Below are 115343 nucleotides of genomic sequence, written 5' to 3' on the forward strand. Positions count from 1 at the left end.
ACATCTAAACCTATACATTTTGTTAGTCGATTTTTAAGTTCTTCGGCGGCCTTCTCAGTAAATGTTATAACAAGTATGCTCTCAGGATCCGTTTTCTCCTTTTTTATAAGATATGCTACTTTTTCTATGAGTACTCGGGTTTTACCTGTTCCTGGCCCCGCAATTATAAGTAGGGGCCCCTTATTGTATTTCACAGCCTCTTTTTGGGTTTCTGTACATTCCTCCTGGGCGTCGCATAATGATCGAGTCATCCCAATATTTTTCGGTTTGATGTTGAATTGTAGAATCATAACATTTCAAGCTCATCCGATGATAATATATTCTCCTCATGTTTTCTTGAATTGACAAGAACACCCACAATACGGTACGAATCTTCGCCAATTTTTTCTATACTTTTTATTTCTAATGGTTCTGGCCAAAAAGGGCCTTCTACAATGGAACCCTCCTCTAACAATAACATCCCCCTCACTATAATTTGATGTTAAGGATACCCTAATAAACTTTTTTTAAAAAGAGTTTAGGATAATACTAGAATGAAGAAGAATGATTCTATTGTGAAGTGTAGGGCTCTATGGTAGAGCCAGCCATGTTCTAAGCCGGTGATTTGATGGTAGATATCTACTATTAGGTGTATGATGGCTGCTAGGAATCCTATTTCAATTGATAGGAAGATGATTGAAAGTATTATAAAATGGAATAGGGCTTCAAGGCCTTCGTGTATGAGCCATAATCGTATGTTTGAGTGTACAATCTCTCTTATAATACCAGCTAATAGTATGTAGAAGTCCATGAATGTTTTCCAGAGTATCCTGGTGTGTAGTTCGTCGCTTATTGCGAGGAAGACTGCTATATAAAACCATACAAGCTCCATTAATATTCACCATAATTGGGGGGGATAGTCTCTATTATTAGTAATTGATATATTATTTGGATGCCAATTGTCTAATAAAACTTTTCAATATTATCAGCTTAAGGGGGATAATTCATGGATAGTGAGATCCCAAAGGATTATGATCATAGGAAGGAAACTGAATGGCAGGGTAAGTGGGAGGAACAAGGATTATACAAATTTAGGGGTGATGAGACAAGACCGCAGTATATTATTGACACACCACCACCTTATCCAACTGGTTCAATACATATGGGCCATGTTCTGAATTGGGTTTACATGGATATAATCGCCCGATTCAAGAGGATGAGAGGATATGATGTGTTATTCCCACAAGGGTGGGATTGTCACGGGCTCCCAACAGAAGTGAAGGTTGAAGAGACCTACAATATAAAAAAGAGCGACATCCCCAGGGAAGAATTCAGGGAACTTTGCATAGAACTCACAACAGAGAACATAAAACGTATGAAAGAGCAGATGAGGAGATTAGGCTTCAGCCAAGATTGGAGCACAGAATTCGTTACAATGACACCAGAATATATGAAAAAAACCCAACTTTCATTCCTCAGAATGTATGAGGATGGTCTGATCTATAGGGGTGTGCACCCGGTCAACTGGTGTCCTCGTTGCGAAACAGCAATAGCATTCGCAGAAGTAGAATACATAGAAAATGAAACAAACCTCAACTACTTGAAATTCCCATTGGAAGGTTCCGGCCACCTTGAAATCGCCACAACAAGACCAGAACTCTTAGCGGCTTGTGTGGCGGTTGCAGTACACCCGGAAGATGAAAGATACAATGAACTGAAGGGAAAAACCGTTCGAGTCCCTATATTCAACCATAGGGTCAAAATTATAGAGGATAAAGATGTTGACCCAGAATTTGGAACAGGGGCAGTTATGATATGTACGTTTGGTGATAAGACAGACGTGACATGGGTCAACCGTCACAACTTGGATATAATAGAGGCCATAGATGAGAAAGGACAAATGACAGAAGCCGCGGGCAAATACAAGGGCCTCACCATAAGAGAGTGTAAAGAGCGTATAATAGAAGACCTAGAAACTGAAGGCTACCTTATAAAAAAGGAAAGGATAAAACAGAACCTTGGCGTCTGCTGGAGGTGTAAGACCCCCATCGAAATCCTAGTTAAGAAGCAGTGGTTCGTGGCCGTGAAAAAACTCATAGACGATGTCAGAGAAGCTGCAGAGGAAATGAAGTGGATCCCAGAGCATATGAAGATGAGACTATTAAACTGGACAGGGTCCATGGATTGGGACTGGTGCATTTCAAGACAGAGGGTATTCGCAACACCCATACCAGTATGGTACTGCGAAAACTGTGGCAAGGTTCATGTGGCAAAAGAGGAAATGTTGCCAGTAGATCCTACACAGACTAGCCCAGACTTCCAATGCGAATGCGGCAGCGAACAATTCATACCAGAAGAAGACGTGCTAGACACTTGGATGGATAGTTCAATATCCCCCTTGGCACTTGCAGGCTGGCCTAACCCAGAATACAAGAAGTTATTCCCGGCAACTCTAAGACCTCAAGGACATGATATAATACGTACATGGGCATTCTACACCATACTAAGATGTAAGGCCCTTACAGGCCAAAAACCATTTGAGGAAATTATAATAAATGGCATGGTCTTTGGCGAGGATGGGCATAAAATGAGCAAATCAAGGGGCAATGTTATAACACCCGAAGAGGTTCTAGAAGATTATGGTGCTGATGCCCTCCGCTTATGGGCATCCAACAGCGTCCCTGGTTCGGACGTCCCATTTGCTTGGAAGGATGTGAAATATGCTTATAAGTTCCTTAGGAAATTCTGGAATGCATTTAGGTTCATAAGCTTCCATCTTGAGGATGTGGAAAAAGTAAAGCCTAAACCCTTGGACTTGTGGATATTATCCAAGCTCAACCGGCTAATACTAGAAGTTACAGAGGCTCTTGAGGATTACAATTTTGCAAGGGCCATAAATAGTATACAAATGTTTATCTGGCACCAATTCTGTGATGAATATATAGAGGCGGTCAAATACCGCCTATATTCTGATGATGATCCTAACTCAAAGAAGGCGGCCCAATGGACCCTAAAAGAGGTTCTGGAAGCGTCTTTAAGATTATTGGCTCCGATGGCACCGCATTTCACAGAAGAGGTCCACCAATACATAAGCCAGGGATCCATACATACAAAGGCTTGGCCAAAAGTTCAAGAAGAATATATCAGTGAGGAGACTGAAGCCAGAGGGGATCTTGCAGTGGAGGTCATAGGAGCGCTTAGAAGATTCAAATCATCCAATAGGATACCATTAAACGCTCCACTAGAACAGGTGAACATCTACACAACAGAAAATCTTTACAGTATAATAAGGGATTGTTTAAATGATGTCAAGGGCACGATGAACATACAAAAGATAGAACTCATAATTGGCAAACCAGAGATAAAAGAACGTGTCATCGAGGTTAAACCGGTCATGGAGAAAATAGGACCTAAGTTCAGATCCGACGCCCCGAGGATATTATCATTCATAGAATCCTCAGACCCAGAGGAAATATACGAAAAGTTGGAAACTGAGGGGATAATAGAATTCGAAGGTCACAAATTAACAAGAGAATGTTTTAAGATTAAAAAGGAGGCTCTTGGGGCCACGGGAGAAAGGGTAGAGATAATACACTTGGATGATATAATATTAGAGATTATAGTGTGACTAGATATGGAACTTAAGATTCGAAAATCCCCCAGGATTTATGGTATGGTGGATGCACCACCCTCTAAGAGTTACACCCATCGTGGCATTATAATAGCATCACTTGCGAGGGGCACATCAACTCTGTATGATCCGCTGGAAGCTGAGGATACACTGGCTTCGGCTTATGCTTGCAAGAAATTCGGGGCCCTGATAAAAAAGGAGGGTGGGAAGTGGATAATAGAGGGTGTGAATGGACGGCCAAGCACGCCAGATGACATCCTAGATCTTAAAAATTCGGGTACAAGTTTGCGTATATTAACTTCAGTGGCTGGATTGGCGGAACATTACACTATACTCACTGGTGACGAGTCTCTTCGTTCACGTCCAATGCAAGACTTATTAGATGCTCTCAGGCCATTAGGGGTTAGGGCAGTATCATCTAGGATGAATGGCAGACCACCCATCATAGTAAAGGGGGGGTTCAAAGGCGGCAGGACCAGTATAGCTGGTAGTGTGAGCTCACAGTTCATATCTTCCATATTAATAGCAGGACCATTATCAGAAGATGGTGTCGAGGTTAAAATCAAGGGAGATTTTATCTCACAACCTTATGTTGATATGACAGTAGATGTTATGAGAAAATTCAATGCTAGGGTGGAATTTAACTCGCGAGAGAAGACATTCTATGTTGAACCTGGAGAGTACATTGGCCGTGATTATCAGGTGGAGGGCGATTATTCATCAGCATCATACCTTCTGGGGGCTGTAGCTGCCGTGGGCGGGAAACTAACAGTCAAGAACCTTCCAATGGATTCAAAACAAGGCGATAGAATAATATTGGATATATTGGAGGGTATGGGGGCTACTATCCACAGGAGACAAGAAAGTGTTACAATAGAAAGTGATGGTAGATTACATGGTGTGGAAGTGGACTTACATGATAGTCCTGATCTGTTGCCTACAATAGCCGTCCTCGGAGCCCTCGCAGAGGGCACAACCAGGATACGTGGAGTGGAACATGCCCGTTTCAAGGAGACTGACAGGATAAAGACTTGTACAATGGAACTTTCGCGCTTAGGAGTCCCAGTAGAAGAAAAGAGGGATGGTATGATCATAAAAGGCGATCAGATAAAGGGCGATATGGTATATTCCCATGGTGACCATCGCCTTGTAATGGCATTCACACTCATAGGCCTCAAGGCGGGGTTAAAGATAAAGGATGCCGAAGCATACAAAGTCTCATTTCCAGAGTTTATCGAAACTCTACTAGCCTTAGGTTGTAGATTAAAGGTGGATGAAAATGGGTAAGAAGATTGTAATATTTGGAGACTATGATTCCGGGAAGACAACAACACTTGAAAGGTTATGTGAAAAGGCTGTGAAGGTTGAATATAATGGGGTTACAGTGGCCCTTGATTATGGTAACATAACATTAAATGGTGAAAAGATACACCTTTTCGCCACGCCAGGCCATGAAAGGTTCAGGTTCATGTTAGAGATAATAGCCAGTGGCTTGGATGGGGCTATAATAGTGGTTGATAATAGTAGGGGTGTTACAGCAGCCGAGGAGCGTATAATGGATTTGTTGGATGAGTCAAAGATACCATATGTTGTATTCGCGAATAAACAGGATTTGGATGATTCCACCCTAGAAATCGGCAGGGAAGTTGATGTCATACCCACGATAGCGACAGAGGACGTTGGACTCCTCAAAGGCCTTAAAAGACTCCTGGGAAAAATTTCATGAAAATAGTTAAGATAATCAAGATCCTCAAAAATTTTTATACTCTGCGCGTATTCGAGGAAAGAGACCCCTATCGAGTTCTTATAAGGACTATATTGTCCCAGCGCACAAGGGACGAGAATACTGATGAGGCCACTAGTAGACTATTCCATGAATATCCAACAATCAAGGACATTGCAGAGGCGCCAATAGAGAGGATAGAATGGCTTATAAGACCAGCTGGATTTTATAGGGTGAAGGCTAGAAGGATAAAAGAGGTTTCAAGGATAATATTGGAAGAGTATGATGGTAGGGTGCCCAGCAAATTGGAGGATCTGCTACAGTTGCCTGGTGTTGGTAGGAAGACGGCTAACTGTGTCCTTGTATACGCGTATGGGAAGGCCGCCATACCAGTTGACACACATGTCCATCGTATAAGTAATAGGTTGGGTCTCGTTGATACAAGAACTCCTGAGGTGACTGAGAAAAAGCTGAGGGAGATAGTCCCTAGGGAGTATTGGATTGAACTTAATGATCTTTTCGTGCAATTTGGACAGGAAATTTGCAAGCCTATAAACCCGAGGCATGATGAATGTCCAATAAAAAAATATTGCAATTACTATAGGCTACTTTCTTTTTAGTTTTGCTATTTTCTTGGCGAACCTCTCAAGAACCTTTTTTGAAAGACCTTCAACGTATTTGAGGGAGCCCGCGCATTCGTGTCCGCCGCCGTCAATGGCTGCTTCTGGTATTTCATCAGCGAGTTCCCATACTATCTCGTTTAAGTTGAATCCGAAGTTTTCATGGACTGCGTCAGTGGCTCTTATCACGCTAAAGTCTGGTCCATAGGCTAGTGTTATTATGGGCTGGTCCTCTCCATGCTTTTGCGCTATATGATCGTGTATGAAGCCACAGGTTTTACCCGGGGCTGGGAATGTGAAACGGTGGGAATATTTTTCAACATCTAGAACGTTGAGTAGTATGCCATTTGGCAGTTTTTTGGATTTTACATGTGGTAGGGCTGCTCTTAACTGTGATTTCACCCTCTTCTCATACTCTTTGTAGAGTGTTTCAACGAGCTTTTTGTGTTTGTCAAGACTCCCCATGCCTATTATTGTGTCTATTATCCCCCTACCATTCATGAACTTGAGATAGAATGCTTCGAAGTCTATGCAAGCCGCGATCTTCTCCAAGTCTTCTCTAGTATATCCTTTTGTTTTTGCGAGTTCTATGTATTTTTCCGCTTCTTGGGAATTTGCATGGTCTCCTATTACCGCGATCCCTGGAAGGTGTAGTATACGCTCCTCTATCTCTGGGTTTATCATCTTGGCTATTTCAACTGAGAGGGCGCCTGCTGTAAGCTGAGAGTCTCCACCAACAAGGTAAGGGTTCACATGGACATCAACATAATTGTCTACTTCTACTTTCCCATCAACTACTTCTCCTGGATAGTGGTGGTCTATTACCACGATTTCAATATCATATATTTTGGCTTTTAGCAGAGCTACTATGTCCTCTTCAGTGGATCCATTATCTAACAATACTATTAGGGGCAGTTTTTGCCCGAACCTTTCCATATCTTCAAGTGCGTATGTCAGATCTTTCACAACATCCTCCAATTCATAGAATGGGGCCTTGCTCGGTTTTCTCTTAAAATAGTGCCATTCTGCTTCTATGTTCGGGTTCAGCTCCTTAAGTAATGGTATGACCGCCTTTTCTATTGCCACGCCGGCGCATATACCATCAGCATCGGCATGATGCCTTACAAGGATTGATCTACCATCGAATATTGCTCTTCTTATAGCCTTAGCAGCTTCTATCATTCTAGGCCTCAACTTTTCCAAGATTTCGCTTTCAATGAGTAGGCTTGTCTTCTCTGGTTCCGCCCTACGATCTATGGCTTCATCGATTAATCTACGGGCCTCTGAGGCTTCTTTACCTATAAGGCGCTCCATGACCTCTGATTCGATTTGTATCCTCCCACTGTGTTGGTTAACTTCTCCTATAACCTCTACGATGTGACCTACTTGTATATGGGGGTGGGCTCTTATGCCTGGTTCGTCAAATGCGGCTACTGATGTTGTCCCTGTTTCATCGGATACGGTGAAGATTGTGGGGCCTGTTGTCTGTTGGATTTGTATAACCTCCCCAACAATACGTATGGTCTTCCCCAGGCTCTTGTTGTCGATCTTAGCTATCCTGGTCCTTGGGATGTCCTTTTTTAGTTTCACCACTTCATAGGAGCCTTTTATAGAGGCTGGTAGGAGGTCCACCTCCCCTTTATAATGGTTTATTTGGGCTACCTTCACAAGGACTTCGTCCCCTATTTTATGGTCTGGGAAGAGGCCGCGCATCAGACCCCATACTTTATTGTTTAAGCTCACGAAGACACCATAATCTTCTATCCTTGTTATTTTACCCTTGTAGATTTGGTCCTTTCTCAGGTCTTCTATGGTGCAGGCAGGGTGTAATATGTAAACTTTATCCCTTTCTTGACAATCTGGACAATATTTGCTTGTTCCCTCGATTGTTTTACCACACTTTGGGCATATGTTTATTTCTCCTCTACCATTGCATGCGCTGCATGTCTCTTTAACCTCGATTTCACCTTTACCTTTACAAATTGGACAGGGGACTTCCTGGGCATCCTCTAATTGAAACTTTTGTTTCGCGGTCTCGGGGAGTCCTTTAAAATGTTCACTTATATCCTCAACTGCTTGAAAACCTGTCCCGTGACAGGCCTCACAAATTTTATAACTTTTTACTTTGTATCCTTTACCTTTACATTCGTTGCATTTTCTGATCATATTCCATCGTCCAACCGAAATTTTTTTCCAGAATAGAATAATATTCTATCTCCCTTTGGATCATTATATATGTTAGGATTATGAAAGTAGTGGTTCATAAGTACGACACTGACATAAGGCTTGGATCATTATAGTTGGGATTATGATGGATCCTATATTGAAAGATAAGATTTTGGATTTTATAAGAAGAAGAGCCCACAAGGATGGAGGTTACACTTTATATAAGGGACTTCCAGATTCAAAAAACACATACTATGCCATTAAAAGTTTACAGTTGCTTGGCGAAAAGCCATATAATCTTCAAAGGACCTTGGATTGGCTTGAAGATATTCACAGGCGTGGGTCATTCGCCGCCCAGGGACTGTTCTATAGGTGTAGCATACTCAAAGAATACAACAGAGATTATAGAATACCTGAAAAGTTCATCAGGAGACTGAGAAAGGCTTATAGAAGATCTAATCTTGAGATAACTTATTATATTGATTCTGTGCTCAGGATGCATGATATCCACCTAGATGAGGTCATAGGCTGGATTTTATCACAGCAGAATTCTGATGGCGGATTCGGAAGGTATGGATCAGATATAATAAACACGTACTATGCCCTTGAAATACTCAGGGCTCATGGATCCCAAATCCCCAACAAGATAGAAGATTATCTTGAAAGTTGCAAGCAAAGAGGATTATGGTCATTCACGCCTTTATCTTATCCACCCTATATTGAGACAGTGGATGCAGGTTTAAGGATGAGCAAAATGTTAAATTCCAGGATTGACAATGAGAAGATCCTAAGTTTTGTTTTATCCCTCCAAAACAATGATGGAGGATTCAGAAGATCCTCATATCTTGGCATTTCAGAACTGGAATATACTTATAGAGCCATCCATATCATAAAAGCCTTAAATGCTAGAATTCTTGAATCTAGAGTTTGAAGATAAAAATTTTTAAACTTGACACATTAAATTAATAAGTATCTATATGATAAATAGAAGCTCCATGGGGGGGTGAGGTTATGGACAGATACTTTGGTTTCCATCATAAATTCAGTTCATTATTAATCCTAATAATCATCCTCATCCTTTTACCATTCCTTTTATTATTTTTTGCCGGTGGCGTCATGTTGGCCTTCACGCGCCTTGGAATCCCAGCATCTGTGGCTTATCTTCTTTTTTGGATGTCATTGATTGGGAGTGGTGTGAACATACCCATAAAAGAGTGGACAAATGAAGTGGAGAAAATAGGGGAAATAAACTTTTTAGGGATAAGGTATATGATACCGTTCCATGAACCTAGAAAGACCATACTCGCATTAAATCTTGGAGGCGCGATAATACCATGTATCGTGGTCATATATGAATTTCTACGCTTATCTGATAATCCTCTCCTCATTCTAAAGGCCATAGTCGCGATAATCATAGTCACGATCGTATGTAATATCTTTGCAAAACCCATAAGAGGACTTGGAATAGCAATCCCGGCTTTCATCCCCCCTATTATAGCGGCGGTAACAGCACTATTAATCGCAAGTGACAACCCAGTTGTCATTGCATATATTTCAGGCACCATCGGCACTTTGATAGGGGCTGATATCCTCAACCTTCAGAGGATAAAAGAACTGGGCGCTCCAATAGCGAGCATAGGCGGGGCTGGGACTTTTGATGGCATATTCCTTTCGGGTATAATCGCCGTACTACTAGTGTGAACCACTTCACGCTTTGATGTGGGGGTTTGCCATTTTTATCCCTTTACTGGCAGCATATCCTCTGTCCCCGCAGACTCTAGGAGGCCTTCTTTGAAATATTTTAGAATCGGATTGGATGATTTTGCGAAGGGGTAAAAGAAGATCATCTTAGTATTGGTTGGTGGATTTTATGAAAAGGGCTCAAAGGTTTATAATCATCCTTGGAATAGTCAGTCTATTCGCGGATATGACATATGAGGGTGCCAGGGGGATAACGGGACCATTCCTTTTCATGTTAGGTGCGAGCGCCACAATGGTGGGTTTTGCCAGTGGCTTGGGAGAACTTTTGGGTTATATTATAAGATTTTTTTCAGGGTATATTGCTGATAAGACGCGCCGGTACTGGTTCATGACATTCATAGGATATATTATAAATTTGGTGGTTGTCCCATTACTTGCATTGGCCTTTAACTGGCAAGTAGCGATCCTATTAATAATCCTTGAAAGGGTGGGGAAGGGTTTCAGGACCCCTGCAAGGGATGTTATGTTGTCATATGCCACGAGTCAGGTGGGCTATGGGTGGGGTTTTGGCATTCATGAGGCTCTCGACCAAGTAGGGGCGATATTGGGGCCTTTGATAGTCTTTCTTGTATTATATTTTAAGGGGGGATATAGGGCTGGTTTCGCCTTTCTTGGATTCCCTGCGATCCTTGCAATTTTAACGTTAATATTCGCATATTTTTTATTCCCACACCCTCGAAGATTGGAGATTGAAACTCCTAGATTCGTGAGGTTTCCTGGGATTGTTTTCTGGTTGTATATAGGTATGGCGTGTCTTATAGGTGCGGGTTATGCCGATTTTCCCCTTATTGGATATCATTTCAAGAATGTGGCACTATTCAGCGATTCTGTGATACCAGTATTGTATGCTCTTGCCATGTCTGTGGATGCCATTTCAGCATTGTTGTTTGGGAGATTTTTTGATTATTATGGTTTCAGGATTATGATGGTATCTGTTGTATTATCTTCCATGTTCGCTCCATTAGCGTTCCTTGGCGGGGTTTCTGTGGCTGTTTTCGGCGTTATATTGTGGGGTGTTGGTATGGGTGCCCAGGAATCTATCATGAGAGCCGCTATAGCGAGGATAATCCCATCTGATAGGAGGGGATCCGCCTATGGAATCTTTAATATGCTTTTTGGTTTTTCATGGTTCTTTGGCAGTCTTTTAATGGGCATACTCTATGAGGTCTCATTGGCTGTGTTGGTCATTTTTTCTGTTATAATGCAACTTTTGGCCGTTCCTTTACTCCTTGAGATAGAAAAGAGGGTTTAGAGTGGGCCGGGCGAGATTCGAACTCGCGACCACCTCGTTGTGAGCGAGGTATCCTAACCCCTAGACCACCGGCCCAACATTATAATCTATGTGTTTGTCAGTATTAAATGTTGTATTCCACCTACAAGGAATGCTAGGGTTACCATTAGTATGCCTATTTTTATCATGCCCTTGACCCCTATCTCCTTTGCAAGGACTACGAATGTTGCAATACATGGGAAATAAATTGCTAGGACGGTTGTGGCGACTACTAGCTGCTCTGGGCTGAGGTGGAGTGGTGCTAGCAAGCCAGTGGCGATGTCTTTTCTTAGAAATCCTATTATTAGTGTTGCCGCGGCCTCCCGTGGCAAGCCCAGGATGCTTGAGAATATTGGTGCAAGGAGACCTGTTAGGATCTTCATTATACCCATAACATATAGTAGGTTTATTGCTAGTATTCCCAGGAAGACGAATGGTATGGCTTCTAGTAAGAATCCTCTTATTCGGATCCATGTTTTCTTAAGGAGCGTCCCAATGTGGGGTATCTTGTATGGTGGTATCTCAAGGAATATCTCAGGGCTTTCGCCTTTCATGATCTTGTTTAGGATGTACCCTGCTGTTATGTAGATTGTTAGTAGTGTCCCGTATACCATTGCAATGTACTTTATACCATAAGGGCCTAGTAGTCCTATTATGACTGCTGTTTGGGCCATGCATGGCACTGATATTGATAGGAGTGTTAGTGCTATGAATCTTTCCCTCTCATCTTCTAATATTCTTGTGGCAAGGACCCCTGGGACGTTACACCCCAAGCCTAATATGAGTGAGATTATGGAGGCTCCGTGCAATCCTAGCTTGTGCATTATGTTATCTGTGAGGACTGCTAGCCTTGGCAAATATCCAAGGTCCTCCAAGAAGCCTAATACTAGGTAGAAGAGTGATACGTATGGTAATACAACTGCGAGTGGAACATATACTCCAGTTGTTAAGAGTCCGAATGATTCCATGTAATTGTAGCCTGTGCCTATTAGTATGTCGTGAATGGGCCCGCTTGGGAAGGTTGACTCTATGATCCTGGTTATGAGTGGGCCGTAATAATTGTAGAAGAAGGGGTCAAGGATATTCCCAATTAGAAATTCACCGACTCCTATTATGGATTGGAGAGTGAGGTATGCTACTAACAGGGCTATTAGAATGCCAAAAATGGGATGTACAGATGCATCTTCGAGTCTTTCCAATAATGTGGGGTGTCTGTGTTCTATCTTCTGTATATCTAGTAGTAGTTTGCCTATGAACTTCCACTTTTCCTCGTCATCCATTTTCTCGATACTTGGGATGTGTTCTTCCTTTTTTTCTAGGATTTTTTCTATACTTTGTATTACTTGTATTATCCCTTCCCCACTCACCGCAGTCACTGGTATTACGGGGACTCCTAGGCTTTCTTCAAGTTTTTTAACGTTTAAATGGACTCCTTTTCTCCTTGCAAGATCCCACATGTTGAGGATGATTATTGTGGGTACTTTTTTTTCCAGTATTTGGAGTGTGAGGTAGAGGTTGCGTTCCAAGTTTGTTGAATCCAGCACATTTAGTATTAGGTCAGGGTTTTCCTTGAGGAACATGTCCCTTGCAACTTCCTCGGCCTTGCAGAAGGGTGTTAAAGAATACGTGCCTGGGACGTCTATTACCTCAATTTTTTTCCCTTTTAATTTTAAGGTTCCTCGGGTGTACCCTACTGTTGTGCCTGGATAGTTGGATGCTACGACATTTGCACCTGTTAGCCTTGAGAAGACAACGCTTTTGCCAACGTTAGGATTTCCCATGAGGAGTATCTTCATCTAGTACCTCCACTAGGACTTTAGCCGCCATACCCTGGCCTATGGCTATCTTGCACCTGTCAACTTCTATGATGACAGGCCCATGGAATGGTAATGATGATACTTTTCGGATCTCCTTTCCAACCCTTATGTTGAGGGATTCCAACCGCCTCCGCAGGCCAATTCCCCCTACTATCTCCTGTACTCTGGCTTTTTTTCCAGTTTTAAGGTCTTTTAAGGTGATCATCACACAACCTCAATATTAGGTGAACCTAAACCCTATTTAAATGTTTCCACCACACAAAAAACTTGAAATCCCTAATGAAATGCTGGCCTCCCACTGCAAATTTTAGGCATATCATACAACAGGTGTGAACTACCCTGCCTTTACGGATGGGGCTTCCCGCTTCATTGAGAGAACTTGTCCCTCGATTATTTTCATGTAGGGAGTCATGAGGGGTGGTGGTTCTCCCCCTACGGGCATTCAGGGACCGTCCCAGCCCTACATCCAGTATGTTGAGGGAGGTGTTTAGGTCTCTGTTCGCCTTACATCCGCATTTCGGACAGGCAAACCGCCTGTCTTTTAGGGAGAAATTTTCAACGACGTGACCACAGTTGGAGCATCTTTTAGACGTGTTCGCAAGTTTAACTCTCCTTCACATTTAAATCCTCTACGCAGATCGCGTCGTAGTTGTTCACGTAATAACGGGAGGGCTTGTGGAGGAAATCCAAGCGTTGATTGTTCAGTTTTTCGTAGAGCTTGGTCAGCTTAAGCCTCGCTTTTTCTCTCCTCTTCGAACCTTTCTGCTTTCGTGATACTTCTCTTTGAGCTTTCTTTATCTTTTTGAGAGTTTTATCTATGAACTTTGGATTTTCGAAGGCTTTTCCATCGGAATTGACGCAGAAGTGGTTAATTCCTACATCTATTCCAACAGCTCTGCCCGTTTTTGGCAGAGGTTCAGTTTCAGCTTGGATGATGGCAAACCACTTTCCTGTCTTAGTTCTCTTGATAATTACTCCTTTGATTTTGCCTTCAATTGGTCTATGGAGTTTTATCGGGATTTCACCTATTTTGGACAAGATGAGTTTCTTTCTCTCAAAAGTAGCTAATCGGCATCGTTTTCACCTTTGTGACTCCACATATTTCTTCAAAACATCCCAATGTAACCTGTCCACTTGTTGCCAAGAAGTATGAGGGGGACCAGAGGACGTTTTTCCAAAGCTTCTTCTTCACCTCTGGAAAATTCCTTCTTATCATCTCTTGAAGTTATAGTTTTAAGTGCGTTGATATTTTGGTATATGCAGAGTGGGCTTAGCCTTGAACAGAATGTGAACATGGTCTACATCACATTCTATTGCGAGAATCTCAACATCGAAAGTTTCTGAAATCTCGTGAATCTTCTGCTTGAGAAAGTCTATAATCTCATTACTCGTAAACACTTCTACGATACTTTACTACGAATATAAGATGATAATAAAGAGAATAAACTGAATGAGCACCTTTATCAAGTTTGTATTTCATAGTTTCATGTTTCTCACTAAAATTTTCCCAGCCACTTCCCCTGCTGTATCCCCTCCCTTTCAGAAGGGGACTTAGCAGCTGATTTTAATGTTAATGTTAAAATTGCGGGGTGAAAAGTTCCTTGAAGTGGGAAAAATTAGGGGCTCCCCAGTTTGAAAATATATAAGTTAAATTTCACAAAGACAAATCAAGGGGGGGTCCCCCAGGATATGTTTCTAAGTTTTGTGGAGGTTGATGTTTATATGAGGTGGTTGAGGAGTTTCATCGCCATACTATTAAGGGGTTTCCTCATGGGAACTGCTGACACCATCCCAGGAGTCTCAGGGGGGACCATGGCGCTTATAACTGGAATCTATGAAAGGTTAGTCCATTCTATAAGTAAAATCAGCTTCAAATTCTTAAAACCATTATTTAGGGGAGATTTAAGATCTTTCACAAGATTGGCCCGGGAGGAAATAGACTTCGAATTGTTCATACCACTTCTCACAGGGATAGGGATGGCTGTTTTAACAGTATCTAGGATAATATCATTCATGATAACCTATTATGCAGCATACACTTATGCATTTTTCCTAGGACTTATATTAGCATCGGCTTATCTAGTATTTAATAAAATAGATGGTTTTTCATTAAAAAATCTTGTATCTAGTATCATAGGATTTATATTTGCCTTTTTATTCGTTGGTTTGAATCCCATACAGGCAAACCATACACTTCCGGTCATATTCATCTCTGGGATGGTTGCAATATGTGCGATGATACTCCCTGGGATCTCGGGGGCGTTCATGCTATTACTCCTAAACCAGTATGAATATATGCTAGGTGCCCTTATAAGATTCTCAATACTAGATATTATAGCGTTCATCGTAGGCGCGGTCATCGGGATCATAAGCTTCTCCAGGTTCCTCGATTATCTTCTCAGAAACCATGAGTCCATGACAATGGCATTCCTTGTAGGCTTGATGATAGGAACTTTAAGACTCCCCTATAGTAAAATGTCCATCATCCAATCAACACCTTCATTGATCCCCGCGGTCATAATAGCTATCCTCGGATTCTTTATAGTTTTCTTAATCGAGAAAAAGTTCCACTATATTGAATATTAACAATAGCCTTTTTTATCAGAAACTTACATAGATAAGAATATGGAACTTATCAGGGGTATAGGGGCCAGTCCCTATATTAGAAGCGGACGAGTGAAAAAGATAGAATCATTCAAGGATATGATGTCCATCGAAGGCGGGGAGATCATAGTAACGTCAAGGGTGTCCCGGGACATGTTACCGAAACTAAAGAGGGTCGGTGCTGTTGTAACAGATTATGGCGGCCTCACAAGTCATGTTGCCATCACACTCCGAGAGTTGAAAATACCATGTGTGGTAGGTACTGAGAAGGCCACAGAGGTCCTTGAGGATGATATGGTGGTTACAGTTGATGGTAAAACCGGCAACATCTATGAGGGTGTGATGGAATGGGAAGAAATCATAGAGGAATTACCCCTTGAGGAGACTGCAACCACTCTAATGACAAACTTGAATATACCATCAATTGCAGATAGGATAGCGGACTATGCTGATGGGATAGGATCAGTTAGGATAGAGCATATGGTGATAGAAACAGGCAAACACCCTTATAGGCTCCTAGAAGAAGGTAGGTTAACCGATGTCCTCAAAAAGGGTCTTGAGTTCGTTCTTGAATCTTTTTATCCCAAGCCTGTATGGTTTAGAACCTTTGACATCCCAACTGATGAATTAAGGAACCTCCAAGGAGGGGATGTCGAACCAGAAGAACCAAACCCACTACTAGGATTCAGGGGCATCTACAAGGATCTGCGAGACGTTGATGTGCTAAAGGCGGAATTCAGGGCGATAAAAGAGCTTATAGATGATGGATATTCCAACCTCGGCCTCAAATTCCCCTTTGTAAGGGATGGGATCGAATACTTATCTGCTAAGAGTATATTAGAAGACTGCGGCTTGAAACCCCACCGCGATCTTGAAGTTGGATTGTCTGTGGAGACTCCATCAGCCGCCTTGCAAATTGGAGAATTTATAGATTATGGTCTTGATTTTGTATCCATTGGGATGAGCGATCTTGCCATGTGTACCCTAGCAGTGGACAGGAGAGGTGTGAGGGTCGCTAAACTGTTCGATTTAACCCATCCAGCCCTCCTCAGACTCGTAAATAACGTTATCAGGGCATGTTCAAGGGTGGGGATAAAAACTTGTGTCGCAGGGTATGCGGCAACAGATTATGATATTGTGGAAAAACTTATAAGAATGGGTGTGGATGGGATATCAACAAACCCCGATCAACTTTTAAAGATGAGGGTTTTCATCACAAGAATTGAAAAGAGCATTCTACTAGAAACCCTAAGGGGAGGCTAGAGTGGGAATTCTATACTGAATAGTGTCCCACCATCCGATTCTATCATAAGTTGGCCATCTAATTGTCTGACAAGGCCTAGGACGAGCTGCAAGCCGAGGGATGATAATCTTTCAATATCAAAATCTTTTGGGAGGCCCTTGCCATTATCTGAGATTTCAAGTTTGCATTTATCCCCTTGGCGTTTAAAGTTCACAGTTATTATGCCCTCTCCTTCTGGGAATGCATGTTTCAGAGAGTTTCTTACAAGTTCATTTGTTATAAGTCCGAGGGGTATGCACTTGTCCATTTCAAGTGGGATATCATCTATATCAATTTCTAGACGTATTTTTATTGGTCTGGGGGCTTGGAAGTTTATAATGTCCATGCTAAGACTTTCCAAGTACTCTCTAGAGCTTATATGGGCTATGTTTTCTGTCCTGTAGAGTTTTTCATGTACTAATGCTAGGGATTTTATCCTTGCTTGGCTGTCTGCTATGATATTCTTCACTTCCTCGTTTCCACAATATTTGGCCTGTAATGATAATAGACTTGATATGACTTGTAGGTTATTTTTTACGCGATGATGAACTTCCCTGAGTAAAACCTCCTTTTCATGGAGTGACTCCTGGAGGTTCTTCTGCATTATTATCCTTGAGATAGCCTCATTTATCTCATTAGCGAATAATCTGATAAATGCCATTCTAGGCACTTTCTTGCTACTATGGGCTTCTATCACACCCTCCATATTATCCTGGAACTTTAAGGGTATCATGACTATCCTATTCTTCCCTCTTCTTTTAATGATGACATGCTCTATGATATCCTTTTCGGGTATGATGGATCCTCTCTTGTATATTGTTTTTCCATTAAATGTTACAATTCCACTCTCAAATTTCAACTTATCTATCATGATATCGAGTATAGTTTTGAGGAAATCTTCTAGGTTATCTGTCTTGGACGCCTTCAAGACCTTGTTGAGTATCCTTAACCTCTTTTGGTGTCTTATAAGCTTTTCTTCGTATTCTATGCGGTGGATTGCAAGTCCACAGTACTCAGCGAACCTTTTAATGGCTTTAATATCTGATTTATTAAAGTCTTCATCCTTTTCTAGGCTGATGTGACCGATTACTTCATTTCCTATAATGATCGGTCTGGATTTTGGGTTTGTGTATTTTCCTTTGGATGCGAGCTTTTCACCATGTAATGTGATGAAGCCCCCACTACTTCCTGTGATCTTTAAAAGTTCTGTAAGTATTTTCTCAGCTATCTTCTCTTTTGTGGTAGTGGGTGATGCTATCATGGGGTATATTTGGCTCATGGTGCTTGCGATCATCAGTTCTCTTCTCAATTTTTTCTCTGTGATTTTAAGGGGGCTTATATCCCTTATTATCTCAATAGCTCCTATTATATCACCTTTTTCACCATATAATGGTGAGACTTTGAGTTGTAGGTGGCCTCCCCGTCCATTGTAGATGTTTGGAAGGTAAACTTCCCCGTAGATGTTATGGTCTTCGCGTCTAACATTCTCGTAAAGTTTTTCTGTCTCTGGCAAATCCTTGAATAATAGGTCTAGGAGTACTGGTCTGGGTTTCCCATAGAATGGTATGCCATAGGCGTGGCCGCCCTTCCCAATCATCTTCTCTGCTGGGGCGCCCGTCATATTCTCTGTTTCTCTGTTCCATGCTATGATCCTCCCTTTTTTGTCCACTGCAAAAACTGCATCGGGTAATGAATCTATAAGATCCTTAAATTTCCTGTGCTCCGCTTTTAAGAGTTTTTCTGTCTCTACTTGATCTGTTATGTCACGTGTGGCGGCTATGAGTTGGTCTGTTTGTGGATGGTAAGCGAGGTAAACATGGGTATAAAATTGTTCTCCATTCTTTTTCTTGTGGATCCACTTAAACCGTCTTTCACCTTCTCTGATGGCCCCTTCTATTAACCTCTTGGCTTTATCTTCTGATTTTTCGCCATCTTCTTGATTTTTTGGTGATAGTTCCCAGGGGTGTTTGCCTATTATATCCTCGGGTTTGGCTTGAAAGAGCTCAAGGGCTCTCTTGTTACAATCTACTATGGTGTGTTCTTTCATGATAAAGAGCCCATCACCTACACTTTCGAAGAGTTGCCTATATTTAGCTTCACTTTCTCTTAATTTTTCCTCTGATAGCATTTTTTCTATTGTAAATGAGAGTGTGGATGCTATCTCCTTGAGGACGGCTAATTCATCGGATTCAAGGTCTCCTTCTATGCATAGCAGACCCCATACCTTGTTCTTTACGCATAATTCTATGATGTTTTTGGGTTTGGCGGGTCTTTCTCCGATCTCATGGATTGGCTTGTAATCATTGTCTAATATGCCGATATACTCCCATCGTGTGTGCTTGGCAAGTATATTGCATGTCCTCCTGATCATCTTTTCAATGTTCTCGGATTTTATGATGACATTTTTAACCTTATTTAGGAGGGTGAGAAATTGGTTAATCCTTATAAGGTTTTCTTCGAGTATCCTCTGTCCTGTTATATCTGTGAACATGCAGAATCCGCCCTTGAAGGTGTGATCTATTATTGGGATTCCGGAGAGTAGCAACCAGCATGGTTTTCCATTGCTTTTGATGAATTTTATCTCCTGTTTTCCCTGCATCCCCTTGCTGCATAGGTTAAGTATTCTTTTGGCGATTACTTTATCATCGGGGTGTACGATTTCTAGGATATTTTCTCCTATAAGTTCGCTTGGACTACACTCTAGAAATTTTCCCAGTTGCTTGTTACAATATATTATGTTCCCTGAATTGTCGAAGATGCAAACGCCCTCTAGGCTTGTGTTGAGTATCTGCTGGTATATCTGCTCATTATCTAAAAATAGTTTTCCCATTTTATACTTGGAGAGGCCCGCTTTCACAGCATTTATGAGCTTCTGTGGATCTATTGGTTTTTTGAGATGCGCTGCTGCTTTTATGCCAAGGGTTATCTCCTTGGATAGAGTTTCTGTGACTAGTATAATGGGTAGATTAGATCTTTTTTTTAGGTTTTTGATGGTTTTTATCTTGTTTATTGTGGGCTTTGGCACGTCAACTATGACAATTTCGGCTTTTGATTCTGCCTTGAGAATATCTTCTTCACTATCTACTGGGATAGGATCATATCCACAAGATATTATAAGTTCTGTTAGATTGGGGTCTTCACTTAAAAGGAAGATATGTAGCATATACTTGTATATGTAAATTTATTATTTAAAAAATTGATGTAAGGATATCAACTCTGATATGTTATTTGACTATCAGGACTGGTATTTTAACGTTTTTCAGGGTACTCTCCGCCACACTTCCCATTAAAAACTTTTCAAGGCCGCTTTTACCATGTCCTATTACTATGAGGTCAGCTTTGCTCCTTTTGGCGATCTTTTTCATGTCATGGGTTGGGCTCCCGTATATTAGGATCTCATCTACTGTGACACCCCTCCTTTTCCCTTTTTCCTGCACTTTCGCTAGGATTTTTTTCCCTTCTTCTTCTAGGACTTCGAAGGGGTAGATGAGTTTTTCGTCCATGACATGGACTGCTATTACCCTAGCATCTAACTTCCTGGCGAGTTCTATGGCGATGTCCTCAGCTTTCTGGGCTTGTTTGGAGCCGTCAGTCGGCACCATTATACGTTTAAACATCCTAGACCCTTATTTGACGAATTTCACTTTGTCGCCTATTACGAACTTACTGCTTCCCACATGGAGTATAGGTTTGACCTTCTCAACATAAAGTAGGCCGTCTTTTACTGAGCCTTCTTTTACGCTTGCATGGACTACTGATCCCGTGTAGAGGTTGTGGTCTCCTATTTCATTCATCCTCAATAATTCGCATTCTAGGTGGGCTGCTGCTTCTTTGATGCGTGGAGGCGAAACTTTAACTGATGGTATCCAGTCGAGTCCTGCTCTTTCAAGTTCGTTTTCTCCATATGGTATGCTTTTTCCCGTTATCCACATCTTTTCTAATATATCGAGGCTTGTGAGGTTTATAACGAATTCTCCAGTTTCTTCCACATTCTTTGATGTGTGGTGTTCTGGCATCGAAGCGAATGCTACAATTGGCGGGTCCATGGATATTGGCATTACAAATGAGAATGGTGCAGCGTTTATATCTCCCTCCTTGTTGACTGTTGTTACTATAACAGTGGGTCGTGGTGCTAGGAGCCTATATGATTCTTTTATGGGGAAACTTGCGAAATCCAATATAAATCCTCCCATTATATGTGTGTTCGCGCCCTTAAAAGGTATTCTGCCTTACTCTTTTCAACAAATTCTTCACATAATCTTTTGGGTTCTCCATCCATTATTAGTTTACCGTCTTCGATCATCACAGCTCTTGTACTTATTTCTTTGATGAAGTCGATGTGGTGACTTACCATTATTATTGTTGTGTTGAATTCCCTGTTTATCCTCTTGAGAGAATTTGAAACTAATCTTAATGTTATGGGGTCTAGGTCACCGAATGGTTCGTCTAGTATGAGGACTTCTGGTTGTGATGCCATTACAAGTGCTAGAGCCGCCCTCACCTTTTGACCTCCTGAAAGTTCATAGGATTTCCTGTCTATGATGTCCAATGGGAGGTCCAAGGCTTCAAAGACTGGTTTCGCATATCTTTTAACTTCCTTGTCTGGGAATTTAGGGAATAATTCTTCCAGGATCTTTGAGGATAGTCCTAGTTTTTCTAGTCTTTGTTTGGCTTCCTCTTCTGGGAGGTCTGTTAATTGGTAGAGGACATCAAGAACCTTATCACTTATACCCATCTCCTCGGCCCTTTTCCTGGCCTCATCCACGACCTTTTCGCCCTTTACGCCTAGTCGCGCCGCTATCTGGTCCCTGATGGTTGCATGGTGTATTAGGGCGAATTCCTGGTGCATGAAGCCCATTTTTCTGCGTATGCGCATCCTTTTTATACCTGGTTCATGCATGTCAACCCATTCATTGTCTAGTTTGAATTCTACTTTCCCATCTTCTGGGTAGTCTAATCCAGCGACCATCCTTAACAATACTGTTTTACCAGCTCCACTGGGTCCTATGATTGATACTATTTCACCCTGGTTCACGTTGAAATTTATATTCTCCATTTCAAGTACTGTTCCACCTTTTATTAGGACGAATTTCTTGCGGAGATCTCTAACTTTTAATATTGGCTTGTTCCATTCCCTAACTTTTATTTCCTCTGGCGGCTCTATATCCTTGAGGAATTTCCTTATGATCCTTTGGGGTTCTCCTTCATCTACTATTTTACCTTCTTCCATGAGTATTAGCCTGTCTGCTAAGTACTCGTGGACCTCTGGCAGATGCGATACAAGCACCACCGTAATGCCAAGTTCCCTGTTAACCTTCCTTATAGCATCCAGTATTTCCTGTTTTGTCCTTGGACATGACATAGTAGCCGGCTCATCCAATAATAGGACCTTTGGTTTCTTGGCGAGTTGTCTGGCGATTATGAGACGTTGCTTTTCCCCGCCACTGAGCACTGGGGCGAAATGATCTGGTTTATGGTCAAGGCCCACGATCTTGAGGAGTCTCATAGCCTCCTTGCCGAATTCGTCATAAGCTCTTTTGAAGTCTGTGAGCGACTCATCACCATACTTTGCACCATAGAACTTCCTTAAAACATTTTCTATGGCCGTCTCGGCCCATAATCCAAATGTCCTTTGGAGGTGGATTGCAGTGGCTCTTTTAAGTTTGGTGAAATCGTATGGATTGGAATCTGCTGTCACTTTTATATCATCGAGTATCACTGTTCCTTCATCGAATGGTTCAACACCCCTCAATATCCGGAGTAGAGTGCTTTTGCCCGCCCCACTCATACCAATTATCCCAAGAACCTCTCCTTCCTTGACCTCCAAATTAATATTATCCAGTGCCTTGAACTTCTCCCCAGTCTCTAGCTCGTAAGTTTTTGAAAGATTTTCTATCCTTATCACCATAATCACCCTAAATTTAGTTTTGATAAAGTTGATGAATCCCCATGTATATATTGGGTTATAAATCTTATAATAATACTATATGATTTGATCTGGGTGAGTGTTGGGGATGAGAGGATTACTCGTGGGTAGGATGCAGCCCTTCCATAACGGACACCTAGAGGTTATAAAGAGAATCCTAGGGGAGGTTGATGAGCTTATCATATGTATAGGCAGCGCACAATTAAGCCATTCCCTAAGGGATCCGTTCACAGCTGGTGAAAGGGTTATGATGGTGACGAAGGCCCTTAGCGAGAACAGTATACCGGCCTCGCGTTACTATGTCATACCAGTCCAGGATATTGAATGTAACGCGGTATGGGTGGCCCATATTGAAATGTTAACACCACCATTTGATAAAGTTTATAGTGGAAACCCCCTTGTCCAGAGATTATTCCAGGAGGCTGGATATGAGGTCACAGCACCACCACTATACTCCAGGGAGAAATATTCAGGTACAAGTGTTAGGGAGAAGATGCTCACCGACAGCAACTGGGAATCGCTCGTACCAGAAGCCGTTGCAGAGGTTATAAAAGAAATAAACGGTGTTGAAAGACTGAAACACCTCTCAAAGAAAGAACTAAGTGAGGTGCTAGAGGATGCTTGTGAAGATAACAACAGACAAATATGAATACAAGCTACCCAAACTCATAGAACACATAAAAAAGGGCCCATATATTGAGGAGATGGGGGCCATATTCACATTCGAGGGTATAATGAGGAAAATAGGAGAAGAAGAAGTGGAAAAACTTAGAATATCACATGAAAACCTCCAAGAGGCCCAGGAGAAACTAGAAAAGATGGTAAAGGAGATAAAAAAGAAACATAAAGTGAAGGATATTGCACTCGTACATTTTCTAGGCGAGTTCCACGCCACAGAAACACTATTCATGGTAGTGGTGGCCGGGGCGCACCGACAAGAAACCCTCAAGGCCCTCAAAGAAATAATCGAAAGGACAAAAAAGGAGATAGGATTCCGGAAAGAGGAATATACAAAGAAAGGTAGTAGGGTTATCCTTTCAGGCGGATGAATCCCCCCTACACGCGCTGGGGGAGGCTGAAATGAAATTTATAAGGGACAGCATACATGGCAATCTCCAAATAGACGATTTTGAGGTCAAACTCATAGACACACCACCCTTCCAAAGACTTAGGAGGATAAGACAACTAGGCTTCACCAATCTCATATACCCTGGTGCAAACCACACCCGCTTTGAACATTCCATTGGAACCATGCACTTAGCCTCACAACTAGCAGAGCAACTAGGACTGGACAAGCATGAAAAAGGTGTACTAAGGGTGTCTGCACTATTACATGATCTCGGCCATGGGCCATTCTCTCACGTGTCAGAGACCGTTATCCCGGACTCCCACGAAGAACTCACAATAAAAGTGATAAGGGAATCAGTAATATCAGACATACTCATGGAAGAATTTGACCTAGAAGAGATAGAAGCTACCCTCAAAGGTGAGAGCGTTCTTGGACAGGCAATCTCTGGTGAAATAGACGTTGACAGGATGGACTACCTTTTAAGGGACTCTCATTATACAGGGGTGGCCTATGGTATAATAGACGTTGAAAGACTAATCCAAAATATCAAAATCGAAGATGATCTTATACTGGATAAAAAGGGTGTTCCAGCCGCAGAGTCAACACTCCTCGCACGCTATTTCATGTACCCTAGCGTCTATCAACATCATACAACAAGGATAGTGAATTCAATGTTCAGAAGATGCCTTAAAATACTCATAGAAGAAGATAAAATAGACCCTAAGCACATCTACCATTATGATGACATGGACATTATAGCAATGTGTCGAAGAGAAACTGGACTAGTAGCTGACATCATAAAAAGATTAGATACAAGGGATCTGCTGAAGAGGGTTGCCACCCTACGATTAAATGAACTGGAAGACCCCGAGAGGATATTTAAGATCACAGAATCTGAGATAATAAAAGCAGAATCTGAGATAGCTGAGGACATGAACATAGACCCTGATTATCTTATAATAGACGTGCCAGAGTATCCGGCATTTGATGAGATGAAAACTCAAGTAGACAGTGGAGATTCAATAGTAAAACTCAGCGACATCTCCAGTTTAGTCAGAGCATTAAGGGATGCAAGATTCAACCACGCAGACCTCTGCATTTATACACTCGCGGAGGAATCAGAGAAATTCAAAAACTTCAACTTTTACGATTATCTTGACCTCCCCCGGAAGATAAAAAGGCATGAAAAGCAACTACGCTTAACCGCACCAAATTGAAGGTTGATAAAAGATGATCATAGTAGCTATCACAGGGGCTAGCGGGACAATCTATGGCATCAGAATATTAGAAAGCCTATCAAAAAAGAAAGAAACAGCACTACTGGTTACTAGTACGGCATCTAAAATCTTAGAGTACGAGACCGGGTTAAAACTAAGCGAGATAAAGAGATTGGCAGACCATTACTTTGATGTTCATGATTTCGAGGCCCCAATAAGCAGCGGCTCCTTCAACTTCGAGGCGATGATAATAGCACCTTGCAGCATGAAAACTTTAGCGGCCATAGCCCAAGGATACACTGATAATACCATTACAAGGGCGGCTGACGTTTCACTCAAAGAAAAACGCAAGCTCATACTAGTACCCCGTGAAACACCACTTAGGAGCATACACCTTGAAAACATGTTAAAGGTGAGCAGAGAAGGTGGTATAATATTACCTGCAATGCCTGGATTCTACCACAAACCGAAGAATATAGATGACATGGTCAACTTCATAGCAGGCAAAGCACTGGACCTTCTAGGAGTTGAAAACAGCCTCTTCAAACGGTGGACTGGCTATGATACCCGATAAGGACTTCATAAAGGATGATAAGGTTCCAGGGCCCACTAGGGAGGAGATAAGATGCTTGGTCTTGTGCAAAGCCGGTCCCAGGGAGGACGAGGTTGTTGTCGATGTTGGCTGCGGCACTGGAGGTTTCACATTAGAGTTCGCGAAGAGAGTTCATAGGGTATATGCCATAGACAAGAACCCACAGGCCATAAGGGTTACAAGGGAAAACCTTATAAGGCATGGGCTTGAAGAAAATGTTGAATTGATCAATGATGACGCGGAGGAAGCCCTCAAAAAACTAGAAGATATTGACATAATAGTCATTGGGGGCAGCGGCGGCAGACTATCAAAAATAATAGAGGTAGGCGCGAAGAAACTTAGAAGCCGTGGTAGGATCATAGTAACCTCCATTTTACTCGAGACTAGGCTAGAGGCTGTCCAGACATTCAAAAAGCTCGGGTTTAAACCTGGGATCATAGAGGTTAATATTGCTAGGGGACATCTTATTGAAAGGGGTACTATGATGCTGGCAAATAACCCGATATCAATCATATGGGCGGGTTTAGATTGAAGATCAACTGGTGGCGGGTTAAACTTGGCATAATACTCATTTTGTCTTCAATATTGCTCTATTTTTTAGTATATCTTATATTTAGGGATGCTGAACATGAATTGTTTTATATTGGAATTGATCTCGCATTTTTACCTTTAGAAGTGCTTATAGTTGTCATAGTGATAGAGGCCGCGATAGCTGCAAGGGAGAAATCAATGCTCCTAGAAAAGCTTAACATGGTAATAGGGGCGTTCTTCAGTGAAGTGGGGACCAGATTCCTTGAGAAGGTTTCAAGACATGAAATGAACACAGATAAAATACGTGAAGATCTCAAGATAAGCCAGGATTGGAATAAAGACAAATTTAGGAAAATAACTGAGAAGATAAAAGCTTATGATCCTAGAATACCATTAGATGAAGATAAGAGCCAATTCTTAGATGATCTTAGAATGTTCTTGGGCGGGCGTCGAAGCTTCATGTTACGCTTATTGGAAAATCCAAACCTTTTAGAACATGAAAGTTTCACTGACATGCTCTGGGCCATTTTCCACTTCACTGAGGAGCTTGAGAAGAGGGCATCATTTGATGATCTGCCCAGGACAGATTATGAACACCTTGAGGGTGACCTGGAACGCGCTTACAAACATGTGCTATCTGAATGGTTAAAGTACATGGAGCATTTAATGGATAATTACCCCTACCTTTTTTCACTTGCAATCAGGACTAATCCATTCGACCCAGAGGCGATGATTTACATAATATAAATCTTCAAATAATTATTAAAAGCTTATATTAGGAGATAAAAAGCGTATCATTTATATATGAGGAGATTTGGAATGATTATAACATAAAAAAGGTTTTGATGGTTGGTATTGATGGAGCGTTTAACGCTAGAGCAATATCGAGAGATGGTTAATGAGATATTAGAGTTCAAAAACCAGACTGGGATGCTCCCTGAATACGCCGTTGTTGATGGTAAAAAGATCAGAAAGGAACAGTATTTTGACATGATAGAACGAGTGAACAAGTTCATACTCGAAATGGGGCGTAATCCACGGACCGTTGATATTAAATCTTAAGATCTTCTGGTCTATTAACATTCTTAAAGCTTTCAAGGGACGGGTCCAATTCCTCCACAAGCACTAACCTAGGCTTGATAATCTTAGCTAAACTGCTAACTCTCCTCTCATCCTCTAAAAGGAGTTTACGGATTCTTCCAGCCACCCGCTGATTGTATATCCCATGTAAAGGTTCTAGTCTACCATCCCCCCATACTGGTATTATCCCATCATATTCCTCCAAATTCATCTTAATGCAATTTTCTATAAACTCTCTTGTTATAAATGGCGAATCACAGGGCAAAACAAGTGCATATTCCGATTTTATATTTAAGAGTCCGGTTAATAGGCCGCCTAGTGGTCCTTTTCCTTTTATTATATCTGTGAAAATTTTCACATTCTCGTCTTTAAGTAATCTTAAGTATTGTTTTTTTTGTTGCTCATCCCTTAATATGATGAGTATCTCATCAAAATATGGTTTGATTTTATCAAGGATCCTAGCTATGAGGGGTTTGCCATCTAAGATGATCAAACCCTTGTCTGTTCCCATGCGTTTACTATGGCCTCCGCAGAGTATTATGGCTGACAGGATACTGTTGTCCTCCATTACATTGTGGGATAATTTGGACTTTCATTGGTTATTAGGAGGTCGTGTGGGTGGCTTTCTTTTATCCCGCTGGATGTTATCTTAACAAGTTTAGCCTTCCTTTGCATGTCTTTGATTGTCTTGGCTCCGCAATAGCCCATTGATGCTTTAAGGCCCCCGACTAATTGGAATATGACTTCGCTTACAGTGCCCCTGTAAGGTACGACGCCTTCAACTCCCTCTGGGACTATCTTGGTATGTTTCATATGGCTTTGCGGTTCTTGGAAGTACCGGTCTGTACCGGCGCCTATACCACCTGTCATAGCCCCTAAAGATCCCATTCCACGATATTGTTTATATTTGCGCCCATTCATGATGACAACATCACCGGGGGACTCATACGTGCCGGCTAGTAAGTTTCCGAGCATCACAGCATCCGCGCCTACTGCTATGGCCTTTGCTATGTCCCCTGAATAGCGTATACCCCCATCTGCTATTACGGGGATGTCATATTCACTTGCCACATCTGCAACTTCTGCTATGGCGGTGAGTTGTGGTACTCCCACCCCAGCGATTATCCTAGTGGTGCACATTGAACCTGGACCGATACCTACTTTTATACCATCCACTTCTTGGGCTATCAGGTCTTCTGCGGCTTTTGCTGTTGCTATGTTGCCGACGATTAAGTCTGCGTCGATATTCTTTTTCATGATCTTTGCGTATTTTACGAGGTTGAGATTATGTGCGTGTGCACTGTCAATGGCTATGATATCTGCACCTGCCTTGTCAAGGGCTTCAGCCCTTTCAAGGTCGAATGGTCCTGTGGCCGCTCCTACGATGAATCTTCCGTTCTCGTCCCTTGAAGCGTTGGGGAATCTTTTACGTTCGAGTATGTCTTTTATGGTGAGTATTCCTACGAGTTCACCCTCTTTCACGACTGGTAGTCTTTCTATCTTGTTTTCATAGGCTATGTCAAGGGCTTCGGCTGGTGTTACTGATTCATCTACTGTTACAACCTCTTTTGTCATTACCTCTTCTACTTTTTTCTCGGCTTCTGAATTGATTATGGGTTCTATGTCTCTTCTGCTTATGATGCCAAGGATTTTACCATTGTCTACAACTGGGAGTCCGCTTATCCCTTCTCTTTCCATTATTTCATGGGCTTCTCTTAGTGATGCGTCTGGATTTATTGTTATAACATCTCTTATTGTAAGATCCCCTGACCTTTTAACCTTCTTCACCTGCTCTACTTGGTCTTTGATGCTCATATTCCTGTGTATTATGCCAAGACCGCCTTCTTGTGCCATGGCTATTGCCATTTCAGACTCTGTGACAGTGTCCATCGCAGAACTTATAATAGGGACATTTATCTCATGATTCTTTGATACTCTACTCTTTATTATAACATCTTTAGGTTCTACTAGTGATGCTTGGGGTACTAACAAGAAATCGTCGAATGTGTAGGCGGTTTCGGCTTCCTTTAATTTCCTAGAGTACATTAAAAACACCTAAATAACCTCTATTAACCTCTTAAGTTCTGTAACTGCACTCCTGTGTATTGTGCCAGTGTTACGATCCCCTCCAACGCATGCAGCCCCCCTTACACCGACTATGTCACATCCAATCTCGTCCAGTGACCTTAATTGTTCTTTTTTAATGGAACCTGCCAGAGCAGCCTTTAATCCCAGGTCATGTGCTTCTCGCACAAAGTCCTGAAGTTCCCCAACACCCAAGAAATCGAATAATGTTTCACCATCCTTTACAGCAGTATCTAACATTGCAACATCGGCTCCGGACTCATAGGCCACCTTGGGGATTTCCATCGGATCTACTGAGCCCACCCTGTGGGCATCGGCATATCCAGCCGCGACCACAAAAGCTTCCTTTTTCTCGCCTTTTATTGTCCTTACAACATTTTCCATCACGTCAACTGCCTCTTTAAAATTCTTCGTCCCATAAAGACCAACTTTTATATAATCTGCTCCGGCTGTAAGGGCACCTAGTGCAGCTAGTGAAACAGTCCCTGGCTTATATGGGACGTCACCTAGTGTGGCGCTTACAAGCATGTTATCAGGTGTTATCCTCCTTATTTCCCTTATAATCCAAGGAAAACTGGCTCCAAGAGATCCCTCCCTCGGATTTTTCACATCTATTATGTCTGCACCACCTTTAATGGCCTCTATAGCCTCCTTTGTGTTGATTGGACTTACCAGTAGAAGCAATTCATGAACCTCCCTCATGAGAATGAAGATGATATTTTTTATTTTATCAGAAAAACATCCTTTTTATCTTTTTCGGCACGAAGTCCACTTCGAAGTAGGGGGGATGAAAGTAGGAAAAACTCGAGTATTTCTAGGATGTTCCCCACATGGAAACTTCAAAAATGGAATTCTGGGGACAACCCACATGTCAAGGAACTCTTGGGGCTGTTAGGGTCGTGAACCTTCTCAAAATGGTGAATGAAGTTGGATGGCATGAAGTCTTAGCTGGGGTCGGAAGTCCCCATTATCTGAATGGTGTCCCAGTTTCTTTAATGTTTCTTTTTATATTCTCATGGGCATCTAACTTGTAACCTGCCCTTTGCACTTTACACCTCACCTCTTCTATTATATCTGCTATGGGGACCTCAAGGGGACATTTTGTGGTACATCGGCTGCAGAGTGTGCACATATATATTCCAGCATCGAAACTTGCCCTTTCACCTTCTATGAAATTTGTGAATGCCACGCCTCTACCACCAAGGTAACCTTTGTAGCCGAAATCATATCCCACGACGTTATAAATTGGGCAGGATGTTATACAAGTTCCACAGCCTATACACCATAGACATTCTGGTGGGGCTTTCCTTCTACCGTTATCAAGGGCTATCGCAACAACCCTACTGGCACCATACATGTTCTTTAGGAGTATTTTCTGGATGTCAGCTGTCTTAGACGGACCCGAAACCACACCTATATATGATGGAACCCTCGAACCGGTAGCATAGACTGTTTCGAGCTTGGCCACTGAAATAGCATCTTCTAATGTACTTACTAGTTTGTCGATGCCGAATACGACAATATGAGTGTCTTTAAGTGATAGTAGGCCTATGTTACCCTCATTATGGACCATTACAATTGAACCGTCATATGCTGCCACTGCATTAGCCCCTGTAATCCCCACATTAACATCTTCGAGTTTCCTGAGAACATCTGATTTTATGGTATTCATTATATCCTCTGGGTTTGCATCGACTTTCACTTTAAGTTTCTCATTTATTGTATCAGCTATTTCTTCCATGTTGAAGTGTAGGGCGGGGGCTGTTGGATGTATTGGTTTATCATTTGTTAGTTGGATTATCCTATCACCTAGGTCTGTCTCTATAACTTCTAGGCCTTTTTTTTCAAGGAATTTTACTAGGTTTATCTCGGTGAGTGTATTGGATTTGGACTTTGCAATTGTCTTCTCATCCTTAACAATATCATAGATGATATTATTTGCTTCCTCCCCAGTTTCTGCAATATAAAATTCTATATCATTATCCTCAAAGGATTCTCCCACCCTTTGGAGTAACTTTTCAAGGTTTTTAATGGAAGTTTCCCTTATATTCTTCACAGTTTCTTTTAATTCTCTTATCATGGGATCTTCTATTATTTCCACTCTTCTCTCAGCCAATACTTTGAAGGATTCCCTAAGGTTTTTCAGTTGATTTTCGTGGATCTTGGCACCCCCATGAGGTTAGCTATGATCTCTGAAATGTCCATCACTTTTATTCTATGAGATTTTAAGTTGTATTTACAAAATGGGCAAGTGGTGCATAGTATATCCGCCCCGGTATTAAGGGCTTGCTTTATCCTCTCCTGGGCTACCTTCTCTGCAATGTGTGGATATGCTGATTTCACACCACCTCCAGCCCCGCAACATTGCGCATTCATATGATGATCTTCCATCTCCACGAGGGTTCCAATAGCTTCTAGGACCTTCCGTGGAGCATCATATTCTCCACAATGCCTTCCAAGGTGGCAGGGGTCATGATATGTAACTTTTAAATCTCCTTTAATTTGGATTTCACCCGCCTCTAATAATTGATAGAACAAGTGGGAACTATGGATAACATCTACCTTAACATTAAATAGGCGGGGATAATCTATTTTAAATGTCCTGTAGCAGCCAGCACATGATACAAGCAACCTAGAATCAGAGAATAAGTTCAGATTTTCATTTATCTTCTCCTTAGCATCTTCACGGAAGCCTGTGCGGAGCAGCACCGAACCGCAACATTCTTCATCCTCAAGGATACTATAAGAGACCCCTGCATGATCCAGAATTTGCCTTGTGGCCCTGACTATTTCAGGGACTCTTTCCCTACCCATACAACCCCTAAAATATATAAGATCCAACTTTCATTCCCCTCCATATTATCACAAGAAAAAAATCGCAGCCCCCACACACCGTGGGGAGTGTCTCCCAGACTCAGATCACATCTTTCAACTTTTTTCAGCCTTCCCTCATCCCCCAATGGGGATAATAAATGCAGATAGTATATCATGTCACCTTAAAGACTGAAGAATTTTTTCACACCTTATCTGGAATTGTACCAGTGGACTATCCCCCCCACTTGACCGGGAAATCTCCAGCCTCATGGAGAGGACTTGCCCCTTTGGGGTGATTGTGGGAATTCTCTCTGCAAGCGTTAGATGTGGGGGCCGTTCACAGCCCCATATCTTGGGATATGTTTGTATTCTCATAATATATAAAATATTCCCCATTATTGTATCCGTTAGGGTTTAGCAGAGACGTTAAAAATTATATTTATTGCTTGTTGTTACATGGAATCTGAAAAAAGGGCGCGAAGACTCTCTCTTTCATAATAAGGGGGTCTTATAGACTCCTTTATTCCAAACTGGAAGGATAAGCATGAATTTAAACTCTTTGTTTTTCGGCATCCTGGGAGCCCCCAAGGGGAGGGGGTACTGTTTCACATTCCAGAAGCATTCTTTTGGGGGGAGAAAAAGAAATAAATGGGGAGGGTTTTTTTGTCCCTCCCCTCCACGAATATGGTGGCCTTTAAAATGGTAGGCTTGCGTAGGTTCCTAGTATTGTCCCGGTTGCTGTGTTCCAATTGTTTATTACACCTAAACTGTTCCTAGTGCTTGTTGCATCTGCATTGTACCATGTACCCCCAATGTGAATTTGTGCCCAGACATGTCCATAGGTTCCGCTGGAGAATGTGCAGATTCCATGCATGTAGCGTGCTGGAAGGCTGGCTGCCCTTGCAAGTGCCACGACAAGATGTGCATGGTCACAACAATTACCAGTCCTGTATTTTAGGGTTCCAACAGCACCATACCTCGTATTATAATAGAAACTGTAGCTTATATTATCCCTGACCCATTCAAAGACGGCTTTGGCCTTATCCCATTCACTTGTAAGACCAGCAGTTAACTGAGCCGCCAATTTCTGAATACTAGGATCATTCACCTGACAATTCGCAGTAGCCACAAGATACTGGCTGAGTCCGTTATTTGTATCCTGTTTTTGGTTGTATACCATTTTTATTGTTACTATTTTAGGTAACCTGTTATTTTCCTTGTAGAAGGTGAGTATCCGGCTCATAGCATAGACAAGGTTGGGGTAGGATACTCTGCCAATACTTGTTCTGGCATAATTTGGTGATCTCCCGTTGGCTTCGATGAAACCTGCGATAGTTTCCGCGACTTGGAGATATTCTGTGAGTTTAAGCTCGCCTGTAGCGGTACCTGTAGGTTTCGGCGCCTCATCAGCCCCTATTAAGTTGATGGGTGTGTTTTTCCCGTTATTTATTTTGGTTATGCTTTTAGTCATGAGGTATAGGAATTGGCTTGGGTTTATTTTTTGATTTGCCACCTGCACATATGTGGGTAGGCGCTGATTTTGTTCTATGAAACTTTTAAGTGAAACCGCAGCATTTAGGATAGCATTGATAGTTACTGAATTGTCATTGGCAGCACTTCCTGAGGTGCTGCCTGGATTGTTATTGTCTATAACGTATGTGCCTATGTTATTGAGTTTTTCAAGGCTTATGTAATTGGGTAGGCGTTGATTTGTTACTTTAAAATTGATGGCTTTTGTGAATAGCCATACGAGAGATTCGAATCTGATTTTAATGTCATGGTAGGTCGCATAGGAGGGTGCTCTATTTTTCGATTCTATGAAATCGTACACCCTATTTGCAAGTTCAAGGTAGTCATTTAATTCTATCGAACCGGTCAGTGTATTCCCAGTGGAGTTTTTGGGTAGTTCCACGTTCTTTATGATGGTATCCCCACCTGTTAGGGATGCTGTGAGGAGGTATAAATATTCTGGCATGTTAACCTGTGAATTTTTGATACTCACATACTTTGGGAGTCTTCCGTCCTCTTGGATGAACTTGTTAACACGGACCGCCGCATCCTCGATATCCGCGGGTTCCACGGTCTTCACATCCCCTTCATTATATGCTGCTTTTTGGATTGTTTCATTAGGGGTTTTTCCCATGATGGTGGGGGTCTCGTTGATGTTCTCTTCGTTTAATGGTCTAGTGTTATCTTGTAGTTCAAAGTTTGTGGTTGTGTTTTCTTGGGCGTAACTGGTACCTACTGTAGCCAGTACTATGCATAGCATGCATAGTACTGTTATACCAGTCGAAATATTATCGCCTCCCACATCACAGGCACTTTAACCTGTGACAAATAAAGATATAAGTTAAAGCTTTTATATAAATATTTTTATTTAATTTTCCGGGAGAGAGAATAATTTAGCCATATTATGTTAATTGAGGAACCATTTTATCCTTTTTAATGATCTTGGCGGGGAAATCCCCATTTGGGGAGTGAGAGCCAAAGTAGTAATCCGGGGAGTACGAGTTTAAAAGCCGGGAAAACCATCCGAAGAACTATAAAAGTGTATAGGCATTTACGGTTCCTCGTGTCCATGGAGAAAAAGCCTCCGCAGTACTGCTGCGGTGTATTTTGTTTGTAACAGGAAACAGTTCACAAGAGTATTGCATAGAGCTTCCCACATTAATTTATGCACCTCAAAAATGTTGCTACTTGAGCGCTGCCACGAAAGTAGGGTGTACAACGAGACTTTTATATGATTCAAGTAACAAAGAAAACATGATTATGAGCGCGAAACTGTGGGCAGTCTCAGAAGCTTCCATGCAAGAGGGGGGAGACCCCCCCTAACAGGCTTCACGAATCAAAAAATTTAGGGATCTCCCCCATGCATTTGGCATAAAGTATTATGCTGTAGGAGGGGATTTTACAATCAACCCTTTTTATCGTGGATACTATGAAGATAGTTATAATAATACCAGCATATAATGAAGAGGCGAAGATAGGAGAAGTTGTGAAGGAGGCCGTTAAATATGGAGATGTTATAGTTGTAGATGACGGATCTACAGATAGTACGAGCACACTAGCCGAAAAAGCCGGCGCAGCAGTTATAAAACATGGGGAGAATAAAGGTAAGGGCGCGGCTGTTAAAACAGGGGTTAGGGCAATAATCAACAATGGATATGATGTTATAGTTTTGATGGATGGTGATGGACAACATGACCCCCAGTATATAGAATCTTTAGCATCCCGGATTAATGGGGCCCAGATAGTTATAGGCTCTCGTTTTATGGATGATATCAGTAGGATGCCATTGCATAGACGATTTTCTAATAGGATAACAACTTATCTCCTAGATTATTTGACAGGTTATCAGTTAACTGACAGCCAAAGCGGTTTCAAAGCCATTAGCGCAGATCAAGCACAATTATTACTTAAAATACCATATGATGATTATATTTATGAATCAGAGCTTATACGCGTGGCAGCGGCGCACGGACTTATAATAGATGAAGTTCCAATAGGCTGCCATTATGACATGGAAAAATCATACATAGGACTATCAGATCTCCTGAGGTATATAATATTCATAACGCGAGCATTATCCCATAAGATTATAGAGAAGATAAGAATGCGTTTGAACAATCTATAAAGGTATTAATTTTTTGGAGAGGTTATAATCATGAAAAAACTCTATGTCTTCATTCTCAGCCTCATACTCCTCTTGATCCTTATAGGATGGGTAGGCCCTTCCAATGTGATATACGCTTTTTTGGGGGTGCGATGGCTTATCATTATCTTAGCTATAATTGTCCATTTTATCATAGTATTTATAAGATCCCTTAGATGGGGTTTTATAATTGATAAAAAGAGATCCTATGTTGATAATTTTATCGTGAAAACTATAGGACTCTTCGCGGGCAATCTTAGTCCAATGAGAAGTGCTGGGGAAATTATAAATGCCTTAGCTGGTAAGAAGATAAATAAAATCCCCATCTCACGTGGATTATCAGCCGGGCTTACTGAAAGATTTTTCGACCTTGGAATAGCAGGGAGTCTTCTCATAATCGCGGCCTTGTTCATCCCCATGATAAGATGGATAGCTTTAATTGGAGGTTCTATTTCGATCCTTTTAACAGCCCTAATCTATTTGGTTAATTGGAAGGAAGGCATAGGTATAAGATTATATGATAGGATCCATAGGATCCTGGAAAGGTCCCCAATAGCCGAGAAAACCCTTGATAATATCTATGATAAGATAACAGTGACTATAATCAATATTATTGAGCATACTAAGTCCTATTCAAGCAGGAGCGACGTCCTCATAATCTTCTCGTTATCATTACTCTCATGGTTAATGGAATGTATCAGATTGTATCTAGTTTTTTTGGCCTTTGGGGTTCATACGAGCTTTTTTGTGATTGTTATCATATTTCTCCTAGCAAATTTTATAGGGGTGATCTCAATGCTCCCCGGGGGTCTTGGTTCAATTGAGATCTCCCTAACAACACTTTTCATATTATTCCAGATACCAGCCAATGTAGCGGGGAGCATAGCACTCATGGACCGTATAATATCATTTTGGATGATTAATTTCCTCGGCCTGATATTCTCAGGATACTATGCTGGGGAAATACTAGAGGATATCAAGTCAACCCTTGATATCAAAGGTTAGTATGGCTGTTCATAGGCTTTGCTGATAGTTTGTTTACAAATTCTTCCCAATCCTTAAAAGTCTTTATCTTCTCTTGTACCATTCTATTGTCTTTTCAAGTCCGCTTTTGAGCTTCGTAATCTTTTTGAATCCGAGGGATTTCAAGAGGCTTACATCCGCCTTGGAGTCTGTTATGTCACCTGGTCTCGGATCATGGTGGATGGGTTTGATGTCAACCTCAAGGATATCCTCTATCACTTCTAGTAATTTGTTTATTGTGATGCTCTTACCAGTGGCTATGTTGACTGGGCCTGTGAATTTTGATTCTGCAAGTAGTATGTTGGCTTCCACCACATCCTCTACATAGATGAAGTCTCGGGTTTGGTTGCCGTCTCCATAGATTATCGGTTTTTTTCCTGATAGTATGGCGTTTATGAACCGTGGTATGACAGCAGCATATTCTAATCTCGGGTTTTGACGGGGTCCGAACACGTTGAAGTATCTTAATGATACGGTTTCAAGCCCGTAACATTGGGTGTAAACGTTACAATATGATTCTGCCGAAACCTTAGAAGCAGCGTATGGTGAAAGGGGCTTAAGGGTCTCGTTTTCATTTAATGGCTTGTTTGGGTTGTCCCCATAGACGGCAGATGTGGATGCGTTTAATACTTTTGTAATGTTACATTTTTTCGCGGCTTGGAGGACCTTGAGGGTGCCTGTGGCGTTTATTTCATGACATTTTATTGGATTTTTTACACTTTCTTCCACGCTTGCAAGGGCTGCTTGGTGGAATATGTAATCTTTTCCTTTGAAGATTTTTTCAAGGTCCAATTTTGTGATATTGCCTTTTATGATTTTGAGGTTTTCATGGTCTTTCATGGTTAAATTGTTGATTGAGCCTGTGGAACAGTCATCTATAACCGTGACCATGTTACCATCTTTTAGTAATCTGTCTGTAAGGTGTGAACCGATAAATCCGAGACCTCCGGTGACTATGACGTTTTTATCCTTCACAATTCTCACTCCTATTCCTTGACGTTTATGGAAAGGTTAAGGGACCTGTAAACTCTTTTTTCATCCGGCAAACGGTATAGTAAGAATTGGAGTTTTTGGTTGTCCCCGACTTCTGTTGGGGTGAATTTGAAACGTTTCTCCCATTTTTCACCGTTTTTTAATGTTATTGTGATATTATCTATGATGTTTTCACCTATCTTAACGATTATCCTATAGTTTGTGGTTTGGTATTCATGATTTATGACTCCTATAATTACTTCCCCGGTTTCGCCCAGTTTTAGGTTGGTTGGATAATCGTATGCTTTCCCTGTGGGTCCAAGGATGTAAAATTCTGTGAATTTTTCCGGGACTGGGTTTAATATGATGTTAATTGTTGATCCTATCATCGAAACGAGTATGATGAGCAATATGAGTGATATTATCTGGTTCTTGTTCAAGCGCGTATTTTTGATGGACTTGATGGGGTTCCAATAAAATCTTTCAGCCAGTTTAATCCTTGATCGTATCATAAAGGATGTTATTATTAGGGGAAGAGAAAGTCTGCAGGATATCTCTGTAAGGGCAGAATTTGAAGGTTTTTTTAAGATTAAGCTGATGATGGTGCTTATGATTATACTCGCTGCGAAACTTAGGAATAATCTCTCATAGGAGTTTATGGTGCCCTTTTTTGGGGCTAGGATTGTTAAGAGCAGATAACCCGGGATCAGTGCTATCATGAATATTCCAATGGGCCATTTGATCGGTGAGATCATTGTTATTATCGTGAATATAAAAATTAGTATGAGATCTGTATAAGATCCTAGTTTTAACTCTTCTTTTCTCTCCTCAACTTTGAAATATTCTTCTGGGGGGAATACCTTTTCAAGCTCATCCCCAGCTGATAATCTTTGATGTCGTTTTATAGCTATCTTAGCAGCTTCTGATGGGCTTATGATATTCTTTTCATCCACAGTCTCTTTCAGAGATCTTCTGATAATCTTCTGCCTCCTAACTCTCCTAACATATGCTAGTATCCCAGCCACGAGCGATATCATGGCTGACAGCCTTAAGATTCCTTGATTATCCAGTGGCAGATAATCGAATGCTATGATCATCAACAAACTCGTGGGAACGCTTAAAATAAGCCTCCAAAATAGTCTTTTCTCCTGGAAAGTAGGGGAGAAAAATGATATTATAGAATATCCCAGTACTATGAAGATGTTAAATCCTATAATCAAACTTCTGAGAATCCCAAGCCTATATGGGAATTGTAGAAATACTAAAAGTAAGATGGCTGAGAAAACGACAATGAGAAGATCCTTTGATGAATGATGTAATCTCAGAATTTCTTCACGGCTATCATGTCCCATGATCAACTCCTCCCTTGACTAAAGGATGTGAAAATATTGCCAATAGTATGCTCTGATGAAACTAATCTTTCACATCTACTATTCTCCTTTTTGATCATAATTGGGTATATGCCTTTAAGACATTTATTTTTTTGAAGGAAGGTACCCATTATGGGAAAAATTTTATATATTTTGAATTTTCATCTTTTAATATGATCCTCTTTAGTTACCTTATCGCGATAGTATCGGCTATTATTGTAGCTTTATTCCTTGGAATTCCAATTGTGGCTGAAAGGCCATGGAGGCGTTCATGGACCTTAACGGTAATATTCCCAACACCCATAATCGCAGCTGGCCTTCTGGCAGCATCCCTAAAATTGGGATTTAAAGGATTCTATAATACTTTGGATCTAGCCCTCGTCACGGGGATAATATCAGCTTTTCTGGTAAAGTATATCCTAGAGAGAATTTTCCCCAAACCCCCATTCCATCCAGGATAGAATGTTCTGTGATAGGATGTGATCCCAGATGAGAAAATTATTCGTAACAGACTGTGAGGGTCCTATTTCACTTAATGACAATGCATTTGAACTTGCCAGTCATTTCATACCGGATGGTGACAAGTTCTTCGCGGCGGTGAGCAGATACGATGATATATTGGCATATGAAATTAAAAGGCCTGGTTATAATGCGGGTGACACCCTTAAACTCATCACACCATTTTTGAAAGCCTATAATGTTACTAATGATAAGATAGTGGAATTCTCTAGGGAAAATATTAATCTGGTTCCATGGGCACGCCAATTACTCCAAAGAATCAGGGAGTTCATGCCATCCTATATTATAAGTACAAGTTACAAACAGTACATTGAAGCCCTCTGTAACCTCATCAACTTCCCATTAGAGAACACATATTATACAAGCCTTGACATAGACTCACATGAACTTCCAGAGGATGAACGGGAGAAACTTTTCCAATTCAAGGACATGATAGTGGAGAGCGCCGATTTCGAGACAATGGATAGGATATTCTTCAAGGAAATACCTAGGATGAGGATAGGCAAACTCATAGAGGATGTCAAAACAGTAGGGGGGGAAGGCAAACGCCTAGCCCTCAAGGAAATACTCGAAAGGGAAAAAATCCCCATAAAATCAACATTATATATAGGGGATAGTATAACCGATGTGGAACCCCTCAGGTACACTAGGGGGCGCGGCTTGGCAGTATCCTTTAACGGGAACCAATATGCTGTGAAGGAAGCTGATATAGTCATCATAGCAGAGAACGCCCTCCCAATAGGTTTGATCGCTGATTTACATTCACGTTTCGGCAGAGACTACATAATAGAATTCGTGAAAGCCTATACAATGGACCCTGAAAGGGCCCTGGAAAATTTCAGGATAAGCTACGATATTTTTGAAGAATTCATGAAAACATTTAAAAGGTTCCCAAAGATACTCATTCCAGACGATGACATAGAAGAGATAGTGGAGGAGAGCCTCCAAATGCGTAAAAGGATCAGGGGAGAGGCCATAGGAGGCCTAGGATAGTGGATGTTAACGGGACCATCATAGAGGATACATTCTGCGAAACTTTTAAGGGTAAGTGTGTGAGAGCCATAGTAACCGCCCATGACAAAGAAACACTTAAAAAGGCGGCGTATGATGCCACTTCCACGCCCGCAGCAGTCATAGGGAGACTGGAAAGTGGTGTTGAATCATTCATTGACAAGGATATGACCCCTGATTCAAGGCATGGTGCCATCCTCCAATTCTATTTTGCCCTTGATAACATGAAAAAATTTGAAGTGGAATTATCCTATAGGATAAGACAAGACATCCTAGTGAAGCCTTTCACAAGCCTTTTTGATGCAAGTTTAAAACCAGAAGGATACATTGACATGATGAGGCATGTTGGACATTGTGGCGACGGATACGAGTGGATAGAGACCATCTATGGGAGGAACATGATCATAGTGCCTATAGGAGTGCCAGATTTCAAAATAGAAGCCAGACTAGGATACCAGACGGGTATAATGGGCGCCAACTTCTGGTACATGTGCAAGGATAAAGAATCCGTGCTTGAAGCGGGCAAAAGCGCCATAGAAGCCATAAGACGGATAGATGGGGTTATAGCGCCGTTCGATATCTGTTCAGCCCCATCAAAACCCGAAACAAGTTATCCATGGATAGGCCCCACAACAAACCATCCATATTGTCCATCACTAAAAACAAGACTAGGCAAAAAATCTAAAGTCCCAGATGGAGTCAAATACATACCAGAGATAGTGATAAACGGACTTTCCCGGAAAAAGGTCATAGAGGCCCTTAGGGTAGGTGTGGAAGCCGTATCCAGATTTGATGGTGTGATAAGGGTTTCAGCCGGCAACTACAAAGGTAAACTAGGTGATGATAAAATATTCCTCCATGAACTATTCTAAAGTGGATGAATCCTAGGGGATTTTAAATGCTTGATGCAGTAGGCTTCGGAGCCCTTAACATGGACCAACTCTACATGGTTGACAAGATCATAGGCCCAGAAGAGGAAACCATAATCAGAGGATTTAGGGAAAGTTGCGGCGGTTCAGCAGCTAATACAATCATAGGCCTTTCAAGGTTAGGCCTTAAAACAGCATACATTGGCAAGGTAGCAATGGACAGAGAAGGCATTAAACTTAAAAAAAACCTTGAAAGGGAAAAAGTCAACTTAGATCTTCTCACCACCACAGAAAAGGGTAGAACTGGTAAAGTAATAGGCTTCGTGGATGAACATGGACAAAGGGCACTCTACCTAGACCCAGGCGTCAACGACACCATAAAAATCGATGAGATAAAAATCAGCCTAGTAGAGAACAGCAGATTACTTCACTTAACATCCTTTGCAGGTGAAGGCTTACATGTCCAGGAGACATTACTAGAGAGGTTATCTTCCAAGCCGCTCATAAGCTTAGATCCAGGGAACATATACGCCAAAAAGGGGATTGAAATTCTTAAAAAGCTTATAGAGTCTGTTAATATCCTATTATTAAATGAGATGGAACTTGGGATGATGATAGATCACCATGGACCTTACAGAGAGGCTGCGAAACTACTAGCAGATGAAGTTGATGTTATCATAGTAAAAAGGGGCTCTTCCGGGGTTTATGGGCTTATGGACGGCCTAGAAGTGGAAGTACCAGCCCTAGATGTTGAATGTGTAGATACAACCGGGGCAGGTGATGCATTCAATGCAGGATTCTTATATGCATGGCTCATGGGACATGACCTTAAAAAATCATGCTATTTTGGGAATTATATAGCATCCTATTGTATACAAGGATATGGCGCAACCAACATGCTACCCTCAAGTGAAGCTACAAGAGTGTTAAAAAAATAAGCCGGGATCATCTATGCCTTATACTAAAAGAATTATACTAATATCTATTAGCTTGTTTGTCATGGGATTCTACTTCCAATATAATGGGCACAGCCTCCCTGCCTTCATACTATTCACAGCAACTGTTTTTGTATCAGGCCTAGAAACATTCAAGGAGGCCTTCATATCACTCTATCATCGCAGATTCACAATAGATCTCCTTATCACATTAGCTGTTATGGGAGCATACTCACTTGGAGACTATCCTGAGGCGACCCTTGTAGTTCTATTATATTATATCGCAGAATATCTAGAAGAGCATGCTACAAGCCAGGCTTATGAATCCATAAGAGACCTTATGCGACTCAAACCAGAAATAGCAACGATAAAAGTTGGAAAAAGAGAGGTTAAAGTGGAGGCTGGTAAAGTACAACCTGGAGAGATAATGATAATCCGTCCTGGGGACATGATACCCTTGGACGGGGAGATAATAAATGGTTCAACTTATGTTGACCAATCAAATATTACAGGAGAATCCAAACCGGTCCCTAGGACTGTTGGTGATGAAGTATTCGCTGGTACAATAAACCTTGAAGGCTACCTTGAAGTCAAGGTCACAAGGAATTCTGAAAGAACGATTATAGCAAGGGTCATAGAATTGATAGAAAGGGCTAGGATGAAAAGGTCGTCCAAGGAACTTTTCATGGACAAATTTGCATCATATTATACGCCAACAATTATAATAGCAAGCATATTAACAGGTATTATCCCAAGCATAGTCTTGGGTAACCCAGAAATTTGGATATACCGGGCCCTCGTGCTAATGGTGATCGCATGCCCTTGCGCCCTAGTAATATCAGTACCAGTTGCGATGATATCAGGGATAACAGCAGCCACAAGAGAGGGGATACTAATCAAGGGTTCAAGTTACCTCGAAGAGATGTCAAAGGTAAAAACTATTGTATTTGACAAAACAGGCACGTTAACACAAGGTGAATTAACAATAAAAGGAATAAAAACTTACAATAACACTAACATATTAAAAGTTGCCGCCTCATTAGAAAGAGGGTTAAGGCATCCGATAGCAGAGGCGATAACTAACTTGGCAGAGGAGAAGGGCTTGGAACCATTGAAAGTCGAAGATTTGGAATACAAGCCAGGATATGGCATTCAAGGCAAGGTAGAGGGTAAATTATACTTCCTAGGCCAAGACACCCGGCAAGAGTCTGAGGATACATCCATTTTCCTAGAAAGTAGGGGAAAAGTCATCGGAGAAATAACATTAGAGGATAAACTGAGGCCATCAGCCCCCACCCTAATAGGAACACTATCAAAGGAAAATATTAGGACAATGATCTTAACCGGCGATAATCCAAAGGTCGCGGAGAAAATAGCAAGGGAACTTAAAATCGATAAATACATCGGAGGCCTGCTCCCAGAGGACAAATTCGACATTATAGGGGGTTTAAGATCCGATGGGGGGGTTGCCATGGTTGGTGATGGTGTAAATGACGCTCCAGCCCTTGCAGCTGCAGATGTTGGAATCGCAATGGGGACCAGAGGCTCTGACATAGCCCTTGACACCGCGGATATAGTGCTCATCGATGATGACCTCCAAAAGGTACACCAAATAATAGAACTCGGGAAAAGGACCATGAGGATAGTTAAAGAGAACATATTCCTTTCAATAATCGTTAAGGGGTCCTTGGCCCTTCTTTCAATTTTTGGACTGGTATCATTATGGATGGCTGTGGGCATCGGTGATATGGGACTTTCACTTGCAGTAATCCTCAATGGACTGCGCAGTAACCCAAAAGCTTTTATTTCCTCCACCAAATAAGATAAGCATAGGGGGAGGATAAAAAGATGTTAACTGATGAGATGAAGGAGGCCATAGAAAAGAATCTTGTTTTCGTAGCAACGGCAAGTAGTGATGGCACGCCTAATGTGGTGCCCATTGGATTCACAAGACCGATAGACGATAAAAGGATACTAATAGTAGATGTTTTCATGAAAAAGACCATAGACAATCTCGAAGAAAACCCTAGGGTATCACTTATAGTCCAGAACGCTAAAGAGCACCCATACCAATTTAAAGGAACAGCAGAGGTATTCAAATCAGGCAAATTCTTTGAAGAGGCTGTTGAATGGGCGCAGAATGTTATGAGTGAAGTAGAACCGAAATCAGCCGTTCTAGTAACTATAAAAGAGATATACTCTGTGAAACCGGGGCCTGATGCCGGTAAAAGGATAAAATAGTCATTTTCTTCCTCTTTTTTGGGGTTTGAGATGTGTGGGATAGCAGGTTTCATAGGTGAAAGGGCCCTGCCAAAACTCCTTAAAATGTTAAGGGTCCTAGAACATAGAGGCCCCGACGCCACAAGAATATACTATAAAAAAGCAGATCCAGCACACCCCATTCACGGGTTTAAAGGGGATGTGGCTATAGGCCATAAAATTCTCATAACAGATAAAAGAATCCCCCGCATAGGAGACCAGGGCATAGTAGTCTGTGATGGTAGAATATACAATCCAAGAACAGAATCGGCCTCTAAGCTCATATCAGATTCTATGAGAGAGTATGGGGTGATGGAAGCCCTTCGCATGATCATGGACAAGTTTGATGGTGATTATTCATTCGCCTTTTTTGATGGTGAAGATATTATCCTTGCAAGAGACCCAATAGGCATTAAACCACTCTATTACAAGCTTGGAAAAGGTTTCATAGCATTCGCATCTGAACGCAAAGCCCTATGGAGTATAGGCATACAAGATCCAAAGAGACTACCTCCTGGAACAATCCTAATAAACCGGAAAATTATAAGATTAAAAAGATTACCAGAGAAAATCGAGACAAAATGGGATTATAATACCGCCAAGGAAAGATTAGGAGAAGCGCTTGAAAGGGCTGTTAGAGAGAGAATCCAAGACCTTGAAAGGGTTGGTATATTATTCTCTGGGGGGGTTGACAGCACCATCATCACCCTGCTCGTAAAAAAATATGCCGAGCCTATATTATATACTGTTGGCAGTAAGGGATCGCAGGATCTCATATTCGCAGAGAAGGCGGCTCAAGAGCTTGGAATAAAGCCTAAGATCATAAAAGTCACCCCTGGGATGATCAAGGACGCGCTAAAACCTGTCTTATCTGCTATAGAGGAGTTTAATGTTATGAAGATAGGTGTGGCCATGCCACTCTATTTCGCATCCAAAGCTGCCCATGCAGATGGAATTCGAGTCATAGTTTCGGGCCAAGGAGCTGATGAACTCTTTGGAGGATACCATCGCTATCTCCGATTATATAAGGAGGGTGAGGACAAACTTGTTGAAGCCTTTAAAACCGATATACAAGAAATGTACCATGTAAACCTTGAAAGGGATGATGCCACTGCAATGGCAACAAGTACAGAATTGAGGGTTCCGTTCCTTGACAAGGAAATTATAAACATAGCCTTTAATATACCAATAGAGTATAAGATAAAAGGTAGTGATGACAGTCTAAGGAAGCACATACTCCGTGACCTTGCATTAGACATGGGAGCGCCAGCTTTTATCGCTAAAAGGCCCAAGAAGGCCGCCCAGTACGGTTCGGGGATAGATAAGATTTTGAGACGGAATATACTGCCAGGTTTTGATCATAAATCCTTCATGGAAAATTTGAGGATGGGATTTTATAAGGGGTATCATGTATGATAGAAAAGGAAGCCGAAAAGATACTAGAAGAGTTTTCCAAGGCCCTTGAGAAGGTGCCTGAACTTGAAGAGACACACTACATAGTGGATAATCTTAATAGGACAAGAGCTGATAAGAAACGGAAACACAACCCTAAACGGATACTAAAGAACGCCCCAGTAGACGAAGAGGGTAACATAATCGTGGAAAGGGGAGAATGGACCCAATAAAGAGGTGTTAATATTGCGGATGAGCCTAGTTCTTGAACTCCAAGATGTCCCAGGACAACTGGTAGCCGCCCTTGAACCAATAGCCAGCGTAGGTGCGAATATCGTCACCATAATCCATGAAAGGGACGTGAAGACAGGGGCGCTTGTACCAGTACAGGTAACCATTGAAGGGGATAAGGAAACCTTGGACCTTGCAATAAAAAAACTAACAGAGAAGGGTATAAGGATAATAGAGAAGGATGGCATCCCACTCAAAGAAAAGGTAAACGCCATCCTAGTAGGTAAAATCTCTGAGGAAGAACTAAAGGGTATAGTAGATAACATAAACAATCTAGAGGGTGTTAAAGTCGCTGACCTCTCACTTAAAATGTCAACTACAAGTTCAACAATCAAGGTTACAATGGAAGCAGAACACAACAGCCTAGGATTATTAGAAGATAAGATCCATAAAATCGGGGTGGAACATAGGCTGCTCGTCATCACAGAAACATAATAGTGAACTTTTTGGAGGATTTTTTTCATGAGAATTTCCATCGTAGGATTTGGTGCTGTTGGCCAAGGAGTTGCAAAGGCTATAAGATCAACCCAGGAAAGACTGAGAAGAAAATACAATCTCAAAATTGATATAGTAGCCGCAGCAGACTCCAAAGGAGCCGCGATACAGGAAGATGGACTAGACCCCCAGAAACTCATAAAGGTCAAAACAGAGAAGGGGAGTGTAGCCTATTACCCAGATCATGGCCATGAGGACATGGACAGCCTCCAAGTACTTGATGAGGTTGAATATGACTGCCTCGTGGAGGTCACACCCACAAATATTATAACAGGAGAACCCGGCAAATCCCTCATAACAAAGGCCATAGAGGATGGGAAGGATGTTGTAACATCCAATAAAGGCCATTTATCATTATTCTACAAGGAACTGGTCGGTTTGGCTAAAGAACATGACGTAAATTTTAAATTCGAAGCATCTGTTGGGGGTGCCATGCCTATAATAAACTTTGCACAGGAGACACTACCATCCTCTAGGATAGAGTCTATAATAGGGATACTTAATGGTACAACCAACTTCATCCTCTCAAGGATGACGGCTGAGGGCTCATCATACGAACAAACATTAAAAGAGGCTCAGGAGCTTGGAATAGCTGAAACAGACCCCACACAGGACGTTGAAGGGTTAGATGCGGCATGTAAATCTGTAATATTAGCGAATGCCGTGCTTGGGCGAGAATGCACCCTAGATGATGTTGAAGTTACGGGGATCACAAAGATAACACCAGAGGCCATAGAACTTGCAAAAGAAGACGGATATCATATAAAGCTCATAGCAGAAATATCACATGAGATACTACGAGTAGGCCCAAGACTCGTGAAAGACACATCACCATATGCTGTTGATGGCACTCTTAACATGGCAACCCTCCGCACAGACCTAGCCGGGGAAATAACAGTCATAGGCAAAGGTGCAGGTTCACTAGAAACAGCATCAGCAATACTCACAGACATAATAAATATATGGAAATCCAAACATTGAAGAATATGAAATACGTGATACTCATAGGAGACGGGATGGCAGACTACCCCATACCAGAACTCGGAGACAAAACACCATTACAGGTAGCTGAAAAACCCAACATGGACCAGGTGGCCAAAGAAGGGGCTAACGGGCTCCTGAAAACAATACCAAATGACATGGAACCTGGATCAGATGTTGCGAACCTGGCCATAATGGGTTACAATCCAAAAAAATACTATACAGGGAGAGGACCCCTTGAAGCCGCTAGCATAGGAGTAGAACTCAAAGAAGACGACATCGCCTTCAGATGCAACTTCATAACAGTCCATGATGGCCGTATCATAGATTTCAATGCCAACCATATAAGTACAAGCGAATCCTCAGAACTGATAAAAACCCTAAACGAACATTTCAAGATAGGCAAATTTTATACAGGTATAAGTTACAGGAACTTATACATTTACCCTGACAAAAGGGCCCTAAAAGTCAAAACCAAACCACCACATGATATCATAGGAGAACCCATAGAATATCATCTACCCTCAAATGGAGAAACCGCAAAAAAACTAAAACAGATAATAACAGAGTCCCACAGAATACTTAAAGACCACCCAACCAACATAGAAAGGTCTAAAAGGGGTAAACTGCCCGCTAATATGATATGGTTATGGGGACAAGGCCAAAAGCCGCGAATGGAAACATTAAAAGAAAAATATGGCCTCAAAGGTGCCACGATAACTGGAGTGGATCTGATAAAAGGCCTCGGAGTCTACCTAGGATTGGATAATATTAACGTCCCAGGGGCCACAGGATACCTAGACACTGACTACAAAGCAAAAGGCAAATATGCGATCAAAGCCCTCCAAGATCATGACATAATCTTCATACATGTAGAGGCCCCTGACGAAGCAGGACACGCAGGTGACATAAAAGAGAAGATAAAAGCCATTGAAAATATTGACTCCAAGATACTGGGCCCACTATTAGATGAGCTGCCATCATATAATAGTTTCCGCCTAGCTTTACTAGCAGATCATCCGACACCCATAAAAGTAGGTACACACACACCAGACCCAGTACCATACGCCATTTGCGGCGAGAACGTGAAAAAGGATAATATAAGATCATATGATGAAGAATCCGCGAAAAAGGGCCGACTAGGCATATCCGTGGCATGGAAACTATTAAATAAGCTTATAGGGAGTTGATTACCCTGGCAAAGTATATAATCGTAACCGGTGGTGTTGTAAGTTCCATTGGTAAAGGCATAACAGCAGCATCCATCGGGAGAATATTAAGGTCCTACGGACTAAAGGTTGCAGCCATAAAAATAGACCCATACCTCAACTGGGATTCAGGGACACTAAACCCATACCAACATGGTGAAGTCTTCGTAACAGAAGATGGGATGGAAACAGACTTGGACCTGGGACACTATGAGCGTTTCCTTGATGTGAACCTGCCAGGAGAATCCAACATAACCACGGGGAAAGTATACCTTTCAGTGATAGAGAAGGAAAGAGCAGGCAAATACCTAGGATCATGTGTACAGATCATACCCCATATAACAGACGAGATAAAGTCCATGATCAGAAAAATAGCCTCAAAAAGTGGTGCAGAAGTAGTCATAGTAGAAGTAGGTGGGACGGTAGGTGACATAGAAGGCCAACCGTTCCTTGAAGCATTAAGGCAACTTAGAAACGAAGAAGGATACCATAACGTCATGTTCATACATGTAACCTATGTACCATATTTAAAGGCTGCCGGAGAATTCAAAACCAAACCCACACAACACAGTACAAAAGAACTTCGCAGCACAGGCCTAGCCCCTGACATGATAATATGCAGGAGTGAAACACCCATAACATCCTCTATCAAAAAAAAGATAGCACACTTCTGTGATGTTGAAAAAAAAGCCGTGATAAACGCACCCGATGTCCAATCAATATATGAGGTTCCACTAGTACTCAACAAGCAAAAAGTGGGGGAATACATCACAGAAAGGATAAACTTAAAGGTTAAAGGTGATGGCGACCTCTCAGAATGGGCCAAGATCGTTAAATCCCTCAAAATAAAAAAACCCATCGTCAAAGTGGGTATAGTGGGAAAATACGTGGAACTCGAAGACTCATATATGAGTATAAGAGAAGCTCTGAGACACGCCGCAGCGCATCTAGGCGTTAGAGTGGATATAGGATGGATAAGCGCCCATAAAAACTTGAACAGGGAAAAACTTGGAAGATTTGACGCGATCCTCATACCAGGAGGCTTCGGTGAAAGAGGAATCGATGGAAAGATATATGCTGCAAAATATGCACGAGAAGAGAAGGTTCCAATATTCGGGATATGCCTTGGAATGCAATGTATGGTAATAGAATTCGCACGTCACAAAGGCCTTGAGGGCGCTCATAGCACAGAATTTGATAATAAAACACCATACCCTGTAATCGATATGATGGAAGAACAGAAAAAGATCAAGAAAATGGGGGGTACAATGCGCCTAGGAGCCTACAAATGCAAACTAAGACCCGGGACAATCGCCCACAAGGCATACAAGAAAGATTTTATAAGTGAAAGGCACAGACACCGCTATGAACTTAACAATGAATACAGGGACCGATTAGAGAAGGATGGGCTTGTAATAGCGGGGACAACACCAGACAATTTCCTAGTGGAGATCATAGAACTAGAGGATCATCCATGGTACCTAGGATGTCAATTCCATCCAGAATTTAAATCACGACCAAACAAGCCACACCCGCTCTTCGTATCATTCCTAGAAGCAGCTATAAGGAATAGTAGGCCGTGATCGCAATGTATCTAATTTTACCAGTTCTAGTAGCATTGTTAGCTAGTTTATACGCTGCATATAGTGACCTTAAGGAGGGTATAATCCCTAACAGGTTAACATTCCCACTCATAGGCTTTGGTATACTACTAGACGCTATTTTCAGCTACCAATTAGGGGATGCAATGTTTTTTGTTTATGCAATAATATTCACTGGTATGGTTTTTATACTCTGTTATATCCTCTGGAGGTTGGGTGCTTGGGCTGGCGGTGATGTTAAATTGTTCACTGGCCTTGCAGCACTTTTACCATTTCAGCCATCTTTGGTACGGTATTCTGTCCTGGGAGTGTCTTTTCCCATCATAGCATCTTATCCATTCCCATTAACTTTAATAATAAATAGTATATTGGGTATACTCCCATTCCTCATACTTTTCATTTTTTATATAATATTTAATTATAAGAGGCATTTGCTTGAAGAGCTTCTAGAACCTATAAAAGATTATAAAACCTCTTTAATCTTCGCCTTTGTCATAATATCAGCCATAACATTGACGTTGATGATAACATCTATTTTTTCGCTGCAGATCCTCTTACTCATATTTATTCTAATCTATATCCTTACAATGATAATATCAAAACTACCAAAGAAACTGAAGATCATGATAATATCTATCGTAACTTTATATTCTGTCTATCAAAACCCACAATTAACAATAATTGGAATATTAACTTTATGGGCTTCTATAATCATATTACAGATTATAAGGAAACTTCTTGGTAAAGTGAGCAGAGAGGCCCTACAAGACAAAGTAAGAATAGAAGAGCTTGAGGATGGGATGATACTAGCCCACAAACTCTACAAGGAAAACGACAAATATTATTTCGATGATAGAAGCTTTCTAGACAAAATTAAAGAGGCTGTAAGAACAGGCAACCTAAAGAGCCTATACCCAGGGAAACTCGTATTAACATCCATGGCCGCAGGTCTTACAAGAGAGGATATTAAACTGCTAGTAGAACTTGCAGAAGAGGGTAAGATCCCTAAGAAGATAATGATAAAGAAGGGTGTTCCATTTGCCCCAGCAATATTCATAGGCTTAATATTTTCCCTATTTATAGGAGACATTGCAATGCTACTTTTAAAAATCTTTAGTATGATAAGAGGAATAAACTAATATATTTGATTACGGAAATAGATAATACTATGATGGATGAGAAGGGTCAGGTTTCAGTTGAATATCTTATGCTGATCTTTGTGGCCATACTTATACTCGGAACCATAACCCTACCCTTGGTTGGTAAGGCGATAGATGCTAGTAATGATGTTTCAAGGGCATCAGATGCAAAAATCGCAGTTGAGACTATTGCAAACGCGGCTGATGTCGTATACGCGAATGGACCCGGGGCTAAAAGGACTGTTAGCTTTTATATACCCCAAGATGGTACGTTGGGTTGCGATAACAATATGATATATTTCACTATAAAATTCAGTAACAATACTATGCGGAATATAACAGCCATAACACAATATAATATAACATCAAATAGCGTGCAATTGACAAAGGGATGGCATAACGCAACTATCACATGGCCCATAAACACAAGATCTATAGTAATTGCGATAGTCTAAAAAAAGTTTGAGAGGTCTAATTATGGGATTTTTTTCCACACTAGGCGAAATTGTCATAAATTTCTTTTATCTGATAGGCACCTTTATCATTGAACTCATAAAATTACCAGAAAGGATAAGAGCAGGGACTATTAGAGAAAATATTAAAGAAATATTCAGGAAATGGGGTGAAATAGGCTCAGCAGATGTCTCCAAGATTAAAATAATGAAGAAGGCCAAAATCAAGAACATCTCAGAAGATGATGCGCCAATCATGGTTAAGGGCACTCGCTTTCATCCTTCAGAAAAAGAGAATACTATCCTAAGACTTCAAATATCGGCTGTAGCATTTATCACTGTCTCAATACTATACTCCCTTAATCTTATTTCATTTATCATATTCGCTCTTTTGGGAGTCTCGATTATATTTTTGATATCTTATATCCTTCATTATCAAGTTAGAGTCATGTATGTGGAGGATTTTAATGCCTATAGAGATTTCTTCATAATGTATATAATGGTAGGATTCCTCATAGTATTAGTCGCGAACAACCCCGCTTTTTCTACATCATTCTTTTTCGCATTTTTCCCATCACTTAGCATCCTCATATTCGCAGTAATCGCTGTTGTAACAGTATTTTTAATATTTAGAGTAAGATATTATAGAGATTACACATTAGGAGAGGTTATAGAGGCTGGTAAGAACACGTCATATGTACGTGTGGACTATGATATAAGATCAAATGTGAAACCAGACACTTATATCGTTGAAAATAATGGATTTAAAGTTAAGGAAAATGATATTGTGAAATTAGCAATTGAAGGTTCGCTATTTAGTGCAAGGGGTAATCAACCGACAAAAATAATAGAAATAGTATCTAAACAACGATAGTATAGGTCCTGTCACCTACTTTAACGGTATTATAATTTAACTGGCTCCCTCCAATATCAAGGATGGATTTTATTGTCCTATTAATCACAAATGGTTTATAGTTTTCAGGTAATGGCCGGTCAAATACTAAGGTGATGGTTTTATCCTTTTCACCTGTTACTCTGATACTCTCTAATTTGATCGGTTGCATTGAAACATTAGAATATACAATTTCAGTGGCAGCTGTGGAAGCCCCTTCCCTAACAGATGATATAATATTATTTTCCTCCATCTGAGGACCTATAAAAGATGCGAAAACTAATATTATAATCAAGATAAATGACACTATTAAAACAAATTCCGCAGAAACTTGGCCCTGCCTACCAATTATCATAATAATATATTATATTATAAAAGATATATAAAATGAATGGGGGTGAGTATTTGAAAATTATAAAAGATAAACAGGGTTTCGTATTTTCACTCGATCTTTTGTTAGCCCTTATTCCGCTCACAATACTCTTCGGCACATTAGTAATAAGCATGGATAATATAACATATCTTTCCCAGAGCACTATATTCCAAAGCTCTTTGGAAAGACACGCCTCTGACGTGGCTGATGCGCTCGTAGAGACTTCGGGAGTCCCATATAATTGGGAACAGACAGGTAACCCATCCACCATCGGCCTCGCGAGATATGATCTAACGAAAAATCTCAGTGAGAAAAATTATCTGGCCCCCGCTAAGGTAGCTGCAATGGATGCTGACGAACTAGGAGAACTCATAGGACCAGAATATGACTTTTTCCTCAATATAACAACAACAGATGGTCTGAACATAAAAACCCTAGGCTCCTACAATGAGAGCGCCCCGAACATTGCGAGGGTTGAAAGGTTCGTTCTCACAACCAAACTTGAACGTATAACATCCCTAGAGGGACTTATAAGGGATGCTGGACAACCCAGAACCTATACCACAATATTCCCAACCAACAATGCATACCTACAAATATACGATTACTGGGTGATAGTCATAAACCGTGGCTATGATTCAGCATTTGTAGATGTAAACGGTAACCGTGTAATACCACCAGATGAGATAAATCAGCACATAACCGAGATTAAAAAGCAGATCAACGAAACCTACCTTTATAACGATACCATATTCCGGGACAATATATTGGTTGTGAGGACGCAGAGCAACCCTGGAGCATCAATGGACGTCTATGTTATTGCAGCCCCAAAGGGCACGCCTCCAAGCCAGATAAACCTTGACAATATAAAGATTAGAACAGCAAAACTAATCCTCTACCTCTGGACGAGGTGATCAAAATTGGATGAAAGAGGATTTATATTCACAACAGATGCGATCCTTGCACTCATCATATTCTTCATTTTCATAACCTCAATATTAACCTACTATGTCCTACCAGCATATATGGGTGCGGATCATCAACGCCTCGAAGCAATGGCCGCAGACGCCCTTGAGGTAATGAGAGAAGATGGAACACTACAAGCCGCCGCAGTTAAATACGCGGCCGGAGACGATTCAGCAGCCCAAACACTACTCCAGGAAGAACTAGAATCATTAATACCCCCAGATACTGGTTACAAACTCACAATAGGCCCGTATGCTCCAGTAAAGGATGATAGGGGGATAAGCGTTCCAAAGGACATGGCATCAAGGGCGATCGTAATCTCGGGCCCAAGGGAGGGTTGGCTCGGACGCGCATGGTACAAGGTTGAGGAGATCACGATGGAAGACCAGACAATAAATTCCACCACAACAGTCTGGAATTTCCACAACTGGCTCACCAACTTCGACCCATGGAGCAGTGGTTTAAGTACTAACCCATATTGGGGTGGTGGCAGCTCACCACGGGACATCCCATTCATGGTCCCATCAAATAATATAATATGGGGTAAATTCCTCATAGGTTCATGCAACCGCAACAATGGCTCGTCATATGGTGCAACTGTCTATATTAACGGCCAACCCTACAATATATCCAATTCAAGTTTCACTTTCCTGAATATTAGACCTAACACTTTAAATCGTATGTATAATTATCAGGGAAATATTTCCAATCTTGTGGGCGGTTCAAACAATTTCTATGTGAATTTCAAAGAAATGCGTCAGTGGCAAGGATATGATATGCCATGGTTTTCTATCCTCGCGAATTATACTACAACAATAAAAGTCCCTAAGGGCATAATAACAATGACCTTCCCATTTAATGATGCTGCAGGCCTTGCAGTTCCAAACCCCCAGGATTTGGACGGAGACGGACAATTAAATGAGTATGGTAGGATCTATAATCTCCAAACAGGTACCCTTAGCAACTTGTATAACTCTAGGACAATAGCATGGAATAATATGGTGAGGCAAAACCATAGTTATTGTGATGGTCAACCATTTGTTATAACTAATGTTAATGGAGAGAATGGATGTGCCGTTTCGGTTGTTCAGGATATACCTATTCCTGCTGGTTCACGGATATTTGATGCTTATACAGTTATAAACCCTTATGGTGGTGTTGACAATGCTCTAGTCGAGGTCTGGGATGGAACGGCATGGAGTGTTGTCTTCTGTTCTTTTGATTATGGTGGTGTTGATTACAGTGCAAGAAGTGATGGTTATGGTAACGTACCTGGTATAATTTATATAGGGGACTATCTTAGGGCTGGCAAGACCAATAAGGTGCGCGTTACAATATGGGATCAAGTACCTAGTAATGATTATGACCTTGTGGGTCTTGTAGATTGTTACAGTACGGTTTCATATAGTGCGCTTCCTATAAGATGGCAGAATTTCCCATTCCCAAGCTACCAGAATAGTACAAATACCACAGCCCCAATTGATTCATTTACGATAGGACCCGATGCCCAGAGGGTCATATTATTCCTTGGGACAGGACTCGACACAAGAAGCGTTTCAGTAGAAGTTAAAAATTCTACAAGTGGTTGGGTGAGACTCTATAGTGGTTCTCCACAGTATGCGATAGATATCGGTTCAATAGATGTTACAGGAAGCAAAGTATTCACAAAGAGTGGCACCCCTGAAAATTACACTACTAAACCAGGAACATATCAGATTAGAGTGACTGTAAATTCCAGCGCATCATGGGAATCCGGCGACATTGGAGGTACTACGAGTTATTATCGAAGTTATTCTAATGCGGAGATTTATTCAGGTACGCGGGTGGCTGTTATCTATCCAAAATTCCTTGCTAATATGTGGGCCAGCGCCTATGCAAATGATGCTTATACTGCGCAGGCTATGGCGCGTCAGAACCTTATAGACATGTTACAACAGTCAGGTTACCCCATAGATCCTAATCTTATAAAAACAGAGGCTTTATATACCGGTAATCTTCCAAATGTTTTGCCCGTAAGATTAGACTTATGGAGGGATTAAATTTGTATAATGACGAGGGAGGTTATGTTTTCACGCCCATGACGGTCTTACTATTCATCCCTATTATTATCATGGCCATAGCGTATGCCGATATTGTGAATGAGGCCAATATGTTAGCTGCACTTGCAACAGGTGGTGATGTTACAATAACTGTTGTTTCCTCCCTTTATCCCGATCTTGAGAAAGCTGCTAGTGATGCTGGTCGTAACGCGGCCTATAATGCCACGAGGATGGTTATTGATAATGCAACAGCTGGGGATCCTAATCCATTCTTTGAACCTGATCAAAGCAAGATCTACATCAGAAATCGTGTTGTTGACGCCCTTAATGTCTATATAATAAATTCGACTCTTACTCTTGAGAGGGAGACTGGACGTGAAATATATATAAATAATATTCCAGTCAATAATTATACTGGCGTGGTATTAACAACTAATGATGTTAGTATAACCCAAGAGGATCCATTCGGTTTCTATGTGACCATTAGGGCGGGGATACCAATCAAGGTTGTGCAGAAAGGTCAATCTTTTGAGGGTAAAACTCCACAGCTAAAAGCCTATGTGAGTATTGAAGGACTTGAAGACCCTTATATCTGGATAAATACCAAGTATCGTCAAAGTAATGTTATATACAAATACCCATATTATGCTACTAATGGTACATACTATGATTATCGGTTAAATGAAACAGTTGATGATGATAGTCATCTCCAGTACCTATGGTATTGTCTCGATGGTACTGATAATCCAAGTACCATAACGCCACGCCCATATTATATCGTGGATCGTTATGGACTTTCATTCTTTGACCGCTTAGAAAATCGTTCAAGTGGAACCAATTCTGTGGCAGGGATGAGTACATTCATAATAGGTGATCCCCTTCTCGAAGACCATAATGGGAACCAGTACATTTCTAAGATTGATCGTGAATATTTTGCAGGTATTGCAGGTTCAACGATAAAGGTTAGAGGCCATCCATTCTATGACCCGCTTGGGGCTCCATTCTGCCTCTCAGATTTCTATAAGGAGCTTCTTGGACTTGCCAAGAATAATTACGGTTAAAGGTGCATGTGTATGGATGATAAGGGTGTTCTAAGCGCCGACTTATTATTCGCAACGCTCATAGCCGTTCTCATAATAGTAGGGATGGTTGGTCTAGTAGAGAGTGAACTTTCAAAGACTCAGATAGGTGAACTTGGAAAAGCCCGCATGGCAGGTGAAAGGGTCGCTGAAGCCATAAATACGGTATATGTCAATGGCCCGGGATATGGGGTGAATTTAACATTACCTTCTGGGGCATATACAATAAATGTCAACAATAGGATGATCACAGTCAATTATGGAAACTATAAAATAAATTTAACTATTATACCCAAAACTGGTGTTACACCAGCAGATCTTAGCGCAGGATCATATAATCTAAGAAATGATAACGGAATCATAAAAATAACAAAGATAACGTGATATAAGATGAGATGGGAACATAAAGCACTTATTGGAATAGTTGCTATAGCCTCTTTACTAATCTTCTATGCTTATAGTCCCTTCTTTTCAAGGGAGGGGTCCACATCACCCCCACAGGCTTCGCCTCCACCAGAACCACAACCGGTACCAGTAGTAGTCCCAGCATCCAATAATTCATCAAACAATACTAATTCCACGGGAGATCTTGAAATAACCGCCGAAAAGGCCAAGGAGATAGCATCAAAACAAGGACATGTCACCGGAGAGCCAACATCTGGCTCCATAAACATCCAAGGGAATAATATTGAAGTATGGATAGTGCCACTCTACAAGGGCGGGAAACTCACAGAAAGGGTATATATAAGTAAAACAGACGGTAAAATAGTTGCAACAGAAAATCCCATGAAAAAAGACTGAAGGACATAAAAGACTTTAAAGGGTTTGTCAAAAACATGGGGGAAAACGATGAATGTCATAATAACCTTAATAATGCTCATACTATTCATAATACTTTTGGCCTTCGTATTCTCTGTGGGTCTTATGACCCCAGTTGTCGGTAAAAAGAACCTGCTTTTTGTCATATTCATAGGTTTCATGGTTGGTGTTATCGGGGGCACATTTTTTATCCTACCAGTATATGATGATATACCTGGCATGGCCCGGAGCTTTTATGAGAGCATATATAGTAGCCCTGAGACAGTCTATGTTGACTTGTCCTATGATACCAATATCAGGGAATTCATTAGGGACGTTAAAGGCATTGAAGGTGTTGAAGATGTTAAAATGGAATATGTTCTCTTAAAAACTGATAATTTTACTAGTGGACGTGGAGAATTAATAGAGAAGGGCATACCATTTATAGATTCTAATGTAACATATTGTAAGGCGAATCCCAATGGGACCATCATATTTAAGGTTAAAGGTGATGATCCACGGGCCACCATTGACAGAGTATCTGATTGGCTCATATTAACCGATGAAATCTATACAAGATACAGTATAATACGTGTGTCTATTGACACCCATGCAAATAAGATCCCAAATTTAAAAGAATATCTTTCATCCAAGGGCATCGCAATAGCCTCCATTGAAGGCCCAGTAGAGGAGAAGATTAAAGGTCTCAGGGCTGCCATGCCACCCAAATCTGCGGTAGTAGTCTCCTGCGGCTTCATCGGCATGTTAGCTGGACTCGCAGGCATATTCATAGATAGTATCATGGCCTTCCTAGCCACTATCAGGAGAAAAATGGGGAGATAAGCTTTGGATGCGGCTGTACTTTATTCTGGTGGTAAAGATAGTACAATGGCACTCTACAGGGCCATGAAAAATGATAATGTAAGATATCTAGTATCCATGGTCTCAGATAACCCATATTCTTACATGTTTCATGTGCCTAATATAAGGTGGACGCGTTTATCTTCCAAGGCTATTGGCATACCATTAATCGAGGGTTCAACAACTGGAGTAAAGGAAGAAGAACTCAAGGACCTTAAAAGACTTTTAAAAGTGCTCAGGGAACGGAGAGTTAAAGTATTATATTCAGGGGCTATTGCTTCCAGTTATCAGCGTTCAAGGATCGAAAGACTCTGCCGGGAGGCTGGACTCATCTCAAAAACGCCCCTCTGGCACGTGGACCCGTTAAAGTATATGATGGAAATCCTTGATTTGAGGTTTGAGGTTATTGTGACTGCGGTTGCAGCGGAGGGTTTTGACAGTTCATGGCTTGGACGCCGAATAGACCAGAGGATGCTCACAGAATTAAAAAATTTGAATAGGGAGCATGGTGTTCATTTGGCATTTGAGGGTGGTGAAGCCGAGACATTCGTCCTTGACGGGCCAATATTCAAAAGGAGGATCAAGATCTTAGATGCCGAGAAGAGGTGGTTCCAGGATAGTGGCGTTTTGGAGATAAGGGATGCCATTCTCGTGGATAAAGATTAGTTGGGTTCTTCTTCGATTTTGGGTGCTAACCAGTTGATGACCTCTTTTAGGTTCTCTGCTATGATTTCCACTTTTATATCACCGAGGGGTGATATCTCCTCTTCTAGTATGTTAACCTTGCCTATGAATGCAGCTTGTTTGTTAAGGTAAAATGTTGTCCTATTACCTGTAATGTTCTCGTATAATACTTTTCTTGCTGTTGAACGTATTCTCCTCTTCTCTAGAGATTCTCTGAGTTCTTCTAGGACTTCTATCCCACCTTCGCCTTGGATTGAATCATTTCTCTCCTTGACTTCTATTTTTGGGAATATGTTAAGTACGCTCTCTAATACCTTCCGGGGGTTTTCTGTTGCTTTTATCCTGGTTTTGACCTTAACTTCACATTCCATGGGGTGTCCAACCTTAACAGTTCATTGTAGCCTTCTTTAGTAATTTTTTCGCGTTTTCTTTGAATCTTTGGAGGGGGCCTTCATTTATTATTATATAATCTGATGTTGCTATAACGTCTCCAAGGCCGAATCCTAGTTCTCTCTGGTCTCTTTCCATGAATTTTTTGTAATCTTTTGTGTCGTCTCTTCTCCCCCTCCTTTGGAGGCGTTTGAATCTTGTTCTCCTGGTGGAGAATATTGATATTACCTTGAATCCTTTGTAACGCTTTTTAAACATTTCAACTTCGTAGGGGCTTCTTATGCCCTCTATTAGGATCTTCCCTCTTTTAATGCTTTCTATCTTGGGGATGCATTTTTCTGCTATTATATATTCTCCGTGCTCTTTCCTTAGTTGCACTGCCGTCTCCCCTGGATCTTTCCCTATTTTCTCTGCTTCCTCCCTTATGATGTCACCCATCCGTATTATGTGGTAGCCCATCTTCTCTGCGATACTTGATACCACTCCTTTACCTGATCCTGGCATCCCAGCCAATCCTATAATCCTCATCTAGTCTCTCCCTTTTAGAGTTTTCGCATCCTTTGAAGGTCTATTAAACGGAGCATATCCTCCAAGTTCTTTTTATTGTTGAATTCTTCTAGGATCTTTTCTAGTTCATCCTTTTTGTAATCTCTTAATTTTTTCACGTATTTTATGAGGAGGGGTATGGCCCTTACTATGTTATCTGTGATGCTGATATCAGCCCGTTGTGATGTTCTCGATAATGGGTTGAGGTCCACGGTTATGATGGTTTTACCGGCATTTTTAAGCACTTCAGCCCTGTCTCCATCCTCTAATGGTACTAGGACAACATCTGCGGTGTATATGCCCCTTGGACTTGCTGTGGCCCTTGGACTCTTTATACCCTTGAGGTGTTTGAGTTCTTCCCTGTCTGTTCCCAGAACTTCCCTTGCACCAGCCTCCTTGAGTATTTCCTCTATGAGTTTAACTCTCTCGGGTGTTCTGTGGAAGAGGTTTATCTCTATCTTTGCATTTAGTAGTCTTGCAAGTTCAACTATCCCCCTTGGGACGAGAGCGGCTGTATTACCATTCACTGACAATACAGGGTTCTTGGCCAGTAATAGTAATGCCGCGGCTGCTTTAATGGCCCGGATTGCCGGTCTTCTTGTTTTTTCCCCTATAAGGTAATCGAAGGCTTCTCCCCTCCCATGGGCTATGATACCGGCATCTGCAAGCACTCCTTTATGGTAAGCTTCTAGGATCTTTTCCCGTAACTTCAATGATCTGTAACGTGGATGCCCCTTTTCAACCATGAAAATAGATTCCCAAAATTTACTATAAAATAATTACCCCCCATATTATTATGGGTATGAAACTATCAATTATTAGAGGTGATATTCTTGGCTGAGGAAATTGAAATTAAAAAGAAGAAATCTAAGGATAAATGGGGAGTCTACCTTGGATGCATATTCATATTAATAGGTGCTATATGGCTCCTCGTCGCCTCGGGCATAATACCAACAGCCTATTTGCGTTTTTGGCCACAAGTTCTCTTGATAATCATGGGGATACTCATACTCATTAAGTCGTTGGGGTAGGTTAGGATGTTTGATTTGATGAAGCGTTTATCAGAAGCTAATGGCATATCAGGTTTTGAAGATGAGATAACAGAGATAATGAAAGATGAACTTAATGGACAAGTGGATAGTATAGAGAAGGACAATCTCGGAAATCTTATAATGACAAGGAAAGGCGACCCAGAAGCTCCTAGTATAATGTTAGCAGCTCACATGGACGAAATAGGCCTCATGGTACGCTACATTGACAAGAAAGGTTTCATAAGATTTTCAAAGATCGGTGGAATAAATGATCAGATGCTTCTCAACCAACCAGTGGAAGTCCATGGAAAAAAGGGTCCAATAGCAGGGGTTATAGGTTCAAAGCCGCCGCATAGGATGAAACCAAAGGAGAGAAAAAAGGTTACAAGTTATGAGAAAATGTTCATAGACATAGGGGCAACTTCAAGAGAAGATGCAGAAAAACTCGTGGGAGTAGGGGACCCTGTAACCTTTAAAGCCCCATTCAAGGAACTCCCAAACAGATTATTCAGTGGTAAAGCCCTTGACAATAGGATAGGCTGCCTCATACTAATAGAAGTTTTGAAGGCTGCTGAAACACGGGCAACAATATATGGTGTTGGCACAGTCCAAGAGGAGGTGGGCCTTAAGGGTGCGAGGACATCAGCATTCAAATTAAACCCTGACATGGCCCTGGCACTTGATGTTACAATAGCAGGGGATCACCCGGGTATGGAGGAGGAGGATGCTCCGGCCAAGCTCGGCAAAGGACCGGCAATAATTTTAACTGACGCCAGTGGTAAGGGCATAATAACCCATAAGAAGATCAGGGACTGGCTTATTTCAACCGCGAATGAAGAAAACATACCTGTACAGTTAGAGGTGAGCGAGGGCGGTACGACAGATGCAACAGCAATACATTTAACCCGCGCCGGTATACCGGCAGGGGTTGTGTCAGTACCTACAAGGTATATTCACACGCCTGTAGGTATTGCGAACATGGATGATATTAAAAATTGTGTTAAGCTCATCCTAAAGGCCCTTGAACGCCTATGAGCTTATTCATATTTCACCTTTTCTATTATTTCGATGCCGTTTTCACCTATCCTATAAGGTACGAAATCTACTGGTGTTCTTGTACTGCGCATTTTAATGATGTCCATGACTCTTTCCCTTCTACCAGTGTAGGGATTCTCCCTTTTTATGAGGTTTATAGCACCATAAACTGAAAATAGTGCTATTTCATTAAATTCTCTGGCGGTTGCACTATCAAGTATTATCAGACTCGTTATATTCCTCTTCTTCAGTTCATATACAAAGAAATCGAACCTATTCCTGAACTCATAGGGTGTTAAATTGCCGGTGTGACTTCCAAGATTGTCTATGATAAGGACTTTGGTATCGGGTGGAACTTCCTCTAGGAGTCTTCCAATGTCTTCGTTCATTGATTCTATACCGATCTTCATCTCAGCCTCTGTAACTACGGCTCTTGCAGCGGCGAGACTCATTATCTCTAATTTACCATCCTCGATTAATGGCGTTATATCCCAGCCAAAGGAGTTGCACTGGAAATTGAGGTCTGTTTCGTCCTCTTCTGTAGTAATATAGACTGTCCCAAAACCCTCTTCTGCACTTTTTATAGCGAATTGCAAACTCATTATTGTTTTACCAGAACCTGCATCCCCTGTTATGAGTATGCTGCGGCCTACTGGGAATCCCCCCAGTATTTCATCTAAACCTTTTATGCCCGTGCTTATCCTCTGAAGTTTTTCCAATTTCAACGCCTCCCCCTATTATATGTGGAATTCGAATTCAAGTTTTTCTCTTTTAGGTGTTTGGATCACGTTCCCTTTAAGCCTTGTCCATGTGAAGCTTCTCAAGAGTATTGTCCTGAACATGAGGGAAAACATAGGGTTTATCTTCACATCACCCCATGGGATTGTTATGAATTCAAATTTGTAGTGGTCTGCTCCCTTTCTTATTCTTGTTTTTATTCCAAGGTTTTTGAGGAATGATTCTAACCATGATATATAGGCTTTGAAAACTTCTTTAGGGTTCTCTATTTTCTTTGTCCTGATCTGGTGTAGTAGGCCTTTCCTTTTCATGTGTTCATTGAATGAGGCTTTGAGATTTTCTTCGAATTTGTCCCCGAAATTTTTTATTATAGTATTTCTAAGTTGTGGTGGGACTATTGACGTGAATACTGGGATGGCTGATAAGAGGAACCCATATACTTCGCGTCTTGTTTTTTCCCTGATCAATTTTAACTTTCTTTTATCGGATTCCACTTTTGCTGTTATATCATGCCCTATAAGTTGTATAAAATTTTCCCCATTTTTTATGGTGGAGGCGTATAACTCGAGGTAGTGTTTTCTCCCTTTCTTGTCTTTTATTTTCACTTGCACTGGATTATCTAGACGGTCCTTGAATGGTTTTACAAGTTCTTCCATGAACTTCTTGAATTCTCCTTTGTTGATGACACCCATTTCTTTGAGGATCTTAACATGCCTTTTATAACATTTTTTCCTGGGGAACCCTGTAACTCTTTCAAAGGCGTTATTAAGGAGCACTATCTTCCCAGTCCTATCTAGGAGCATGATAAGGTCTGGTGAAGATTCTACCAATTTACGGTATCTTTCTTCGCTTATCCTGAGCTTTGATTCTATCATATGCTTGTAAATGGCTACTTCAATTGCACTGTGTAATTCCCTATCCTCGAATGGTTTTATAAGGTAACCGAATGGTTCTGTTTGTTTCGCCCTATCAAGGGTTTCTTTATCAGAGTGGGCTGTGAGATACACTACTGGAATATTATAGTCCCTTTTTATGACCTCTGCGGCTTCTATACCATCCATCTCCCCTTTTAGTACAATGTCCATGAGAACTAGGTCCGGTTTCTTCTCCTTTATAAGTTTTAGGGCTTCCTCCCCCGAACTTGCTATACCCACAACCTCGTAGCCTAATAATTCGGCTCTATGTTTAATGTCGAGGGCTACTATACTTTCATCTTCAACTATTAGCAATTTTATGGCCAAGTCAACCCAAACCTCCGCCGAGTTCATATAGTTAATTTAAATATTTTCACTGGGAGATTACCATATATTATTGGTGTTTCGGTCCATTCATAGTCTAATTTGGTTGCTGTATTCTTCAGGATTTTTTCTTGGGGTGTTAGGAGTGTTATACTCCCATTTTCTGTGAGGATGTTCTTCGCGGTTTTGAGGAAATTATGGTAGAGTTTTTTGATTTTCGATTTTCTCCCGACTCTGATCCCATATGGTGGGTTTGTAACGATGTTGTCGGCTTCTTGAACATACTTTTCTAGGTGTTCCGCGTCGCCTTGCTTGATCTTGATGAAGTCTATACCAAGTCTTGATAGTGTCTCTTGGCAGCCTTTAACGTGTTTCCTGAACTTTTCAATGCCCATGATTTTAAGTTTATGGTCGAATTGCAGTTTTTCACACTCTCTAAGGTGGCCTGGTGGGATGTTGCTCCCCATGAGGGCTGCTTCGACTAGTATGGTGCCGCTACCACACATGGGATCTACTAGTATATTCTCTGGCTTCCACTTGGATATTTTAAGGAGTGCGGCTGCTATTGTCGGGTTGAGTGGTGCTGGGTGCTGGTATACCCTGTAGCCCCTCCTATGCAATCCTTTGTCCCCGGTGGTGTCAACGCCTACCAGTAGAAGGTCATGGATTAATTCGACCCTGATTATATTATCGGGGGAGTCTAGGTTTACTTTGAGGCGTTTTTCAGCCGAGGATTGGTAGCTTTTTATGATGGCGTCACCAGCCACCCTTGCAATGTCCATGGAGTTAAAGTTGTGGACGCCCACTCTCTTCGATCTTACAGCGAAACTTTCACTTGGCCTTATAAATGAAAAATCAATGTCTTTAATCTCATTGTAGATATCCTCAAGTCCTGTGACCTTAGTGGATTTGAGTAGTAGTATGATCCTTTCACAGGTCCGTGCATGATAATTTAACTTGTCGATTAATTTTTCATCGCATTTAAAATAGACTCTACCATTACTGTATTTTTTTAGTTTACCCCCTAGCTCTTGGATTTCCTCTGCTGTTATCTTTTCCAGTCCCCTGTGTGTTGTAGCATATACTTCCATCTTCTTATTCTAGTCTCCTGACTTGAGGAAGATGTAGATAATATATGCTATTATGAGGATCACTATAACCGGCAGTAACCATATGAGCACATAAAAGGCTATAACTGCAAGTATCACCGCCACTATCAAATATATAATATCACGTACTTCCATAGTAGTAAATGTAATCTTATATAATTTATAGTTTCCCCCCAGGGGGTGGGATTGTGATATTCATTGTGAACAATCATGGACAATATAATCATAGGATTTATAGGACGCTACGATACCTTAATATACCCTCAAAGATAATACCTAATACTATCCCAGTTGATGTCCTCCTAGAATATGAGCCCAATGGGATTATAATAGGTGGGGGGCCCTCTGTAGGTGAGGCTGGGAATTCTATAGAATATATAAGGGATATTAAGTTGCCCATACTTGGCATATGCCTTGGACACCAGCTCATGGCCCTAGCATTCAATGGTAGGGTTGGTAGTGCAGAAGCTGAGGAATATGCCCAGATAGAAATAGAAATATTGGACGAGGATGATATATTCAAGGGCCTCGGATCCCATATGAGTGTATGGGCTTCGCACAAGGATGAGGTTAAAATTTTACCAGAGGATTTTAAGGTCCTTGCAAGGTCAAGTATATGTGAGATAGAAGCCATGAAACATGTTAAAAGGCCACTTTATGGTGTGCAGTTTCATCCTGAGGTCCATCACACGCTAGAGGGTCCTAGGATATTCGAAAACTTTTATAGGGTGTGCGAGGGCGTGGAATAATGTTCAAACCATCAGATTTCATAAAAGAGGCAGTAGAGGATATAAAAGAACGCGTAGGTGATGGTAAGGCTATAATAGCACTCTCGGGTGGTGTTGACAGTTCAGTTGCATCAGTACTCGCCAGCAGGGCTATAGGGGAGAGGCTAGTAGCAGTATTCGTGGATCATGGCCTCCTAAGAGAGAGTGAGGTTGAGTATGTCAGGGAAACCTTTAGTAGTCGCCTTAATCTGCGTTTCATCGACGCTTCAGACAGGTTTTTAAAAGAACTCAAAGGAGTCACCGACCCTGAGGAAAAGCGCAGGATAATCGGGAGAGTATTCATAGAAGTCTTCGAGGAGGTTGCGGAGGAAATAGGCGCTGAATACCTTGTCCAGGGGACTATAGCACCTGATTGGATTGAAAGTGAGGGGAGGATCAAATCCCACCATAATGTAACCCTACCCCATGGCCTTGTCTTAAAGATAGTTGAGCCCTTAAGGGAACTTTACAAGGACGAAGTACGCATCCTAGCTCGAGAACTAGGCCTCCCAGATAGGATAATCAAAAGACAACCATTCCCAGGCCCGGGTCTTGCTGTTAGGATAATAGGTGAGATAACCCCTGAGAAGATTAGGATATGTAGAAGGGCTAATGCTATAGTAGAGGAGGAGATAATAGCCGCGGGATTGGATGAAAGGCTCTGGCAATACTTCGCAGTACTTACTGATACGATGGCCACAGGCGTTAAAGGTGACATGCGGGACTTTGGCTATCTTGTAGTTTTAAGGATGGTTGAATCAATAGATGCCATGACAGCAAGGGTGCCTGAACTACCATGGGACCTTATAAGGAGAATATCCAAGCGCATAACCTCTGAGATACCTGAAGTGACACATGTAGCCCTCTCAGTGAGCGACAAGCCACCAAGCACCATAGAATTCGCATAATAAGAACTCTCCTTTTTTTATTATCATAATCCTTATATTAGGGTATTCCTAGAATACCAATGATGAAGTTTAGCGCGCCACTCCCAGGAGACACAGAATCCCTCAGGAAAATAATAAAAGAACTAAAAGGGGGCATAGACGAGGTTTACATGGCAGGCCCATCAGAGTACATGGGCAGCGGCCGGGCAACATTACATTCACCACTCCTAGAAGACATTGGAAGGCAAGCATCCTATGCACATCACCACAATATCAAATTTAAATTGATTCTAAATTCCTCATGTTTGTCAGGGCAACACCTAACCTCCAATGGTTACAACATCTTCAGGAAGTACCTAGAAGAATTAGAGACACTAAACGTGGACACAGTCATAGTCTCAGACCCATACCTAGTAGAGATGATATCAAAGGAACTACAGGATCTAAAAGTGGGAGTATCATGCATAGCCCACGTGGATTCACCCCAAAGGGCCGAATTCTTCGAAGATTTAGGAGCAGATGAGATAACAGTCGACACGAATATAAACAGACACTTCGACTTGTTAGAGGCTATAAGAGAAGCTACAACTTGTAAACTCAAGGTCATAGCCAATGAAGCATGCCTTTATAAATGCCCATTCCGTCACTCACACTTCAACTTATTCTCACATATCACAGCTTCACCCCAAATAGCCATCATAGGAGACTACTATTTCGAAAAGTGTATTTCACTACGAGTTAGAGAACCCACACTCATAATAAGATCGCCTTGGATAAGACCAGAAGACATCCCGGAATATGAAAAGATAGGCATCGACATAATAAAAATTTCCGGCAGAGCAAACACCACTCAATGGATAATAGACACCATGAAAAGTTACCTCCAAGGAAACCACAAGGGTAATCTCCTAGAATTATTGGATTGCCCAAACGAATTAAGGGACCACTTCCACATACCAAACGAAAAACTTGAAGGCGCTATAAGACAATGGAAAACCTGCAAAAAATCATGCCATAAATGTAATTTCTGCGAAAACCTCGCCAAAGAGTTGATCCTTAAAAGAAGGGACCTATAATGAACAAAACCTTAAAAGAGTTGTCCCATGCAAGGGACAAGATCGAGGACACCCTCCAAGAACTGAGTGGGAGGGCGATATTCGTCCCCGAGGTTAAAATATTTAACATGGCATGCGGCTGCAGGGGATTGCTCGCAGACCTCAGGGGCCTTGAAACAGAAGAAGCAGAAGTCTTCCACAAGAAAATAGCAAAAACCTTAAAGGGTATCCTAGGAAGGTTAGATCTCAAGGCGGACATGATATACGCGCGGAATTTCCCAGGAACCTACATGGTTGTTGGCATAACCGCCAGAAGATTCTGTGGGAAATGCAAAAGAGAACTTGGAAGCATAACCTCACGTCCAGACATAATAATCCTCAAACAATAGTTCTAGAGCAGCCTTGAGATTATTAACGCAACCTTTTCGAGCAAGTCTTTGTCAAGTTCGTCAAAGGCGGCAGGCCGGTTACTGTCAACATCAAGAACTCCAAGGATCCTATCATCCCTTTTGATAGGGATGGCTATCTCAGATTTAACACTTTCGTTACACTGAAGATAATCATCATCAGATAAAACATCATCAACAATAGATGCTCTACCAGTCCTCGCAACTCTCCCACATACTCCACGTTCTAATGGTATCCTAACATGTGGCGTGGCCGGACCCATATATGGGCCTAATACTAGCTCATCACCCTCCAGGAGATATATTCCAACCCAGTCAAAGTATGGTATACTTGAAAGTATTCTTATTATTTCATCAATGGACAAGTCAGGTCTAAGTTTCCCTTGGACTCTACCAATTATAGTCTCTTTAGAATCCATACAATGACTATATTAGGGGGTAATTCCTATAAAGTTTTTCTGATGATAAGATCGAAGTATAAATACCTTGAAAGGCTTACAAAGAAGATTAGACTGAGATCATCAAATTTTGAGAAGGAAATGGAAGGATCCACACCCCCATCAGTTTTCATCGGAAGCTATAATTATCCGAAGGTCTATGCAGGGCCTCTTGTAACATCCAAGGGTGATGATGTCCATCTCATGGATTTACCAGAGGAATGGATACCTAAAGGTAAAAGTATCCAGGATATCATAGGATATCGTCTCAACCTTGTAAGGGGAAAGCAGAGGGTCCATGTCAAAGATTTCAATAACAAACTAGTGGAGAAACTCCAGGAGATAACACTCGCCAAATCCCCTGTTGACAGCGAAGTCTTATTCTCACATAAGCCAAAGGGACTGCACTTTTTTGGTGATGAACATCCACCACATGGGCCTAGTGCCCCAATAGAATACTTCCAAGTAGACAATGTGAAATGGGATCGTCATCTTGAAAAGGCCTATTATGATAGCGACCTTAAAGCATCTGATGCAATATACGACCTCTATAGGATGGGAGTGCCATTCTCCACTATACAGAAGAGTCTATCAGTGGGTGTCCTAGGCATTGAAGGGAAGCGCAAGCTCGTACCCACCCGCTGGTCCATAACAGCCTGCGACAGCATACTAGCAGGCAGGCTCCTTAAGAGAATCCAAACTTATAATATTATCGACTCCTATAGGGTATATGAGTTTGAAAGTTTTAAAAACAAGTATATTATAATATTAACGCCTACGAGATGGCAATACGAGTGGATAGAAGTCTTCTTGGGTGTTATAGGATCAGAAAAGCTTATATTTTCTGACCATGAAATTGGGGATTCAAAAAGAGGATACTCAAGGGTTGGCGGCTGTTATTACAGTTCAAAAATGGCCGTGCTTGATGCCCTTGACCGTGAAGAGAAACAGGCTGGTGCAATAGTATTAAGGGAGGCATACAGGGGATACATTCCACTTGGAGTGTTCAATGTACGCGAGAGTGTGAAAAATGCCATGAAACAGGCCCCCATGGAATTCAACACTCTCGGGGGCGTGTTAAAGTGCATTGGTGGATGTTTAAAGCTTGGACTTGATGAGTATATTAGGGAGAGCCGCCTCCTCAGAGAGACTGGTAGGCAGACAAGCCTCGACGAATTCACATAGAAAAGGTGGGAGAGCCTTGAATCTCAAATTTAGAAGACCATCAAAGGCCGCTATGAAGGCTCTCTGCAAGGCCGCCATGGAACCATCCAAAACAAAGAAGATCCTAGAAGAGGCTGAAAGTAGAATATCGGGATTAACAGGGCATAGAATGGTTAAGCTCGTGAATAGTGGGAACGCCGCATTATTAGCTGTTATGAGCAGTCTGCCATCACCTTTCATCATACCAGACCAGGGGGGTTGGAGAGGCTTCAGACAAATCCCCAGGTTTCTCGGTAAAAAAACGATAACATTAAAAACTAATCTTGGCATTATAGAACCCAGAGAACTCAAAAACACAATCAGGGAAAGAAGGCCTTCAGCGCTCTTTTTAACAAGTTTCGCCGGTTACACTGCTGAACAGCCAGTCAAGGAGATCTATGACATCTGCTCTGAGAATGGTATAGTTCTCGTGGAGGACGCCTCAGGGAGCATAGGTGACCCCCTTGGCCATCTATGTAATAGCAACTATAATGATGTTATAATAGCGTCAACAGGATCCCCTAAGATAGTGAATGCTGGTGGCGGGGGCTTCATAGCAACTTCCAACCAAAGAATACTCCAAGACAATCTACTTTCAAGGACTTTGAAGATCGACCCTTATCTGCCAGCAGCAATAAACGAAGAACTCAAAAGGGCGCCGCAAACACTTAAAAGGCTCCTTGAAGCCACAGAATACCTTAAAAGGAGAATAAAAAGGGTATATCATCCGAGGAGCAGAGGGGTGAACATAATAATACCCACAGAGGATCCCCTAGGGGATTCTCGGAGACTCCGTAAGATCCTAGAAGTGGATGGTGGGAATATTTTAACTCTCTGTCCCAGCTATGATCGCCTGAAGAAGAAGGCAGTGGCAGTGGAGATAAAAAATTTAGAGGTTGAATCACTCACAAAGGATAACCTTGATGGTCTGATAGAACTGATAGAGTCTACGATTCAAGGATGAGGAGGGTTGTGCGCTCTATAAGTGCCCCTGTAACACCCACAAGTTCTATTTCATCTTTTGTCAAATTATAGAGTTTTTTAAGGTATCTTGTATCTGGTTCGAGGACGGTGTCGTCCCGCTTGAAAATCCTTGATAATGTATCTAATCTATCAGAGTCTATAAGAACTGCGCATATCTCCATCGGCCCCTCCTTGAGGCCCACCATCTTGAGGGCTTTGCTTATTTGCCTTGTGGCGGCTGTCCTTAGGCATATTTCCAAGCCAATGTCATTTGCTATGTTCTCTCCCCTCTTGAATGCTTTGATTGCATGTGCCGTGGCGTGTAACACGTGCTCTCTACCAGCCACTGCCTTGGCATCCATCAATTGCACGATACCATCATCTTCCAGCATACCTAAGGTTTCGTTTATATCTTCTATTCGGCCTTTAAATCCTAGGATTTTTATCTCCATTTTTTTCTCATTTTTTCATTTGATAATAGGCGGTTAACTCCACTTATGAATGCCTCTACACTGGCCATTATAATGTCTGGTTGTGTGCTTCTTGCGCTTATGATCTTGTCTTTGTATCTAAGCTTTATTATCACGTCGATGAGGGCGTCTGTACCTCCTGTTATAGCATCTACGTGGTACTCCTCCAATTTTATATCTGCAAAATCCTCTAAGCTCTTTTTTATGGCTACTATTGCCGCGTCAACCGGTCCCACACCTATACCAGCTTCTAGGATCTCTTTTTCATTTATTCTTAGTTTTACTGACGCTGTTGGGGTCACTTTATTACCTGATATTACTGTAACTTCTTCAAGGTTCACCATTTTATCCTCTACAATGCCTACCACGTCCTCTGCTATGGCCTGGAGGTCCACGTCTGTTACACATTTACCCATGTCACCTAGGCTTTTAACTCTCTCAAATATTTGTTGAAATTGTTTTTCATCAACTTTAAAATCGAATTCTTCTAACTTTTCTTTCAGTGCGCTAGTCCCGATATGTTTACCAATAACGAATCTTCTCTCACGGCCCACGAGTTCGGGTGTTATGGGCTCATATGTCTCGGCTTTTTTAAGGATGCCATCGACATGTATGCCTGATTCGTGGGCGAATGCATTTTCGCCGACAATAGCCTTGTTAGGTTGGATGTATACTCCTGTAAGTCTTGCCACCATCTTAGAAGTTTCATATAACATTTTTGTATTAATGTTTGTCTGAACATCATATAGAGAGTAGAGGGCTACTACAATCTCCTCAAGGGCGGCATTACCTGCTCTTTCACCTATACCATTTATGGTTGCATGTACTTCACTTGCACCTGCCCTTAGGCCCATAAGTGAATTTGCAACTGCGAGTCCGAAGTCATTGTGGCAGTGAACGCTTAATGGTGCTTTAAGTTTTGAAAGTTCGCCATAGAATTCATAGGCTCTTTCTGGTGTTAGGATTCCTACGGTGTCGCATGCACAGATTCTCTCAGCCCCCGCACTTATACTTTCTTTTAATATTCCCTTTAGGAATTGCATGTTGCTCCTTGTCGCGTCTTCAGCTGAGAATTCCACGATCAATCCATGGTCTTTTGCATATTCTACGGATTCCAGTGCCTCCTCTTTTACTTGACTTGGGGGTTTTCGGAGTTTTTCCTTTATATGGAGTTCAGAAGTTGGGACTACTAGGTGTATGCTGTCAACGTCACATTCTAGTGCCGCGTTAATATCACTTTCGATGGGACGTGCAAAACTACATACTTCAGCGTCCAGTCCCTCTTTCGCGATCCTTTTAAGGGCTTCCCTTTCGCCTTCTGATGTTATGGCTGATCCTGCTTCGATGATGTCAACACCGAGATCGTCTAATCTTAATGCTATTCTAAGTTTCTCTTCTGGTGTTAATGAGACTCCTGGTGTCTGCTCACCGTCTCTGAGTGTTGTATCTAATATTTTCACTTGCAATGAGATGAACCCCCAGTTTTTTCTAGTGTATATATGATCCTAGTAAGGCTTTTATGCATCCTTATAGCATGTTTTTCTTTTATCGTGAATTCATCTGTTATATCCTCTAGTTGGAGGTAATGTGGTGTTGCCATGCATATTCTACCATCTTCTTGTAGGTTATATTTTGCTGTTTTGAGAAATTCTTTATAGAGTTTTTCTTGTTCCTCTCCCATGGTGGAGGCGGATATCCCATAGGGTGGGTCGGTTACAATGGCCTTCACGGGTTTTTCAAGTTTGAAACTCCTGGCATCAGCCCTTATAAGCTCATAGTCTCTTATACCATAATATTTGAGGTTTTCTTCAGCTCCTTTAATCATCTTAGGGTCTATGTCGACTCCTATTACCTTCGCCCCTATTAAGCCTGCTTCTATGAGTATGCCCCCTGTCCCGCAGAAAGGGTCGAGGAGTGTTTCCCCTTCTCTGACACCTGAAAGGTTGACCATACACCTGGCAAGTTTTGGACTCATGGAGCCAGGATAAAAAAATGGTCTTTTATGGGGCTTCGCATTGTTGAAGTGTTTCTTGTCGGTTTTATAGAGTCTTTTTGTGATAAATATTTTATCATTTTCTATGATCAGACGGATTAGTGTCTTGGGGTTTTCCAAGTTTACGCGGAAGTGTGGGTGGCCCTTTTTTATGATGGTGCCTATCCTTTTTTCTATAAGTGGCGAATCTATGGGGGTTTTATCTATTTTTTTTACTCTGACTGCGAAGTCATCCTCTATCAGCTCCTCCCAAGGGATGGATTTTATTGTTTCTTCAAGTCCCCCGGGCGCTGTTTTTGATATGACCTGGGATATTTCATGTGTATAGGCTAGCCTAGAGAAGATAGGGATTTTATCTGCTCTGGTTTCGAGTGTCATTAGCTTGTCTCTGAGATATTTTACCTTGTATTTTATATTTTCTGCTCTTAGCAGGTTCTTGACTTCACTTGGGGGTAGTGTTTTGTGTTCTCCTGACAGTATCATAGCTATTTCCATATTCTTGTCACCTTCTTCCAGATTAGGGATGGTATCAGTGATGTGATAAGGCCTCTTTTTAGGAATTCTTGTATTAGTGGTGTTTGATCGTCCATGTCACCGTATGTTATTATGATGTCCTTGAGGTTTTTTTCTTTCATCTTTAGGATTGCATTGTCCAGTTCTTCATTACCTAGGAGTTTAAAGGTTTTCTGGAGTCTGAGTTGATTTTTGATTTCCTTGTCGTGGATTTCATGGTACCTTTCATGATATTCTCTGAGTATACTATGATCTCCCTCAGTTATGGCCTCTTCTATGGCCTCGGCCGCTATCCTAGCTGCTCTAAAACCTAATATGAGGCCCCCGCCGGTGGTTGGTTTTACCTGGGCTGCTGAATCGCCTATGAAGATGCATCTGCCCTTGTATAATCTCCTGTTGGGATCTGGTGCTGGTATGTTACCGTGGTATTTTTCAATTATCTTGAAGTGAGGTGAAAAACCTTTTATGAACTTGATTAGGAAATCCCAGGGTTTTCTAGACTCTGAAAAGAAACCTATCCTTGCCTTTGTCTTCGATAGGGGTATTCTCCAGAGGAAGCCCGGGCTAATATTCGCGTTGATTTTCAAGTCGAGGAACTTCGGATCCATTATGGTATCTTGGTATTCTATAAGGTATTGTTTTGCATGGAATCCTCTCTGACCTGGTTTGAAGCCCATTGCATCAACGAGGATGGGGGCTGATAGGGTATCTGTTCTGTTTATTGTTACTTCGCCATGTTTATAATCAACTTTTGTCACTTTACTGTTTGTTAAAAGTTCAACTCCATTGGAGACAGCCTCCTCGGCCAGGTGCTGGTCATAGGATACTCTGTCAATTACATAGGCTTCCACGTCATCCTTGGAGATCTTCAGGGTATGATCTGATGGTGAATGTATGATAGCACCCTTTATCCTGTTTATTATGAACTCATCTGGTAATATGTTAACCTTTTTTATCTTCCATGATACTAAACCTGCACATTGTAGTGGTAAGCCTACTATCTTCTTTTTTTCAACCAATCCAACTTTGAAGCCTTTTTCTGCCAAGAGTCTTGCGAGGGTAGATCCGATCGGACCAGCACCCATGACGAGAACATCATAATCCCACATCTATACCCATCCAAGTTACCTTAATCTTTTGAACTTATTTGAATGTTTTTTAAGCGCTGACCCCCTACTTGGGGGCTTATTCCCTCTCAAACCCTTAGACATGGCTTCATATTCCCCAGAGATTAACTGGTTTATCAGTTGATCTATCCTCTGGGGGTTAGGGGCGTTTTTTAAAACTATGGGTGTGTGTTCATGGCCTCCGAATATTTGGATATCCCCAGCAGATACTAAACGTTCTAATAGGCTCTGGGAAAATACCACATCAACTATCTTATCATAGTATATGTATGAAGTTTCCTTGTGTAGGAGACCCTTTTCTATGACAACCCGCTGGTCAGTTAAAATGTACCTTGTAAACCTCCAGGATATAAAATCTATTATCGACTTTATGATCAATACTAATATGATAATTAGGAATATCCATGTTACTATCTGTACAAGTGGCAGCCTAACAGCAGCTCCTATAGAATATTCAAATTTTGCGGTGGCCTCCATGGCGAATGGTAGAATATAGAATAATATCACAACTGCTATAAGGTTTAATATTATGGAACTTGAATAAAGGAACAGGCGAGGACGAGTACTATAAATGATCCTTTCACTAGATTTCATGGTCAATACCCCCAAACATTAAATAATTAGAGAATATTGATAGTATTTTGATGAGAGATAATATAAAGATTAAGGAGACGAGGATAAAACTCTCCACCGACATAGAGGATCATGGCCTCCCAGCTTTCATATTAAAGGAAAGGTTATTATTGGAAGATTATATAAGGCGTAGACCCTATTTTCTCACATCCCTCGAACCATTAACAGCCGAGGACGGGCCTACTATAGTTAGGATGATGTCGAAAGCGGGCTTAATCGGTGGAGTGGGGCCTATGGCGGCGGTTGCAGGGACCATATCTGAATTATCACTTCACCATCTCATAAGTAAAGGTTCAAAGTATACCATAATTGATAATGGTGGGGATATAGCACTTATAAATGATAGGAAGGTTAATATTGGATTATATGCTGGTGATTCACCCCTCTCTGGGGAGATAGGATTCCAGTTGAAGGCTAGTCGAAAACCCCGTGGGGTGTGCACATCCTCTGGTACCATTGGACACTCTATAAGTTTTGGACGGGCTGATGCGGTGACAGTGTTCGCTTCTAGGGCTAGTGTGGCTGATGCACTTGCAACGTCAATCGCCAACGCAGCTGATGGTAATAAAGACTATGAAGCTGTGGAGAACGCCTTGGAGAAAGCTGAAGGTTTTAAGAATTATTTCCATGGGGTTCTAGTGGTTGTTGGGGAAAATGCTGGTATAATAGGGAAAATACCAAAGTTGGTGAAAACGGATAAGAAGGTGACAATAGGAGAATTATGGGATGTTTAGCCTCAGATCGCCCATCATTCATCACCTCTTCAGAGCTCATAGGGTTCATCACAGGCCAACAGATATTCTTTTAGCCGAACATTACCCCAGCTTCTCTTCTGAAATCTTCTTCCTTTTCGATTCCAGTTATCTTGTCCACTGCATTTAGGAAGTCGTTCATTGTAACCTCTTCCCTTTCTTCTCTGATGGCGAACATACCAGCTTCTGTGCATATTGCCTTCAAGTCGGCGCCTGATGCCCCGTCTGTCATCCTTGCGATGAGGTTTATGTCAACATCATCTGCGAGTGACATGTTAGCTGTGTGAATCTTGAGGATTTCCTTGCGTCCTTCCTCGTTTGGTAATGGCACTTCTATGAACCTGTCGAATCTGCCCGGCCTTAGAAGGGCGGGGTCTAGGATGTCTGGCCTGTTTGTTGCCGCGACTATACCAACGTCACCCCTTGATTCGAAGCCGTCAAGTTCTGCTAGTAATTGCATTAGTGTCCTTTGAACTTCCCTGTCACCACTTGTTGAACTTTTAAGTCTTTTCGCCGCCACAGCATCGATTTCGTCGATGAATATTATACTCGGAGATTTTTCCTTGGCTAATTCGAAAACTCCCCTGACTATCCTTGCACCTTCACCGATGTATTTTCGCACGAACTCTGATGCTACTATCTTTATGAATGTTGCATGCGTTTCATGGGCAACAGCCTTTGCAAGGAGGGTTTTACCAGTGCCTGGAGGGCCGTAGAGTAAAACACCCTTTGGGGGTTCTATGCCTATCTTTTCGAATAGTTCTGGTTTGCTTAAGGGTAATTCCACCGTCTCTCTGACTTCTCTTATTTGTTCTGATAGGCCGCCTATCTGATCGTATGTTACGTCAGGTCTTTCTTCAACTTCCATGCCTGTGACTATTGGGTCTTTCTCGGATGGTAGCACATCAACTATGCTGAATGTTTGCTGGTTTAGGGCTACTCTCGCCCCTGGTTGTAATAGTTTCTTGTCTATGAACCTTGAGTAGCTTATAACGAAATGAGGACCTGTAGTGCTCTTCACGGCCACTCTATGATCGTCCAAGACCTCGGTGACCGTGGCTATAACCAGTGGAGGCGTTCTAAACCTTTCTATCTCTCCTCTGAGAGATTTAACCTCCCTGTCTAATCTTAGTTTTTCATTTTCAATTAAGAGTTTATCCTTTTCGAGTTTTTTAATCTTCCATGTTAGTTTTCTCTTTATCTTGGCATTTTCCTCTTTAAGGGCTCTTATCTCCTTTTTTAGTTCTTCAATTTTTTTAAAAAGGTAGAGTGGATTATTTTCCATGATTCTAGAACACTCCTATCCAAATTTTTTAATCCAAATTGGACTCCCCCATGATATTGGAGGGTTCCCGCTTGAGAATGATAATATCTCCACCCCATCTGGGCGCGTCTTTCCATGGACATTCCCTAGGATCCTCACACTCCCATTGATGGAAAATTATTCTCCAAAAGGGTATTAAAGCCTCCTTGCACAACTTTCCCTTTTATGTGATTATAATTATTTCTGTAAAAAGTATATAAACTTTTACCCCCATAAAAAAGGGAGATCCAATATGGGAAGGAGACAAAATAATAAATATCTTAGTCCAATATTATAACCGGGGAGATTTTCTATGAGATGTGAGATCTGCGGTAAGAAGATCATGGGCAGACCTATCAAAGTGAAAATCGAAGGTTCAATAATGGATGTGTGCCCTGATTGTTCAAAGTTCGGTAAAGTGCAAAGACAACCAAAAAAACCCAAGAGGACGCCTAGAAGGAGAACCACAAGGCCCATGGAACCAGTATATGAGGTTCTTGAGGACTATAATAGGATTATAAGAGATGCCAGGGAGAAAAGGAGCTGGTCAAGGGAAGATCTTGCCAAGAAGATGAATGAGAAAGTATCTGTAATTCATAGGATAGAAGCTGGTAGGATGGAACCAGATATAAAACTTGCGAAAAAGTTTGAGAAAACCCTTAATATTCGGATACTGGAAAAATTCGAGGAAGAAGAGACTCTAGGAGAGAGGGCAGGATCATTTAGGGGCGCTACCATCGGGGATATAGCTAGGATAAAGAAACGTTAAACTTCTCTTTTGTGGGAATAATATCCTCTAAATATGGGGGCTTCCCTGATAAGCTCCCCTAAAAGTTTATTCTCTGGATATTCCTCGCTTACAACTATTACATGAGCTGGTGGGTGTATCCTTTTTATCCTTAGTATGGAGGTTGTATCATCCTCTTCAACATTAACCGCAACGGCCACAGAAGACTTCCTCTTCAGCCCTCCAAGGACTGATGATACTATTTTATCCGCCATTTTATTATCTACTAAGCGCGGCTTCCCTTTTATTTTTAAATTAGCATGCCTTTCAAGATCTGCTAAAGCATTAAGCAATTTTTTCTTATTATCGGCTCTGAGGAGTATTAAAGCCATCCCATATCAACTCTTATCTCATAAATGAGCTTATGAGGGTGCTTCTGAACAATAGGAGTATCAGGAGGACGCATCCAAGTGCTGTTTGTATATCCCCTAATATTTCAAAGAAACTGGAACTTATAGGGAGATCCATTGGGGGTGCTGTTCTATGATCTGGTAGAGGGGTGTAATAGACTCCCACAGCCTTTGAACCAGGCTTCACGTTTATATCCTTTGGCTCCACATAATTAACGCCTATGATAAGACCATTATCTATGGCATCATTTATCTCTTTGGCTATGGCTTCTTCACTATAACCTTTCTCTTTAACTGTAGCCTTAACAATTTCCTGTGTTGTCTGTATAACCCCTGCTTCATCACTACCATATACTGAAACAGAAACAGTACCCTCTGTAACTGTTATGGCATCCCGCAGCGCATCATATGCATAGATAGTCTTAAGGGGTGTTCCATCCAATGGACAAACTTTATAATTCTCTGCAGTAGGATAACCTGCGCTCCAACCGCAATGTGGACAGACCTTTGCATAAGGTTGATCCATGGGGTAACCTGTCTCATTCAAATTAGCTGGTGTGAACATGTCACCTGTGGACACGCCAGATGCCACATTAACAGCACCACCACCATACTTTTCACCAGCATTCTCTGCGACATCCTTAAAGACTTCTGAGACTATCACTGTGGCAGGATACCCATCACGTATCATTTTACCGATTTTTATCGCCACTTCTTTCCTGACAGCGGAGGCCGTACCATATTTTGGATTACCATGGGTATTCCTAAGATGGATTATAGCACCCTTTTTCCCTGGTGGCAGGACAGCTAACCCCCCAGAATAGGGTGTTACCGTGATAGTGCCATCATCTTCTACAATGACAACATAAGCATCGAAGGAGCCTCCAACAGCCGCCCCTTTATCAGGACCCCCACACATTATCCTTATACCAGGGTATCCACTCGCGGCCGAAGCAGCCTCTTTGGCGGTTCCACCATTCTTAAGGATGTTTATAGCGTCTACGATTGCCATGAGACGGGGAATGGCCTCCCCTTCACCACCAGATAGGATTGTGAAATGGTGTTCCTTGGATAATATGAAGGTTGATTGGAACATGTTCTGTGCAAAGGACATGCTACCCCCTGCGAATCCGTTGGGGTCCTGTCCACTGGGGTCTGTGACTACTATAACATTCAAGGTTGCGGCCGAAGTTCCCATTAGGATATTGAAGATTATGAATATTCCAAGGAATTTGATAATTTTCCCCTTCATCTTACTTTCACCACTGAAAAGTCTTCGATAACATTCACGGTTACTATACCCGTTTTTTTATCAACTTTAACATCCGCGGCTACAATAGGGGTAAGGCTAGTCCCTGGGATTGTTGATAGTTTAGCGAATTTCTCAGCATTTGATATGGCCTCGTCTAATGGAATGCTCCTCTTAGATGTTACTAGAATATCACCTTTGATGTAACTTCCCTGTCTGAAACCAGCGGCTGCAATATTCGCCCTTATAGATTCTATGGGTACTATGTCATTTCCCTTAACTATAACCCCTGAGATGGGCACTCCTTCTGGTTCGGCTGTTGATGATGCATATGAAAGGTATGTCATGAACCTGCCTGAAACGATAAGGATATATGCCACTAGTAATATGAGTAGGGTATCTCTTCTAACCTGTATTAGCATCTTATCCACCTTTAATTTTTAGGATTTTTTTGAGTATTGTTGATGCGGGATCCATGCCCTGGGCTCCTATCAGTAGTATTATATCATCCTCTGAAGCTCTATTTAATGCTTCTATAAGCGCCTCTTCAAGTTTTCTATGATGTGTGTATTTTATCCTGTGCTCTTGGAGGACTTCAAGGAAGGCTTCTCTTTCATGATCTTTTACCATGTTGAGATCGTCTACCACATCATAACTATCAGTAACTATGAGGTTATAGTCTATATCCTTTATTGTTTTTGCAAGGGCTCTTGCATTTGCGATGTTGATTTCTTTTCCACGGGAGCCTCTTATGGCACATACTATCCATAATCTTCCATTTAAGGTGGCTACACTTTCTATTGTTGCCTTTATACCATCAGGGTTATGGGCGAAATCATCAATAATAAGAGGGTTCTCATGGATAATCGAAAACCTCCTCTTCAAAGGCTTATATGATGATACTCCAACTCTTATATCCTCTATTGGTATTTTAAGGTGGATGCATGCCGCTATAGCCGCGAGGGCGTTCTGTATGAAATGTCTGCTCTGGAATGGCAAATCATCCCTTGAGATTGATAGTCTATCATTGATATAGATACCATTTTCTCTATATGATACTGATGTCCCTTCGCCATAAAAGAAACTTTTAATTTTCTTATTCAGGCTAGCCATTGACCTCACGCGATCATCTTCATAATTTAAGACTGCAATCCCCCTATTCATAGCCCTCACAGCCCCTGAGACCTCCCATTGGGCCTCCTCTATAGAATTCAGCAATCCTATATGATCAAGGGCCACGTTTGTGACCACAACAACCTCGGGGTCTATTGCACGTGTCATAAGATATGCATGATCCTCCATTACTCTACCAAGCCACCCTTGAACCTCCGAAACTTCCACTACTAAATATTCAAGTTTTTTCTCCCGGGCTTCCTTGGCTATCTGGGCTGGGACAACGGGATCGATAAGAGTGTTAAATTCTGATTTTGAATCAGTATTAGTGTAGGCTTCCCTCCCTGAACTTTTTAGTATGTGGTATATCATATGTGTAGTTGTTGACTTACCATTAGTACCAGTGACCACAATCCTTCTCGTCTCAGGGGCGAATTTTTTAATAGCCCATCTAAGGGCGAATGCATTGGCAAATTCTATCCTATCAACTAAGATTATGGGAATCCCAGAATCTTCGGCGGATTTTAGGGCTCCTCCACGAGGATCTGCTGTTATAATAGCGCAAATACCCCTCTCCAAGCCCATTCTCACACCATTATCATCAATCCAATGTCTTATGACAATGTCGCCTTCCCTAGCATCGCCTAAAGTGGTGAAGATACCATCGAATCTCCTATCCTGGCCTTTAAGTTCTCCTCGGACTTTATCTGCTATCAACTTAAGGGAAAGCACCATATTAACCGCCTTAACCTGTTGGGAACACTCCCCTAAAGTATAAGCCAATGGCACATACAATCAATGTTACGAGCCAATACATTAATACTATGTTCTTCTCAGACAGGCCTTTATAATGGAGTGTGTGATGCAATGGTTCCACAGGAAGTCTTATTATATGGGCCCTATGAAGCAAACTTATTACAACAGAAACGATAGGGACGGTTAAAGCCAAAACACCAAAATATACTATGCCTGTTAGGATCACTGCAGCCGCATACCCCCCTCCAAGGGCGAATGATCCAGTATCACCCATAAATATGGATGCTGGGTACTTGTTGAACACTAAAAAGCCTATACTTGAACCTGCAAGTACAATGAATGGCACGGCCTCCATGGGCTGGGAATTCAAATAAAGAAATAGTGCACAGGAGGCGGATGCTATGGCCATTATACCAGCTGCCATACCATCCATTCCATCTATAAGATTAACGGCATTTATAGCCCCTATCACACCAAACACTACAATGGGTATCATGAATATTCCAAGTTGGAATCCTCCAAGGCCTGTCACGGCACCTGAAAGCACGAGCAGAACCCCTGGTAGGCACTGTACGATTATCTTGTCTCGTTCCCTGATCTCATATTTGATGGGAACCTCCCCCACTACTGATATGAGATCCTTCCCTTTGAGTCTTCTAAAATCGGATTTCGCCTTTGGCGTTGCGACTCTAGCTTCTTCACCAGGTTTTAGTATGAGTTGGCCTATCTCAACGGGTCTATTGGATATGTTCCTTATGATCTTTTGAACTTCTCTCGTCCTTAGACCGAGTAGGTCATCAAGTAAACCTATAAGGGCTGATACTATTATTATGAGGGTTGTTAGGATGAGATTCAAGTTATCTTTTAATGGGATTGTTATACATATTATAGCAAGTAGCATCCCTAAACCGCCCATTGTTGGGGTTCCCGTTTTATGTTTATGTTCTGTGACAATTGGCTTGTCAGTGATATGTGCTTCCTTTAATGTTTTCCTTACAAAGAATGTGAATATTATTGAGAGTGTTATTGTGGTGATGAGGATTTCCATGAGTTTTGGGATCATTTTATCAACCTTATATTTAATTTTTTAAGGATTTCTTTGGTTTTCTTTTTATTGGTGGATCTTATGGTTATTCTCTTGTGACCTTCCGGCCCGTGGAGTATCCAACTGTTTTCGCCTTTGAAGGTTCTTGGCGGATTATTATATTCAAATTCTCCTACTGGTATTTCTAGTGCGTGGAATTTTCTGCGGACGAGTTTTTTCTGTTTCCATTCGCCCATGGCCATGTTAATGAGTTGTTCTAATGGGTGGATTCCTGTTGAGGCGGCTGATAAATATCTTGTACCGCTTGGTCTTGTGTTGACTTCAATGGTGTACAGTTCTCGGCTTTCTGGGTGGAATATCATGTCGATGTCTGTGTTTCCTTCTGCTTGGAGCTTTTCTGTTATCCTCTGGGCCAATCTTAATACTTTTTTATTGTTTAATCCTGGGATATCTGCGGGGGCTTTTTTCACTTTTTGGAGTGGGTGTATCCCCTTTGTTGTTGTTTTGCCTTTGTCTACTACTACTATGGGGAATGATTTATCATCCCATCTTAGGACTTCTACTGAGATTTCATGGCCATTGATATAATCTTCCATTATGGCCTTTTTATAAATTTTGAGGTAGGATTTTATACTTTCTTTATTCTTTGCTATTAGCAGGTTTTGGCCGCCTTGCCCTTTTTCTTGTTTGAGGACTGTGGGATAACTTGTCTCCGGGATTTTATCCTCTATTATATGATAGTTTGGAGTTTTTATATTGTTTTCTTTGAAGAATTCTTTTGTTTTTATTTTATTGGTGGATATTATGGTGGTTTTTGTGTTTGATGCTATTACTGGTATGTTGTATTCTTTTTCTAGTTTTTCTTTCATCTTTGCAACTTCGATTAGTGGCGGATCCACGCCTATGAGCGGCACTATCGCGTCCACGTCTTCGCGGAGGGCTATTTCTGTAGGTGTGTCCATGCCTCTTGGCACTATGTAGTGTTTGTCTGCTAGGTCCAAGTTGGGGGCTTTTGGGTTGGATTCTGTGAGAATTGTGGTTATTCCCATCCTCTTGGCATAATCTGCCACGTCATTGAATAGGCGGGCGCCGATAAATAGTATTTTCATTATTATCACTGGATTGTTTTGTTGAGGATTGCGATGAGCCTTTCCATGGATCTTCTTACGGGCTCTGATATTCTAGTGGAGAAGTCTAACCTTTTGGGTTGTATCCCGATTAGGATTATCCTATAATCTTTATGAGCTTGTAGGTATTCTATGAGGAATGATAGTGGCATTGCATGGGTTGATATGTTGTAATTGGCTACTTTATCCTTTTCTATGATTTTTATCGTGCCTGGTTTGGCTCCCATCTCCACAGCATCTATGATTATGATATGGGTTGGGTTCTCTTTTTTGATTTTCCCTGTGAAGTTTTCGGGTACTGTGCCACCATCTATGATTATGAGGTTTTCATTTTTTGAAAGTTTTTTCGCGATGGCCGGTCCTAGTCCATCGTCTCCCCTTAATTCGTTTCCAACAGTGAGAATAAGAACCTTCCCATGGTTTTTTAGGAATTTTTCAAGTCCTTTTTTTATGTTCATGTGTTCTGGTCCTCTATGTCTTTGATTTTGGCTTTTATTGTGTTGAGCCCTCCTCCCATTTTATAGGATAAGGTGACTTTTATCATGTAATTTTCTTCTTTGATTTCTTCTATTGGTATAAGTAGTGGTGGGTTCATCATCTGGGTTGGGCCTGCTATGATATTCTCTGTAAGTAGTGTGAATGTGGTTATTTTTAATCCATTGGCTTTACCATTCGCCGGGATTTTGAACGTTTTCTTAAATTTTTCATTTATTTTTTCCTTGAATCTTATATTATCGTAGATTATTAATCTTCCTTTAGTCTTGTATTCGTAGTTTTCATCGTATCTGATCGTCTCTGAGTCCATTTCTATCGCTTCAACCCCGTTGATAACACCATAGGGTATCATCTGCCCGCCTTCTTTCAGATGTTTTAAGCATTTGTTTATTATGGGTGCTTGTTCTTCGTCTATGAGGGCTGTATCTAGCATTTCACAGATTATGGTATCTGCTTGAAGGGGGAAATTATATGAGAGAGCATCAGCGTGAACTACCTTCACATTGGGGAGGTTTGCAAGGTTGCTGGCGGCGTATGATGCTATTTTTTCATCCTTTTCTATTGCAAAAACAGTTTTAGAATATGGTGCCGCGAAGTAGGATAGTATCCCGCTCCCGGCACCTATATCATAGACTATGCCATGGGCATGTTCTCTTATAGCCTCATAAAAACCCGAAAGTCTTTCATAATCCTTTAGGAGGTCGTGATGGTACGTTGTCACGAGAAATTTCATTTTTCGTGTTCTATGTCCTTGCCTGTGGATGTGCTTATGAGCCTCACATGTTCAACGCCCTTAAGTCTCATCATCTTCTCTGTCAGTTCACGGATTTTCTCAACATCTCCCCTGACCACTATGACCTCTAGGCAGTGCCTTTCTGTCATGTGAACATGCATGACAGCACTTATATACTCGCGGTAGGCATGTTGTATGTCCGCAAGGTCTTCCATGACCCCAGTATAGTGATGGTCATAAATTACTGCGATCACACCCACCCTCTCTCCTTCCATCTCCTTCATCCACTGATAACGGACTATATAATCTTTTATAGCATCCCTTATACCCTTAGACCTTGACTGATAGCCCCTATCACGTAATACCTCATCAAATTCATTAAGCAGATCCTTTGGTAATGACATGCTTATACGCATCACCTATTATCCCTCCTCTAGATTTATACTAAAATATTATATTAATAATCTAACATAATATTTAAAGTTTAATTTATCAACCCACTAAAATAATCCATGCGCATGCTACGGAGCTCCAAAGTTTAGATCAGATGAACCTACACACCATATTGATTGTGTGGGGGCAACAAACCAGGAAAGGGACACATCCATCCAATAGCTTTAAGTTTATTAGTATTAGGGTGAACTAATCCCCCTTAATTGAAGTTGGGGGCTTTGGAAGGTGATCCATCAAACCTCTGCATAGGACTAGATGACAATCTTTAAAGGCTGGCTCCTATAAGCTAATGTCTGTATTTAAAATTTAAAGGAGGTGAGAAGCCCGCCCCCCACACCTTTACAGGCAAGGTTTATCCGGCGGGCGTTAAAAATGAAGGTTAAAGAGGCTATGAACCCAGAAGTTATAACAATAGGCCCTGATACAGAACCAATTGAAGCTTTTAAGAAAATGTATAAACATGGTATCAGAAGACTCTTTGTATTAGATGACGAGGGAAAACCTGTGGGCGTGGTATCATACACTGACCTTGTCGGAGTACTAGGATCAAGGAAACCTAAAAAGAGACTAAAAATAGAGGATATCATGGTCAAGGATGTTATCACAATATCTGCTAAGGACGACATTGAAGACGCTGCAAATCTCATGCTAAGGGCTGACGTTTCAGGTTTGCTCGTAGTAGATGATGATAAGGCTGTTGGTGTTATAACAAAAACAGATATTTGCAGGTTAGTAGCCGCCGGTATCCTAGTCCCCATATAGGCCATGGTGGGACAGTATGATAATAATAACGAAAAAGGAGAACATCATATACGAAGAGATAAAGAATCTTAAACCAGAATTCATAGATGGGATACCAGAGAAGATAATTAAGATGAGAGTGGACATATCAGAACACGATTACCATGAAATACTCAATGATTTACAATCAAAAAATCTTATAATACGTGAAAATGGTAAGATAAAACCCCAGAAGGTCAAGGATGAAATCAAGGTAGTTGAAAACAAAAGGGAAGTTAAAATCGAAGAATTAAACCAACTAGAAAAAGAGGCCATTAAAATAATCAAAGAATTGGCAGTGGATGGTCTGATCCCACGGTACACCCTCGAGGGGAACCTACTCTATGGCAAATTGAGACTAGACAACCTCCAAATGTATAAGCTCCTACTATCACTAGAAAATAAAAAAATCCTGAGAAAAAATGGTGAATATTATAGGCTTTTACTCTCATGATCTTGGGGGGCGTACCGGTAAACTCCTAAGCCATCCCAGGTTGCTCTGATACAACATCCTTATATCTTTTATACCTAATCTTATCATCGCCAACCTTTCTATGCCAAGGCCGAAAGCCGCTACTGGAGTTTCAACCTGGAGGGGCTCCAGAACTTCTGGTCTGAACATCCCAGCCCCCCCAAGTTCTATCCATGTTTTCTTTTCAGGGAGATAGATCTCGCACTCAGTTGACAAATAAGTGTAAGGGAAGTATGCTGGTCTGAATCTGACCCTGAATCCTAGTCTACTGTAAAATTCTCTCAAGATCCCGAGCAAGTTCCTAAATGTAACATTTTCAGCTGCGACTATACCCTCAACCTGGTGGAATTCTGGAAGATGTTTATAGGTTATGGTCTCCCTCCTGAAAACCCTCCCAATGGAGAACATTTTTAAAGGTGGTTTGTTTTCAAGGAGGAAGCGTGCAGATACACATGTTGTATGGGTCCTCAATACACTCTTTTTCGCGATTTCAACATCCCATTTGTATTGCCAACCTTCTGAGCCAGTTAACCCCCCATACTCATGGACCATCTTAACCTTCTCAACCAAACTTTTACTTGGCAATTTAGTCTCTGGGGGATTCTTAACATAGAATGTGTCCTGCATTTCCCTAGCGGCGTGATCCTGGGGTTGGAAGAGACAATCAAAATTCCAGAACGCAGATTCTATTATTGGGCCCCTGGCTTCTGTGAAACCCATCTTAAGGAATATGTCCCTGATTTCCCCTATTATACGTTTTAATGGATGCATTTTGCCTGGGAAGATTGTTGGATATTCTGCGTGGATGTCGTACCCTCTATAGTATAATTTTTTCCATTTTCCGGTTTTTAGGTCTTCATGGGTTAGTTGTGTGGCCTCTTCCCGTATCTCTAATCCGCTCTCTAGGATGGCTTTGCCTTTATCTGTTAATTGTATTTCGTGTTCCTTAACCTTTTTTACTTTTAAAAGCCCCTTTCTTTGGTTGAGTAGTTTGAATGCTTCTTTGAATTCATCTGATAGAGATGATAATCTTATTCGGCCTTTTTCTGCGAGTTCCTTTAATAGTATTTCATCAGGTCCTAGTCTTTCTAATGATTTTTCACCCTCTGATGTTATCTTGAGGGTGTTGTCTTCAATCTTGGCCCATTTTTTCCTCATTAGCCAACCTATAGCGACTTTGGCCTCTGTCTTGTCCAAGTTGCTTTTTTCCATGATCTTGGATATTTTTAATGGGCCTTCTTTTGAGAGTAGTTGGAGTATTTGTCTTTCTGGCAGCCCTTTTATTGCATATTTTTTAGTTGTTTTTGTGGGTTTGAGTATTTTGTCCATGCTCTTATGGACACTTACAAGTCCTTTGGACTCTAACGATCCTAGGGCGCTCATAACAGCTTTTATATCCATTTTTTGCGATTTTACAATATTCTCTGGGTTTATTGGTGGTTCAAGTTTTTCCAGGGCCTTCAAAACCTTCTTTTCATATAGGTGGAGTTCGTCGATTATGCGTTCAACATCCATTGTGGCACCTTCTATTCTATTTTATCCCAATAGTAGTCTATGAGTCCCACCATTATGGAGGAGGCTGTTAAATCTGCGGTTGTGCCAGGATTTATACCCCTTTTTTGCAGTTTTTTGTCAAGGCTTTTAAGGGCTTTTAGTCCCTGTCCTGTTAATATTCCCCCTTTGTTGAGTATTTCCATGGCTTCATTTGTCACTTTTACAGCCGCTTCTTTGCCATGTTGTCTTTGTATGAGGGTGTCTTGGAAGTTCGATAGGATTGTTAGAAATGTCTGAACGACAGCGGCGTTCATATCAGCCTTCTTGTAAGTTTCTTTAAATGTTGGGAATCCTATGTTAAATGTTATTGGCATTGAACTTGTAAGTTCTCTTGCTATGAGATCCCATGAGGATGAGAGTTTGAGAACGTCAAATAATGTGACCTTTTCTTTTATGATCTTAGTCTTGGATTCTTCATCATTAACATCAAATTGGTCCTGTTTTCCCATCCCCCCAGGTTGGGCTATTGAAATGGCTTCATAAAGGTCCACGGCATCTTGGGGTGTTGTCTGTAACATTATCCTGTTTACTGTTTCTCTGAGGCCTTGAAGGTCCTTTTCTGTTATCATACCCGCGGCAGAGGCTAGTGGTGTTAGTAACATTACAATGCCTAGGTTGGTGTTTGTGGACACCCACTGGCGGGTTTCTTTTATCGCGTTTAGTATGAGGTTTCCAATTTTGATTGGTGAGAAGTCCAATTCGTCTTTTAGCCTAGCACCCCTTCTAGCCGCTTCATGCATGGTGTCTCCTATGACAATGGCACTTATGATAAAATCCTCAAAGCTCATGTCATGGAAGTTTTGTGTTCTGTGCACGTTCCCAGGTTTTGGGTATCCACTAACTTCAAGGGCAGCTGCCATTTGAGCTATTTTCGCGACTAATGATGGCTTCATCGCCTTAAACCCCCATCTAATAGCCTTGGCGTGAAATGTGATACTATAAGGTCAGCGCCCGCCCTTTTAATGGATAATATAGATTCATATATGGCGTCTTCTGTTAGGTAACCTTTTTGGATGGCTGCCATTATCATTGAATACTCCCCACTTACATTATATGCAGCCACTGGTGTGTTAAACTCTTCTCTGAGAGACCTTATAATATCTAGGTAGGGCAGGGCTGGTTTCACCATTATGATGTCAGCACCCTCTTCTATATCGAGTCTAGCCTCGAGTATGGCCTCTTTTGCATTAGCAGGGTCCATCTGGTAGGTTTTTCTGTCGCCGAATGATGGTGTGGAGGATACCGCCTCTCTAAATGGTGCATAGAATGATGATGCGTATTTAACTGCATATGACATTATTGGAACATCCTGGAAACCATTCTCATCTAGGCTTTTTCTTATAGCCGCGACTCTACCATCCATCATATCAGATGGTGCCACCATATCGGCCCCTGCCCTTGCATGTGACACCGCAATCTTTCCAAGGTATTCTAGGGTTTCATCGTTAAGTATTTTCCGGTTTTTAACTATCCCACAGTGTCCATGGCTTGTATATTGACAAAGGCACACATCTGTTATGATAACAAGTTCTGTTTCTTCCTTGAGTAATCTGATGGTCTTCTGGACTATTCCCTTCTCATCAAATGCTGATGATCCTATATCGTCCTTTTCCGATGGTATTCCAAAGAGTATAATAGTGTTCAATCCTTTTTTTTCAAGTTTTTTAAGTTCATCAGCAGCGGCCTCTGGTGAATACCTATATTGTCCAGGCAGGGTCTCTATGGGCTCCTTAGATCCTCTTTTAAGATTTTCCTTCACGAAGACCGGGTATATCATATTACTAGGGGATATTCTTGTCTCTTTCACAATTTCTCTCATTTTATCGGTTTTTCTCAATCTTCTCATCCTTTTTGTGGGGAACTTCATACTAATCACATTTATTCTGCTTTAACATCTACTAGTGGCTTCACACGTCCTATAGCTTGCTCAACAGCATCAGGATCAGCTAGGACCCTTATAGCATCATTTTCACATTCCGTGGCGCATCTGCCACAACATCTGCAAAGTCTATTATCTATTTGGGCCTTGCCACTTTTAATCTTGATCGCCTTAATAAAACATTTTTTGAGACAATCTCCACAACCAATGCAATTTTCTTTGATGAATTCCAGTCTAACACCACTCATTGGTGTTATGCTCTTGGCAAGTTCCCTTGGAAGTTCTGGTATCATCTTCCAGAGGCAACAGCAGGGACAACAATTACATATTGATAAAAGCTCTTCCTTTGGGCCGGTGTTCAACCATACCGTGTCTATCTTGTTCCTGCCGATGATATGAACCAAACCGGCTTTTTCACACTCCTCAATGTGCTTTATAGCCTCATCCTTTGATATTAGTTTCCCAACCTTCTTGGATATCCTATTAGCTCCTTTTCCAAGGAATAGACACCCCAATTCGTGGGGGTAGTCTTTGCAATTGGATGAAACCCTGCATATGCAGAAGTCCATTTTGAATATGTACCTTGATTTAGATATTATTTCCTTGAGGACTTGACTGGGTAGGATAGAATTGTTTGGCGGGTCAATTTTAACATCTAATTTGATGGTCTCATCCCTTGGAAGCACTTGGATGTCATCCCCTTCAAAAAATAGCTTGTGAACAATCTTTCTGAAAATCTTTGACCTTCGAGCCAACCTTGCCAACTTAAACCTCTCTTTGAAGGTTAACTTAATGATCCTAATACTTATATCAGTGAACGCCACCATAAAAATCACTTAGGAGAGGATCTCTAGCAGATTTACGCTTATAATATCTTTTACCATGTTCTACTAGTAGGGCATGATATTCTTGGAATATCCTATAATCGGATGGCAGACTGTCCTTGAACAATTTCTTGATCTCCATATATTTCTCATCACCATTTATCAGTTTAAGGTTTTTGAGGATCCTAAGGGTATAGGAATCAACGATAAACTCTGGAATTTTATATGCATATAATAGTATTGTATCTGCTGTCTCATCACCCACACCTTTGATTGAGAGCAGCTCATCCCTTCTGGGAACACCCTTAAGGGTTATGAAAAATTTCGAGATCTCTTTTAAATATCCTGCTTTCTGGTTCAGAAAACCTGCAGGTTTTATCAATTCAGCAAGTTTTGAATGCCTCATTTCAATGAGACTGCAAGGTTTAAGGGCTTTTGCCTTCGCAAGATTTATAAGGGCCCTTGATGCCATCTTCCATGTTGTATTCTGCGCAAGAATAGAACCAACCCAAACTTGGAATACTTCATCTCTATCATGTGGTGGTGAATAATCCCCTGGATGATATGATAGTTCACCTTTCTTATCAAGTAAAGGCCACCAACCCTGCTCTCCATAAGCCTTGAATAATTTCTTATAGATCATTCTAATCATGGACTCCATACTACTAGGGTTATATGTTGGATGACACATAATTTTCTCTTGTGATACCATGAAATATAATATAATCCACAGGCCAAGTTTCAGTTTAGTTGAGGTTGAACTAGAAGCTGGTGAAAGCATAAAAGCAGAGCCAGGGGCCATGGTCTCCATGAGCGAAAATATACAGGTAGAGACGGCCACTGGGGGTGTTTTCAAGGCCCTTGGCAGGGTATTGGGTGGTGAACGTTTGTTCATGAACACGTTTTATGCTGATGGTGGTCCTGGAACCATCGAACTTGCGCCACCATATACTGGTGATATCGAAGCCTTTGAACTTGAGGGTACAATTTATGCTCAGAGTGGATCATACTTAGCATCGGCTGAGGATATCGAGATTGAAACAAAATTTGGAGGCTTTAAAACTTTCTTTGCAAGGGAGGGGTTATTCCTTTTGAGATTGACGGGTTATGGTCCCCTTTTCTTGTCAAGTTTTGGGGGTATCTATAAAAGAAGAATTGAAAATGGAAAGTTCGTCATAGACACTGGCCATATTGTAGCATTTACAGATGGCCTAGACTTCAAGGTTAGAAGAATTAGCGGGCTTAAAAGCACAATATTCGGTGGAGAGGGATTAATAGCCGAATTTAGTGGTGATGGAACAGTATATATACAGACAAGGAGTGTTGACAGTTTCATCAACTGGTTAAAACCTTATTTACCCCAGGGAAGTAAGTAGAGTGATCCCCTATGGGAGGTAACACATTAGGTAAGATCTTTCAGGTTACAACATTCGGCTCCAGCCATGGCAGGGCCATCGGAGCCGTAGTTGACGGATGCCCAGCCGGCCTATCCTTAGGTGTCGAGGATATACAAAGAGAACTTGATAAGCGACGTCCAGGTACAAGTGCCATAACAACCCCACGCAGGGAAAAGGACAAGGTAGAAATCCTATCAGGGATATTCCAGGGTAAGACGGATGGAACACCAATAGCAGCTATAGTATACAATGAGGATGTGGACTCATCAGCCTATGAGGCCATCAAATATAAGCCGAGACCAGGACATGGAGATTATACCTGGAGGGCGAAGTTCGGACACTATGATTATCGTGGAGGTGGACGGGGGAGTGGCAGAATCACCATAGGCCACGTTATAGGAGGTGCTATAGCAAAGAAACTCCTAGAAACCTTCAACATCAAAGTAATAGGACATGTGACACAGATAGGTAACATCAAAGCGAGGAGGATAGACCCTAAACACATCGAAGAATACAGTTTAAATAATCTTGTAAGATGTGCTGATAAAAAAGCCGCTGAAAAAATGGAAAAACTCATATTAGACACTAAAAAGAAGGGAGATTCTGTTGGTGGCATAGTTGAGGTCATAGTATTAGGGGCTCCCGCAGGACTTGGAGAACCAGTATTTTCAAAATTAGACGCTGATATCGCCTATGCACTCATGGGCATAGGTTCAGTGAAGGGCGTTGAAATAGGCTTAGGTTTCAAAGTCGCCGAATGCAATGCAAGTGAAGTAAATGATGAATATTATATCGAAGAAGGTGAGATAAAGACAATCACTAACAACTCTGGTGGTATCATAGGCGGCATATCCAATGGGATGCCAATAGTTGCAAGGATAGCTGTAAAACCCACACCATCAATTTCACTGCCTCAAAAGACGATTAATTTCAAAACCATGAAAGAAACAACAATACAGATAAAGGGTCGGCACGACCCCTGTATATGTCCAAGGATAGTGCCAGTAGCAGAGGCAAGCATTGCAATAATAATCGCAGACCACCTAATAAGGGCCGGTTTCATACACCCATGTCGGATAAAATAATATCCATACAGAATCGGCACAAAAGAGAAATTTTATCCCATATCAGAGGCAATGGAGGGGAATTTAAATATCTAATGGTAAATTCGTAGATTTTCTTTTGAATTCATGGATTGGCAAAGGTCTCACTTCGATTTTAAAATTTATAAACAGGCTAATACCTAAAAGGAATGATCAGATACTCTTTGAGAGCATCCCAAATTTCTCAGATAATCCAATGCAGCTCTACAATTATATAAAATCACTAAATGAGGGTTACAGGCTCTATTGGATTGTTGATGAACTAAGGGGGGATATTGACGCGCCACAGTATAAGAGGAACACGATAGGAGAATTATGGCAGTTTTTAAGATCGAAGTATATTGTAACATCACATGGTCACCATCTTTTCTTAAAGGCTAAAAATCAGGTCTATGTTAACCTATGGCATGGCATGCCCCTCAAGGCAATGGGATACGCCCAAAATAACCCGAAAATTTTGCCACCAAACTCTAACGACAACAATTATTACCTCATCGCAACTTCCACCATCATGAGAAACGCCCTCGCAGCCTGCTTCAACCAGGACCCCCGGCGGATATTTGTAACGGGCCAGCCAAGAAACGACAAATTATCCAAAGACTGCCCCTTGGACCTGATCCGGGGATATGAGTATAATGCTATAATATTGTATGCTCCAACATACCGTGAAAATGGATCCTTCTTCTTTTTCCCAGACTTTGATAAAGGCCGATTCCAAAAATTCCTCAAAGAACATAACATACTCTTCATCGTGAAACCCCACCCATTAGAAGAAACCCATGCCATAAAAATTTTCAAAAAAATGGAAAACATTATCCTCTTAGAAGATCAAATGCTTCAAGAACGTCACCTAGATATCTACGATTTCCTTCCCTGCACCGACATCCTAGTGACAGACTACTCATCAGTATACTTTGATTTCCTCTTACTTGACAAGCCAATTCTTTTCGCGGTCCCAGACCTCGAAGAATATCGGAAAAAGAGGGGTTTCGTATTGGAACCTTTTGAATTTTGGACGCCAGGCCCTAAAGTTAAAAACTTCAAAGAATTCCTGGAAGAAATCAAAAAATCTATCAAGGACCCAGACTATTATTCACAAGAGAGAAGAACCATAAACGATCTTGTAAACTATTACAAGGACGATAGATCATCAAAGAGAGTATATGAGCTTGTCTGGGGTTCAATATGAAAGTTGGTATTATATTACCTGCAATAGATGACAGTGGGATGGCGAAGGCAGCCTCCCAATTATCATTTATTCTCAAAGAGTTATCCTATGATGTCCATATGATCACTGTATATGAGCATAAACCAGTCCATGAGTATACTGGAAGTTTCCATGTACTTGACGTGCCACCTGCAAGTGAAGACCAGAACTTCATTGAACGTATAATATTGCCTCTGAAACGTGTAACCGCCCTAAAGAGGATCAAAAGGGATCTTAACCTTGATGTTACAATATCATTTTCAGAAGCGCTTAACATCCAGAACATACTAACAATGGAAGATGAGAAAACCATCATAACACATCACACCCTACTCTCCAAGAATGAAAAGCTTGAGGACATTTATGGTAGAATACTCAAATTTCTGATAAAATTCTTATACAATAGGGCCTCCTTGATAGTTTCGGTCTCTGAAAGGGCGGCTCAGGATCTTATAAAAAATTTCAATATTAAACCATCAAAAGTGCGTATAATACCGAACCCTATCCCATTCAAAAGGATAAGAGAACAAGCAAGAGATGACCTTGGAGAATACGCTCCAATATTCAAGCATCCTGTGATAATAACAGCTGGGAGGCTTACCCATGCCAAGGGCCAATGGCACCTCATCAGGATATTCAAAAAGTTAAAGGAGAAATTCCCAGAACTTAAACTTGTCATATTAGGTGATGGGGAACTCAAAGATTATCTAATCAAACTCTCTAAACAATTAGGTCTTAAAACATATACTAATGGTGAAATCACCGACTCGGACATTTACTTCCTAGGATTCCAAGATAATCCCTATAAGTTTTTCAAGTACTCTAAAGTTTTTATTTTACCATCATTGAGAGAGGCTCTACCTTTAGTGGTCTTAGAGGTCATGGCCCTAGGTGTTCCTGTCATCGCATCTGATTGTGGAGGTACAAGGGAAATATTAGCCCCATCGACCGATCCAAGTTATGAGACCAAAAAAGTGGAATTTGCGGAATATGGCATACTCCTACCAGTATTCAATGAACAAGTAAATAGGGAAAGCCGATTAACGAGTGTGGAAAAAAAATGGCTTAAATTATTGGAAGAGTTTATAAAGGATGATACCAGATTGGCTCATTACTCCAAAAGGTCAACTAGAAGAGCTGAGGATTTCAGCAGCGAGAAAATCAAACAAAGGTGGTCAGAACTCATCATTTAAAGCCCGCTTTTTTCGTTTCACCCATCCAAGGTGTGAATTAACCCAGATCCACCATTCTCCAATGATAAGGTTTAAGTCCAATCTTAACCATCTTTAAAGTTATGGATTACATTGCATGACTGCCCCATTATGCATCTCCTGTTATATATCTAAAATGACTGAAATTTATGATATGCCAATGAAAATAAAGAACATTGAAAAAATGATCCAATTTTTAGGTAGGCTGGTTAGGATCATCTTACGCGCCCTAAATGGGATAGTACCAAAAAGAAGAGACCTTGTTGTATTTATTAGCATTCCAGATTTCACTGATAATAGTATGGCTCTTTTTGAATACATGGATTCATTAGATGAAGATTTCGAGCTTGTATGGATCGTTAAAAACCCAAGGGATGATTTGGACATTAAACAATATAAAGCTTATCATCTCCCAGCTATTTTAAAAATTTTAAGGGCTGGTTACATCATATCAACTCATGGTAATCTGAGACGAGTGCGCGTGCCATCTCAGGTTTTTGTTAATGTTTGGCATGGCATGCCTTTAAAGGCTATGGGTTATGCTGAGAATAGAGATCTTGTTTTGCCATTTAATTTCGATGATGAGAATTATTATCTTATCGCGACTTCCATTATTATGAAGAATGCTCTTGCGGCTTGTTTCAACCAGGACCCCCGGCGGATATTTGTAACGGGCCAGCCAAGGAATGATAAACTTTTTAAAGGCTGTCAAGAGAAAATTCTGGAAATTTTAAAAATTGACCCAGCCAACTATAACAAGATTGTTTTGTTCGCACCCACATTTAGAAAGTCTGATTCTATGGATGATGGCCAACTTATATCCCATAACTTTAATCTCCAAGATTTTGACAGGAAGCGCTTCCAAGAATTCTTGGAGGAGAATGAAATTCTCTTCCTTGTAAAATTCCACCCTCTCGAAGAAAAAAAAGCCACGAAATACTTTAAAAACACGAAAAACATTAAACTCATAAAAACAGAAACATTACAAGAAAAACTCCTAGACCTTCACAACATCCTCCCATGTGTCGACATCCTAGTAACAGATTATTCTTCAGTATATTTTGATTTTTTACTTCTTGACAGGCCTATCATCTTTATAGTCCCAGATCTTGAAGAGTACCGGGAAAGAAGGGGCTTCATACTAGAACCATTCGAATTCTGGACACCAGGCCCTAAAGTTAAAAACTTCAAAAAATTCCTGGGAGAACTGAAAAAATGCACAGAAGATCCAAAGTATTACAAAAAAGAAAGAAAAACCATAAACAACCTAATAAACCACTATGAAGACAGCAAATCATCAAAGAGAATATACAAACTAATCTTTAAAAGTAGAAGCATATAAACTTTAAGCGCCGTGTTTGATTTTAAATTGATTCTAGGAACTCTTGCCATTTTTTCACGACCTTTTCGAGGCTTCTAGTTTCTAGGATGTACCTTTTAAGGTTTTCTCCCCATTTACGAGCCGACGAAGGATTTTCAACGGCTTCTAAGAGTTTTTTGATCATGTCTTCTTCGTTTTCTGCTATTATACCATGGACTCCGTCTTTTAGTTCCTCGAACTTTCCTTTGAACTTAGCTATTGGGACCGATAAGTATCCTGCCTCCATTACGGCATATCCTAGCTCACTCATTTCATATCCAAGAATCATCATGTCTGCTGATTTAAGATAGCATAGGAAGTCGTCGCGGTACCCCATCATTTTAATATGAGGACTGTCTATCTTTACTGAATCGCCGAAAACTAGAAGTTGAACATTCCTCCCAATCCTTTTATTCACCTCACAGATTATCCTTGAAAGTCTTGGGATACTACAAACCTTTGACCCACCTATACTAACATATGTTACAAGAGTAAAGTCATCAAATGATAAATCTTCGCAGTTGGTCACTCTCTCTTCCACGTCCTTTGGTATGAAAGCATTTGGTATCACCACACCCTTAACCCCATTTTTTTTCATGGTTATTTTGGAAACTGCCGTCACACGACCCCTATAAATCAATGGTATGAAGATTAAGCGATGAAGTATCCAATTGAATAACCTGAAGATATGATGAAAATTTTTCTTTGGATTCTTTTTGAGTGCTGTTATGCTTTCATCAACAACCCAACCATGGAGTGTGAGGATAAGTTTGGCATTAGCTTTAATGAGCTTCAACAAACTTTTAATCTTTAGGGGCCCATGAACTTGTATAAGATCATAAGAATCTGCCTCATCAATATTATCTGCATATAATATGTCGGTACTGAATCCTAGTTTTTCATATACTTTTTTCTGAAATTTAACGGCTCTTATCACGCCACCTTTAGTTGAAGGGTGAAATGGTATTATCATTAATATTCTTTTTTTCATAATATCCTCCCTTTTTAAATAAAAGAATCTCATTATAATAATATTTCACTTCTTTAGATTCGAAAGGGGGAGGTTTATAATCTTGAATTTGAAGAGGATTTTCAGGATCATTAATAGGATAATCCCTAAAAGACAGGATCTTGTCGTCTTTAACAGTGCACTTGATTTCACTGATAATAGTATGGCTCTTTTTGAATACATGGATTCATTAGATGAAGATTTCGAGCTTGTATGGATCGTTAAAAACCCAAGGGATGATTTGGACATTAAACAATATGAACTTAATAGTCTGAAGGCTCTTTTTAAAACATTCAGGGCTGGTTACATCATATCCACCCATGGAAACCTATCAGATGTGCGCGTGCCATCTCAGGTTTTTGTTAATGTTTGGCATGGCATGCCTTTAAAGGCTATGGGTTATGCTGAGAATAGAGATCTTGTTTTGCCATTTAATTTCGATGATGAGAATTATTATCTTATCGCGACTTCCATTATTATGAAGAATGCTCTTGCGGCTTGTTTCAACCAGGACCCCCGGCGGATATTTGTAACGGGCCAGCCAAGGAATGATAAACTTTTTAAAGGCTGTCAAGAGAAAATTCTGGAAATTTTAAAAATTGACCCAGCCAACTATAACAAGATTGTTTTGTTCGCACCCACATTTAGAAAGTCTGATTCTATGGATGATGGTAGACTCATATCTTGCAAGTTTAATCTCCCGGATTTTGATATAAATCATTTTCAAGAATTTTTAAAGGATCATGGGATCCTTTGCTTCGTGAAATTCCATCCGTTGGAGGAAGAGGAGGCTACAAAATACTTTAAAGGCGCTGAGAACATTAAACTCATAAATACAAGGACATTACAAGAAAATCTCATAGACATCTATGATATACTAGGATGCGTCGATATTCTTATAACAGACTACTCATCAATATATTTTGATTTCCTATTATTGGATCGGCCCATTATCTTTATAGTCCCAGATCTTGAAGAGTACCGGGAAAGAAGGGGCTTCATACTAGAACCATTCGAATTCTGGACACCAGGCCCTAAAGTTAAAAACTTCAAAAAATTCCTGGAAGAACTGGAAAAAAGTATAAAGAACCCTGAATATTATCGAGAAGAGAGAAAGGTTATAAACGACCTCGTAAATTACTACAAGGATGATAAATCTGCCGAAAGAATATACAAGCTCGTATTCAAGGATTGATTCGCTCCTTTTACCAGAGGTCATGCTTATTTATTCCATAAATTCGCAAGGCTAATACTATGCTTTCTGTAATGATAACAAGGACCGCCACTATATAAATGTTAATAAATGGTGAAACGGCAAGGAGCATTGCAAGATGTGCTAATGATCCGAGTATGACGCTGCCATTAGCATATTTTTGCTGGCCAAGCACCGCAAGATATGGATACCCAAGGAGTATGGAGGGTATTACGATTATTAGTGCTATGGCAAGGAAGCGGAGCACCCATACACTTGGCATGTATGCGGCCCCGAATATTATCTTTACGATTACGGGGGCTAGGATAATGATCATGATGCAGAGTAATGTGTTCAATATGAGGGTATATTTCAAGATCTTTCTGTGGAATTTTTTGTTTTTTGTTTTTGCCATGTAAGGGTATGTGACTTGGACAAGCGGACCGTAGAGGCTCTGTGCTGCAATGTATAATTTCTCAGCTGCAGAATAGTAGCCTACTGCACTGTTACCTGCGAATAATCCTAGAAAGAAGGAATTACTGCTTGTATATATGGATACTGATGCTCTTGATAGGAAGAATTGAGTACTATCTTTGAAAGTTTCTTTAATGTCCTCAAATGGTGGGATGTGGAATTTCACATTGAATTTTCTCCTTATAATATGGAGTGATATTATGCCTGCTGTTATAAGGCCAAGGGATTGTAAAAGCGGCACATAAATGTAATCTGAGGGCTTTTTTATGAAGGTGAAGATTGTTACGAGGAATATGAAATTTGTTAAGACATTCAGCATTGTTATGTATTTCATGCGTTCCATGCCTTGATAGAACCATGTTGGTGAAAGGGTGGTGCCTATCACGATACCAAATGCAAAAAGGTATAAAAGCCAGTGTTGGGCGAATTTTTGATAGGAGAAGACAATCACTGTCAATATTAAGAAGCTTATAATGGTTAGTATCCCTTTTATTATCATCACAGAACTGAATATGTTTGAGATTTTCTTTTTATCTTCACGGTTTATTGATATTTCCCTAACAGCTGAGAGGCCGAAGCCATAATCTGTTAAAACCTGGAAGTAAGCGTTGAATGCTATTGCAAAGTTTACAAGACCGTAATTGGCAACGCCAAGCGTCCTTGTAAGGTATGGTAATGTTATAAGTGGTATCACATACACTAATATTTGAAGTAAGGACAGGGAAAGGAAATTTTCGGATATAACCTTGTATTCATCCGATCTTAGCAGTTTAAGGAGTTTCATGTAGATTTCCTTGGAAGCGTTTTATATGGATGGGGATATTCTGCGGATCCTTGAGGGTTTCATGGACGAGTTCCAGGACTGGTAGGTTCATGTTGCTTGTGAGTTCCCTTATGGCTTTTATTGAGCGCAAACTTTCTACTGTTATAGTGGATTTTTTGCTGAGTTGCATTTTCTTGCCAAGCATTAGGCCCAGTGTCCTATTCCGGCTTTTATCGGTTAACGCGGTTAAAAGAAAGTCTCCGAATCCGCAGAATTTATCTGATAATTCCCCATACCCCATCTCGTCTAGTATTCTTTTCATCTCTTTGAAGCATAATGTTAGTAGTGTGTACTTGTGATTTTTGCCAGTTATTTGTCCATCCAGTATCCCCATGGCCACTGCATAGACATTTTTGAGTATACCGCAGAATTCAACCCCTTTGATGTTCTCTGAATAATCTAGGATTATATTTTGGGATTCTAAGAGATCAGCTATATCGTTCTGATATTTTTTCGGAGCTCCTATCGTAATACCGGAGGTGACGCCCCTTATAAGTTCGTCTGCAAAATTTGGACCAGAAATACAAAAAACAGCCCGGGAGCTTGTCTCCTCTCGGACGACGGTTGTCATGGGTTTGAGTGAGGGATATTCAATACCTTTTATACATGATATTATCTTTTTATCTTCGAGACGATTATTAAGTGATCTTACGATACTCCTGAGACTCCCGGAGGGAACGGCCAAAAAAATATAATCTGAATCCACTATGTGGTCTGATCTGATGTTAGCTGCTTTAATCTTTTCGTTTAATCTTATTCCTGGATGATACCATTTATTTTCATGCTGTTTGTTTATGGACTCAATTACCTTTTCATTTCTTGCAAGAAGATAGATATTATCAGTATTCTCTGATAATACTTGTGCTATTGCTGTTCCAAAACTCCCAGCGCCTATTATTGAGACCTTCATCTTATATTCTCCTCACAATATTTTCTAGCCTTTTCCAAATCCTTGGGGAAGTCAACTTCTATACAGAAATTATCCTTGATGTTAAGAGCCTTAAACCTTTCACCTTTTTTTATTGATTTTTCTATGGCCTTTTCGAAATAGTCTTGGTCTTGGCATTCCATGAGTGATTCCCTCAAAACTGGTAGTGTCTCTCTTTTGACATAGTTTATCCCAACAGCCTCCCCTAAACCGTCCGGGATGGTTTTTGAAAGTTTTTTAATGTAACCATCACTTGTGAGGTTGTATTTAACCTCTTCGTCGCCGACTTCCTTGTTATCTACGCAGATGAGGTTTTCTCCCCTCTCTTCAAGGATAAGGTGGAGTATCCCATGATCGAAGACCACATCACCATTTAACCATATAACATCCTCGTCTAAGTCCCCTATCCCAACTAATAGACTCTTTGAGGTGTTAGTAACACTATATCGACTGTTTATAACATATTCGAGGTTTGGGTGCCTCTTTCTTATCAGACCGGCTTTGTATCCTATCACAACCCTTATATTTTCCAGCCCCGCACTCTTAAGGTTTTCTAGTTGATGGTCGAGTATTGTCTTATTATTGCATAATTTGACGAGCGCTTTGGGCAATCCATGGCCTAGTCTACTACCCACACCCGCGGCCAGGATAACAACTTTAATGAAAATCACCCACTAAATTCTTTTAAGCTACAATCTAAATAATACTACTATTTACTCTTAACCCCCACACATGCAATGGGGAGATAATGGGATAGGATTATTATGCGTATACTTCATGTTTGTCCATACTTTAAACCATCATGGGAAGGTGGAGGCCCTCCACGTTTCGTATATGAGCTTGCAAGTCAACAAATTGCAATGGGACATGATGTCACGGTTTATACGACTGACGGGTTTAAAAGGAGGGTTAAAATTGAAAAGAACAGGTCAGTGGATGTTGACGGTATAAGAACTTATTATTTCAGAAACCTTTCAATGTATTTAACAGCAAATTTCAATTTGCCTCTACCCTATTATCTCCCAGTTGTCGCGGCTAAAGAATTAAAATCCTTTGATATAGTCCACATCCATGAGCATAGAACATTCCTAGCAGCAGTAATATACTTACTCGCAACACGATATAACATACCATATATCGTACAACCGCATGGATCCGCGCCAAGGATGATAAAAGCTTGGCAGAAAAGATTATTCGACACCCTAGTAGGTAATAGGATAATCTATAATGCCAAGCGTATAATAGCATCCTCCAAGATAGAATCCCAATATTACAAGAAAGTATACCCAAAATTAAATGAGAAGATAATAGCTAGATTGCCCAATCCTGTGAACATCCCCAAAACCCCACCGGAAGGTTCTTTCAGGAAAAAATGGGGACTTAAAGATGACCAGATAGTACTATACCTTGGGAGGATCCATGAAAGAAAAGGTCTAGATTTATTGGTAAGAGCATTCAATCAGATAAAAGATGATAAATTAAAACTTGTTATCGCAGGCCCTGACGACCACTACCTTAAAAGATTGAAGGAACTCATATCAGACCTCGGATTAGGGGATAGGATAATCCTAACAGGACCATTATATGGTCTTGAGAAGTTTGAAGTTCTTGTCGATGCGGATGTTTTCGTCTTACCCTCCTCCTCTGAATATGAATCTTTTGGCATGGCCGCTGCAGAGGCCATTGCCTGTGGCACGCCAGTTGTTGTAACATCAAACTGTGGAGTATCCGAATGGATCGACTCTACGGCTGGTCTTATAGTCGAGGCAGGTGAAAAAAGCATAAAAGATGCTATCACAAAGATACTTAAAAGCGGATCGTTCCATCCTAAAACGCCTAAAATTTTCAAAATTGAAAGGATCGCGAGGAAATTCGATGAAATTTACAAGGATACCATAAATAGTGTCTAGGGGGTGTTCTGTTGTCACGTGATGGGAAAATCTTCATAATTTTAGCTTTGATCATTTCGATAATCACATGGAAGCTCATAACAATACAATCTAGTATTGGTGTATACTACTGGGATATATTCCTTTATCTTAATAATGCTCTTAGAATGGCCCATTTCGGCTCCAGTGACACATTGTATCTTCCACCCTTTTTACCAGCGATCTTATCAGTGTTTTTCAGGTTGGGATTTGTAAGTGAATACACACTCTTCATTGTCGGCGGAGCATTCTATATACTCGGATCAGTTGGAATGTACCTTCTCCTTAGGCTGAGATTTGATGAAATTGAAAGCCTCGTTGGGGCTTTAACCTTCGCATCCTCCACCCTAATATTGGCATGGGCCGTCACGGGCTCCACCGACGTCCCGGCCATATCATTGTCGATATGGGCAATCTACTTGACCCTACTTGCAAAAAGAAAAGATAAGAGGCTCTATTATCTAGCCTTTCCAGTGGCGATGGCAGCCTTCCTCACAAGGTATACCTCAGCACTTATAATCATCCCCATGCTCCTTGTAATTATCATGGATTCTAGGCCCAAATTCCGTGAAATCATAGGGGGTATAATCCTAGGGATCTTATTTTATTCACCCTTTGGATTATTCTTTTACAGGAACCTTAAAAACCCCCTACCATTCTTGGGACAATTCACAGCAACTGCAAGCGGTTCAGTGACAGCAGTTAACCCAGGCTATAATCCTGACAGCCTATATTACCTTAAACATTTCCCAGAGTATCTTTCAGCCCACCCATCCAACAATTACATGTTAATTATCAACCCTTCAAGTGCAGGTCCAAACCCATTAGCATATCTTATAATAGCCATCCTAATAGTTGGTGTTATACTCTATATAATCCACAATAGGATGATATTAAATAGAGTGAAGAGTAAGAAGCTGATAATGTTCCTTTTATTATCGGCTGCTTTAATAGCTGTCTTCGGGAGGCTATCTTATGCCCTGGCCGAGGTTTTAATCTTCTTCTGGGCCCTTAGCATATATTGGCTCCTAGAAGATCAGCAGCTGCATAACCTTGATATTAACATTGCTATGATAACATGGTTTTTATGTTTCATTTATATGCATAGTTTTCATCCTGTTAAAGTTGACAGGTATATTATAACAATTTTACCAGCCATTGCATATTTGATGCCCCTCAGCATAAGTGAAATTTCACAAACGCTAAAATGGGAGCATGCAAGGCACATGTTCTCCATCCTTGTCATGGCGATGATGCTATCATCCGCAGCATATTATATATGGGGGATGCCACAAGATTATCCTATCGTAGATGCTGAAAATGAAGCAGCCCAATGGCTCAAAGCACATGACCCAAACTATCATAGCAAAGTAATAGCATCTGACAGGGGCCCAGCATTCACATGGTATCTCAAAGATTATGTTTTCACAAGGAGAATCAATAATAATGAACTGTTCTATAAGCTATTCTATGAGCTCAAACCAGACTATTATATATACTGGTCAACTACCCAACCAAGGATACAAGATTACAAAATAATCTATAATAGAAGTGGTGTGATAATCGCCGAGAAAATACCCACATAATAACAGTTTATACTGAGGCTTATATGAGGGGACCCCCCAGAATATATCAAGGAGGAAATAATATGGAAACTCAGAGGATACTTGTCACTGGAGGAGCCGGGTTCATAGGAACCAACCTTGTTAAAGAACTTAAAAGGAGAGGCCACGAAGTCGTAGCCTTAGACTTGATGCATACAAGACATGAGGATTATGTGAGGGCTGATGTGAGAGAATACAGACAACTTGAAAGGGTCTTTGAAGATTATGAATTCGATTATGTTTATCATCTAGCAGCAGAATATGGCAGATGGAATGGTGAAGCATACTATGAAAATCTCTGGAGGACTAACGTCATCGGGACAAAGAATATTATAAGATTGCAGGAAAAACTAGGCTTTAGGATGATATTCTTTTCCTCGGCGGAAGTCTATGGAGACTATAATGGGGTTATGACAGAGGATGTTATGGAGAAGAATCCGATAAGGGACACCTATCAAATGAATGATTATGCTATGACAAAATGGGTTGGGGAGCTCATGTGCATGAACTCAGCAGAGATGTTCGGCACAGAAACAGTACGAGTGAGACCAGTCAATTGTTATGGTCCCCATGAAAAGTACACGCCATACAAAGGATTCATACCCATCTTCATATACCATGCATTACATGACAAACCCTACACGGTTTACAAAGGCCATAGGCGTATAATAGATTATGTGGATGATTCTGTTAGGACCTTTGCCAATATAGTGGATAATTTTATCCCAGGGGAGGTTTATAATGTTGGGGGCCGCCTTGAATGGGAACATGATATAAAAGAATATTCTGACATGGTCCTCGAGGCTGTTGGAAGGGATGATTCAATTGTAACCTATAAGGAGGCTGAGGCTTTCACAACAAAGGTTAAGAGGGTTGATTGTTCCAAGGCCGAGCAAGACCTTAAACACGACCCTAAGGTGCCCCCAGAGGAGGGTATAAGGCGTACAGTCGAGTGGATGAAATGGTACTATCGGATAGAATAATCTTGGAGTTAGAGGATGAGGATAGCGGCCCTGATACCAGCATATAATGAAGAATTGACCATTGGAACCATAATACTCCTATGTAGAGAATACGTGGATGAAGTTATCGTTGTTGATGACGGCAGCACAGACAGGACTGCTAAGGTAGCTGAGGCAGCCGGTGCAAGGGTCATAAGGCATGAGAAGAATAGGGGTAAGGGTGCCGCGCTTAAAACAGGTTTTAAGGCGACTGACGCTGATGTAATAGTTACATTGGATGGTGACGGTCAACACAACCCCAATGAGATACCTAAACTTGTACGGCCCATAATAGATGGTATGGCGGATATTGTCAATGGCAGCCGTTATCTATCAGGTTCAGATAAGAACACACCATTTTATAGGAGGGTTGGACAGAAGATACTTGATAAAGCGACTAACATTTTAACTAGACTGGATATAACAGACACCCAGAGCGGTTTCAGAGCATTCTCAAAGGATACCATCCCATACTTCAACTTTAAAGAGGATGGGTTTGCAATAGAAAGTGAAATGTTATCAGACGCCGCCGAATCAAACCTTAGAATAGTTGAAGTCGAAATTGGCGTCACCTATGATGTTGAAGGTTCCACTAAGCATCCTTTAAGTCATGGGGCGTCAGTACTCTACAGGATAATCAGGGACATGGAACTGAAACGCCCACTATACTATTTCACACTGCCTGGGGTGATAATTGTAGTAACAGGGGCTATCCTCACATTAATATTCCTACGCGATTACTTACTAGGAAAAAGTATCCATATGGGGCCGACCATATTAGCAATAATGTTAACATTATTCGGGACATTTTTCATGTTCACAGGCATAATACTGGATTCTATGAAGAAGATGATAGAACATTTCCAGAAATAGATGATAAGAGGGTGAAGACCTATGAAGGATATCAAGGTATATGATGGTAAATGCGTGCTCGTGACAGGAGGTGCTGGTTGCATTGGCAGCAACCTCTCAAGGCGACTTGGCGAAGCCGGAGCGCATGTAATAATCCTAGATAATTTGTCATCAGGTTATGAGTGGAACATCCCCTTGATGGAGAACATAGAATTCATAAAAGGGGACATACTCGATGATGAGATCCTTAAAAGGGTCTACAAGGAAAAACCAGATTATGTTTTCCACCTTGCAGCCCACTTCGCCAACCAGAACAGTGTAGACCACCCAGAAGAGGACCTACTAGTTAATGGCCTCGGCACCTTAAAAGTATTAGAATACGCCCAGCTCATCGGCGTTGAACGCTTCATCTATTCATCATCCGGTTGTGGCGTCTATGGCCTAGACTCCAAGATACCATTCAAAGAAGATGATATTTCAATTTCACTACACACACCATACCAGGTGACAAAACTACTGGGAGAATTATATACCAACTATTTCCACAACCTCTATGATTTGCCAATAGTCAATGCAAGATTTTTCAATGTCTACGGGCCCGGAGAAGTCCCGGGGAAATACCGCAATGTCATACCAAACTTCTTCTACTGGGCAATGAATGGCCAACCCCTACCAATAACCGGAGACGGTACAGAGACGAGGGACTGGACATTCGTAGATGATATAGTAAACGGTTTAATAGCTATGGGAGCCCGTGAAGAAGCAATAGGGGAAGCCATAAACCTAGGATCTGGAAAGGAACACCAAGTAATGGAAATGGCTACCATCATCAATGAACTCACAGGAAACAAGGCGGGTATAGTGTATAAGCCACGAAGGGATTGGGATGCTAAAACCCGCCTACTATCATCCATAGAAAAAGCGAAAAAACTCCTAGACTACGAACCAAGGACAACGTTCAAGGAGGGATTGGAGAAAACTTACCAATGGTTCAAGGAAAACTGGAAGCTTATACAAAAAAGCGCTGAATTCTAAACCCCCCCAAGGTGTAAATATGAAAATACTCGTAATACAGGAATCCGATTGGATCAGAAGAAACCCACACCAACAACACCATCTTTTTGACCGTCTAAGCCTCAGGGGGCACAAAATAAAAGTCATAGACTACCCCATCGATTGGAGGAAAACCGAACCAGGGGGCCTCATATACCCCAGGAGATTCTTCAAGGGCGCGTGGAAGGTTAAACCAGGGGCTAGAATTGACGTGATAAGACCACCCATATTAAAGTTACCAATCCTTGATTACCTTTCAATACCTATCACTCACACTCTAGAGATAAAAAAACAAATCCGAGAATTTAAACCAGACATCATAGTGGGATTTGGGATAATCAACACTTACATAGGATTAAAAGAGGCTGAAAAAAGGGACATACCATTCGTATATTATCCCATTGATGTCCTATACACGCTCATCCCCGAGAAAACCCTACAGGCCATTGGCAGATGGCTGATGAAAAAGATTCTAAGATCCTCGGATCTTGTGATCACAATAAACAAGCGACTAAGACAATTAATGATAGAAATGGGCGCGAACCCCTATGATACAATAGTCATAGAAGCCGGTATAGACCTTGAAAAATTCAACCCCAACCTCGACGGGTCCAAAATAAGAAAAAAATATGGTATAGGGGATGATGAAATACTATTATTCTTCATGGGTTACCTCTATGAATTCTCAGGCTTGAAAGAATTAGCCTTTGAAATGGCCAAAAAGAACCATCCAGGGATTAAACTCATGATAGTGGGTGAAGGCGACGCCTATAATGATCTCAAGAAGATAAAGGAAGAAAACAGCCTCGAGGATATTATACTTGTGGGGAGTCAACCCTATGAGAGGATACCAGAGTTCCTGGCGGCGGCTGACATCTGTATATTACCAGCCCGCAGAGGGGAGAAGATAATGCAGGATATCGTGCCAATAAAAATCTACGAATACCTTGCAATGGCCAAGCCTGTTATAGCCACGGGATTCCCAGGTATAAAAATGGAGTTCGGCGAAGATAATGGAATACATTACATAGAAAAACCAGAAGAGGTGCTCAGGGTAGCCAGCGAACTTGCAAATAGTAACCTCCAAGGTGAAGGTTTGAAAGGCAGGAAATTTGTTGAATCAAACGATTGGGAGACCATAACCGATAAGTTCGAAGAAGCACTTAAAATTGTGGGGTTTTAAGCCCCGGGCGGGGATTGAACCCGCGACCACGGGATTACGAGTCCCGCGCTCTACCAGACTGAGCTACCGGGGCCCCTTGTAACCATAATCATTCAATGTTAATTGATGATCTGTTAACCGTTCCAAATCTATGCACATTCCATCCTTTGCAGCTATAACCCTAGTATCTGTCTCTTCTTGTACTCTGAGGGCTTCACCATCCGGGTCGTTGAATATCATTTTCATGCCAAGGTGGGTCATTATTGCAAGTTTAGGTTTCACCTCTTCTATGAGGAATTTGAAATCATCTGAGCACATATGCCCCCTTATATGTTCATTATCTGGTCTTATAACACTTGCTATTAGTATGTCGGTTCCGCGATGATATGAACCAAGTTCATTGAAATAAGCCGTATCTGATGTATAGGATATTGTTATCCTAGGAGTTTGGAACTTGAAACCTATACACGTAGGATCTCCATGTATTGTCTTTGTGGCTGTGATTTTTATATTGTCTAGTTTTGTTGTGTCATTCTCCTTTAGTATGATGTTTTTTGTTTTGCTTAGATGATACTTGGATATGCAGGGGCCCCAGTCCTTGTAACCTTTTATGACGCTGAGGCTCCCTATTACTGTTCCTTTGTTCCTGGTCATGCCCCTTGTCATGGCTTCGATAAGGACTTCAGCATCTGTGTAATGATCAGTGTGTGAATGTGATACTAGTATAGCGTCTAGTCTGGTGGGGTTTAAACCGAATTGGTATGATCTTATCAGTGCTCCGGGTCCAGGGTCTATGTGGATGTTTTTACCTTCGAGGTTGTCTATTCTTAGACCACCGGTCATCCTCTTTTGTGTGATGGTGGCGAAATCGTCCACCACCACTTCCTAGGAATGTTAGTTTCATGATTAATCACACCTTTCATGTTTTGCAGAGTATAACATTGCATTGTAGTGGGATCTTCTTGTCCTTTACTTGTAGATTTTCGTCTTCTATAATGACGAGATCCCCCACATTGACTTCTCCTGGTTTTTCTTTCAGCATTAGCACGTTTTCCCCTGGTTTCGCGACCCTTTTCCATTTTATGTTGAAGGCTTCTACATTAGGGGCTAATTTTACTTCGATTTTGTCATTGTCTATGTTTATAACGCGTCCAATTTCTCCTTCTTTAATTATCTTTGATGCCATTTTTATCTGTTCACTTTTTTTTATGAGTTCCTTTTGTAGTTTAGCCCTCCATTTTTGGAGTGTTTTCACATCTCTTAGAATTGTTTCTCTGAGTAATTTGTGGGCTTTTCTTTTATCCAATCTTGGAGTTTTTATGTACATGTCATATTCTCGGCTTATGGTTGGTGTTTTGGTTGCAACATCTTCTAGTATTTTCTTTAGGAGTTTTGAGATTCCTTCTAGGCTTGTTTTTTTCTTCCAATGTTTCTTTAATAATTTGCTGGCGAGTTTTTTAGTTATCTTATTCCCAAATATCACAATAGAGCTTTCACCCTTCTCGAATTTGGTTATATTGGACCCTATAAGTTCTATTATCTGATAAGCTCCTGTGGTGGCGTATATTCTCCTCCTTTTAGCCTCGAAAGGTGTTTTAAGGCTTACTTCACCTACTACAACATCTCCAATGCTTCTAACCTTCTTTGCATCATCTGTTATATTTAATGTTATACCAAGTTGTTCAGCCCTACTTCTTAGTTCTTCCTCGGTTTTGATATTACCATTGTATAATTCTCTTTCGAGTTCCCTTCTATTCTGGGCGCTCCCTAGGTAGGCTATTTTTCTCTTGTCACCTATTATTACGCAACCTTTGCTACTGATATAAGTTATTATAAGGCTCATCTAGGGATCACCTATCCATGTTTTGAATTGGAAAGATTATACCATGGAGTTTCTACTCCCCCCTTTTTGGGAAGTATTTTATCAAAGGATTTATATATACTCTATCCAGCAAATGTCCTAGGAGAATTTTAAATGGAACATGAAAACGCCCTTATAAATGAGAAGAGCCCTTATCTTTTACAACATGCCCACGACCTCGTGGATTGGCTTCCATGGGGTGAAGAAGCATTTGAGAGGGCTAAAAGAGATAATAAACCGATATTCTTGTCAATAGGTTATTCCACATGTCACTGGTGCCATGTAATGGCCAGAGAATCATTTAACGACCCCGTGGTCGCTAAACTCATCAATGAAACATTCGTACCAGTTAAAGTCGACCGGGAGGAAAGACCAGACATTGACAACATTTATATGAACGCCTGCCAACTCCTAACAGGTACAGGGGGCTGGCCACTCACAATATTCCTAACACCTGATGGGAGACCATTCTTCGCAGGCACATACTTCCCAAAGGAGACAAGCCAAGGCATGGCAGGCTTGAAGGAGATCATATTAAAAACCGGAGAACTTTGGGAAAAAAAGCCAGAAGACATAAATAATGCGGCCACTGAGATCACCATGGCTATCAAGAGGATGAACGCCCCCACACAACCACGCGAAATCCAAGAGAGGATAATAGATGCGGGATTTGAGGCATTGGAGAAGGCCTTCGACAATGAGAACGGGGGTTTCGGGTCTTCACAGAAATTTCCACTACCAAATCATCTCTACTTTCTCCTAAGGTATGGTATTCTAAAAAATAAAAAGGCCCTAGGAATGGTTGAATTAACCCTTGATAAAATGCGCTTTGGGGGCATCTACGACCATATAGGCTATGGTTTCCACCGTTACACCATAGACCCCAAATGGAGAATACCCCATTTTGAGAAGATGCTCTATGACCAGGCTTTAATGGCTATAGTATACCTTGAAGCCTACCAGGCAATAGGAAAAGAACTTTACAAGGAAACAGCAGAGGAAATATTTGAATATGTTATAAGGGAGATGAGATCCCCAGAGGGTGGGTTCTATTCGGCCGAGGACGCGGAGAGTGAAGGAGAAGAAGGCAAGTTTTATCTCTGGACCATGGACGAACTAAGGGAAATCTCTGATTTGCTCTGCGAATTCTTCAATGTCAAAGAAGAGGGCAACATACTAGACGAAACCGGAAAACCATCAGGGAAAAACGTCCTCTATATAAAGACCATGCCAGAGAAATTCGCAGAAGAGAAGGGGATAAAACCCACAGAATTTTTAAAAGAACTTGAGGATTGGAGAAGAAAACTTTTCAATTACAGGTCCAGGAGGACGCCACCCAATAAGGATGATAAGATCCTCACAGATTGGAATGGGCTCATGATAGCAGCCTTTGCAAAGGGCTACAAGGTACTAGGAAATAAAAAGTACTTGGGGGCTGCTAAGGATGCGCTGAAATTTGTCATGGAGAAACTCTATAAAAATGGGAAGTTAATGCATCGCTACAGGGATGGTGAAAGTGCAATATGGGGCAACCTTGATGATTACACCTTCCTCGTCTGGGGGATACTAGAATTATATGATGCAACCTTTGATGAAGAATACATAAAACTCGCCTTGGAACTATCAGATGAACTAAACACACACTTCAAAGATGATGAGAATGGAGGATTCTTTTTCACAGCAGATTATTCTGATAATCTTCTGATCAGAAAAAAAGAGGGTTCTGATAGTGCAATACCATCAGGTAATTCTGTTCATGCGCTAAACTTGCTCAGGATAGGGAGCATCCTAGAAGATGAAACTTTGACCAAAATCGCAGAAGATATCATAAAATCATTCGCAGCCAAGATTAAACGATTACCTATCGCCCATACCTTACTTTTAGTGGGGGCTCACTGGCACCAAACAGGTGGTAGTAGTCTAGTTATAGCAGCTAAGACAAAATCATGCACACTCAATAAACTAAATAGTACATTTGTACCATACCTTACAGTGACTCTTAAACTAGAAGGCAGTGACTGGTCATTCGCACCAAATACATTAAAAACTAAAAAAATAATCAATGGGAAATGCACCTATTACCTATGCAAGGATAAGATTTGCCACCCACCCATACAAGACCCAAAAACCATACTAGATATCTTAACAAAATAATAGGATTAGGGGGTGCCTCCAATGGAAACCCTCAAAAAAAGGTTCATAATCTGCACCCTATTAACAGCAGCTCTAATCCTCATAGTAAAATTTAACCTAGGATACTGGAGCATACTGCTATCATCTTTTATAATCTCCTTCTATGGAGGCTACCCACTCTTCAAAGACACCTTCAAAGAACTGAAAAACAAGAACCTAGGATCCATGAGCCTAATAATTATCGCAATTACAGGAGCCTACCTCTATAATATATTTATTCCATGGTGGGAGATCCCCATAGAATTGGCCATAGCCATCTTGATAATATTAGCTGGGCGCTGGCTCGGAAAAAAACTAACAGAAAAGATAAGAGAGCCAATAGAAGGGCCTATAGGTAGTATACCGGATAGTGCACATATCATAGAGGATGGTAAGGTCAAAGAGGTTCCAACGGAGACTATAAGACCAGGTGACCTCTTATTAGTAAAAGATGGAGAAACAGTACCAACAGATGGTATAATAATAAAAGGTTCAACCATAATACACCCAACCATCAAAAACAGTATAGAGAAAACCCCAGGGGAAACAGTGACGGCATCATCAACAAACATCAAAAAGCCCATCCTAATAGAAGCAACAACAACCAAGAAAGGATCATTCATCTCCAAGATAATAAAACTCTTAACAGGAAAAAATAAAACCAGGATACAAGAATCGGTGGACAAAGCAGCAAACGCCCTCATAATAACAGTGATCGCGATAGCAATACTCACATTCCTCCACTGGGATAAAAACGCAAACGC

The 115343-nt window shown here is 41.2% G+C and carries 122 protein-coding genes, 2 tRNA genes and 1 pseudogene (2 of these 125 only partly in view); 66 read left to right on the forward strand and 59 right to left on the reverse strand.

Annotated elements, in window-relative coordinates:
- The 3 genes from ACZ5XX_RS06020 to ACZ5XX_RS06030 all read right to left on the reverse strand — a co-directional run.
- Positions 1-251, reverse strand: partial view of an ATP-dependent helicase gene (locus tag ACZ5XX_RS06020; RefSeq protein WP_464583488.1) — the start only. It extends 2464 nt beyond the left edge of the window; 251 of the gene's 2715 nt are visible here — the first part of the coding sequence; the start codon lies at positions 249-251; the stop codon falls past the left edge of the window.
- Between the two features lie 35 nt (positions 252-286).
- The gene (locus ACZ5XX_RS06025; RefSeq protein WP_464583490.1) at positions 287-454 is read right to left on the reverse strand and encodes a hypothetical protein; all 168 of its coding nucleotides are present in this window, start codon (positions 452-454) and stop codon (positions 287-289) included.
- 63 nt (positions 455-517) lie between these two features.
- Entirely contained in the window at positions 518-871 is a 354-nt protein-coding gene (locus tag ACZ5XX_RS06030) for a hypothetical protein (RefSeq protein ID WP_464583492.1), read from the reverse strand.
- A gap of 114 nt (positions 872-985) precedes the next feature.
- Between ACZ5XX_RS06030 and ACZ5XX_RS06035 the strand changes: the two genes are divergently transcribed.
- From ACZ5XX_RS06035 to ACZ5XX_RS06050, 4 genes are read left to right on the forward strand one after another with little or no spacing between them, the layout of a single operon-like run.
- On the forward strand, positions 986-3607 hold the full coding sequence (locus tag ACZ5XX_RS06035; protein WP_464583494.1) for a valine--tRNA ligase: 2622 nt from the start codon (positions 986-988) through the stop codon (positions 3605-3607).
- 6 nt (positions 3608-3613) lie between these two features.
- Positions 3614-4897 carry a 3-phosphoshikimate 1-carboxyvinyltransferase gene (gene aroA, locus ACZ5XX_RS06040; protein ID WP_464583496.1) on the forward strand — a complete coding sequence of 428 codons (1284 nt, stop codon included), beginning with the start codon at positions 3614-3616 and terminating at the stop codon, positions 4895-4897.
- Entirely contained in the window at positions 4890-5336 is a 447-nt protein-coding gene (locus tag ACZ5XX_RS06045; RefSeq protein ID WP_464583498.1) for a GTP-binding protein, read from the forward strand. Before aroA ends, ACZ5XX_RS06045 begins: the two co-directional genes overlap by 8 nt.
- Positions 5333-5953, forward strand: a complete 621-nt coding sequence (locus ACZ5XX_RS06050; protein ID WP_464583500.1) for an endonuclease III domain-containing protein — start codon at positions 5333-5335, stop codon at positions 5951-5953. The genes ACZ5XX_RS06045 and ACZ5XX_RS06050 overlap by 4 nt, the downstream gene beginning before the upstream one ends.
- Here the strand turns inward: ACZ5XX_RS06050 and ACZ5XX_RS06055 are convergent.
- A complete protein-coding gene (locus ACZ5XX_RS06055; RefSeq protein WP_464583502.1) occupies positions 5939-8119 on the reverse strand; it encodes an OB-fold nucleic acid binding domain-containing protein in 2181 nt (726 codons plus the stop codon). The two genes, ACZ5XX_RS06050 and ACZ5XX_RS06055, sit on opposite strands and share 15 nt — an antisense overlap.
- A gap of 157 nt (positions 8120-8276) precedes the next feature.
- Here ACZ5XX_RS06055 and ACZ5XX_RS06060 point away from each other — a divergent pair, with 157 nt between their 5' ends.
- From ACZ5XX_RS06060 to ACZ5XX_RS06070, 3 genes are all read left to right on the forward strand, one after another.
- Complete coding sequence (locus ACZ5XX_RS06060; protein WP_464583504.1) at positions 8277-9050, forward strand: prenyltransferase/squalene oxidase repeat-containing protein; 774 nt, start codon at positions 8277-8279, stop codon at positions 9048-9050.
- Positions 9051-9130: 80 nt separating this feature from the next.
- On the forward strand, positions 9131-9820 hold the full coding sequence (locus ACZ5XX_RS06065) for a DUF1614 domain-containing protein (RefSeq protein ID WP_464583506.1): 690 nt from the start codon (positions 9131-9133) through the stop codon (positions 9818-9820).
- Between the two features lie 169 nt (positions 9821-9989).
- Positions 9990-11132, forward strand: a complete 1143-nt coding sequence (locus tag ACZ5XX_RS06070; protein WP_464583508.1) for an MFS transporter — start codon at positions 9990-9992, stop codon at positions 11130-11132.
- A 2-nt stretch (positions 11133-11134) separates the two neighbouring features.
- Here ACZ5XX_RS06070 and ACZ5XX_RS06075 read toward each other — a convergent pair.
- From ACZ5XX_RS06075 to ACZ5XX_RS06105, 7 genes and pseudogenes are all read right to left on the reverse strand, one after another.
- Positions 11135-11207, reverse strand: a tRNA-Val gene (locus ACZ5XX_RS06075).
- 11 nt (positions 11208-11218) lie between these two features.
- A complete protein-coding gene (locus tag ACZ5XX_RS06080; RefSeq protein WP_464583510.1) occupies positions 11219-12946 on the reverse strand; it encodes a FeoB small GTPase domain-containing protein in 1728 nt (575 codons plus the stop codon).
- Positions 12918-13172 carry a FeoA family protein gene (locus ACZ5XX_RS06085; RefSeq protein WP_464583512.1) on the reverse strand — a complete coding sequence of 85 codons (255 nt, stop codon included), beginning with the start codon at positions 13170-13172 and terminating at the stop codon, positions 12918-12920. Before ACZ5XX_RS06085 ends, ACZ5XX_RS06080 begins: the two co-directional genes overlap by 29 nt.
- Positions 13173-13197: 25 nt before the next feature.
- Positions 13198-13521, reverse strand: a pseudogene (locus ACZ5XX_RS06090) (zinc ribbon domain-containing protein); the annotation flags it as partial.
- Positions 13522-13570: 49 nt separating this feature from the next.
- Positions 13571-14005 carry an RNA-guided endonuclease InsQ/TnpB family protein gene (locus ACZ5XX_RS06095; protein ID WP_464583514.1) on the reverse strand — a complete coding sequence of 145 codons (435 nt, stop codon included), beginning with the start codon at positions 14003-14005 and terminating at the stop codon, positions 13571-13573.
- Positions 14006-14021: 16 nt separating this feature from the next.
- Positions 14022-14183, reverse strand: coding sequence for a transposase (locus ACZ5XX_RS06100; RefSeq protein WP_464583516.1), 162 nt, complete (start codon positions 14181-14183; stop codon positions 14022-14024).
- Positions 14184-14200: 17 nt separating this feature from the next.
- On the reverse strand, positions 14201-14365 hold the full coding sequence (locus ACZ5XX_RS06105) for a transposase (protein ID WP_464583518.1): 165 nt from the start codon (positions 14363-14365) through the stop codon (positions 14201-14203).
- Positions 14366-14737: 372 nt separating this feature from the next.
- Between ACZ5XX_RS06105 and ACZ5XX_RS06110 the strand changes: the two genes are divergently transcribed.
- A complete protein-coding gene (locus tag ACZ5XX_RS06110) occupies positions 14738-15553 on the forward strand; it encodes a DUF368 domain-containing protein (RefSeq protein ID WP_464586268.1) in 816 nt (271 codons plus the stop codon).
- Positions 15554-15592: 39 nt separating this feature from the next.
- A complete protein-coding gene (locus ACZ5XX_RS06115; protein ID WP_464583520.1) occupies positions 15593-16834 on the forward strand; it encodes a putative PEP-binding protein in 1242 nt (413 codons plus the stop codon).
- Here the strand turns inward: ACZ5XX_RS06115 and ACZ5XX_RS06120 are convergent.
- The 4 genes from ACZ5XX_RS06120 to ACZ5XX_RS06135 form a co-directional block, all read right to left on the reverse strand.
- Complete coding sequence (locus ACZ5XX_RS06120) at positions 16831-20016, reverse strand: PAS domain S-box protein (RefSeq protein ID WP_464583522.1); 3186 nt, start codon at positions 20014-20016, stop codon at positions 16831-16833. The two genes, ACZ5XX_RS06115 and ACZ5XX_RS06120, sit on opposite strands and share 4 nt — an antisense overlap.
- A gap of 61 nt (positions 20017-20077) precedes the next feature.
- The gene (locus ACZ5XX_RS06125) at positions 20078-20470 is read right to left on the reverse strand and encodes a universal stress protein (RefSeq protein ID WP_464583524.1); all 393 of its coding nucleotides are present in this window, start codon (positions 20468-20470) and stop codon (positions 20078-20080) included.
- A 9-nt stretch (positions 20471-20479) separates the two neighbouring features.
- Positions 20480-21031, reverse strand: coding sequence for a flavin reductase family protein (locus ACZ5XX_RS06130; protein WP_464583526.1), 552 nt, complete (start codon positions 21029-21031; stop codon positions 20480-20482).
- Positions 21032-21045: 14 nt separating this feature from the next.
- The gene (locus ACZ5XX_RS06135; RefSeq protein ID WP_464586270.1) at positions 21046-22695 is read right to left on the reverse strand and encodes an ATP-binding cassette domain-containing protein; all 1650 of its coding nucleotides are present in this window, start codon (positions 22693-22695) and stop codon (positions 21046-21048) included.
- 172 nt (positions 22696-22867) lie between these two features.
- Between ACZ5XX_RS06135 and ACZ5XX_RS06140 the strand changes: the two genes are divergently transcribed.
- From ACZ5XX_RS06140 to ACZ5XX_RS06170, 7 genes are all read left to right on the forward strand, one after another.
- Positions 22868-23428 (forward strand): nicotinamide-nucleotide adenylyltransferase, encoded by a 561-nt coding sequence (locus tag ACZ5XX_RS06140; RefSeq protein ID WP_464583528.1) that lies wholly within the window; start codon positions 22868-22870, stop codon positions 23426-23428.
- Positions 23397-23828, forward strand: coding sequence for a molybdenum cofactor biosynthesis protein MoaE (locus tag ACZ5XX_RS06145; protein ID WP_464583530.1), 432 nt, complete (start codon positions 23397-23399; stop codon positions 23826-23828). The genes ACZ5XX_RS06140 and ACZ5XX_RS06145 overlap by 32 nt, the downstream gene beginning before the upstream one ends.
- 31 nt (positions 23829-23859) lie before the next feature.
- Positions 23860-25065 (forward strand): HD domain-containing protein, encoded by a 1206-nt coding sequence (locus tag ACZ5XX_RS06150; RefSeq protein ID WP_464583532.1) that lies wholly within the window; start codon positions 23860-23862, stop codon positions 25063-25065.
- A 13-nt stretch (positions 25066-25078) separates the two neighbouring features.
- Entirely contained in the window at positions 25079-25639 is a 561-nt protein-coding gene (locus tag ACZ5XX_RS06155; protein WP_464583534.1) for a UbiX family flavin prenyltransferase, read from the forward strand.
- Positions 25626-26189, forward strand: coding sequence for a precorrin-6Y C5,15-methyltransferase (decarboxylating) subunit CbiT (gene cbiT, locus ACZ5XX_RS06160; protein WP_464583536.1), 564 nt, complete (start codon positions 25626-25628; stop codon positions 26187-26189). The genes ACZ5XX_RS06155 and cbiT overlap by 14 nt, the downstream gene beginning before the upstream one ends.
- Positions 26171-26935 (forward strand): hypothetical protein, encoded by a 765-nt coding sequence (locus ACZ5XX_RS06165; RefSeq protein WP_464583538.1) that lies wholly within the window; start codon positions 26171-26173, stop codon positions 26933-26935. Before cbiT ends, ACZ5XX_RS06165 begins: the two co-directional genes overlap by 19 nt.
- Positions 26936-27079: 144 nt before the next feature.
- On the forward strand, positions 27080-27250 hold the full coding sequence (locus tag ACZ5XX_RS06170) for a pseudomurein-binding repeat-containing protein (RefSeq protein WP_464583540.1): 171 nt from the start codon (positions 27080-27082) through the stop codon (positions 27248-27250).
- Here the strand turns inward: ACZ5XX_RS06170 and ACZ5XX_RS06175 are convergent.
- From ACZ5XX_RS06175 to ACZ5XX_RS06200, 6 genes are all read right to left on the reverse strand, one after another.
- Positions 27240-27836, reverse strand: coding sequence for a molybdenum cofactor guanylyltransferase (locus ACZ5XX_RS06175; protein WP_464583542.1), 597 nt, complete (start codon positions 27834-27836; stop codon positions 27240-27242). The genes ACZ5XX_RS06170 and ACZ5XX_RS06175 overlap by 11 nt on opposite strands.
- Positions 27836-29314, reverse strand: a complete 1479-nt coding sequence (guaB, locus tag ACZ5XX_RS06180; protein WP_464583544.1) for an IMP dehydrogenase — start codon at positions 29312-29314, stop codon at positions 27836-27838. Before guaB ends, ACZ5XX_RS06175 begins: the two co-directional genes overlap by 1 nt.
- 9 nt (positions 29315-29323) lie before the next feature.
- A complete protein-coding gene (locus ACZ5XX_RS06185; protein WP_464586273.1) occupies positions 29324-30037 on the reverse strand; it encodes a (5-formylfuran-3-yl)methyl phosphate synthase in 714 nt (237 codons plus the stop codon).
- 283 nt (positions 30038-30320) lie between these two features.
- A complete protein-coding gene (locus ACZ5XX_RS06190) occupies positions 30321-31514 on the reverse strand; it encodes an LUD domain-containing protein (protein WP_464586275.1) in 1194 nt (397 codons plus the stop codon).
- Positions 31496-32194, reverse strand: a complete 699-nt coding sequence (locus ACZ5XX_RS06195; protein ID WP_464583546.1) for a (Fe-S)-binding protein — start codon at positions 32192-32194, stop codon at positions 31496-31498. The genes ACZ5XX_RS06190 and ACZ5XX_RS06195 overlap by 19 nt, the downstream gene beginning before the upstream one ends.
- Before the next feature lie 667 nt (positions 32195-32861).
- Positions 32862-34478, reverse strand: a complete 1617-nt coding sequence (locus ACZ5XX_RS06200) for a pseudomurein-binding repeat-containing protein (RefSeq protein WP_464583548.1) — start codon at positions 34476-34478, stop codon at positions 32862-32864.
- Positions 34479-35105: 627 nt separating this feature from the next.
- Here ACZ5XX_RS06200 and ACZ5XX_RS06205 point away from each other — a divergent pair.
- Together ACZ5XX_RS06205 and ACZ5XX_RS06210 are read left to right on the forward strand one after the other, a co-directional pair.
- Positions 35106-35801 carry a glycosyltransferase family 2 protein gene (locus ACZ5XX_RS06205; RefSeq protein WP_464583550.1) on the forward strand — a complete coding sequence of 232 codons (696 nt, stop codon included), beginning with the start codon at positions 35106-35108 and terminating at the stop codon, positions 35799-35801.
- 30 nt (positions 35802-35831) lie between these two features.
- Positions 35832-36824 carry a UPF0104 family protein gene (locus tag ACZ5XX_RS06210; protein WP_464583552.1) on the forward strand — a complete coding sequence of 331 codons (993 nt, stop codon included), beginning with the start codon at positions 35832-35834 and terminating at the stop codon, positions 36822-36824.
- Between the two features lie 63 nt (positions 36825-36887).
- On the opposite strand, the gene ACZ5XX_RS06215 is transcribed toward ACZ5XX_RS06210, so the two are convergent.
- Positions 36888-37817 (reverse strand): SDR family oxidoreductase, encoded by a 930-nt coding sequence (locus ACZ5XX_RS06215; RefSeq protein ID WP_464583554.1) that lies wholly within the window; start codon positions 37815-37817, stop codon positions 36888-36890.
- Between the two features lie 11 nt (positions 37818-37828).
- Positions 37829-39166 (reverse strand): DUF1616 domain-containing protein, encoded by a 1338-nt coding sequence (locus ACZ5XX_RS06220; protein WP_464583556.1) that lies wholly within the window; start codon positions 39164-39166, stop codon positions 37829-37831.
- 191 nt (positions 39167-39357) lie between these two features.
- On the opposite strand from ACZ5XX_RS06220, the gene ehaA reads away from it, so the two are divergent.
- The 15 genes from ehaA to ACZ5XX_RS06295 all read left to right on the forward strand — a co-directional run bounded on the left by ehaA (position 39358) and on the right by ACZ5XX_RS06295 (position 53210).
- Complete coding sequence (ehaA, locus tag ACZ5XX_RS06225; protein ID WP_464583558.1) at positions 39358-39645, forward strand: energy-converting NiFe hydrogenase A subunit EhaA; 288 nt, start codon at positions 39358-39360, stop codon at positions 39643-39645.
- Positions 39646-39673: 28 nt separating this feature from the next.
- Positions 39674-40696 carry an energy-converting hydrogenase A, subunit R gene (locus ACZ5XX_RS06230; RefSeq protein WP_464583562.1) on the forward strand — a complete coding sequence of 341 codons (1023 nt, stop codon included), beginning with the start codon at positions 39674-39676 and terminating at the stop codon, positions 40694-40696.
- Positions 40696-41586 carry a formylmethanofuran--tetrahydromethanopterin N-formyltransferase gene (locus ACZ5XX_RS06235; protein WP_464583564.1) on the forward strand — a complete coding sequence of 297 codons (891 nt, stop codon included), beginning with the start codon at positions 40696-40698 and terminating at the stop codon, positions 41584-41586. Before ACZ5XX_RS06230 ends, ACZ5XX_RS06235 begins: the two co-directional genes overlap by 1 nt.
- Positions 41587-41612: 26 nt before the next feature.
- On the forward strand, positions 41613-42521 hold the full coding sequence (locus ACZ5XX_RS06240; protein WP_464583566.1) for a carbohydrate kinase family protein: 909 nt from the start codon (positions 41613-41615) through the stop codon (positions 42519-42521).
- Between the two features lie 61 nt (positions 42522-42582).
- Positions 42583-44340, forward strand: coding sequence for a heavy metal translocating P-type ATPase (locus tag ACZ5XX_RS06245; RefSeq protein ID WP_464586277.1), 1758 nt, complete (start codon positions 42583-42585; stop codon positions 44338-44340).
- A 26-nt stretch (positions 44341-44366) separates the two neighbouring features.
- A complete protein-coding gene (locus ACZ5XX_RS06250; RefSeq protein ID WP_464583568.1) occupies positions 44367-44759 on the forward strand; it encodes a pyridoxamine 5'-phosphate oxidase family protein in 393 nt (130 codons plus the stop codon).
- A 30-nt stretch (positions 44760-44789) separates the two neighbouring features.
- Entirely contained in the window at positions 44790-46193 is a 1404-nt protein-coding gene (locus ACZ5XX_RS06255; protein ID WP_464583570.1) for an asparagine synthetase B family protein, read from the forward strand.
- The gene (gene gatC / locus ACZ5XX_RS06260) at positions 46190-46402 is read left to right on the forward strand and encodes an Asp-tRNA(Asn) amidotransferase subunit GatC (RefSeq protein WP_464583572.1); all 213 of its coding nucleotides are present in this window, start codon (positions 46190-46192) and stop codon (positions 46400-46402) included. The genes ACZ5XX_RS06255 and gatC overlap by 4 nt, the downstream gene beginning before the upstream one ends.
- A gap of 19 nt (positions 46403-46421) precedes the next feature.
- On the forward strand, positions 46422-46895 hold the full coding sequence (locus ACZ5XX_RS06265; RefSeq protein ID WP_464583574.1) for an allosteric regulator of homoserine dehydrogenase: 474 nt from the start codon (positions 46422-46424) through the stop codon (positions 46893-46895).
- 27 nt (positions 46896-46922) lie between these two features.
- A complete protein-coding gene (locus ACZ5XX_RS06270) occupies positions 46923-47936 on the forward strand; it encodes a homoserine dehydrogenase (RefSeq protein ID WP_464583576.1) in 1014 nt (337 codons plus the stop codon).
- Between the two features lie 5 nt (positions 47937-47941).
- Positions 47942-49126 (forward strand): cofactor-independent phosphoglycerate mutase, encoded by a 1185-nt coding sequence (locus ACZ5XX_RS06275; RefSeq protein WP_464583578.1) that lies wholly within the window; start codon positions 47942-47944, stop codon positions 49124-49126.
- Positions 49123-50727, forward strand: a complete 1605-nt coding sequence (gene pyrG / locus ACZ5XX_RS06280; RefSeq protein WP_464583580.1) for a glutamine hydrolyzing CTP synthase — start codon at positions 49123-49125, stop codon at positions 50725-50727. Before ACZ5XX_RS06275 ends, pyrG begins: the two co-directional genes overlap by 4 nt.
- 5 nt (positions 50728-50732) lie before the next feature.
- Positions 50733-51884 carry an A24 family peptidase C-terminal domain-containing protein gene (locus ACZ5XX_RS06285; protein ID WP_464586279.1) on the forward strand — a complete coding sequence of 384 codons (1152 nt, stop codon included), beginning with the start codon at positions 50733-50735 and terminating at the stop codon, positions 51882-51884.
- A gap of 68 nt (positions 51885-51952) precedes the next feature.
- Positions 51953-52339 carry a class III signal peptide-containing protein gene (locus ACZ5XX_RS06290; RefSeq protein ID WP_464583582.1) on the forward strand — a complete coding sequence of 129 codons (387 nt, stop codon included), beginning with the start codon at positions 51953-51955 and terminating at the stop codon, positions 52337-52339.
- Between the two features lie 22 nt (positions 52340-52361).
- Positions 52362-53210 (forward strand): DUF2101 family protein, encoded by an 849-nt coding sequence (locus tag ACZ5XX_RS06295; protein ID WP_464583584.1) that lies wholly within the window; start codon positions 52362-52364, stop codon positions 53208-53210.
- On the opposite strand, the gene ACZ5XX_RS06300 is transcribed toward ACZ5XX_RS06295, so the two are convergent.
- The gene (locus ACZ5XX_RS06300; protein WP_464583586.1) at positions 53197-53583 is read right to left on the reverse strand and encodes a hypothetical protein; all 387 of its coding nucleotides are present in this window, start codon (positions 53581-53583) and stop codon (positions 53197-53199) included. The genes ACZ5XX_RS06295 and ACZ5XX_RS06300 overlap by 14 nt on opposite strands.
- Positions 53584-53633: 50 nt before the next feature.
- Between ACZ5XX_RS06300 and ACZ5XX_RS06305 the strand changes: the two genes are divergently transcribed.
- From ACZ5XX_RS06305 to ACZ5XX_RS06335, 7 genes are read left to right on the forward strand one after another with little or no spacing between them, the layout of a single operon-like run.
- Positions 53634-54515 (forward strand): hypothetical protein, encoded by an 882-nt coding sequence (locus ACZ5XX_RS06305; protein ID WP_464583588.1) that lies wholly within the window; start codon positions 53634-53636, stop codon positions 54513-54515.
- 6 nt (positions 54516-54521) lie between these two features.
- Positions 54522-56606 carry a hypothetical protein gene (locus tag ACZ5XX_RS06310; protein ID WP_464583590.1) on the forward strand — a complete coding sequence of 695 codons (2085 nt, stop codon included), beginning with the start codon at positions 54522-54524 and terminating at the stop codon, positions 56604-56606.
- A gap of 2 nt (positions 56607-56608) precedes the next feature.
- Positions 56609-57667: a hypothetical protein gene (locus ACZ5XX_RS06315; RefSeq protein WP_464583594.1), complete on the forward strand. Its 1059-nt coding sequence runs from the start codon at positions 56609-56611 to the stop codon at positions 57665-57667.
- Positions 57668-57679: 12 nt separating this feature from the next.
- Positions 57680-58069 (forward strand): hypothetical protein, encoded by a 390-nt coding sequence (locus ACZ5XX_RS06320; RefSeq protein ID WP_464583596.1) that lies wholly within the window; start codon positions 57680-57682, stop codon positions 58067-58069.
- A gap of 6 nt (positions 58070-58075) precedes the next feature.
- The gene (locus ACZ5XX_RS06325; RefSeq protein ID WP_464583598.1) at positions 58076-58486 is read left to right on the forward strand and encodes a hypothetical protein; all 411 of its coding nucleotides are present in this window, start codon (positions 58076-58078) and stop codon (positions 58484-58486) included.
- A 48-nt stretch (positions 58487-58534) separates the two neighbouring features.
- Positions 58535-59326, forward strand: a complete 792-nt coding sequence (locus tag ACZ5XX_RS06330; RefSeq protein WP_464583601.1) for a hypothetical protein — start codon at positions 58535-58537, stop codon at positions 59324-59326.
- A gap of 3 nt (positions 59327-59329) precedes the next feature.
- Positions 59330-60010 (forward strand): diphthine--ammonia ligase, encoded by a 681-nt coding sequence (locus tag ACZ5XX_RS06335; protein WP_464583603.1) that lies wholly within the window; start codon positions 59330-59332, stop codon positions 60008-60010.
- Here ACZ5XX_RS06335 and ACZ5XX_RS06340 read toward each other — a convergent pair.
- Genes ACZ5XX_RS06340 through ACZ5XX_RS06350 form a run of 3 tightly spaced genes read right to left on the reverse strand, consistent with a single transcriptional unit; the run spans position 60007 to position 61710 of the window.
- Positions 60007-60399, reverse strand: coding sequence for an RNA-binding domain-containing protein (locus ACZ5XX_RS06340; protein WP_464583605.1), 393 nt, complete (start codon positions 60397-60399; stop codon positions 60007-60009). The two genes, ACZ5XX_RS06335 and ACZ5XX_RS06340, sit on opposite strands and share 4 nt — an antisense overlap.
- A 13-nt stretch (positions 60400-60412) precedes the next feature.
- A complete protein-coding gene (locus ACZ5XX_RS06345) occupies positions 60413-60946 on the reverse strand; it encodes an AAA family ATPase (protein ID WP_464583607.1) in 534 nt (177 codons plus the stop codon).
- A 14-nt stretch (positions 60947-60960) separates the two neighbouring features.
- Entirely contained in the window at positions 60961-61710 is a 750-nt protein-coding gene (locus ACZ5XX_RS06350) for a 4-phosphopantoate--beta-alanine ligase (protein ID WP_464583609.1), read from the reverse strand.
- Positions 61711-61797: 87 nt separating this feature from the next.
- On the opposite strand from ACZ5XX_RS06350, the gene ACZ5XX_RS06355 reads away from it, so the two are divergent.
- Entirely contained in the window at positions 61798-61995 is a 198-nt protein-coding gene (locus tag ACZ5XX_RS06355; RefSeq protein ID WP_464583611.1) for a hypothetical protein, read from the forward strand.
- Between the two features lie 6 nt (positions 61996-62001).
- Positions 62002-63030 (forward strand): M42 family metallopeptidase, encoded by a 1029-nt coding sequence (locus ACZ5XX_RS06360; RefSeq protein WP_464583613.1) that lies wholly within the window; start codon positions 62002-62004, stop codon positions 63028-63030.
- Between the two features lie 2 nt (positions 63031-63032).
- On the opposite strand, the gene ACZ5XX_RS06365 is transcribed toward ACZ5XX_RS06360, so the two are convergent.
- From ACZ5XX_RS06365 to ACZ5XX_RS06380, 4 genes are read right to left on the reverse strand one after another with little or no spacing between them, the layout of a single operon-like run.
- Positions 63033-63755: an ATPase domain-containing protein gene (locus tag ACZ5XX_RS06365; RefSeq protein WP_464583615.1), complete on the reverse strand. Its 723-nt coding sequence runs from the start codon at positions 63753-63755 to the stop codon at positions 63033-63035.
- A gap of 12 nt (positions 63756-63767) precedes the next feature.
- On the reverse strand, positions 63768-65036 hold the full coding sequence (locus tag ACZ5XX_RS06370) for a methanogen output domain 1-containing protein (protein WP_464583617.1): 1269 nt from the start codon (positions 65034-65036) through the stop codon (positions 63768-63770).
- On the reverse strand, positions 65033-66097 hold the full coding sequence (gene trm14 / locus ACZ5XX_RS06375) for a tRNA (guanine(6)-N2)-methyltransferase (RefSeq protein ID WP_464583619.1): 1065 nt from the start codon (positions 66095-66097) through the stop codon (positions 65033-65035). The genes ACZ5XX_RS06370 and trm14 overlap by 4 nt, the downstream gene beginning before the upstream one ends.
- Before the next feature lie 9 nt (positions 66098-66106).
- The gene (locus ACZ5XX_RS06380; protein WP_464583621.1) at positions 66107-66250 is read right to left on the reverse strand and encodes a hypothetical protein; all 144 of its coding nucleotides are present in this window, start codon (positions 66248-66250) and stop codon (positions 66107-66109) included.
- A 50-nt stretch (positions 66251-66300) separates the two neighbouring features.
- Here ACZ5XX_RS06380 and ACZ5XX_RS06385 point away from each other — a divergent pair, with 50 nt between their 5' ends.
- From ACZ5XX_RS06385 to ACZ5XX_RS06400, 4 genes are read left to right on the forward strand one after another with little or no spacing between them, the layout of a single operon-like run.
- Positions 66301-66864: a GMP synthase subunit A gene (locus ACZ5XX_RS06385; RefSeq protein WP_464586281.1), complete on the forward strand. Its 564-nt coding sequence runs from the start codon at positions 66301-66303 to the stop codon at positions 66862-66864.
- Entirely contained in the window at positions 66864-67790 is a 927-nt protein-coding gene (gene guaA / locus ACZ5XX_RS06390) for a glutamine-hydrolyzing GMP synthase (protein ID WP_464583623.1), read from the forward strand. The genes ACZ5XX_RS06385 and guaA overlap by 1 nt, the downstream gene beginning before the upstream one ends.
- 59 nt (positions 67791-67849) lie before the next feature.
- Positions 67850-68845 carry a U32 family peptidase gene (locus tag ACZ5XX_RS06395; RefSeq protein WP_464583625.1) on the forward strand — a complete coding sequence of 332 codons (996 nt, stop codon included), beginning with the start codon at positions 67850-67852 and terminating at the stop codon, positions 68843-68845.
- On the forward strand, positions 68845-69213 hold the full coding sequence (locus tag ACZ5XX_RS06400; RefSeq protein WP_464583627.1) for a DUF5402 family protein: 369 nt from the start codon (positions 68845-68847) through the stop codon (positions 69211-69213). The genes ACZ5XX_RS06395 and ACZ5XX_RS06400 overlap by 1 nt, the downstream gene beginning before the upstream one ends.
- Before the next feature lie 2 nt (positions 69214-69215).
- Here ACZ5XX_RS06400 and ACZ5XX_RS06405 read toward each other — a convergent pair whose 3' ends face one another.
- Positions 69216-69650, reverse strand: a complete 435-nt coding sequence (locus tag ACZ5XX_RS06405) for a GAF domain-containing protein (RefSeq protein WP_464583629.1) — start codon at positions 69648-69650, stop codon at positions 69216-69218.
- A gap of 42 nt (positions 69651-69692) precedes the next feature.
- On the opposite strand from ACZ5XX_RS06405, the gene ACZ5XX_RS06410 reads away from it, so the two are divergent.
- Both ACZ5XX_RS06410 and ACZ5XX_RS06415 read left to right on the forward strand, forming a co-directional pair.
- Entirely contained in the window at positions 69693-70853 is a 1161-nt protein-coding gene (locus tag ACZ5XX_RS06410; protein ID WP_464583631.1) for an Nre family DNA repair protein, read from the forward strand.
- A gap of 16 nt (positions 70854-70869) precedes the next feature.
- Positions 70870-71835 (forward strand): DegT/DnrJ/EryC1/StrS family aminotransferase, encoded by a 966-nt coding sequence (locus tag ACZ5XX_RS06415; protein ID WP_464583633.1) that lies wholly within the window; start codon positions 70870-70872, stop codon positions 71833-71835.
- Here the strand turns inward: ACZ5XX_RS06415 and cgi121 are convergent.
- From cgi121 to ACZ5XX_RS06440, 5 genes are read right to left on the reverse strand one after another with little or no spacing between them, the layout of a single operon-like run.
- Positions 71819-72286: a KEOPS complex subunit Cgi121 gene (gene cgi121 / locus ACZ5XX_RS06420; protein ID WP_464583635.1), complete on the reverse strand. Its 468-nt coding sequence runs from the start codon at positions 72284-72286 to the stop codon at positions 71819-71821. The genes ACZ5XX_RS06415 and cgi121 overlap by 17 nt on opposite strands.
- Entirely contained in the window at positions 72277-73770 is a 1494-nt protein-coding gene (locus ACZ5XX_RS06425; protein ID WP_464583637.1) for a 2-isopropylmalate synthase, read from the reverse strand. The genes cgi121 and ACZ5XX_RS06425 overlap by 10 nt, the downstream gene beginning before the upstream one ends.
- A complete protein-coding gene (locus tag ACZ5XX_RS06430; protein WP_464583639.1) occupies positions 73761-74792 on the reverse strand; it encodes a TIGR01177 family methyltransferase in 1032 nt (343 codons plus the stop codon). Before ACZ5XX_RS06430 ends, ACZ5XX_RS06425 begins: the two co-directional genes overlap by 10 nt.
- Complete coding sequence (locus ACZ5XX_RS06435) at positions 74783-75919, reverse strand: geranylgeranyl reductase family protein (RefSeq protein ID WP_464583641.1); 1137 nt, start codon at positions 75917-75919, stop codon at positions 74783-74785. The genes ACZ5XX_RS06430 and ACZ5XX_RS06435 overlap by 10 nt, the downstream gene beginning before the upstream one ends.
- 15 nt (positions 75920-75934) lie before the next feature.
- Positions 75935-76531 (reverse strand): PH domain-containing protein, encoded by a 597-nt coding sequence (locus ACZ5XX_RS06440; protein WP_464583643.1) that lies wholly within the window; start codon positions 76529-76531, stop codon positions 75935-75937.
- Between the two features lie 50 nt (positions 76532-76581).
- On the opposite strand from ACZ5XX_RS06440, the gene ACZ5XX_RS06445 reads away from it, so the two are divergent.
- Entirely contained in the window at positions 76582-77304 is a 723-nt protein-coding gene (locus ACZ5XX_RS06445; RefSeq protein ID WP_464583646.1) for a UPF0280 family protein, read from the forward strand.
- 70 nt (positions 77305-77374) lie between these two features.
- On the opposite strand, the gene ACZ5XX_RS06450 is transcribed toward ACZ5XX_RS06445, so the two are convergent.
- Positions 77375-78607: a proteasome-activating nucleotidase gene (locus ACZ5XX_RS06450; RefSeq protein ID WP_464583648.1), complete on the reverse strand. Its 1233-nt coding sequence runs from the start codon at positions 78605-78607 to the stop codon at positions 77375-77377.
- A 331-nt stretch (positions 78608-78938) separates the two neighbouring features.
- Between ACZ5XX_RS06450 and ACZ5XX_RS06455 the strand changes: the two genes are divergently transcribed.
- Positions 78939-79394 (forward strand): multiprotein bridging factor aMBF1, encoded by a 456-nt coding sequence (locus tag ACZ5XX_RS06455; RefSeq protein ID WP_464583650.1) that lies wholly within the window; start codon positions 78939-78941, stop codon positions 79392-79394.
- Here ACZ5XX_RS06455 and ACZ5XX_RS06460 read toward each other — a convergent pair.
- From ACZ5XX_RS06460 to nikR, 9 genes are read right to left on the reverse strand one after another with little or no spacing between them, the layout of a single operon-like run.
- Positions 79391-79744, reverse strand: coding sequence for a DUF356 domain-containing protein (locus ACZ5XX_RS06460; protein ID WP_464583652.1), 354 nt, complete (start codon positions 79742-79744; stop codon positions 79391-79393). The genes ACZ5XX_RS06455 and ACZ5XX_RS06460 overlap by 4 nt on opposite strands.
- Before the next feature lie 13 nt (positions 79745-79757).
- Positions 79758-80960 carry a hypothetical protein gene (locus ACZ5XX_RS06465; RefSeq protein WP_464586283.1) on the reverse strand — a complete coding sequence of 401 codons (1203 nt, stop codon included), beginning with the start codon at positions 80958-80960 and terminating at the stop codon, positions 79758-79760.
- A gap of 50 nt (positions 80961-81010) precedes the next feature.
- A complete protein-coding gene (locus ACZ5XX_RS06470; protein WP_464583654.1) occupies positions 81011-81433 on the reverse strand; it encodes a hypothetical protein in 423 nt (140 codons plus the stop codon).
- 1 nt (position 81434) lies between these two features.
- A complete protein-coding gene (locus ACZ5XX_RS06475; RefSeq protein WP_464583656.1) occupies positions 81435-82859 on the reverse strand; it encodes a Mur ligase family protein in 1425 nt (474 codons plus the stop codon).
- Positions 82860-82869: 10 nt separating this feature from the next.
- Positions 82870-83943, reverse strand: coding sequence for a glycosyltransferase family 4 protein (locus ACZ5XX_RS06480; protein ID WP_464583658.1), 1074 nt, complete (start codon positions 83941-83943; stop codon positions 82870-82872).
- On the reverse strand, positions 83940-85034 hold the full coding sequence (locus ACZ5XX_RS06485) for an ATP-grasp domain-containing protein (protein WP_464583660.1): 1095 nt from the start codon (positions 85032-85034) through the stop codon (positions 83940-83942). Before ACZ5XX_RS06485 ends, ACZ5XX_RS06480 begins: the two co-directional genes overlap by 4 nt.
- 5 nt (positions 85035-85039) lie before the next feature.
- Positions 85040-85510 (reverse strand): hydrogenase maturation peptidase HycI, encoded by a 471-nt coding sequence (hycI, locus tag ACZ5XX_RS06490; RefSeq protein ID WP_464583662.1) that lies wholly within the window; start codon positions 85508-85510, stop codon positions 85040-85042.
- Complete coding sequence (locus tag ACZ5XX_RS06495; RefSeq protein WP_464583664.1) at positions 85507-86280, reverse strand: methyltransferase domain-containing protein; 774 nt, start codon at positions 86278-86280, stop codon at positions 85507-85509. The genes hycI and ACZ5XX_RS06495 overlap by 4 nt, the downstream gene beginning before the upstream one ends.
- Positions 86277-86696, reverse strand: a complete 420-nt coding sequence (nikR, locus tag ACZ5XX_RS06500) for a nickel-responsive transcriptional regulator NikR (RefSeq protein WP_464586285.1) — start codon at positions 86694-86696, stop codon at positions 86277-86279. The genes ACZ5XX_RS06495 and nikR overlap by 4 nt, the downstream gene beginning before the upstream one ends.
- A 409-nt stretch (positions 86697-87105) precedes the next feature.
- On the opposite strand from nikR, the gene ACZ5XX_RS06505 reads away from it, so the two are divergent.
- Together ACZ5XX_RS06505 and ACZ5XX_RS06510 are read left to right on the forward strand one after the other, a co-directional pair.
- The gene (locus ACZ5XX_RS06505; protein ID WP_464583667.1) at positions 87106-87495 is read left to right on the forward strand and encodes a CBS domain-containing protein; all 390 of its coding nucleotides are present in this window, start codon (positions 87106-87108) and stop codon (positions 87493-87495) included.
- A 16-nt stretch (positions 87496-87511) separates the two neighbouring features.
- Positions 87512-87967 (forward strand): hypothetical protein, encoded by a 456-nt coding sequence (locus ACZ5XX_RS06510; RefSeq protein WP_464583669.1) that lies wholly within the window; start codon positions 87512-87514, stop codon positions 87965-87967.
- On the opposite strand, the gene pheS is transcribed toward ACZ5XX_RS06510, so the two are convergent.
- The 5 genes from pheS to ACZ5XX_RS06535 are packed head-to-tail and all read right to left on the reverse strand — an operon-like array spanning position 87962 to position 92894.
- Positions 87962-89500, reverse strand: a complete 1539-nt coding sequence (pheS, locus tag ACZ5XX_RS06515; RefSeq protein ID WP_464583671.1) for a phenylalanine--tRNA ligase subunit alpha — start codon at positions 89498-89500, stop codon at positions 87962-87964. The two genes, ACZ5XX_RS06510 and pheS, sit on opposite strands and share 6 nt — an antisense overlap.
- 11 nt (positions 89501-89511) lie before the next feature.
- Entirely contained in the window at positions 89512-90432 is a 921-nt protein-coding gene (locus ACZ5XX_RS06520; protein ID WP_464583673.1) for a triphosphoribosyl-dephospho-CoA synthase, read from the reverse strand.
- A complete protein-coding gene (hemB, locus tag ACZ5XX_RS06525) occupies positions 90429-91406 on the reverse strand; it encodes a porphobilinogen synthase (protein WP_464583675.1) in 978 nt (325 codons plus the stop codon). The genes ACZ5XX_RS06520 and hemB overlap by 4 nt, the downstream gene beginning before the upstream one ends.
- Positions 91407-91417: 11 nt before the next feature.
- Positions 91418-92182 carry a 4Fe-4S ferredoxin gene (locus tag ACZ5XX_RS06530; protein WP_464583677.1) on the reverse strand — a complete coding sequence of 255 codons (765 nt, stop codon included), beginning with the start codon at positions 92180-92182 and terminating at the stop codon, positions 91418-91420.
- 46 nt (positions 92183-92228) lie between these two features.
- Positions 92229-92894 carry an endonuclease III domain-containing protein gene (locus ACZ5XX_RS06535; RefSeq protein ID WP_464583679.1) on the reverse strand — a complete coding sequence of 222 codons (666 nt, stop codon included), beginning with the start codon at positions 92892-92894 and terminating at the stop codon, positions 92229-92231.
- A gap of 58 nt (positions 92895-92952) precedes the next feature.
- Between ACZ5XX_RS06535 and ACZ5XX_RS06540 the strand changes: the two genes are divergently transcribed.
- From ACZ5XX_RS06540 to ACZ5XX_RS06560, 5 genes are all read left to right on the forward strand, one after another.
- Positions 92953-93618: a TIGR00266 family protein gene (locus ACZ5XX_RS06540; protein WP_464583681.1), complete on the forward strand. Its 666-nt coding sequence runs from the start codon at positions 92953-92955 to the stop codon at positions 93616-93618.
- Positions 93619-93629: 11 nt separating this feature from the next.
- Positions 93630-94724, forward strand: coding sequence for a chorismate synthase (aroC, locus tag ACZ5XX_RS06545; RefSeq protein WP_464583684.1), 1095 nt, complete (start codon positions 93630-93632; stop codon positions 94722-94724).
- Positions 94725-94821: 97 nt separating this feature from the next.
- Complete coding sequence (locus tag ACZ5XX_RS06550) at positions 94822-95931, forward strand: CDP-glycerol glycerophosphotransferase family protein (protein ID WP_464583686.1); 1110 nt, start codon at positions 94822-94824, stop codon at positions 95929-95931.
- Positions 95928-97142, forward strand: a complete 1215-nt coding sequence (locus ACZ5XX_RS06555) for a glycosyltransferase (protein WP_464583689.1) — start codon at positions 95928-95930, stop codon at positions 97140-97142. The genes ACZ5XX_RS06550 and ACZ5XX_RS06555 overlap by 4 nt, the downstream gene beginning before the upstream one ends.
- A gap of 172 nt (positions 97143-97314) precedes the next feature.
- Positions 97315-98502: a CDP-glycerol glycerophosphotransferase family protein gene (locus ACZ5XX_RS06560; protein ID WP_464583691.1), complete on the forward strand. Its 1188-nt coding sequence runs from the start codon at positions 97315-97317 to the stop codon at positions 98500-98502.
- A gap of 22 nt (positions 98503-98524) precedes the next feature.
- Here ACZ5XX_RS06560 and ACZ5XX_RS06565 read toward each other — a convergent pair whose 3' ends face one another.
- Positions 98525-99511 (reverse strand): glycosyltransferase, encoded by a 987-nt coding sequence (locus ACZ5XX_RS06565; protein WP_464583693.1) that lies wholly within the window; start codon positions 99509-99511, stop codon positions 98525-98527.
- A gap of 82 nt (positions 99512-99593) precedes the next feature.
- Here ACZ5XX_RS06565 and ACZ5XX_RS06570 point away from each other — a divergent pair, with 82 nt between their 5' ends.
- Positions 99594-100724, forward strand: coding sequence for a CDP-glycerol glycerophosphotransferase family protein (locus ACZ5XX_RS06570; RefSeq protein WP_464583695.1), 1131 nt, complete (start codon positions 99594-99596; stop codon positions 100722-100724).
- A gap of 10 nt (positions 100725-100734) precedes the next feature.
- Here the strand turns inward: ACZ5XX_RS06570 and ACZ5XX_RS06575 are convergent, their stop codons facing one another.
- Genes ACZ5XX_RS06575 through ACZ5XX_RS06585 form a run of 3 tightly spaced genes read right to left on the reverse strand, consistent with a single transcriptional unit; the run spans position 100735 to position 103617 of the window.
- The gene (locus ACZ5XX_RS06575; protein ID WP_464583697.1) at positions 100735-101979 is read right to left on the reverse strand and encodes a flippase; all 1245 of its coding nucleotides are present in this window, start codon (positions 101977-101979) and stop codon (positions 100735-100737) included.
- Positions 101966-102928 (reverse strand): NAD(P)H-dependent glycerol-3-phosphate dehydrogenase, encoded by a 963-nt coding sequence (locus ACZ5XX_RS06580; protein WP_464583699.1) that lies wholly within the window; start codon positions 102926-102928, stop codon positions 101966-101968. Before ACZ5XX_RS06580 ends, ACZ5XX_RS06575 begins: the two co-directional genes overlap by 14 nt.
- Positions 102925-103617: a phosphocholine cytidylyltransferase family protein gene (locus ACZ5XX_RS06585; protein ID WP_464583701.1), complete on the reverse strand. Its 693-nt coding sequence runs from the start codon at positions 103615-103617 to the stop codon at positions 102925-102927. The genes ACZ5XX_RS06580 and ACZ5XX_RS06585 overlap by 4 nt, the downstream gene beginning before the upstream one ends.
- A gap of 93 nt (positions 103618-103710) precedes the next feature.
- Between ACZ5XX_RS06585 and ACZ5XX_RS06590 the strand changes: the two genes are divergently transcribed.
- The 6 genes from ACZ5XX_RS06590 to ACZ5XX_RS06615 all read left to right on the forward strand — a co-directional run bounded on the left by ACZ5XX_RS06590 (position 103711) and on the right by ACZ5XX_RS06615 (position 110567).
- The gene (locus ACZ5XX_RS06590) at positions 103711-104856 is read left to right on the forward strand and encodes a glycosyltransferase (RefSeq protein WP_464583703.1); all 1146 of its coding nucleotides are present in this window, start codon (positions 103711-103713) and stop codon (positions 104854-104856) included.
- An 11-nt stretch (positions 104857-104867) separates the two neighbouring features.
- Entirely contained in the window at positions 104868-106460 is a 1593-nt protein-coding gene (locus ACZ5XX_RS06595; protein WP_464583705.1) for a glycosyltransferase family 39 protein, read from the forward strand.
- Positions 106461-106522: 62 nt separating this feature from the next.
- Positions 106523-107461, forward strand: a complete 939-nt coding sequence (locus ACZ5XX_RS06600) for an NAD-dependent epimerase/dehydratase family protein (protein WP_464583707.1) — start codon at positions 106523-106525, stop codon at positions 107459-107461.
- 15 nt (positions 107462-107476) lie between these two features.
- Positions 107477-108352 (forward strand): glycosyltransferase family 2 protein, encoded by an 876-nt coding sequence (locus ACZ5XX_RS06605; RefSeq protein ID WP_464583709.1) that lies wholly within the window; start codon positions 107477-107479, stop codon positions 108350-108352.
- A 21-nt stretch (positions 108353-108373) separates the two neighbouring features.
- Positions 108374-109366, forward strand: coding sequence for an NAD-dependent epimerase/dehydratase family protein (locus ACZ5XX_RS06610; protein WP_464583711.1), 993 nt, complete (start codon positions 108374-108376; stop codon positions 109364-109366).
- Positions 109367-109385: 19 nt separating this feature from the next.
- Positions 109386-110567 carry a glycosyltransferase gene (locus ACZ5XX_RS06615; protein ID WP_464583713.1) on the forward strand — a complete coding sequence of 394 codons (1182 nt, stop codon included), beginning with the start codon at positions 109386-109388 and terminating at the stop codon, positions 110565-110567.
- Here the strand turns inward: ACZ5XX_RS06615 and ACZ5XX_RS06620 are convergent.
- The 3 genes from ACZ5XX_RS06620 to ACZ5XX_RS06630 form a co-directional block, all read right to left on the reverse strand.
- A tRNA-Thr gene (locus ACZ5XX_RS06620) sits at positions 110567-110640 on the reverse strand. The genes ACZ5XX_RS06615 and ACZ5XX_RS06620 overlap by 1 nt on opposite strands.
- Positions 110631-111425: an MBL fold metallo-hydrolase gene (locus ACZ5XX_RS06625; protein ID WP_464586287.1), complete on the reverse strand. Its 795-nt coding sequence runs from the start codon at positions 111423-111425 to the stop codon at positions 110631-110633. The genes ACZ5XX_RS06620 and ACZ5XX_RS06625 overlap by 10 nt, the downstream gene beginning before the upstream one ends.
- A 40-nt stretch (positions 111426-111465) precedes the next feature.
- Positions 111466-112389, reverse strand: coding sequence for an MJ0548 connectase family domain-containing protein (locus ACZ5XX_RS06630; RefSeq protein WP_464583715.1), 924 nt, complete (start codon positions 112387-112389; stop codon positions 111466-111468).
- A 132-nt stretch (positions 112390-112521) separates the two neighbouring features.
- Between ACZ5XX_RS06630 and ACZ5XX_RS06635 the strand changes: the two genes are divergently transcribed.
- Entirely contained in the window at positions 112522-114561 is a 2040-nt protein-coding gene (locus ACZ5XX_RS06635; protein ID WP_464583717.1) for a thioredoxin domain-containing protein, read from the forward strand.
- Between the two features lie 21 nt (positions 114562-114582).
- Positions 114583-115343, forward strand: the start of a protein-coding gene (locus ACZ5XX_RS06640) for a heavy metal translocating P-type ATPase (RefSeq protein ID WP_464583719.1). The gene runs 1066 nt beyond the window's last position; only the first 761 of its 1827 coding nucleotides appear in the window; the start codon lies at positions 114583-114585; its stop codon lies beyond the right edge, outside the window.

It is taken from the genome of Methanothermobacter crinale, assembly GCF_055397825.1.

What these genes read in the sequence shown, in the direction of transcription:
- ACZ5XX_RS06575 (WP_464583697.1), bottom strand. Translation starts at nt 101,979, where the DNA reads ATGAAACTCCTTAAACTGCTAAGATCGGATGAATACAAGGTTATATCC.
- ACZ5XX_RS06580 (WP_464583699.1), bottom strand. Translation starts at nt 102,928, where the DNA reads ATGAAGGTCTCAATAATAGGCGCTGGGAGTTTTGGAACAGCAATAGCA.
- ACZ5XX_RS06070 (WP_464583508.1), top strand. Translation starts at nt 9,990, where the DNA reads ATGAAAAGGGCTCAAAGGTTTATAATCATCCTTGGAATAGTCAGTCTA.
- hycI (WP_464583662.1), bottom strand. Translation starts at nt 85,510, where the DNA reads ATGAACATAAAAAAAGGACTTGAAAAATTCCTAAAAAACCATGGGAAG.
- aroA (WP_464583496.1), top strand. Translation starts at nt 3,614, where the DNA reads ATGGAACTTAAGATTCGAAAATCCCCCAGGATTTATGGTATGGTGGAT.
- guaA (WP_464583623.1), top strand. Translation starts at nt 66,864, where the DNA reads ATGTTCAAACCATCAGATTTCATAAAAGAGGCAGTAGAGGATATAAAA.
- ACZ5XX_RS06380 (WP_464583621.1), bottom strand. Translation starts at nt 66,250, where the DNA reads ATGGAAGTACGTGATATTATATATTTGATAGTGGCGGTGATACTTGCA.
- cgi121 (WP_464583635.1), bottom strand. Translation starts at nt 72,286, where the DNA reads ATGGAGATAAAAATCCTAGGATTTAAAGGCCGAATAGAAGATATAAAC.
- ACZ5XX_RS06145 (WP_464583530.1), top strand. Translation starts at nt 23,397, where the DNA reads ATGCTTGTGAAGATAACAACAGACAAATATGAATACAAGCTACCCAAA.
- ACZ5XX_RS06300 (WP_464583586.1), bottom strand. Translation starts at nt 53,583, where the DNA reads ATGATAATTGGTAGGCAGGGCCAAGTTTCTGCGGAATTTGTTTTAATA.
- ACZ5XX_RS06600 (WP_464583707.1), top strand. Translation starts at nt 106,523, where the DNA reads ATGGAAACTCAGAGGATACTTGTCACTGGAGGAGCCGGGTTCATAGGA.
- ACZ5XX_RS06295 (WP_464583584.1), top strand. Translation starts at nt 52,362, where the DNA reads ATGGGATTTTTTTCCACACTAGGCGAAATTGTCATAAATTTCTTTTAT.
- ACZ5XX_RS06330 (WP_464583601.1), top strand. Translation starts at nt 58,535, where the DNA reads ATGAATGTCATAATAACCTTAATAATGCTCATACTATTCATAATACTT.
- ACZ5XX_RS06290 (WP_464583582.1), top strand. Translation starts at nt 51,953, where the DNA reads ATGCTGATCTTTGTGGCCATACTTATACTCGGAACCATAACCCTACCC.
- ACZ5XX_RS06230 (WP_464583562.1), top strand. Translation starts at nt 39,674, where the DNA reads ATGAGAAAATTATTCGTAACAGACTGTGAGGGTCCTATTTCACTTAAT.
- ACZ5XX_RS06440 (WP_464583643.1), bottom strand. Translation starts at nt 76,531, where the DNA reads ATGAAATCTAGTGAAAGGATCATTTATAGTACTCGTCCTCGCCTGTTC.
- ACZ5XX_RS06345 (WP_464583607.1), bottom strand. Translation starts at nt 60,946, where the DNA reads ATGAGGATTATAGGATTGGCTGGGATGCCAGGATCAGGTAAAGGAGTG.
- ACZ5XX_RS06560 (WP_464583691.1), top strand. Translation starts at nt 97,315, where the DNA reads ATGCCAATGAAAATAAAGAACATTGAAAAAATGATCCAATTTTTAGGT.
- ACZ5XX_RS06255 (WP_464583570.1), top strand. Translation starts at nt 44,790, where the DNA reads ATGTGTGGGATAGCAGGTTTCATAGGTGAAAGGGCCCTGCCAAAACTC.
- ACZ5XX_RS06435 (WP_464583641.1), bottom strand. Translation starts at nt 75,919, where the DNA reads ATGTGGGATTATGATGTTCTCGTCATGGGTGCTGGTCCGATCGGATCT.
- ACZ5XX_RS06535 (WP_464583679.1), bottom strand. Translation starts at nt 92,894, where the DNA reads ATGATTAGAATGATCTATAAGAAATTATTCAAGGCTTATGGAGAGCAG.
- ACZ5XX_RS06360 (WP_464583613.1), top strand. Translation starts at nt 62,002, where the DNA reads ATGTTTGATTTGATGAAGCGTTTATCAGAAGCTAATGGCATATCAGGT.
- ACZ5XX_RS06120 (WP_464583522.1), bottom strand. Translation starts at nt 20,016, where the DNA reads ATGCTACATATCTTCCTTTTAAGTGAAGACCCCAATCTAACAGAACTT.
- ACZ5XX_RS06320 (WP_464583596.1), top strand. Translation starts at nt 57,680, where the DNA reads ATGGATGATAAGGGTGTTCTAAGCGCCGACTTATTATTCGCAACGCTC.
- ACZ5XX_RS06460 (WP_464583652.1), bottom strand. Translation starts at nt 79,744, where the DNA reads ATGGCTTTAATACTCCTCAGAGCCGATAATAAGAAAAAATTGCTTAAT.
- gatC (WP_464583572.1), top strand. Translation starts at nt 46,190, where the DNA reads ATGATAGAAAAGGAAGCCGAAAAGATACTAGAAGAGTTTTCCAAGGCC.
- ACZ5XX_RS06170 (WP_464583540.1), top strand. Translation starts at nt 27,080, where the DNA reads ATGGTTAATGAGATATTAGAGTTCAAAAACCAGACTGGGATGCTCCCT.
- ACZ5XX_RS06465 (WP_464586283.1), bottom strand. Translation starts at nt 80,960, where the DNA reads ATGGGAACTTCGGCCGCAACCTTGAATGTTATAGTAGTCACAGACCCC.
- ACZ5XX_RS06590 (WP_464583703.1), top strand. Translation starts at nt 103,711, where the DNA reads ATGCGTATACTTCATGTTTGTCCATACTTTAAACCATCATGGGAAGGT.
- ACZ5XX_RS06205 (WP_464583550.1), top strand. Translation starts at nt 35,106, where the DNA reads ATGAAGATAGTTATAATAATACCAGCATATAATGAAGAGGCGAAGATA.
- ACZ5XX_RS06605 (WP_464583709.1), top strand. Translation starts at nt 107,477, where the DNA reads ATGAGGATAGCGGCCCTGATACCAGCATATAATGAAGAATTGACCATT.
- ACZ5XX_RS06340 (WP_464583605.1), bottom strand. Translation starts at nt 60,399, where the DNA reads ATGGAATGTGAAGTTAAGGTCAAAACCAGGATAAAAGCAACAGAAAAC.
- ACZ5XX_RS06270 (WP_464583576.1), top strand. Translation starts at nt 46,923, where the DNA reads ATGAGAATTTCCATCGTAGGATTTGGTGCTGTTGGCCAAGGAGTTGCA.
- ACZ5XX_RS06615 (WP_464583713.1), top strand. Translation starts at nt 109,386, where the DNA reads ATGAAAATACTCGTAATACAGGAATCCGATTGGATCAGAAGAAACCCA.
- hemB (WP_464583675.1), bottom strand. Translation starts at nt 91,406, where the DNA reads ATGAAGTTCCCCACAAAAAGGATGAGAAGATTGAGAAAAACCGATAAA.
- ACZ5XX_RS06350 (WP_464583609.1), bottom strand. Translation starts at nt 61,710, where the DNA reads ATGGTTGAAAAGGGGCATCCACGTTACAGATCATTGAAGTTACGGGAA.
- ACZ5XX_RS06100 (WP_464583516.1), bottom strand. Translation starts at nt 14,183, where the DNA reads ATGATAAGAAGGAATTTTCCAGAGGTGAAGAAGAAGCTTTGGAAAAAC.
- ACZ5XX_RS06610 (WP_464583711.1), top strand. Translation starts at nt 108,374, where the DNA reads ATGAAGGATATCAAGGTATATGATGGTAAATGCGTGCTCGTGACAGGA.
- ACZ5XX_RS06150 (WP_464583532.1), top strand. Translation starts at nt 23,860, where the DNA reads ATGAAATTTATAAGGGACAGCATACATGGCAATCTCCAAATAGACGAT.
- ACZ5XX_RS06520 (WP_464583673.1), bottom strand. Translation starts at nt 90,432, where the DNA reads ATGAAGCCATCATTAGTCGCGAAAATAGCTCAAATGGCAGCTGCCCTT.
- ACZ5XX_RS06325 (WP_464583598.1), top strand. Translation starts at nt 58,076, where the DNA reads ATGAGATGGGAACATAAAGCACTTATTGGAATAGTTGCTATAGCCTCT.
- ACZ5XX_RS06565 (WP_464583693.1), bottom strand. Translation starts at nt 99,511, where the DNA reads ATGAAAAAAAGAATATTAATGATAATACCATTTCACCCTTCAACTAAA.
- ACZ5XX_RS06085 (WP_464583512.1), bottom strand. Translation starts at nt 13,172, where the DNA reads ATGATCACCTTAAAAGACCTTAAAACTGGAAAAAAAGCCAGAGTACAG.
- ACZ5XX_RS06080 (WP_464583510.1), bottom strand. Translation starts at nt 12,946, where the DNA reads ATGAAGATACTCCTCATGGGAAATCCTAACGTTGGCAAAAGCGTTGTC.
- ACZ5XX_RS06445 (WP_464583646.1), top strand. Translation starts at nt 76,582, where the DNA reads ATGAGAGATAATATAAAGATTAAGGAGACGAGGATAAAACTCTCCACC.
- ACZ5XX_RS06250 (WP_464583568.1), top strand. Translation starts at nt 44,367, where the DNA reads ATGTTAACTGATGAGATGAAGGAGGCCATAGAAAAGAATCTTGTTTTC.
- ACZ5XX_RS06050 (WP_464583500.1), top strand. Translation starts at nt 5,333, where the DNA reads ATGAAAATAGTTAAGATAATCAAGATCCTCAAAAATTTTTATACTCTG.
- ACZ5XX_RS06155 (WP_464583534.1), top strand. Translation starts at nt 25,079, where the DNA reads ATGATCATAGTAGCTATCACAGGGGCTAGCGGGACAATCTATGGCATC.
- ACZ5XX_RS06165 (WP_464583538.1), top strand. Translation starts at nt 26,171, where the DNA reads ATGGGCGGGTTTAGATTGAAGATCAACTGGTGGCGGGTTAAACTTGGC.
- ACZ5XX_RS06055 (WP_464583502.1), bottom strand. Translation starts at nt 8,119, where the DNA reads ATGATCAGAAAATGCAACGAATGTAAAGGTAAAGGATACAAAGTAAAA.
- cbiT (WP_464583536.1), top strand. Translation starts at nt 25,626, where the DNA reads ATGATACCCGATAAGGACTTCATAAAGGATGATAAGGTTCCAGGGCCC.
- ACZ5XX_RS06275 (WP_464583578.1), top strand. Translation starts at nt 47,942, where the DNA reads ATGAAATACGTGATACTCATAGGAGACGGGATGGCAGACTACCCCATA.
- aroC (WP_464583684.1), top strand. Translation starts at nt 93,630, where the DNA reads ATGGGAGGTAACACATTAGGTAAGATCTTTCAGGTTACAACATTCGGC.
- ehaA (WP_464583558.1), top strand. Translation starts at nt 39,358, where the DNA reads ATGATCCTCTTTAGTTACCTTATCGCGATAGTATCGGCTATTATTGTA.
- ACZ5XX_RS06630 (WP_464583715.1), bottom strand. Translation starts at nt 112,389, where the DNA reads ATGAGCCTTATAATAACTTATATCAGTAGCAAAGGTTGCGTAATAATA.
- ACZ5XX_RS06030 (WP_464583492.1), bottom strand. Translation starts at nt 871, where the DNA reads ATGGAGCTTGTATGGTTTTATATAGCAGTCTTCCTCGCAATAAGCGAC.
- ACZ5XX_RS06140 (WP_464583528.1), top strand. Translation starts at nt 22,868, where the DNA reads ATGAGAGGATTACTCGTGGGTAGGATGCAGCCCTTCCATAACGGACAC.
- ACZ5XX_RS06475 (WP_464583656.1), bottom strand. Translation starts at nt 82,859, where the DNA reads ATGGTGCTTTCCCTTAAGTTGATAGCAGATAAAGTCCGAGGAGAACTT.
- ACZ5XX_RS06240 (WP_464583566.1), top strand. Translation starts at nt 41,613, where the DNA reads ATGCTTGATGCAGTAGGCTTCGGAGCCCTTAACATGGACCAACTCTAC.
- ACZ5XX_RS06510 (WP_464583669.1), top strand. Translation starts at nt 87,512, where the DNA reads ATGATAATAATAACGAAAAAGGAGAACATCATATACGAAGAGATAAAG.
- ACZ5XX_RS06110 (WP_464586268.1), top strand. Translation starts at nt 14,738, where the DNA reads ATGGGAACTGCTGACACCATCCCAGGAGTCTCAGGGGGGACCATGGCG.
- ACZ5XX_RS06505 (WP_464583667.1), top strand. Translation starts at nt 87,106, where the DNA reads ATGAAGGTTAAAGAGGCTATGAACCCAGAAGTTATAACAATAGGCCCT.
- ACZ5XX_RS06455 (WP_464583650.1), top strand. Translation starts at nt 78,939, where the DNA reads ATGAGATGTGAGATCTGCGGTAAGAAGATCATGGGCAGACCTATCAAA.
- ACZ5XX_RS06125 (WP_464583524.1), bottom strand. Translation starts at nt 20,470, where the DNA reads ATGTTTAAACGTATAATGGTGCCGACTGACGGCTCCAAACAAGCCCAG.
- ACZ5XX_RS06065 (WP_464583506.1), top strand. Translation starts at nt 9,131, where the DNA reads ATGGACAGATACTTTGGTTTCCATCATAAATTCAGTTCATTATTAATC.
- ACZ5XX_RS06400 (WP_464583627.1), top strand. Translation starts at nt 68,845, where the DNA reads ATGAACAAAACCTTAAAAGAGTTGTCCCATGCAAGGGACAAGATCGAG.
- ACZ5XX_RS06430 (WP_464583639.1), bottom strand. Translation starts at nt 74,792, where the DNA reads ATGGAAATAGCTATGATACTGTCAGGAGAACACAAAACACTACCCCCA.
- ACZ5XX_RS06410 (WP_464583631.1), top strand. Translation starts at nt 69,693, where the DNA reads ATGATAAGATCGAAGTATAAATACCTTGAAAGGCTTACAAAGAAGATT.
- ACZ5XX_RS06175 (WP_464583542.1), bottom strand. Translation starts at nt 27,836, where the DNA reads ATGGAGGACAACAGTATCCTGTCAGCCATAATACTCTGCGGAGGCCAT.
- ACZ5XX_RS06495 (WP_464583664.1), bottom strand. Translation starts at nt 86,280, where the DNA reads ATGAAATTTCTCGTGACAACGTACCATCACGACCTCCTAAAGGATTAT.
- ACZ5XX_RS06035 (WP_464583494.1), top strand. Translation starts at nt 986, where the DNA reads ATGGATAGTGAGATCCCAAAGGATTATGATCATAGGAAGGAAACTGAA.
- ACZ5XX_RS06265 (WP_464583574.1), top strand. Translation starts at nt 46,422, where the DNA reads ATGAGCCTAGTTCTTGAACTCCAAGATGTCCCAGGACAACTGGTAGCC.
- ACZ5XX_RS06285 (WP_464586279.1), top strand. Translation starts at nt 50,733, where the DNA reads ATGTATCTAATTTTACCAGTTCTAGTAGCATTGTTAGCTAGTTTATAC.
- ACZ5XX_RS06485 (WP_464583660.1), bottom strand. Translation starts at nt 85,034, where the DNA reads ATGAAAATACTATTTATCGGCGCCCGCCTATTCAATGACGTGGCAGAT.
- ACZ5XX_RS06395 (WP_464583625.1), top strand. Translation starts at nt 67,850, where the DNA reads ATGATGAAGTTTAGCGCGCCACTCCCAGGAGACACAGAATCCCTCAGG.
- guaB (WP_464583544.1), bottom strand. Translation starts at nt 29,314, where the DNA reads ATGTACTCTAGGAAATTAAAGGAAGCCGAAACCGCCTACACATTCGAC.
- nikR (WP_464586285.1), bottom strand. Translation starts at nt 86,696, where the DNA reads ATGCGTATAAGCATGTCATTACCAAAGGATCTGCTTAATGAATTTGAT.
- ACZ5XX_RS06450 (WP_464583648.1), bottom strand. Translation starts at nt 78,607, where the DNA reads ATGGAAAATAATCCACTCTACCTTTTTAAAAAAATTGAAGAACTAAAA.
- ACZ5XX_RS06540 (WP_464583681.1), top strand. Translation starts at nt 92,953, where the DNA reads ATGAAATATAATATAATCCACAGGCCAAGTTTCAGTTTAGTTGAGGTT.
- ACZ5XX_RS06210 (WP_464583552.1), top strand. Translation starts at nt 35,832, where the DNA reads ATGAAAAAACTCTATGTCTTCATTCTCAGCCTCATACTCCTCTTGATC.
- trm14 (WP_464583619.1), bottom strand. Translation starts at nt 66,097, where the DNA reads ATGGAAGTATATGCTACAACACACAGGGGACTGGAAAAGATAACAGCA.
- ACZ5XX_RS06370 (WP_464583617.1), bottom strand. Translation starts at nt 65,036, where the DNA reads ATGAACTCGGCGGAGGTTTGGGTTGACTTGGCCATAAAATTGCTAATA.
- ACZ5XX_RS06405 (WP_464583629.1), bottom strand. Translation starts at nt 69,650, where the DNA reads ATGGATTCTAAAGAGACTATAATTGGTAGAGTCCAAGGGAAACTTAGA.
- pheS (WP_464583671.1), bottom strand. Translation starts at nt 89,500, where the DNA reads ATGGATGTTGAACGCATAATCGACGAACTCCACCTATATGAAAAGAAG.
- ACZ5XX_RS06635 (WP_464583717.1), top strand. Translation starts at nt 112,522, where the DNA reads ATGGAACATGAAAACGCCCTTATAAATGAGAAGAGCCCTTATCTTTTA.
- ACZ5XX_RS06555 (WP_464583689.1), top strand. Translation starts at nt 95,928, where the DNA reads ATGAAAGTTGGTATTATATTACCTGCAATAGATGACAGTGGGATGGCG.
- ACZ5XX_RS06470 (WP_464583654.1), bottom strand. Translation starts at nt 81,433, where the DNA reads ATGCTAATACAGGTTAGAAGAGATACCCTACTCATATTACTAGTGGCA.
- ACZ5XX_RS06245 (WP_464586277.1), top strand. Translation starts at nt 42,583, where the DNA reads ATGGGATTCTACTTCCAATATAATGGGCACAGCCTCCCTGCCTTCATA.
- ACZ5XX_RS06220 (WP_464583556.1), bottom strand. Translation starts at nt 39,166, where the DNA reads ATGGGACATGATAGCCGTGAAGAAATTCTGAGATTACATCATTCATCA.
- ACZ5XX_RS06045 (WP_464583498.1), top strand. Translation starts at nt 4,890, where the DNA reads ATGGGTAAGAAGATTGTAATATTTGGAGACTATGATTCCGGGAAGACA.
- ACZ5XX_RS06115 (WP_464583520.1), top strand. Translation starts at nt 15,593, where the DNA reads ATGGAACTTATCAGGGGTATAGGGGCCAGTCCCTATATTAGAAGCGGA.
- ACZ5XX_RS06480 (WP_464583658.1), bottom strand. Translation starts at nt 83,943, where the DNA reads ATGATCCCAAAACTCATGGAAATCCTCATCACCACAATAACACTCTCA.